This is a genomic window from Fluviicola sp. (assembly GCF_039596395.1).
GTDB lineage: Bacteria > Bacteroidota > Bacteroidia > Flavobacteriales_D > Crocinitomicaceae > Fluviicola.
Window position 1 is genome coordinate 1038085 of record NZ_JBCNJT010000001.1, and the last position, 115343, is coordinate 1153427.

Genomic DNA, 115343 nt, shown 5'->3' on the forward strand with positions numbered 1-115343 from the left:
TGTATTGGTAAGTTTAAATTCATGATTTAAACTATTGGGTGTTAAGCTATCGATATACCCATTCAAATGAACGCATAACTTTCGAAAGTCTTTGTATTGATCGATTTTATCAATTAATGAAACTGGGGTAAGAAGATTTCCGGCAGCTATATAGGAGTGTTCTAGAATTTGGTCGTAGTTCGTAGTATATATCCTTTTCCAAGGCAACGTTCCTATTAAGGAATGATCTTCTGTTATTGTTTTTAAGGTGAATTCTCTTTTTAAGATTTCGATTAGTTCGTGTTCCCCTCTGTCATCTAAAAAAAGTTCAGATGCACTTTTTAAATCATTGTCATGTTCAGTAATACCACATTCCTGATAAAGTAAATTAGACAACCCGGATCCCAAGAGAAATTCTTTATCTTGGATATTTTTTGCGCCATATCCAAATCCGGAACCCGTAAATAGTAGGCAATTGCCAGTTAAAATTTTTTCTATTGCGTTATTTAAACTCATTAGTAGTATGTTTTCAGTTTTCAAATGATGAGTGTGAAGAGTCTTCAAAAATGATTAACAGTTTTGTTTCTTGTAAACTGTATAAATTATGAATATGGCTTCAGTAAATAGTGCAGCGCGTTTCGCTCCTCCAATACTACACAAAAAAATAAAACGAAAATACTAGTTGCTAAAATTTGTACGCAAAAAAGTAAGATGTTTTTATTATTTCTTTATTCCCGAACTACTTTCACCGTTTGCTGTCCTTCTTTCGTCTTCACATGCAGGAAATAAATCCCGCTTGTTTCCGGAAGTTGGATCGTGGCATTTTTCAGGGAATCATAAGATGCTGTCCAAACCACTTTTCCCTGGATATCTGTTAGAAACAATTCAGCATCAGTAAGTTCTTTCCCGGCTGAAAGGTGTGTCGCTCCATGCGACGGGTTCGGGAAAACGGTGAGTTGTATTTCGGGGTTTAATTCTTCGATACCGGCCTCACTTTGGAACAACTTCAGGATGTATGCGTCCTGGCTGCCGATCGCCGTGAGATTGCTTACTGCCGGACTTTTGTCAAAGTCAACCGTTTGCCCGAAGAACCCGGTTGAATAGATTCTTCCCAACTCATCGACGTGCAAATCATGGCCCCAGTCCTGTGAGCTTCCACCGAAAGATTGTGCCCACAGGAAATTCCCGTTGGTGCTTAATTTTTGGATGAAGAAATCCTCAACAGCACCAGAGTTGAGAATGGTTGTGCCACTTCCCGGATCAAAATCCCCGCTGCCGTTGAAAACACCCTGCGTATACACATTCCCGTAAAGATCTACATCCATGCTCATCAGGTATTCCGTGTAGTAACCTCCATAAGTTCTGGCCCAAAGAAAATTACCGGCTGAATCCAGTTTCTGCACAAAAGCATCCGTTCCGCCTGCACAAATATGGCTGTCGACACTTGTTCCCGGATCAAAATCTGCCGTATCTATAAACGTTCCGGTGGTATAGACATTCCCGAGCGCATCAAGGTCAATGGAAGTCGCATAGTCTGACTCCGGACCACCAAATGTTCGGACCCACACAAAATTTCCGGAAGGATCCAGTTTTACAACGAATGCATCATGCTGGACTGAAATTGTGTTATTGGTACCCGTTCCCGGGTCAAAATCAGTTGTTCCGGCAAAAGCCCCTGCGGTATAACTATTTCCGGATTGGTCGATAGCGATGGAAGCAGCTTGTGTATATAAATCTCCGCCAAAAGTTTTTGCCCAGAGGAAATTCCCGTCAGCATCCAGTTTTTGGATAAAAGCATTTTCCGCTCCTGTTGCAGTGATGGAATAGACTCCCGAAATATGCGGATCAAGATCTGCCGTACCTGAAAAAGTCCCTACTATATAGATATTCCCGGAATGATCCAATTCCAGGTCGTATGCGTATTCAAAACCGGTTGCCCCGAAGGATTTCGCCCAGATGAAAGTCCCGTTTGGATCCAGTTTGAGCAGGAAAAGGTCTGTATCATTTACAGCGGTGAGGTTGTACGTTCCCGGTCCCGGATTAAAATCCACCGTTCCGAAGAAAACACCGAGTGTATAGACGTTGCCTGCCGGATCGGTGATAATGGCGTAACCGCTTTCAGGAATGCTATTGATAAATCCGAAGGATCTTGCCCAAAGGAAATTGCCGTTTGCATCCAGCTTCTGGATATAGATGTCGCCGTTGATATCGAGTGTGAGGTTATTGACGCCCGACCCCGGATCAAAATCAATGGTCCCTTTCCCTTTTCCGGTAGTGTATACATTTCCCGAAGCATCCGTTGTAATGGACATACCTTCCTGCGAATAGTTGCTGTTACCAAATGATTTGGCCCATCCGAAGTTCTGGGCATGTAAAGGGCTGGTTGCCAAGAACAAAAGGATAAATAGAGCGGAAGTAAGGTGTTTTATCATGTTGATCAATTCCCGGAAGGTAAAACAAATTTAGTACTTCTCAGGTAATAAAAAGTGGAACTGCCGGAACAATTCCATTCAGGTATCCTTAAAATGACCGGGTTTTATTCATTGGTCTGACTTTCCAAATCCATTCTTTCGTGTAATATACGGATGATTTCCAGTTCATTTTCCGAAACCAGGTGGTAAAACAGGATATGTTTTCCTGATTTGAATCCTAATAAGTTCTTGCTTACTTCCCGGTAAACTTTTCCGATAGCCGGATTGTTTTCAATCTCTTTGCAGGCAGATTGGATCGTTTGATAATAGTTATCGGCTTGCTTTTCAGACCACTCCTGCAATGTGTAATTCCAAATAGCTGTCAGATCATCTATTGCTTCCTGTCTCCAAATGACTTTAGGCATTGCTGCTTCTTTCAGATTTCAGTTTGGCCAGGTGTTTATCAAAGTCAAAATCCTCAACCCGTTCACTATTCAGTCCTTCCTGAATGGCACTTTTTAAAGCTGTTAATTTGCTTTCTTCGTTTTCCAATAGCCGAAGTCCCGCACGGATAACCTCACTTACGTTTTTATATCTGCCGGCTGAAACTTGTTTACTAACAAACTCATCAAAATAATTTCCAAGTGATACAGATGTGTTTTTCATAACCGATAACTTTTTTTAAAGTTACCAAAAATTGGTAAGTATTACCAGTCACGATTTAAAAAAAATCAAAACGAAACGCTGATTGTCGAAATCAGCAATAAAAAAGTGGAGCTGCCGGAACAATTCCACTTACTAACTATAAAAGTGTTTTATTAAACGAATCGATAGAATATCTCCCACTTTTTCCGCCACAGGAAATGAATGGTGCGGAAAGTCTGGCGGAACGATTTGGTGGACAGGAACCCGGTAGAAAGCATGTTCTGAAAGAAGAAATACCTGGATGTGGATTCCTGGTATTGGTGATCCAGGAACATTCCGGAAACCTGCAGCGCACCGGTTCCCCATTCAAACTGGAAGGTGTACCAGCAAACCTGGCTGCACATCGTGTAGCGGGTATTTTCCTTGCCGGTCTTTTCCCAGGTCCCGTTTTTCGGGTCGATGAGAATAGAAGCATCGAGGTCGTGGATGTAAATCCCGAACGGTTTCACCATCCGGCGGAACGGGTATTTGATCTTCTTCCTGAAAATTTTCAGGTTCGATTCCACGGCCGATACAATTTCTTCCCAGGTTTTCGGGGCAGGAGTCGGATCAATGACCATATTTTCATAATGCGTCATGTATTTCTTCACAGCCCCTTCCGAATCAAATACCGGGTTAGCAGTATCCACTTTGTCGTGCGGGTACATGAACTGAACACCCGGGATGTTCAATTTGAAAATGTCTTCCGGTGTATTTGCCCATGCGTTCATGCGCGCATTTTCCTGGTTACAGAAATAAACGAAGCTGGCAAAGGGAACGATGTATGTGGGATCAAAAATTTGTTTCTGTAAATTGATGGTTTGGATCTTTCTCGGTGCTTCGCCCATTTCATCGCTATCATTCCCAACCCAGTTCGCAAATGAAAATTGGGTGAACAGGAAATCAACTTTCCCGATCTGGCGCGAGATGTACTTGTATTGCTTTTCACTGAACACGCAGTCGTTCAGGTTCAGAATCGTTTGTCCGTCTGCTTTCACGGCAAGGAACGAATCCATGGAGCCGGCAGAACCGCAATACAGGTCTATTCCGTCGATTTTTGTCCATTGATAGATCGGCAATTCAATCACGTGGGCGAATCCCAGTTTTTCAAATGCTTCCTTTAATCTCAAAGACGCGTGTTTCTGGTAAAGGATTTTGATGCGTTTTCGGTCTTCTTCCGGGATACTTTTTAAAGTCGGGAAGTTGAAGTGGTCCGGGTGTTCGTGTGTGACGAAAATATAATCGATCTCCGAATAATTGACATCGATGTTTCCTGCAAGAAGAGCCCAGCCGTCGTTGAAAGTTTTGCTCTTGATCCAGGGATCAATAAATATTTTTTTGGAAGCGGCTTCGACAATGAAACCCGCGTGTGAGATAAATTCAATGATCATATTTTCAGGGAATTGGTTGAAGTGGAACTGCCGGAGCAATTCCACTTGAGCATATTTAATTTCTCATTATTCGCTAACGCGGATATTCTTTTCGAAAGCGGTACTTGCTCTTATTTCTGGTAGAATGGCATTTTAACCACTTTTGCAGCAACGCCTTTGTCGCGGATCTCAATAAAGATCTCACTGTCCGGAGCAGCAAATTCGGTGTTTACATATCCCATTCCGATTGCTTTTTTGACACTTGGTCCTTGTGTTCCGGAAGTTACTTTCCCGATTACATTCCCGTTAGCGTCCAAAATACGGTAATCGTGACGCGGAATTCCACGGTCGATCATCTCGAAACCGATCAGCTTTCTGGAAACACCTGCTTCTTTTTGTGCTTTCAGACGGTCGGCATCCACAAAGTCTTTCGTGAATTTTGTGATCCATCCCAATCCTGCTTCCAACGGAGAAGTCGTATCGTCGATATCGTTTCCGTAAAGGCAGAATCCCATTTCCAAACGCAAAGTATCGCGGGCAGCCAAACCGATGGGTTTAATTCCGAAAGCAGCGCCTGCTTCGAAAACTTTGTCCCAAACCTGTTTTACTTCGGAATTCTTGCAGTAGATCTCAAAACCTCCCGAACCGGTATAACCTGTTGCTGAAATGATTACGTAATCAACTCCTGCAAACGGACCTACTTCAAAATGGTAGTATTTGATAGCGGAAAGATCAACCGAAGTTAATGATTGCATCGCTTCAACGGCTTTCGGGCCTTGAATTGCCAGCAACGAGTAGTCATCGGAAAGGTTTCTCATTGTCACGTTTTTCGTGTTATGGGAAGAAATCCAGTTCCAGTCTTTTTCAATGTTGGAAGCGTTCACAACCAACAAATATTCTTCTTCTTTGATACGGTATACGATCAAGTCATCCACAATTCCGCCGTTTCCATTAGGAAGGCAAGAATACTGCGCACGCCCGATCGTCAGCGTAGAAGCATCGTTTGTGGTTACACGCTGGATCAGGTCCAAAGCATCCGGTCCTGACAACAAAAACTCTCCCATGTGAGAAACGTCAAATACACCTACTGCGTTACGAACTGTTTCGTGTTCGGCGTTTACACCTTCGTATTGAACCGGCATATTGAATCCTGCAAATGGAACCATTTTGGCACCCAAAGCCTCATGAACCTGGGTAAGAGCTGTGTTTTTCATTGATTTTCTTTTTTAGACTGTAAAAGTAACTATTTCGTTGAATTTTGGTGAAGAAGCGGGTGAAGATTACTGGGCAATCAGTTTGGAACCGTGATACGGGCAAAACTCGTAATTTGCAGGGAACAATTCTCCGTCGTTTGCACATTTGGCATCTTTGTATAAGCTTGGCAACGGCAGGTGAAAAGTATTCTTCACCGAAGCAAGGCTCAATGTGAAATCTGAATTATTGTAAGGGTTCAGGGCATTTTCACCGGAAGCATCCGTAATCTCCACATAGAACAATTCCATTCCTGCTCCCATGTCTCCGAGCATTTGTGCAAACATCGGTTTGATGTAATCATTCAGCATGATCAGTTCATTCGACAATTTGGATTGCGGGATCGGCTTGTATGTTTTTCCGTTAAAGGTTACTGAAAGATTGTTGCGCAGGTAAGATTCCTCTTTGGATTCAAAAGATCTCAGGGTGGTGCTCATACTTCCGGAAATAGCAATGAAAATGGATTTGTTTCCAAGCATTCCTTTTAAAGTAGAAACTATCTCAGGGCCAAATGTTTTCGGGTCTTTTGCGGATAATACTTCCCAATACATCACCGGGAACCAGTAAAGGATGGTGATATCTTCCTGGTCAGTGTGGGTATAAACAATGTCTTTCAGTAATTTGTTCTGGTCCACATCTTTCAATGCCAGCTTTTGCTGGGCGAAGGATGAGAAAGAGATAATCATAACAAGCAGGCACAAGGTATTTTTCATGTTCAGGTTTTTTGAACACAAAGTTATCAATTTGTCTGAATGTCAGTGGGGAATTAATTCGCTCTCAGTTTCGAAAAACGGATTGTAAAATCTCGTTCTTCCGCAGCAGGATTTTCAAAGGAACCGGAGCGCAGTGTAGCAATCGATTTGTCCATGAAATAATGTTGTTCCAGAATCGGTTTGATCGCATCGAAGATCTGGTCTGCATTTTTACCGTTAAAATAAAGGTAACCGTCTCCGAAGTCCATTGAAATGTCGTGCCCTTCATATTTTCCAAGAGCACTGTTCGTAATGTTTGAATCCAATTGCTTTTCCAGCTCATGCAATTCATTCAAATTCTCAATTCCATAGAAGAATTGAATAACAACCAAATGATTTTCGTCCATATGCGCGATATTTTCTTTCATTGTTTTCTCTTTCTTCCGTTGAAAAAATCCAAACAATTTCATTTTAATATGTCTTTCAATTAAAAAGTAAGTTAGTTAAAAAAACTGAAAATTCAACAGTTAACCAGTTATTTAACAATCTGTTAATTGGTATATGATGGATTTACTTTCTCAAGTACGAATAGACGCTTACTAAATCGGTTTTGAAAGAAAATCAAGCGTGTGATAAAAGTTATGGATTTTGATTTTTCAGTTGTTTTTATTGTTTTGAATCAAAATTAACAGGGGGTGTTTATAAAAATTTACACTTTTTCTTGGGATGACCCCTTCAAAAAATGTACTTTTGTCAAAAATTTTGAATTTTATGGCAACAAAGCGATTACAGGCGTATCGGGATGTACTCAATCGTACACCAAAACACATTGATTATGACGGGAAAGTTTCCGAATTATTCGGGAAAAATGTATTTCATGCAGAAGTAATGCGTGAATACCTACCTTCAGATGCATACAAATCCATGATGGAGTCCATTCAGAACGGGACACGCCTGGATCGTAAAATGGCAGATCAGGTTGCTTCGGCAATGAAAGATTGGGCTATTACAAAAGGTGCCACACATTATACACACTGGTTCCAGCCTTTAACAGGTGCCACAGCAGAGAAACACGATGCGTTTTTCAAGCCGGTAGGGCCAGGGCGTGCCATTGAACGTTTCGACGGAGAATTGCTGGTTCAGCAGGAGCCGGATGCTTCTTCTTTCCCGAACGGAGGAATCCGTAATACGTTCGAAGCAAGAGGATATACCGCTTGGGATCCTTCTTCTCCGGCTTTTGTGATCGGGAAAACATTGTGTATCCCAACGATCTTTATTTCCTACACGGGAGAATCGCTGGATTATAAAATGCCGCTATTGAAAGCCTTGCACGCTGTTGACAGCATCGCTACGGAAGTTTGCCAATACTTCGACAAGAACGTAACAAAAGTAAATGCCACATTGGGTTGGGAACAGGAGTACTTCCTGGTAGACCAGGCATTGTTTAACTGTCGCCCGGATTTGATGATGACAGGCCGCGCTTTGTTCGGACATGCTCCGGCAAAAGGACAGCAGCTGGACGACCATTATTTCGGTTCTATTCCTGAGCGCGTAACGGCGTTTATGCGTGAATTCGAGAACGAAGCAATCTTATTGGGGATTCCGGTAACAACCCGCCACAACGAAGTTGCTCCGAACCAGTTTGAATGTGCTCCGATCTTTGAAGAGTGTAACCTGGCAAACGACCACAACCTGTTGTTGATGGATTTGCTGGAGAAAGTTGCCCGTAAGCACGATTTCCGCGTATTGCTCCACGAAAAGCCATTCGCTGGAGTAAACGGTTCCGGAAAGCACAACAACTGGTCTTTGGGAACAAATACAGGAGTAAACTTATTGCAACCGGGTAAAAACCCGAAAACAAACTTACAGTTCCTAACGTTCTTCGTTAATACGATCAAAGCAATCCACGACAATGCAGACTTGCTACGTGCTTGTATTGCTTCAGCAAGTAACGATCACCGTTTGGGAGCAAACGAAGCTCCTCCGGCAATTATCTCTACATTCATCGGTTCCCAGTTATCCGAAGCATTGGATGAATTGGAAAAGAACGTGAAGGCCGGGAAAATGTCGCCGCAGGATAAAACGGAATTGAAACTGAACATCGGTAAGATTCCTCAGATCATGCTGGATAACACGGACCGAAACAGAACTTCTCCGTTTGCATTTACAGGAAACAAGTTTGAGTTCCGCGCAGTTGGTTCTTCCGCAAACTGTGCTTCTGCAATGATCGTATTGAATACTATTATGGCGAAACAACTTCAGTTGTTCAAAGCAAGTGTTGATGCACGTATTGAAAAAGGAGAATCCAAAGACGAAGCTATTTTGAAAGAACTTCAGATCCTGATCAAAGACTCCAAGAAAATCCGTTTCGAAGGAAATGGTTACGGAGACGAGTGGGTGAAAGAAGCTGAGAAAAGAGGATTGAATAACTTCAAAGATACTCCGCGGGCATTGAAAGCGTGGGGAGATAAAAAGTTCGTGAAATTATTCGACGAAATGAATGTATTGACTCCGCGTGAGTTGGAAGCACGCCAGGAAATCGAATTCGAAAGCTACATTTTGAAAATCCAGATCGAAGCACGTTTGATGGGAGATTTGGTTCAGACGCACATCATTCCTGCAGTAGTGGAATACCAGAACAGGTTGTTGTCCAATATCCAGGGAATCATCTCTGCTTTGGGAGATAAAGCCGGAAAAGAAGCAGCCGCAGCTCAAATTGAATTGGTCACAAAGATCTCAAGTCACCTGAACAAAATGAAAGCGACTTGTGATACGATGCTTCAGGCACGTAAAGATGCCAACAAAATTGAGCATGCCGAAGAGAAAGCAGTGGCTTACTGTGACAAAGTGAAAATTTATTTTGACGAAATCCGTTACCACGCAGATAAATTGGAGTTATTGGTAGACGATGAGTTATGGCCATTGCCAAAATTCAGAGAAATGTTGTTTACCCGTTAATAAAATTCAAGTTAGATGTAGCCCCGGTTCTTTCGTTAGGATCGGGGTTTTTGTTATTAAACCGCATAGACAAATAAAAAACCACATAGGTCACATAGAACACATAGTGTTTTATTGGAGACTGGTTGTTTCGCTTCGCTCGCGTTTTTATAACCACAAGGGACACAAAGTACACGAGGATTATAGTTTTACGTTCTTTCTGCTCATATTCTTTTTACTGTCAGATTTAAAAAAACTTCGTATCCTATGATTATCGTTATTCTCCCTGATAAAACTGCACACATGTGCAAAACGTCTGGAGACCATGTGACCTATTTTTCTTTGTGGTTAAAACAGAGAGCAGCGCGAAGCCACAAATTTCTTCCCGGAAAAACCGTTTACTTTAATCTTTTTCAAATAACAGTTAACGAAGTACTATGTGAACTATGTACCTATGTGGTTCAAATGCGTAACTTTATAGTGCGATGAAACAATTCGATATTCCATCCATATTCCGTTCACCGATCATTTCGAAAGTGAAGGCATTCCGCAAGGCACAGGACCCGCGTAAGAAGGATTTCTCACCGACCGTTTTGAATTTTGGGAACGTTCAGCTTTACATCGCCAGGCACTTCGGGTTTTGCTACGGAGTGGAAAATGCCATCGAAATAGCTTACCGGGCAGTGGAAGAAAACACCGGAAAACGCATTTTTCTCCTGAGCCAGATGATCCACAATCCAACGGTAAACGAAGATCTTACACAACATGGTATCGCGTTTATCCAGGATACTTCCGGGAAACAGTTGATCCCATGGGACGAACTGAATGCCGATGATGTGGTGATTATTCCGGCTTTCGGCACAACGCTTGAAATTGAACAAAAGCTCAAAGAACGCGGAGTTTCCACTGAAAAGTACAACACCACCTGTCCGTTTGTAGAGAAAGTTTGGAACAGGGCAGAGAAGCTTGGCACCGACAATCACACTTTGGTCATTCACGGGAAACACAATCACGAAGAAACGCGTGCTACCTTCTCACATACGGCAGTCAATTCGGAAGCGGTCATCGTAAAGAATATGGAAGAGGCACTTTTCCTGGCGAAATGCATTACAGGCGAAGCTTCCAAAGAAGAATTCTACCGCTTTTTTAATGGAAAGCACACACCGGGCTTTGATCCGGAAATTCATTTGAGTAGGATAGGAGTGATCAATCAAACCACGATGCTTGCCAGTGAAACACAGGAAATAGCTGAATTCCTGAAAAAAGTGACGGAAGAATTTGCCGGGCGCACAAAAGCGGATAAAGTAGTTGCCGATACACGCGATACACTTTGTTACGCCACCAATGACAACCAGAGCGCTACAGAAGCATTGATGAACGAATCCCTGGATTTCGCAATCGTAGTGGGCGGATACAACAGTTCAAATACTTCCCACCTGGTGGAATTATTGGAGCAGCGTTGCCCGACTTATTTTATCAAGGACGAAACAGAGATCTTGGAAACGGAAACTATCCGCAGTTTCAATATTCATACGCACGAAACGGAAATCATTGGAAACTGGATCAAAGGAACAAAGATCGGTATTACTTCCGGTGCTTCCTGCCCGGATGCGATCATGGATCAGATAATCAGTAAAGTATTGGGACTGATGAACAGTCAAAAATCAATAGAGGAAGTAATCGGCAAATTGAACTAGCAGATCGTAATCTTATTGAAATGGGTTTCATCCTCGTAATGAGCATCCTTTTCAAAGATTAACTCGCTGGCATTGCATTGAATGTGCCATTTGAACCCAACTCCTTCAATGAAATTCTTACTGGTTTTACTGGAGCATTCGATATCTACGGTATTGCATAGTTTTTCAACACCGTTTACAATGACTCTCCATTCTTTGGAATGCGGATCTTCGGGATTATAGTTTGTGTTGAAACGAATTAAAACTTCCAGTTCTGAGTTCATGCGGGCAATACTTAGTGTGCGAAATTAATTAAATTTGCGATAAACGTTACTTATTTATGATAATTCAATTAACAGGGATGTCTGGCGCAGGAAAGACCTCGCTTTCAATTGCTACCAAACAAATGCTTCAGGAAAAAGGAATTAAAGTTGAAGTGCTGGATGCGGACGATTACAGGCAAAACGTATTTAAAGAATTGGGTTATACAAAAGAGGACCGGAACGATAATATCCGCCGGCTGGCATTTGTAGCGAATAAATTCAGTCAGCATGGAATTGTGGCCATTATTTGTGCCATTAATCCTTACGATGCGATTCGGAATGAACTGCTTGAAAAGTACTCGGAGCTTTATACCGTTTACATCCAGTGCGATTTGGAAACGCTCACACAAAGAGATACGAAAGGTTTGTACCAGAAAGCTATGCTTCCCGACGGGCATAAGGACAAAATCTATAACCTCACGGGTGTAAACGATCCGTTTGAAGTGCCGCAGGTTTGTCATTTGACAATCGAAACAAACAAAGAAACGCTGCATGAATCCACGCAGCGTTTAGCTCAGTTTATTGAATCAAAGAAGAATTAACTCGTTGCTTTGTCTTTTCTGTTCCGGTAAAGTTCCGCATCTACGGATGCTACCATTTTAGAAACATCCAGCGTATTTTCCAGGAAAATATTCACACGTTCTGCCTCGGCCATCGGGTTTTCGATGACGTCCGAGTAGTTCACAAACAATACATCCATGTGCGGCTGTGCTTCCAGCCAGGCTCTGTTTTTCTCTTTCTGTTGTTCGAAAGTAGCTTTTAGTTTCGTATTGTAAGTGTCAACCGGCTTGCCCAGCATTTTTTGCTGTGACTGCATGACTTCGTCCAGGTCTCTTTCCATGAAGATGATCTTGTAATCACAATTTAAATTCAGGCTACCTAACAGTTGCATAATGACTTTGATGGTTTTACCATCCTGATCTGCTAACCAGGAGTTTTCCTTTAACAAATTTTTCACCGGTTCGTATTCCAGGTATCCTTTCGGGTTGTTTTCATCACTCTGGCGCACGTTGTCGGTAAGAATATCAGCTCCTCCCGCAGCAAGCATCTGCATCATCATGGATGTACCTGAACGAGGCAATCCTGAAACAATCGTTATTTTCGGTTTCATATTTGTCTTTAATATTTCCTGGTGTCTTTTAGCCAATTCAGGTTTATTCAAATGATTGGTGTAAATCTCTATCAAATGCTTTCGGGCAACACCGTAGCCTGGTTCTTGCTGAAGAGCTATTTCAAAAGCATTTGCTGCATGTTCGTATTCTTTTATATGAAGTAAAGATTCTCCTAAATGATAATGGGCAACCGGAAACCAAAATTTGATGCCGATTGCATTGAAGCCATTTTCAATTGCCTTTTGATAGGATTTTAATTTTAAAAATGTGAAACAAAGACCGTGATATGCATCTGCATTTTCATTATTGATTTTGACTGCTTTAGCAAAATTCTTATTGGCTTTTTCCCACTCCCGAAGCATGAGGTAAGTTTTACCCAGCAGGGTATACGTTTCTGAGGTGTTAATTTTATTATCACTTAATGCGTTTAATATCTTAAGTGCCTTTGCCGGATTTAAATCAAGCATGTGGATTTTACTTTCAAGAATATCAATATACGGAGTGTTTGTATATCCGAAAATTTCCCTCATTCCTTTAAGAACCGATTTAGCCCCTTCAATATCTTTAAGTGAAACATAGGTGTTCAGTAAACGTATCAGGATTTTTCCGTTTCTCGGAGTCAATTCTAACAATTCATTAAACAGAACAATTGCTTCATCAAGAGCCCCCCTGGAATATTTAATACGTGCGGTGTGATATTTATATTCAAACTGCATCTGTCTTTTCTGCAACTCTGCATCTTCACCAAGTGGTTCCACATAACCCAATGCAACTAACTGTTCCAGTGATTCGTGTGCAGCCCACACATCGTCTTTTTCATTAGGATCCAGTTCTCCCCAGTCTCCTTCGCGATCAGTTTCATAACTGTCAATATACTGAATGTTCTGAGGCTTTTCAAAAGCTTGGACCAGTACTTTTCCTGACATGTCTTTTGCTACCGGCAGTCCAAAAAGGTGTAGTATTGTCGGTGTAATGTCCAGCAAGCCTGAACCATAGATTTGTTCATCTTTTTTTATTCCCGGACCCGATATGCAAACAATCCCGAACGGTGAATGCTCGTAAGCCGGTGCCATCGAATCTTTTGGAAGCTCAACAAGGCGTCTGTGATCCGAATAGAATCCGTGATCCGACACTAAAATAACATAAGTATCGTCGTCTATCAAATGAAGAATCCGGTCTAACATCATATCATGATATCTGTAAAACCCTGAAATTACCTCATTGAAAAGTTGATATTCATCTTCATCGATCTCCGGCAGCATCGGAGGGTGATACTTCATAAATTCATGCGATGCACGATCAATGGCATCTAAATATAAACCTAAAAAGTTCCATTCTTTGTTTTCCAGGATCTCAGTCGCAACATTGTGAAAAGAACTGCAGCGGGCAAGAAGTAATGGAATTTGACTTAATAATTTTTGATATTTGGGATTGTCCAGCTGTTCTTGCGTTGCTTGTGGCAAAAACGGAGCAATGTGAGCCCAGGTTAATTCAGCCGGATGGATTCTTAATTGTTTTAAATTTTCCAGTTCGGATTTAGGATTTACGTGAATTTCATTTAAATCCCAGTTGTCAGCAGTGTCATCCTTTGTGAAATCAGTAAAGTGATTTGACACCATAATTCCATTGATCGGTTCACAAGGATAACTTGGCCACCATCCGCAAACATGTGTTTTCAGCCCTTCGTGATGAAGAATGTTCCAAATAGCTCTGCAGTTGCGCGTGTGTGATGAAACAGGTCTTCGTTCACCGGTTTCCGGATGAGGTTCCTGGAATGACAAGATTCCATGTTCGTCACCGTATTTACCGGTAGCGATAGAAGTCCATAGAATAGGAGATAGCGGGGGATCCATTGTTTGAATATTACCCATGACTCCTCTTTCAACAAGTGCTTCCAAAGCAGGCATTTCTCCCTTATCCATCAAAGGAGAGATAAATTTCCAATCAGCTGCGTCCCATCCCAGGACAAGAACTTTTTTTTTATTCTTGGAATCCGACATGCTACTTCTTCTTTTTTGATTGTTTTTTGCTGGCCTCTGCTTTAGCTGCGCGCCATGTTCTCAAACCTAAAGAACCTAATGCCAATAATCCCAATGATCCGTTTTCCGATATCACCGTTTTATGAATATCGATCGTCTCCGTAGTTGTTTTATTTGATTTCGAATCCACGTTTCTTAGAATAAAAAAACCTCCAAAAGTTTTACAACTAATGGAGGTTTAAATATGAATTAATTCTTAGTTAAGAATCACTTTTTTAGTTCCCATAACACCGTTGTTCTCGAACTGAACAATGTACATTCCGGAAGTAGCATCGCTAAGGTTCATAGTAGCAGTACCGTTTTCCATTTTTCCTGTAGCAACTGTTTTTCCAGTCATATCGATAATTGTAAGGTTACCTTCTTCTTTAGAAGTAATAGTAACGTTTTTACCGTTTACGTAAGTGTACCAAACATTAGCAGGCATTTCAGCAATACCCAATCCAGTTTGACCAGTAGTCAATCCCATGTTAGGAACTGTGCGGTAAGCGTAATCCTTGATCATTGTTGAAGTAACATCTGTAGGAACCTGGATACGAACCCATCCGTAATGAGTACCTGTAGCCAAAACAAAACGAGCACCCATATATAAATCAGCTCCTGTATTGAATTGACCGTAAGCTCCAAAAGCAACCGCATTTACAGCATTAGCAGCTTGTGATCCTCCGAAGGCTGTTGTATCGTACCAGTTTGTAGCAGCCGGATCAACAAGAGTTCCTGAAGCCAATGCAGAAACGTAAGGATATCCTGCATCGTCATAACCCAATAATGCAGCAACGTTGTTCGGCTGAATAAGGTTAATCGATAGATTGATTTGACCAGCTTGTGGATGAACGAATCCGTAAGAAGCAACAATCATTTCTGCATTTCCGTCGTTGTCAAAATCTACTTCGTATGCATTCAATGAATCGTTGATAACGTTCAATGTTACATCCGGGTTAACGTCTGTGTATACGATTTGTGCATCAGCAGCAGCAGCAGTTCCAAACATTGCTGTAGCCAAAGCTGAATAAGACTTCAATTTTTCTTTAAGTAATGATTTATTCATACTGTAATAGTTTTAAATAAAATAATTTCGGTAACGAATATAGGCCTTTTTTTCAGCATACGTAAATTCTGCTATGTTTTTTTTATTAAAAGAATGTTTTTAATAAGTTAAGAAACTGATTCTTATCCGGACATTTTGGTAAAACAATCGCATTACATGAAATAGTTGAATAAATTATTATCTTCATTTTTAGTTTACGAAATGATATGGAGCGCCTGATTAATATTTTAATTATTGATGAAAAAGATTCGGACCAGCTGGCATTGAAGGAAATCCTTGGTGGTGGCGGTAATATCCTGCTCTTTTGCAACTCGATAGAGGAAGCACATGGGATACTGGATCGAAGAGAAGTGGGAATCATTCTAATCGATGTGGACAGCCCGAATTTTTCTTCCATGGATGATTTCAAGGAATTGCTGCAGGTACACGCTTCGAATACCCATTACTCCATTATCATTACCGAAAACACGCGAACAGGGTCCAAGCTTTTGAAAGGATTTAATTCGGGAGCGGTCGATTTCATTACCAAACCGTTTAATCCTTTACTGATCCAGGCTAAACTGGATGTTTACAAGTCACTATATTATAAGGATCAGCGGATTGCTCAGTTATTGGGGAACATTCTCCCGGAAAATGTACTGGATGATCTGAACCAGTTCGGGAAATTTTCACCTAAACGGGTGGATAAAGGAGTGGTGCTTTTCACGGATTTCGTGGACTTTTCCATGAAATCGAAATCCATCAAACCGATTAAGCTCGTAAAACGCCTGGAATATTACTTCACGGCATTCGATGAAATTGTGGAGCGCTACAAATTGGAAAAGATTAAAACCATCGGTGATGCCTACATGGCTATTGCGGGTGTGAACGAAGACAATGCCGAACCGATTCTAAGAGCCTGCATGGCTGCGCTTGAAATGCGTAATTTCATCCGGAACGAAAAGGAACTGGCAAAAGCCATGAAAAAAGATTTTTGGGAAATCCGTATCGGTGTGCATGCCGGACCACTCGTTGCCGGGATTATCGGGTCGAAAAGATATTCCTTCGATGTTTGGGGAGATACGGTAAACATTGCCGCAAGAGCCCAGCAATTTTCGGGGATAGACCAGATTACGATCACCAAGGCCATTTACGATGAATGCCACACGTACTTTGATACGAAAGATTTGGGAAATGTGCCAATCAAAAAGCGTGGCGGGACTATGGAAACCTACGAACTGGAATCCCTGAAGCAGGAATACAGCTTGTATACGACCGGAAAAGTTCCTTCGGTGGAACTGCGTATCCTATGCCAGATCGCAACGGTGGATTTTGAGCACATGAGAAGCGATATCCTCAATAAATTAAAGTCTATGCTTCCGGATGAAGTGATCTATCACGATTTGGGACATACTTTAAATGTGGAAAAAGCAGCTATCCGCCTGGGAAAACTGGAAGGTTTGCACGATGACGAAATGCTGTTATTGCGCACGGCTGCATTATTCCACGATACGGGATTCATTTTTACGTATGAAAATAACGAATTGCATGCGGTGCGCCTGATGGAACAAATGCTTCCGAAATACGGCTTTACTCCGGATCAGATCCGCCAGATCCGTGAAATGATCTTGGCTACTTCACTGGATATTGAACCGGTGGGATTGCTTCAGCAAATTTTGTGTGATGCAGACCACGATTATCTGGGAAGAGCCGATTATTATGTGGTTGCTTCCAAGCTGAGAGACGAAATGATCGCTTTCGGAATGAATCTTTCCGAAGAAGAATGGATGCAAATGCAAATCAGGTTCCTGGGAGAAACGCACCAGTTCTATACCATCACGGCATTGAATATCCGTCAAAAAGGAAAAATGAACCGCTTGGGAGAATTAAAGATTGCCCTGGCAGAATTGCAGAATCAACAGGTTTGAGACAGTTCAAAGGTTCCAAAAAGTTTAAAAGTTCAAATTGTTTTATATCATTGAACCATTGAACCATTGAACCATTGAACCATTGAACCATTTGAACATTTCTAAAAACTCGGCTCAATCAAAGTCAGTAAATCACTGGTTTTGATGCTTGGTTTGTAATCGTTCACCGATTCCGCGTAGAAACCACCTGGATTTAAGTCTGCATCCAACCCGGCTTTCATCCGGTCTTCTTTTTTACCTGCTTCTTTTTGGATTTCAGTCCAATTTTTTTGCTTGGTTGCTCTGCCGCTTGAGAAAGAATAGGTAGTTGTTGACCCATTAGCCGCTGTAGAACTTACTTTATAGGTTTCCGGCGAACTTACAGGTGAAACGCTTTTGTCGTAGGATGAAGCATCTTTAAGGAAATAAGTTCCGCTGGCCGTTGCATTGCTGGAAACCGTTACTTTTTGCTGTACATTTTCGTCAGCCGGAATGGTTGAAGAAGCGGTAAATTCTTTTTGATTTTGATCATTCAACGGGAATTCCTTTTTGGGAGCAGCTTCTTTTTGCTTCTGGGATACGGAATCGCTGCTTGCCGTCATGGGTTCCTTTTCATTCTTTGCCAGTTGGTTGTCAGACATGGAAACCCAAACCGTAACAATTCCTGCGGAAAGCACCACTAACGCAGCTATACGGAAGATAGTGCGGTTGTAAAGCGGAACGATCTTCGGCTTTTCCGTTTCTGTAGAAGCATTCCAGTTTTGGTTGATTCCCGGGTGCTTAGCCTGGAAAACACTGTTCAAGCTTGTTTTGACAGAAGCAGAAACTTCTTCTCTTCCGGAAATTGCCAGCAGGCCGATCCCTGCATAAAATGATTTCATTTCATTGTATTCTTCTTCCGAAGAGACCAATTCGTGAACTACCTCCAGTTCGCTGGAATTCAGATCGCTGTAAGCTTTTGTTTGTATAATTTCATCAAATGTACTCATGGTCATTTTGTATGTTCCGGTTGGTATTCTTTTAATCCTTGTGCGAGGTATTTGGTAGCATAGAACAGGCGCGATTTGATCGTTCCTTCGCTGATTTCCAAAGCCTCGGCTATTTCTTTAATCGATAATCCATCGAAATGGCGCATTTCAAATACTTCCCGATGTTTATCTTCCAGTTGTGTGACCTGAAAATTATAAGCTTCCTTAAACATGGTATGGTGTACCTGGTTTTCGGTGTTCTTATTCACGTCACTAACAGAATAGGTATGGTCTAATCCGTTACTTGTATTTTTCCGGATCTCTTGTTTTTTGTACTCATTCTTACACATGTTATTGGCCACCGAATACATCCAGGTTTTGAAAGAACGGGTAGTGTCAAACAATTCCGGGCGGTGAATGAGCTTGGTAAAGAAATCGTGTACAAAATCTTCTGATTTTTCGCGGTCGCGCCAAAGCATGCGCATGAAATACGAAAGCAGGGCAGAGGAATAACGGCCATAGAGCTTGTCAAAAGCCCGCTGATCGCCTCCTGCCATCGCAATGACCAATTGCTCGTCGGTCATTTGGTCGTATTCCTTTTTAATCATCCGCATCAGCGCTTAATTTTTGAAAGTTGAGCGGTTTTGCGAGCCCGCGTGGCTACACCCTGGATGATGTGATTGATTTCTTTCACATCTTCCGTTTTGTTGTATTCTTCGTAAAGCCTGGAAACACTCAAAAGCGCCGGAAGATAATTGGCGGAAAGTGCATCCGATTGCTGATCTTTTACGATTCCCAGTTCGTATTTCTTCCATTTGGTTTCAACCAGTGAAATATTCCAGGCATTGTAATCCAGAGAAGTTGATTGGTCGTAAGCGAAAGTGAGTCCCACCGTATTCAGCGACGAAGTGATTCCTTCGAAATATTCTTTCGGGAAGGACATGGATAAGTACAGGTTTTTGGAAGTGTTCAGGGCGCAGAACGACTGAACGAAAGCGGTGTCCACAAAAGTGGAATTCGGCATAATGAATCCTTGTTCGGCCAGTGAAGCCTGGTATGCAGGACTTTGCAACAAATCCACGGAAACCAATTGCAAATCTGCTCTTCCCTGTACGTTCTTCTCGAAATTTACTGGGATCAATTCCGTGTAACCATGTAATAAAAGCGTTCCGTTGGCAGGAACCGAATTTACCATATCAGTGGCGTAAGTAAGTAATCCGGTGGAGATTTTGTTTTGAGCGATCATTTGACGGGCTACGCTATCGGCCAATTCCTGGTCGTTTACCGCGACACCGAAAACAGCTAATTCCTGCTGAACTTCGGTTTTATCAGGTTCCAATTTTGCCGCCTCACGCAGTTCCGGGAATTTTTTTGGATCGTATTTGCTTAATAAATAAGTGTAAAAATGTTTTTCAAAACTTCCCGGCAGCATGTTTGCATAAATTTGCGCCCCTTGTTTCATATTCATGATCTCTTCCGGACTGGCGCTTCTGCGGGTTAATTGGTGTTTTGAATTGGAGTAATTGGATTCGAATTGGTATTTGGCGCTTTTGAGTTGCTGGATACTTGAATTGGAATCTTTGTCTGTTTTTTCGGACTCTTCTTTGAATTTCGGGCTGTAGGATTTCGCTTTTTTGCTGGTAACCTGCATTTCTTCCAATCTGGGCTCCGGAGCTTTCAGGCTGTCCGAAACAGTTTCCTGTTTATTGGAGTTGGTCGAATGATTGTAAATATTCTCCTGTGACTGAGCTTTACTGAACACAGCGCAAAAAAGCAATGAAACAAGAAGTATGAATGAGCGCATAAAGCAATTTTTATCTGTTGTACATCCAGATTAAAATTAGGTTCAAAAAATGAAAGAAAAAAATTTCCTAGGAATTCGAATCTGCTGCGAACAGGAATTTATTGGGAGAAACCAGGTTGGTTTTTACGGCATAAATGACAATACCTGCTGTGTTTTTCACACCCAGTTTCGCCATAATGTTCTTGCGGTGCGTATTGATGGTGTGATTGCTCAGGCAAAGAGAATCGGCGATCATAACATTGGTTAGTCCTTCAGCGATCATGGTAATGATTTCCGTTTCACGTTCACTTAATGTAATCGGTTCACAAGTGAAAGAGTCGAAATCGATATCATTTACATCAATGGATGCATCACGGATGGTTTCCAGGATTTGTCCGCAAAAGAATTTATTTCCCCGCCAGGTTTCTCGGATCGAATCAATGATTTCCGAACTGTCACAATCTTTCTTGATGTAGCTCTTTACTCCCGAACGCAAAGCGTTTACAAGAGTTTGAGCAGATTGTTCCGGGGTGATCGCCACCACACTTAAATCCGGCTTTTTCTGAAGGATTTGCGGAATGACATCAATGGAGAATCCTTTGGAGGTGTAATCAACTAAAATAATGTTCGCATCGAAGGCTTTGTTCAGGGCGATCAACTCTTCGTTGTTCCGTGCTTCCCCCACAATCTGGATGTTTCGCTCCGTAGACAACAGCGTACGCAGACCAATGCGTATGATTTCGTTACTGTCGGCTAAAATGAGCTTCATTATTTAGATTAATTTTAAACAAGACAAAAGTAAGGAAAAAATGCTACCATGGGAACTTTATCCGGATAAAACTTTTGCATGTTGAATTCTCAATGAAATTCATCCGAAAATGTGTGAAAACTTTCCTGCAGAACCGGAAGGTTCCTGAAAGGAATCTGCCGGATCCGGTATGCTTTGTTGTGAATAATAATCCGGTTTTCTTTCCAGTTACAAACGAGTTCACCGTCGAGAGAAGTATATTGGTCGGCAAAGTGTGTGTCGATCTTATAATCTTTGAATGCATCGTCCCAGGATTGCAGAATGGCGTACTGTTGCCGGTGAATGAACAAATGCCGGATAGCCGGATTTCCGTAAACGCGGTAAGCCCCGTGATGTGCCAGGCGCTGATACCGGTCGTCGTTCCAGTTTTTGCTCAACAAGGTAGGTGAAATACTTTCAAGTACCACGAGCGATGCAAAAGTATATCTGATGATCCGGTGTTTACGTGATTGGTTGTAACGAACCTTTTCAACACTAAACCCGAACATGCCTTTCCAGTTTTGGGTGAAACACGAACTATAAAAAATACTGAATAAAAGCAGTGATCCGGACAGTAGTTTTACCGAGATGTCAAAGGAAAAATTAATCAGTACAACCTGTCCGAAAATAACAATCGCAAGTAACGATGCCAGGAACTGTGTGCGTTTGAACAAGAGTAAAAATGCGGCAATAACTTCGATAATTCCCAGGCTGACAGTATACGGATACGAACTTCCAACCAGCGACCAGTAAGCGATGTCTTTAGACAATTTTCCGAAAGGTGTAAATAAGGTATTCGGTTCGGGCATGTAGAACTGGCCTTTGGTGATTTTGTCCCAGCCATATTTGAACAGGAAGAAAAACAGGATGGCGGCGAGGATCGTTTTCAAAAGTTCTGTTGGATTTAGTTTCCACTTCGAACAGATCCAATGAATGACCGGGGAAGAAACAACCCCCAGCAGAATGCTCAGAGAAATCAAAACGTAAGTTCCGTAAGTGTCGGTTTCAAAGATCAGGTCCTGGTCCATGGTTTTCAGCAAGCCGGTAAAAGGGGCCTGAATGCATTTAAAGATCCAATCGAAGAGCGAATAATCGAATGGAAGCAGGAGTATCCACCAAACCGCGATCCCGGTAAAACTGATTTTCAGGTGTTGGATCATGAAATCACACGGGGTTTGAAAATGCGACTCACTGCTCCGATGACTAATAATCCACCGCCCGTAATCCCGAACAGGAACAATAAATAGGATTTCTTCTTTTTCTTTGATGGAACAGGTGTTACTAACGGATTCGGTTGTTCTATCGGGTTAGCCTCGATACGTTTACTGTTTTCAAGTTTGAAATCTTTCTCCGGCATTTTGGATTTCACCGATTTGGAAGAATGTTTAAAATTGACATATTCAACATTTTGCAGGTGAGGCACTGATTTTTTGATGGAATCAATATTCAGGTTGTAGCTGATCGGAGAATGAATGGTGTCCGCTTCAAAATCATTTCCGAATCGGGTGTAAACGTTCAAAGTGGTAGAGTCATTCACATAAACAATCTGGACCATTTTCCTGCCGGGAATTCCAAAATTTCCAAAAGCTTCGATAGAAAAACCGGAAGCAGTTCCCGAATGGCTTTTGTGAGCAATGATGGCTGTTTGGGCTTGTGAAAGTGAAGCTGACAAACAGAAGCAAATGAAGAAAGATGTTTTCATAAGCTTAGGCAATGGATGTTTTAGGATCAGTGGATTTCCTGAATAATCTCAGGAGGAGCATTCCGCCGCCGGTGATTCCGAAAAGGAACAACAAATAAGATTTCTTTTTCTTTTTGGTTGGAGTGGTTTCATTCAGCTTTTGCCGGGATTCCAATTGCTGTTTTTGCACTTGTTCCTGCTCTTCTAATTGACGCTTGTATTCCGCTTCCAGTTCTTTTTTACGGATAGAATCCATGTACCGTAATTCAAAAGCTAAAGGTGAAAGCTTTTGGTTATTTAAAAGTGTATCTGTTTGAATCGTATTCTTCCGATAATCGGTTTTTCGCAGGATCATTAAGGTATCATTTAATGGGATGAAATTTTTGGTTTTATAAAATGAAGCAGTATCGATGTTAAAATCGATGCGTTCGCCAAAATTACTATTCGGATCGATAAAGAAACCGGCGGATGAACCGGAATGGCTTTTGTGTGCGATCAGGTGAGTCTGGGCAGTCGCCAGGATAGTAAATCCGGCAAAAATAATTGTGATAATTTGGTTCATGAGTTGTTGTTTGGAAGGGAATACAGCCGTGTCCGGATTTGGTTCAAATCATTATTTACACATTCATGTAGACACGCGATGCATCGCGTACCTACATGAATGTTAAAACAAAAAACTCCCGGTTGCCGCCGGGAGTCTCGTCGTATTCCTACAACATTGTTTTGTGTATATTTCCCTTTACACGCATACCAAATGCGGTATTTGTAAAAAGTAACAAGGGATCTAAAAAAAATCGTGATTAGAATCAGTCCTCCGGCTCAATTTCGCGGATAATCAGCTTATCAATACGGGCGCCATCCATGTCCACAACTTCAATTTCAAAGTTTAGCCAATGGAATTTCTGGCCTGTAGAAGGTACGCTTCTGGATTCGTTCAACACCAATCCTCCGATAGTTGTGAAATTCAATTCGGAAGAATTGTCTTCCAGGCCGAACTGGCGGAAGAACTCAGCAATCGGGTACTGGCCGTCAATCAGCCAGGAACCGTCTTCGCGCTGCACGAATTCAAATTCTTCGGCATAAAACTCGTGGAAATCTCCCACAAGTGCCTGCAATAAGTCGTTCAGGGTTACAATTCCCTGTACTTGTCCGAATTCGTCGGTGATGATCCCGTAATGTGTTCGTGTTTCCTTGAAATGCACCAATGCCTCATAAGCCGAAATATTCTCCATCAGGTATTGCGGTTTCAGCATCAAATCTTTCAGGTTAAAGTCTTTGTTGTTAATGGTGCGGAAAAGGTCTTTCAATAACACCACTCCAAGCACATTCTCGCGTTCATCATCAAAAATCGGGTATACCGAGTGCATTTCCTTTTCGACCTGTTCACGAACTTCGTCTTTCGTGTCACTGATATCAATAAAGATTACATCGTTGCGGTGCGTCATCAGGGAACTGATGTTGCGGTCTCCCAAATGAAAAACGCGTTCCACGATATCCTGTTCGATTTCCTGCACTTCACCGCCTTCCGTACCTTCCTGGATAATTGCCTTGATTTCCTCTTCCGTAACTTTCCCTTCGGAAGATTGCTTGATGCGAAAGAGTTTCAGCAATAAATCGGAAGTGGTAGTCAATAACCATACAAACGGCGCAGTGATTTTCGAAATGATCAGCATGGGGCGTGCCATTGCTTTGGCAATTGCTTCCGGATTGGTCAACCCGATTCGTTTGGGAACCAATTCACCCAAAACCAGCGAGAAAAAAGTAATGATAACAACTACTGAAGTTACCGCTAAGAAATGTGCATACGGTTTAATGAATGCAAATTTCAGGTAGAAGCCTTCAATGTCCGAAGTCATTTTTTCTCCCGAGAAAATACCGGTCAAAATTCCGATCAGGGTGATACCGATTTGTACCGTAGAAAGAAATTTATTCGGCGAATTCATGGTTTCGAGAACCAACTTAGCGCTTTTGTCACCTCTTTTTGCGGCTACGTCCAATTTGGATTTCCGGGCAGAAACCGTAGCGATCTCGGCCATCGAGAAGATCCCGTTCAGAATTATTAAAAAGAGGATTAGAAGTAGTTCCATTTATCTGATTGTTCCGGGATAAATTTCCAAAGCTTTTTCCAAACAAACAACTGCTTTTTTCAAAGAATCCTGATTTAATACATAAGCGATACGCGCTTCCTGCAATCCTGCGCCCGGTGTCGAGTAGAATCCGTTTGCAGGAGCCATCATTACTGTTTGTCCTTCATACTCAAATTCTTCCAATAACCACTGACAGAATTTTTCGGCATTATCTACCGGGAATTTCGCTACACAGTAGAATGCCCCGCTTGGTTTCGGACAAAATACTCCCGGGATGCTGTTCAATCCGTCGACCATGATATTTCTGCGTTGTACGTATTCGGAAACAACGTTGTCAAAATAAGATTGCGGAGTATTCAAAGCAGCTTCTGAGGCAACCTGGTCTACTGTCGGCGGAGAAAGTCTTGCCTGTCCGAACTTCAAAGCAGCAGACATCACTTCCTGGTTTTTAGATACCAAGGCCCCTATACGAGCTCCACACATGGAATAACGCTTGGAAACCGAATCGATCATGATCACATTGTTCTCAATTCCTTCCAGGTTCAACACCGAGAAAGGCTGAGCTCCGTCGTAACAAAATTCGCGGTAAACTTCATCTGCAAACAGGAACAGGTCGTGTTTCTTCACGATGTCGCGCAATTGCTCCAATTCTTCTTTGCTGTATAAATATCCGGTTGGATTTCCCGGGTTGCAAATCACGATTGCCTTTGTTTTAGCGGTGATTTTTGCTTCGATCTCGGAAACCGGTGGCAAAGCAAATCCTGTTTCGATAGCAGATGTTACCGGAACAACTGTCAAACCTGCAGTTACGGCAAACCCATTGTAGTTTGCGTAGAAAGGCTCGGGAATAATCACTTCATCGCCCGGGTTACAAGTGGTCATAAACCCGAAGATCAATGCTTCGGATCCGCCTGTAGTAATGATGATATCTTCCGCATTTACCGGAAGACCTCCTTTTCTATACGTTTCAGCCAATTTGGTTCTGTAGGATTCAAAACCTGCAGAGTGACTGTATTCAATAACTTTATGATCAAAATTGCGAATAGCATCTAAAGCTACTTGTGGTGTTTCGATGTCCGGCTGACCGATGTTTAAGTGATAAACGGTTTTACCGGCTTTTTTAGCTTTTTCAGCATAAGGAACCAATTTACGAATCGGCGATGCTGGCATGTCAATGGCTTTTTGGGCAATTTTTGGCATTTCTTATCTTTATTTTAAGGACAACAAAAGTAAGGTAAATGTTGACATAAGCATAAAAAACCTGATTTTTACATCATGAAAAGAGCAGGTGTTTTATTTCTAACCGGATTATTGGCAGTTGGTTGTGCGCAATCGGCAGAAACCAGCGTGGAGAAAAAAGAAGAGATCGTGAAGAGTAAAGCGGATTCGGTTCCTTTGAAGGAAACGGAAGAACCGCCGGCGATGACAGGTTTTTTGTTGCACCAGGGAGATACGCTGGTAAGTGTGGATCATTTCAATGTCAACATCTGGTGGGAATTGAAATATGCTTCGACAGATAATTTCATGAAGCGTGTTTTATACGATACGCTTACAAAACCGTATGTTCAGATAGACGTGGCAAGAAGACTGGCAAGATCGCAGGAATATTTGACCGGAAGAGATCCGGGCTATCATTTATTGGTTTACGATGCACTTCGTCCGTTGAGCGTGCAATGGGAAATGTGGAATGCACTGGACACCATTCCTGCTTTTGAAAGAGGGAAATTTGTAAGCAATCCGAGAAACGGAAGCGTTCACAACTACGGGGCCGCAGTGGATATTACCATTTGTAATGCCAAACACAAACCATTGGACATGGGAGCCGGTTATGACGATATCCGTAAAATAGCTTATCCGAGCCTGGAATCCGAATTTTTGGCAAGCGGGGAAATCACGCAGCAGCAAATCGATAACCGGAAATTGCTTCGAAGAGCTATGAAAAGTCAGGGATTCTCCAATATCCCAACAGAATGGTGGCACTTCAATGCTTTTCCGAGACCGGTGGTCAAAAGCAAATACCAGCTTGTAACCAAAGAATTGCAGTAACTATGAACCGCAAAGAAAAGGAGAACGTAAATTAGTTCTCATTCCCTCTGCGTTCTTCGCGCTCTTTGCGGTTAAAGAAGAAAAGGGTTTTTAGTTTGAAATGAAAGCTTACTTTTGCTTCACACGAAAACGCTACATATGAAAACCGGATTTAAAACTGCTCTTTGGATGGTTTCTCTTTGCTTTACATCGCAATTGGATGCACAATACACCAAACTCCATGAATTTGATTATACAACAGGATCACATCCTTCTGCTTCACTGATCGGGGATTCGGTATATATGTATGGCGTAACGAGAGACAGAAGCAATATTTTCCGGATCAAATACGATGGAACTGATTTCGAAAACCTGCATTTTGTTTCAGGTATAGAAGGAAATACCACCTGCGGATCACTTTATTCGGATGGCGTGTATCTATATGGAACAGCCCAGTTCGGCGGACCCAATGGAGGTGGAACCGTGTTTAAGCTCCTGAAAGACGGAAGCAATTTTTCGGTGGTTTATAGTTTAGGTGCCACAATGAATGACGGCGAAGAACCAACCGGTTCTGTAATCAGTGACGGCATTTATCTCTATGGGATGACAGGAGGCTACGCAGGTATTTCGTACGGTACAATTTTTAAAGTAAAGAAAGACGGAACGGATTTTAGTGTGTTGCACACGTTTGCAAGCATCCCTTCAGATGGAAAAGCACCGCAAGGATCTTTGGTTAGCGACGGAACTTATCTATACGGAATGACACGCTATGGAGGAATCAATTCCAATGGAGTCATTTTCCGGATCAAACCGGATGGCAGTGATTATACGCTGATCAAAATGCTGACAACTGCGACAGGAGCACAGCCGTGGGGCGATTTGATATATGACGGAACCTGGCTGTACGGAATGACAGGGAATTACGGTCCGGGCGGTTACGGAACGGTTTTCAAAGTGAAACCGGACGGAACGGATTACGACGTACTCAAATCATTTACTTCCGGGAACGGCCCGAACGGGTCGGAGGCACACGGATCATTAATCCTGGAAGGAACGACTTTGTATGGAATGACGCGCCACGGCGGGCATAATTACGCCATGGGGAATGTATTCAGCATACAAACGGATGGAACGGGCTACCAGGATATGTACAATTTCAGTGACGAGGAAGGGAGAAATCCGCTTGGATCCTTGTTGTTGAAAGACAGTAGTTTATATGGGATGACTTACCTGGGAGGAGCATACACCTATGGAGTCATTTTCAAACTGGATAAAAGTGCAAAAGTCACCTTAGGAATGTCTGAGTGGGAGAAAGAAGTTTCGCTGAGTGTTTCTCCGAATCCTGTTTCGGATGTTTTGCATGTGGATACGGAAATAGAAGGAGAGAATGCGGAATATGCCCTTACCAACACATTAGGAGAAGTAATTTCAACCGGAGTTCTGAATACGGATCACCAGATCGTGGTTTCTGATTTGCAGCAGGGGATTTATTTCCTGGAAATCAACGGACGTTTGGTGCGGTTTGTCCGGAATTGATGTTATCAGTTCTTGGTTTTGACAGTTAAATCACAGAATTTTCTGAATTTAAAATAAGTTAATTTGTTGTTTTACAATAAATTACATAATTATAGTCTATTTATCCGATAGAATTTGTAGAAAATAATTTTCAATTCGCTTGTTCAACCCAAAAAGTGTCCCTTACTTTGTCCCGGTTAAAACAAAACACACTTCCGGAATGACATGTGAAATCCTACAGATGGAAATGCATGAAGCTTGTTCGTTCAGCGAACGGCACAGGGAATGATTTGTCTTAAAAGAGTTAATAGGCAAACCCTTCCGATGATCGTCCGGAAGGGTTTTTTGTTTGCATCCTAATACGAATAAAAAGATATGAAAACACGATTACTGATTGCTTTTATTTCACTGTTTGCGGTATTTACTTCCAAAGCACAAACGGTTATACAGGGAGAAGTGGTGGACGAAACCGGCCAATATATTCCGAATTCCCGGATTACAGTCATCTCAACGGGAAGGACTTATTTGAGTGATTCTTTGGGGAAATTTTCCATAGAAACTTCTGAGAACATTCCTTTCGCAGTCAAATTCCATACTCCCGGGTTCCAGTCCTCGGAATTGGAGATCAAAGAAGGAACAAACACGGGGATTCATGTGGTTTTGAAGGATGAAGCTTTGTCGGAAGTGTTGGTTTCGGCCAGAAGGAGGGAAGAATCTGCGCAGGATTTGCCCATTCCGATTGCGGTGATTTCCGGTGCCGCTGTTTCTGAGTCGGGTTCGTTTAATGTGAACCGCGTGAAGGAATTGGTACCATCCGTTCAGCTTTATTCTTCGAATCCCCGCAATACGACGCTGAACATTCGCGGATTGGGATCCACTTACGGGTTGACGAATGACGGAATTGATCCGGGAGTAGGGTTTTATGTCGACGGAGTTTATTACGCCCGGCCTGCAGCCACTACACTTGATTTTATAGATGTCGAACAGATCGAAGTATTGCGTGGGCCGCAGGGGACTTTATTCGGGAAAAACACGACAGCCGGTTCGTTCAATATTACTACCAAAAAGCCCGGATTTACGCCGGGAGCGAGCTTCGAGTTGAGTTACGGAAATTACGGGTACATCCAGGCAAAAGCGTCCATCACGGGGCCGGTCAGTAAAAAAATTGCGGCAAGGGCTTCTTTTTCCGGAACACAGCGGAACGGAACGATTTACAACGTAGCAACCGGCAAATACACCAATGATTTGAATAACCAGGGAGCAAGAATTCAATTCCTCTACAAACCGACTGAAAAAATCAACATCACACTAGCCGGGGATTATTCGCGGCAAAGACCGGATGGCTATGCGCAGGTAATTGCGGGCGTGGTGAAAACGAAACGCGCGGACTACAGGCAATTCGACCGGATCATTGAAGACCTGAACTATTCCTTGCCAAGTGAGCAGGCATTCGACCGGAAGATCGATCACAATACCGTTTGGAAATCGAACCAGGATATGGGCGGAGTTTCTTTGAATACCGATTTTAAAGTAGGAAAAGGGAAGATCACTTCGACTACCGCCTGGCGTTTCTGGGATTGGGATCCTTCCAATGACCGCGATTTTACGGGATTAGATGTTCTGTCTATCTCCCAGGCTCCTTCCAAACACCAGCAATGGTCGCAGGAAGTGCGCTATGCCGGTGACTGGACGAAATGGCTGAGCGCGGTTGCGGGAATTTATGTCATCGGCCAGGAATTGAAAGGTTCGCAAAAAGAAGAAAGCGGCAAAGACCAATGGCGTTTTGCACAAAGTTCTACCAGTTCGCTTTGGCAAACTCCCGGGCTGTTTGAAGGTTATGGTATCAATACCCGCTCGAAATTGAACAGCTGGAGCAGTGCCGTATTCGGGCAGCTGGATTGGAAACTCTTGCGCAAAGTACATGTGCTGACCGGATTCCGTTTCAATTACGATGCAAAAGAAGTCTATTTCGACCGAAAAACTTACGGCGGGCTTCAAACAACAGACCCGGCCCTGATTGCGTTGAAAAAACAAGTGTACACAGATCAGAACTTCCATACAAAAACTGAAAATTCGAATTTGTCGGGGCAATTGACGCTTTCTTACAAACCGGTCCGCCAAATCACAGCTTATGGTACTTTTTCAACAAGCTACAAACCGGTCGGACTGAATTTAGGAGGATTGCCCACCGAATCGGGGCGGGTAATGACAGAATTGGCAATTGTGCGGCCGGAATTTGTACAGCATACTGAAATAGGCGTCAAAACCGCCCCGCTGAAGAACTTTATAGTCAACGTGACTGCTTACAACACCGAAATCAAAGATTACCAAACGCAGGTACAGACTGCAGAGGTCGGAGTAAACAGGGGATATCTCGCAAATGCTGAAAGAGTGCGCGTATTTGGAGTGGAACTGGATGGGAATATCCGCTTCAACGAGTATGTTTCACTTTATGCAAATGCGGCTTATACGGAAGGAAAATACGTGAAATTTGAAAATGCACCCGTTCCTTTGGAGGAAACTGGAGGTTCAAGCGCATATAAGGATATTTCCGGTTCCAGGCTGCCCGGCATTTCAAAATGGATTGGCTCGGTAGGGGCGGATTTCAGTTTGAAAGGGCAGCTGTTTAAGTGGGACGGAAGATTCTTTTTAGCACTCGATTCGTATGCAAGATCATCCTTTTCATCCAGTGCTTCCGAGTCCGCGTACTTGAATGTTTCCGGCTATGCTTTGCTCAACGGACGAATCGGGTTCAGGGCAGGTGAAGGAGTTTCCCTCTTCCTGTGGGCAAGAAACCTCCTTAACAGGGATTATTACGAGCAATTATTGGTTGCAGCCGGAAATGCCGGACAATATGCCGGTGTATTGGGAGATCCTGCAACTTACGGAGTAACGATGAAGTATGCATTTTAGATAGAAAACGGAATAATCTTAATTAAAAGAGCCTGTCGGATCAGTTCGACGGGCTTTAATGAGTTTTCAATTCCTATTAATTTAGTAGTATATTTGTTTTTATGATACCAAAAAGGTCCAAGTATGCCATCCAGGCATTGAAGTGTTTAGCGAAAGTTTACCGCGATAAGAAACATTTGTCGATTGCAACCATTGCAGAAGAAGAACATATTCCGAGAAAATTCCTGGAAGCCATTTTGCTGCAACTACGGAATGGGGGAATGGTAGGCAGTAAAATGGGCGCAAACGGCGGGTATTTCCTGGTAAAACACCCGGACGAAATCGTTTTGAGCAACATCATTCGCGCAACCGGCGGACCTATTGCCTTGCTTCCTTGTGTGAGCCTGAATTTCTACGAAGAATGCCTGGAATGTCCGCATGAAGAGCTTTGCGGGTTACACGATGTGATGCTGGAAGTACGCGAAGCAAGCATTCATATTCTCTCCAAAACAAGTCTGGCTGATTTAATTTTACGTGAAAAGAAATTGTTGAGAAAAGCTGAAAGTAAGCGTAAATAGTCGTTTTTTTGAATTTAATCTCCTATTTATCCGATAGGAATAATGGAAAATAAATTCACTTTTCCTTGGACCTTTCACAAACAGCCGTTTACTTTGCACCATCATTGATTCAGGATTGAATCCAACAAGTAGAAATATGATCAAGAAGAACTTCATGCGTCAAATGCCAATGCAGCTGTGTTGTATGTCCCGTATGGGACAGCGGAAGGAATAACTATAAACGAACAAGTGAGTTACAGCCCTTCTCCGTATCCAACAGAGAAGGGTTTTTTATTGCAATCAACATTTTAAACATGAAAAAAGTATATATCAATGAATATGGTCCGAGAGTCTCAGCTGCTATTTACGGCTTTTGGCGCTGGACGGAAGAAGATCTTCAGGGAGCACGTAAATTTGAAGATGTCGTATTGTTTACACGTGAATTGGGAATCGATACATATGACCTGAGCACGAATCACGGATCAAGTCAATTGGAAACCCAATTCGGTAAACTGATCGAATCCAAAGCGATTAACCAATCGGAACTGATCTTGTCGAAAAAGGTCGGTTTACGCGAATATTCCGGTTCTCACGGAAGTGGTATTTACCACGATTTGAGCCCGCAGTACATTACAAAAGAGGTGGAGCAGTCTTTGACCCGGCTGAAAAGAGATAAAATAGAGATCCTGATCCTGGAAGGTTTTGACTTCCTGTCTAATTTCGAGGAAACAGCTTCGGCCTTATTGAAACTGCAGCGAAGCGGGAAGATCTCTTACATCGGGGTTTCCAATTTCAATGTGTTCCAGCAAAGATTGTTGTCTTCGTCACTTTCGCAGCCCATCATTACCAATCACCTGGAACTGAATTTACTGCAAACGGAAGCGCTTCACGACGGTCGATTTGATTTTATTCGCGAACAGCACAGCAGGGCAATGGCGTTTTCTCCGCTTGCCGACGGACGTATTTTGCTTAGCGAAGACGCTCAGGCGGTCAAATTGCGTCTGGCTTTGATAGAAATCGGTAAAAAGTACGAAGCGAACGTGGAGCAGGTTGCAGTTGCCTGGCTGAATAAACTGGGAGCATTGCCTATCATTGGAAGCAAGGAAAAGCGCCGGATCCAAAATGCGGCAACGGCACATGCTTTCGAGCTTACGCGGGAAGAATGGTATTACCTGTACAACGCTACGAACTAGTCATGGAAAGTTTCAGAACGGTATACGAAAACCAGGTCGGCGATAACAAATTGCGTGTTGAGCAGGATATCCTGGAACTGGGCGAGAAAATTGCCGCATTCAAAGAAGGTAAAATTCCCGATGATAAGTTCCGCGCCTTACGCCTTGCGCGTGGGGTTTACGGACAACGTCAGCTGGGAGTCCAGATGATCCGTATTAAATTGCCGTATGGGAAAGTAACTTCGGGTCAATTGCGCAGGATTGCGCAGGTAAGTGATGAATACAGCACCGGACGGTTGCACATTACCACGCGGCAGGATATCCAGATCCACCACGTTTCCCTGGACCGGACTCCCCAATTGTGGGCAGATCTCGAAAAAGACGACGTTACGCTTCGGGAAGCGTGTGGAAATACAGTAAGAAACGTTACGGCAAGCGATAATGCGGGCATCAATCCCAACGAATTGTTTGACGTCACACCCTATGCGGAACAGGTTTTCCGGTACTTTCTGCGAAAACCGTTCGGACAGGAATTGGGTCGCAAGATCAAGATCGCGTTCAGTTCGGATGACGCCGACGATACGTTTACCTTTATCCACGATTTCGGCTTTATTCCACGTGTGGAAGCCGAAGTAAAAGGATTTAAAGTACTGGTAGGCGGAGGACTTGGTGCGCAGCCTTTTTTGGCTCATACTGCTTACGAATTCCTTCCTGCTACAGAAATCATCCCGTTTATAGAAGCGTCCATCCGCATTTTCGACCGCCACGGAGAACGAAACAGCCGGAATAAAGCCCGGATGAAATACCTGGTATCCAAACTCGGATTGGAATCTTTTTTAGAATTGGTTGACCGGGAAAGAGCAGCCGTTCAGTTTGAACCGGAGAAAGATAGTTTGATTGATTTAAATGGTTTTGATTATCAGAATCTTGACCCGGTTGATATCAATCAATTGTTTACGGAAGATCCAGTTTACAATCAATGGGTAAAAACCAATGTGTTTCCGCAAAAGCAACCGGGGCATCTGGCAGTTTATGTCAAAGTTCCTTTGGGAGATTTTTACACGGACCAGGCGCGTTCCCTGGCTTATTTGCTGGATAGTTTACAACTCCCGGAATTGCGGTTTACGATTAACCAGAACATCCAGTTGCGCGGAGTAAGGAAAGATCAATTGCCAACGGTTTATTCGCAGCTTTCTTTACTGAATCTGATCGAGCCCGGATTTGGCGGATTGACGGATATCACTGCTTGTCCGGGAACGAATACCTGTAACCTGGGAATTTCCAACAGTACGAATGTTGCTTTGGAACTCGAATCTTTTATCCGCACCAACTACCCGAAACTGATCGAAGAAACGGGAATTTCGATCAAGATCAGCGGCTGTATGAATTCCTGCGGACAGCATGGTTTGGCGCAAATCGGGTTTCATGGAAGTTCTATTAAAACAAAAGAAGGAACACTTCCGGCTTTGCAGGTTTTGCTCGGTGGTGGAAAAACCGGTTCTGGAACAGGAAGAATTGCTGAAAAAGTGATTAAAGTTCCCAGCAAACGCATTTTGAAAGTGGTTCAGTTCATTCTGGATGATTTCCTGGAATTCCACGAAAACGACGAGTATTTCAATGATTATTTCGACCGCAGAGGAAATGCCTGGTTCTACAATTTGTTGAAACCGTTGGCTGATCTGGAAGAAGTTGCCCCGGAAGAATACCTGGATTGGGGGCAAAATGAACGGTTCGCAACAGCAATCGGAGTGGGCGAGTGTGCCGGTGTGATCATTGATCTCGTAGCAACTTTATTTTCAGATGCGGAAGAAAAGTGGGAATCTGCAACGGTAGCCTTGGAACAATCGCGGTTTGCAGATGCTGTTTACTACGCCTATGCTGCCGGCATTCACGCTGCAAAAGCACGCCTGATCGAAAAAGGGATCCGATGCAACACCCAACAGGGAATCCTGACGGATTTTGATACGCACTTGGGGGAAACATTCGGATTTTCTGAAACAAACAGCTTCAGTGAAAAAATCCTGGAAATAAACAAAGAAAAAGCCACGGAAACTTTTGCAAAAGCCTATTTGAATGAGGTGTCTGAGGTATTAACGAAATTGACAAAAAAACAATGAATAGTAAATTAATTCCGCAGATTTCCCTGGTTGGGGCAGGGCCGGGAGATATCGAACTGATTTCCGTCAAGGGGCTCAACCGCTTGAAGAAAGCCAATGTGGTGCTTTACGATGCACTGGTGAACGAAGAATTATTGACTTACGCTCCGACCGCGAAGAAGATCTTTGTAGGAAAGCGTTTAGGATTTAAAGCATACGAACAGGAGCAGATTAACCAACTTTTGGTAGAATCAGCCAATGAATATGGTCATGTAGTACGCTTGAAAGGTGGAGATTCTTTTGTTTTCGGAAGAGGAATGGAAGAGGTGCTCTTTGCACAAAAGCATCAGATCTCGACGGAAGTCATCCCGGGAATTTCGAGTTCGATTGCTGTTCCTGCGTTGGCGAATATCCCGGTAACACATCGCGGGGTGAGTAATTCATTCCTGGTCTTATCAGCTACTTTGGCTGATGGCTCTTTGAACCCGGAGTTGGAGAAAGCTGCTTCTTTGAATGCAACGATTGTGATCCTGATGGGGGTGAGTCAGCTTGAAAAGATTGCCGGTTTGTTTACGAAACACTCCAGGGCGGATCTTCCGGCAGCAGTGATTTGCAACGGTTCATTGCCTGAAGAGGAAATCATTGTGGGAACGGTTGCCACGATTTCAGAACAATACAGAAGGTCAGAAGTAAAAGGGCCGGGAGTAATTGTGATCGGTGAAGCAGTATCGTTTGCGGAAGTCTGTAACACACCATTATCCGGTTCAATTTGTCTTTCATGAGAGAATCGCATACCAATGAACTATTTCCGGTGTTCCTGAAAACTCATGAACTGCAGGTTTTGCTGGTCGGAGGAGGAGCAGTGGCACTGGAAAAACTCAGGGCTTTATTGCTGAATTCTCCGGAAACCAATGTGACGGTTGTTGCCCGTGAATATTTGGATGAGTTTATTGATTTTGCCGAACGCCACGAAACGGTTTACATGGAAGTACGTGATTTTGAAGAAACGGATATTGCCGGGAAACAATTGGTCATTACAGCCTTGAATGATTTGGAGTTTTCGGAGCATCTAATGAACCTGGCACACGACGCCGGAATCCTGTACAATGCGGCAGACAAACCGGAACTTTGCACTTTCTACCTGGGATCAGTGGTGAAAAAGGGGCATTTGAAAATCGGGATCTCCACAAACGGCAAATCGCCTACACTGGCAAAACGCCTGAAAGAAATACTGGATGAGAACCTGCCGGATGAATTAAACGATTCTGCCTTGCATTTGAATGAATTCCGGAATTTTCTGAAAGGAGATTTTACGAAGAAAGTGAAGAAAATGAATCAGGCAACAGCCGGATTGATTGTCAAAGCGGAAAGGCCCTGGTATTTCTTTTCTCCCTGGAAGCTTAGCGCTTATCTATTCGGGATATTAGTGGTAATGCTTACCGGGCATTTGATCTTTACGCTGATTCCTTTGGAAGGGATCTGGAATTCCGCTTCAGGAATGATCGATTCCCTGACAATCGATTTTGCTTATTTCATGCTGGCCGGATTCATCGCGCAAATGATTGATGGGGCTTTGGGAATGGCCTACGGGGTCAGTGCGACTACTTTTCTGCTGTCTTACGGAATTTCTCCGGCTATTTCGAGTATGTCGGTGCACGCGTCCGAGATTTTTACCAGCGGAGTTTCAGGGATTATGCACCTGCGCTTCGGAAATGTGAATAACAGGCTGTTCAAATCGATTTTGCTTCCCGGGGTGCTGGGAGCAATTGCAGGGGCTTATCTATTGTCTGAGTTTCAGCATTTCAACTACATCATCAGGCCGGTAGTTAGCTTATACACACTGATTCTGGGCGCATTGATCATTTACAAAGTGATCCGTAAGAAACAGGCCCGGAAAAAAGTAACGAAAGCAGGATGGTTGGGGCTTCTGGGAGGATTTTTGGATTCAATCGGCGGTGGCGGCTGGGGACCGGTCGTTTCATCAACCCTGATTGCCCGTGGAAAACACCCGAGAATGATCGTCGGATCTGTTAATTTAGCGGAGTTTTTCGTTTCTTTGGCAAGCTCTTTTACGTTCTTTACCGTTCTCGGGGCAAATAATGTATGGCAACCCATTTTCGGATTGATACTGGGAGGAGTTTGTGCAGCGCCGATAGCAGCATATTTGACATCGAAACTGAATATCAAGGCCATGATGTTGTTTGTTGGAATTATAGTCGTAATCGTAAGTTTGCGCAATTTTATAACGGTCTTATTTTAAGAGGAAATGATTGAGAAAATAAAAGAAATAGCCTACACTAACCTGGAGGATTATTTGGCTCAGCTTGCTTCTTTAGACGGAGTAAGAATAGCTTTGTCATCCAGTTTGAGTTGGGAAGACCAGGTGCTGACACATGCGGTTTATTCACAGGAATTACCGATTCGCGTATTTACATTAGATACCGGCCGGTTGTTTCCGGAAACCTACAGCGTGATCGAAGCCACCAGGCAGCGTTATCACAAAGACCTGGAAGTGTATTTTCCGGAATACGGGGCGGTGGAACAATTGGTGACTCAAAAAGGACCGATCAGCTTCTACGAATCGCTTGAAAACAGGAAAGAATGCTGTTTTATTCGGAAGGTGGAACCATTGAACCGGGCGTTGAAAGACGTGGATGTCTGGATAACCGGGCTTCGTGCAGACCATTCGGAAAACCGTGCAGGTTTGGAATTGATGGAATGGGACGAACAGCGCCGGATTGTCAAGGTGAATCCGCTTGCCAACTGGAGCCTGGAAGAAGTTAAAACATACATTAAACAGCATAACATTCCTTATAATGTATTGCAGGATCGCGGTTTTGTAAGTTTGGGATGTCAGCCGTGCACACGTGCCGTTCAGGAAGGAGAACCTTTCCGTGCTGGTCGCTGGTGGTGGGAAGACAACTCGAAAAAAGAATGTGGGCTGCATAATTAATTCGTTGTTTCCCCCTTTGAAGGGTGGACCAAGGGGGATGGTCATCCCTCTCAATCTCCTCTTGACGGAGTCTGATACTCGTCAGACCCTCCAGGGGAGAGGTGTTGAGAAATTTAATGAACAAAAATGAAAGATTATTTAGACGAATTGGAGGCGGAAGCCATTTACATCCTGCGGGAAGTTGCGGGACAATTTGACCGGCCGGCTTTATTGTTTTCCGGGGGAAAAGACAGCATTTGCCTGGTGCATCTGGCTTTGAAAGCCTTCAGGCCGGGTAAGTTTCCTTTCCCGCTGGTACATGTCGACACGGGACATAATTTCCGGGAGGCACTTGAATTCAGGGATGCTTTGGCGGCAGAACTGGGAGAACAGCTAATTGTCCGGAATGTAGCTGATACCATTGCGAAACAGAAACTACAGGATGCAAAAGGAAAATTCCCGAGCAGAAATGCTTTGCAGACTTATACCTTACTGGAAGTGATCGAAGAATTTGAGTTCGATGCCTGTATCGGCGGAGCACGAAGAGACGAAGAAAAAGCACGGGCCAAAGAGCGGGTTTTCTCCGTTCGTGACGAATTCGGTCAGTGGGACCCGAAGTTGCAGCGTCCGGAATTGTGGAGTATTTATAACGGAAAGATCGATAAAGGAGAAAATGTACGCGTATTCCCGATCAGTAACTGGACAGAGTTGGACGTGTGGAATTACATCAAGCGTGAAAACATTGCTTTGCCTAAAATTTACTTTACACATGAACGCGAATGTGTTTTGACCGAACACGGCCAGTTGATGGCCAACAATGAATTCCTGAACCTGGACGAAAACGACCGGATCGTCACCAAAAAAGTGCGTTACAGAACGGTTGGAGATATGACCTGCACCGCGGCTGTTGAAAGCGAAGCATACACGGTAGATGATATTATTGCGGAACTGAAAGAAGCAAAAATCTCGGAGCGTGGTGCAACACGCATGGACGACCGTATTTCGGAGGCAGCAATGGAAGACCGGAAGAAAGGAGGATACTTTTAATTATCAATGATAAATTATCAATGGTGTAAGTCTTGATAATTGAAAATTGATCATTCATCATTAACTATGGATTTACTAAGATTTTTTACGGCAGGAAATGTAGATGACGGCAAAAGTACCCTGATCGGGCGTTTGTTGTATGACAGCGAGTCCATTTCCACGGATATTATAGAAACACTCACACGCCAGAGTAAAACAACGGGTGAGAACACGGAAATAGACCTGGCTTTGTTAACAGACGGTCTGCGTGCCGAACGCGAACAAGGGATCACGATCGATGTGGCTTACAAATACTTTTCGACAGACAAGCGTAAGTTCATCATCGCTGATACTCCGGGACACGCACAATATACGCGAAATATGTTCACAGGTGCTTCAACGGCTCAACTGGCCATTATCCTTGTGGATGCGCGAAACGGAATTACGGAGCAAACAAAACGTCACAGCATTATTTCAGCGGTGCTGGGAATTCCGCAAGTCTTATTGTGTATCAACAAAATGGACCTGGCAGGTTACAGCGAGCAACGCTTCGACGAAATTGTCTCCGAATACGCGGATTTTTCCCAAAAGATCGGGTTGAAAAAGGTAGATTACATCCCGACTTCTGCCCTGGTGGGAGAAAACGTGGTGCATAAAAGCACACAGATGAACTGGTATCCCGGACCATCATTGCTTCATTACCTGGAAAATATTGAGATCGAAGCTTCCGAAGTTTCCGATGAAGCGCGTTTCCAGGTGCAATACGTGATCCGTCCGCAAACAGAAGAACTGCACGATTACAGAGGGTATGCAGGAAGCGTTCTGAACGGAACATTTCACACAGGAGATGAGGTAACGGTTTTACCTTCCGGTTTGTCTAGCAGGATCTCTAAGATTGAAAGCAATTTGAAGGAAGCAGACAGTGCAGGAAAAAATCAGCCGGTAATCCTTCATCTGGAAGACGATCTGGACATCAGCCGCGGAAATACAATTGTTCCGTCAAATGCTTTGCCGGTATCGGAGAAGTCACTGAATGCAACGATCTGCTGGATGGACAATGCGTCATTTAACGCCGGACAGAAATTCATTCTTCAGCAAAACAGTTTCCGCACGAAAGCGGCGATCAAAGAAATTTACTCAAAGATCGATATTCACAGCTTTAAGGATTTGGAAAGTGACGGAACACTTCGCCTGAACGAATTGGCTAAAGTTTCCCTTAAAACAGCTGAAGCGGTGAGTTACGATCCGTTCCAAAAGCTGGCGAAAACAGGTGCTTTTATCTTAATTAACGAAAATACCAATCAAACAGTGGCCGCGGGAGTCCTGTAATAAATTTGATAAAATTGACAATTGAAAAGACTTTTACATTTTCCATTATCAATTTTCAATTAACATAGAAATCATGATCGAAACAGATATCATTATCATTGGTGCAGGGCCGGTTGGCCTCTTTACCGTTTTTGAAGCCGGATTGTTAAAATTGCGCTGTCATCTGATTGACTCGCTGCCACAGCCCGGCGGACAGTGTTCGGAGATTTATCCCAAAAAACCGATTTATGATATTCCCGGATTTCCATCCGTTTTGGCCGGAGATCTGGTAGCTAATTTAATGGAGCAGGCAGCACCGTTTAAACCCGGGTTTACTTTGGGAGAAGCTGCTTCCGGGATTGACAAGCAGGAAGACGGTTCATTTATCGTGACTACGGTTAAAGGAACGCAACATAAAGCCCCGGTTGTTATGATCGCCGGTGGATTGGGAGTTTTCGAACCGCGTAAACCGCCTATCGAAAGCATCGGGTTATTTGAAGAAAAAGGAGTGGACTACATCATCAAAGACCCGGAAGTTTTCCGCGGAAAGAAATGTGTGATTGCCGGAGGAGGCGATTCTGCACTGGATTGGTCGATTTACTTGGCGGAAAACAACATTGCTTCGGAAGTGACGCTGGTACACAGAAGCGCTTCGTTTCGTGGACATTTGGATTCGGTACAGAAAGTGATCGATATGGCCGGAAGCGGTAAAATCTCGTTGATTACAGAAGCCGAAGTAACTGATCTGAAAGGAGGAAGCTCCCTGGAAGAAGTAATCATCAGCCATTCCAAAAACGGGGAGATAATTACCAAAGCAGATCATTTTATTCCTTTGTTCGGATTGAAGCCTTCTTTAGGACCGATCGCGGACTGGGGACTGGAAATCGAAAAAAGCGCCATTAAAGTTAATACGCTGGATTATTCCACCAACATCCCGGGAATTTATGCCATCGGAGATGTGAATACCTATGAGAATAAACTGAAACTGATCCTGTGTGGATTTCACGAAGGGACGTTAGCGGTTCAATCTGCTTTTGCACGGATACACCCGGATAAGAAAAATATCCTGAAGTATACGACCGTAAATGGGGTGAATGGGTTTTAATAAACTCCCGCAAAAAAATACGAATAAGTCGGAATAAAAAAATCCCCGGTTTCCATACAAATGGGCCGGGGATTTTTAGTTCTATGTGATTCTTAGTGAGAATGCCCTTCGTGGCTGTGACCGTCACCTTCTTTGTGTTCATGCTCGTGATCTTCCGTTGCAGAACAAAGTCCTACAATCTGGTGGAATACATCGTGCAAACCTGAAAGTGATTTCGTGATCTTTTTGTCACTAGCTCCTTTTTTGATGTCAGCTTCTAATTTCTGACTGTCAGTAACCAATTGATCAACCGCTTTCTTTACTTTTTCGTTGTCGAAATCAGCAGGAAACTTGGATGCCTGAAGTGTTTTTGCTTTTTGCACCATTTCCCCGATACGTGTTTTGATCGGTTCCAGGTTTCCTTCTTCACTTGGGTGGAATGTTTGAGCCATTACTTTGTGGAACTCTTTCAATTCAGCCCAATCCTGTAATTTGCTTTGCGCAGTTGCCTGATTTGCCCATGCGGCAATTCCAAAACCAACTAATAGTAATAAAGCTATTTTTTTCATCATTGTTTTTTTAGTTCTGTAAAATTAGGGATTTTTTTACCGTTCAAACTTATCTCTTAATCAACTTGCTGAACTTTTCTCCGGTAGCTTTTGAAACAACCTGCAGAATATAAGTTCCCTGTGCCTGGTTTTTCAAATCAATGGAAGTTGATCCGTTAAATTCCTTCGCAGCGATTTCACTTCCTTTGGAATCCATCAAAACCAAACTGTAATCTCCGGCAGTTGCCATTTCAATGGTTACAGGACCGTTGGAAGGATTCGGATAAACAGAAATGCGTGATTGCTCTGCATTTTCCTGGATTCCTGCAGTAAAGTTGATGTCTTTTACGATCCCGTTCGATTTGTTGCAGATCCAGTTATTCGGGTCGATTTTAGTGATGTTCACATAATTGGTTGCGTTCGGGATGATGAATTGGTTTTGAGTTCCGGTAATCTGGAAACGGATGGTTGTATCTGCAACACCGGTTCTATCGAAAAGCAATTCCAGGTCATTCGTAAATAAAGGAGTAACCGTTGGTCTGGAGGTTGTTTGATTGATTTCCAGTAACAAATCACTGCCCACGTTGTTCCAGCGAACAGAATAAGTAGGATATCCTTCACCGAAATACCATTCTTCCAGGAAGCTGGAGAAATCTTTCCCGCTTTCATTTTCAATAACATCTACCAATTCAATACCAGAAGCAACGGAATCGGCAAACAGGACCTGATAAGCTTTCAGTGCATCGTAGAACACCTGGTCGTCGTTCACCAGGAAGCGAAGTGTGTGAACAATCGCCGCTCCTTTGTCATAAACCAACCGGCCGGAGAAAATACTTCCGTCGCTCAAAGAATCTTCTACCCAAACCGAACCGCCCGGCTGCGACATAATGTTGTCATGGCGGTCAAGCATGTCCTGCAATTCATCTCCCGGGTACAGGTTTTCCAGCATGATGTATTCCGCATAGGAAGCAAAACCTTCGTTCACCCAGATATCAGCCCAGGAAGAACAGGTTGCATGATCTCCGAACCATTGGTGTGCCAATTCGTGACAAGTCAAAGTAGGATTAAAGAATCCCTGTGTAGTCATTGTCTGGTGTTCCATCCCACCGGAAATCGGTGCCATGCAGTGGCCGTATTTTTCATCTGCAAAGGGGTAGGGCCCGAACAAATCGGCATACAATTCCAAAAAGTCAACCGTTTCATCGATATCATCCTGGAAATTAGGCAACGTAGCCGGGTTGTCGTAAATGTAATTCTGGATCAGGACGGGCCCGGAACCTGCAGGATTAGCCGTTACGTTGTATTCCACGTATTTGGCTACGGCAACGGAAATCAGGTAATAATCGATCGGGTGGCGGTGTTTCCATTCAAAACGATGCGTTCCGTTTCCCAGATCAACCACTTGCTGAAGTACACCGTTCGAACCGGCTTTACAGTTGGTTGGAACCGTGATCCAAACCGAACAACTGTCGGCCTTGTCTTTCAGCGATTGTTTGGCAGGAAACCATTCATAGGCAGCAAATGGTTCAGACAAAGACCAGGTTACCTGGTTTCCCCAGGAAGGAGAACTCTGGTTGGTCATTCCGCCGCCGCCCAAAGGATTGGTTGTTGCATTCGGAGGTGTTCCGCTGTAATTCACATGGATCACAAAATTTTCTCCCTGAAGTTTGTTCACCGGAATTTTTAAAGCGCTGTTCTGACGCGCATATGTAACGGGTGTTCCATCCACTTCAATGGAAGAAATAACGAATGTCTGGAAGAATTCAACCAAAGCGGTGTCCAAGTCTTCACGCGCTGTTGCATGAATTTCACCGGAACCTGACAACGTAGTTGTGGTGTTGGTCATATTCAGATTCAGGAAATAATAATGGACATCGTACAATTCCGTTTGCGCAATCTGTGCAACGGTAAATGTGTTGCTCTTCAGCTGGGAATTGGCATGTCTTTTAACGGACGAACAGGACCCTTTCGCATCTTGTGCAAAGTGAAAAAAAGGAAGGAAAAGGAGAGAGAGAATCCACCATCGCGGACTTACAGGAGTTTTGTTTTTCATAGTAAAGTTTTATTGCCTCCGAATTTAAGGAATACTTATCACAAATAGATCGAAGTACTAAAACAAGTAGTCAAATGCCTGATTCATTTCCTGTAAGGTGCAAATTATTCATTTTCGGACCGTCGGGGAAGCCTATTTAAAGTACAGCTGAGAAATTATGCCTAATTTTGCGTTAAACGGTTGTTATTCAAAGCTATGGATTTCAAACCTGACAGGGTGTCTTGCGGAAGTTTCAAATTCGGATTACTGGTGGTACTTGTTCTCCTGAATGGCCCTTTTGCGCTTGCTGATTCCATTCGGGATAAAGGCAATTCGGCAGCAAAAATGCTTAGCCGTGCAAAAGAAATGGAGGGCTCGGATATCCATTCGAGTATTGAACTGTTGTCCCGGGCAAACAAACTGGAAGAAGCAAAAAAGAAGAAGCATTTAAAGTTTGAGATCCTTTATCATTTAAGTGCTTACAACAAGCAAACCGGGAATTTAAAATCGGCGATCGGTTATGCCTACCAGGCACTTTCCGTTGCTGAGCAGATGAACGATCATCAACGGATCGGGCAAACGGAAAAAATGATCGGGCAGATCTTCAAAAATCTGAAAGTATTCCTGAAAGCGCGCAATCATTTCGAACGGGCAATGGATGAATTCCGCCTGGTAAAAAACATGCCCGAATATTTTGTTTGCAAGAGCTATGTGGGACATTGTTTAACAGATTATGGAGCTGAGAAAAAGAATACCTGGTATCTGGACCGTGCTGAATTGGTCTATAAATCCACTTTGTTTGAAGCAAATACCAAAAAGTTTGATCATTATGTGCTTTCGTCCAACAACAACCTTTCGAACCTGTACCTGATTTATTTCCAGGTTAGAAAACAAAAGAAAGACCTGACAACCAGCCGGAAGTATGCCTTGAAATGCATCGAAGGTTCACTGGCCATGAAAGACACGGTCAGTTACGCAGTAGGCTATTCCAATTACGGGGAAGCTTACGGACTGGAGGGACAAATAGACAGCCTGAAAAAATACCTGGACTTTGCGCGGACGATCTATGTTCGCAAGAAAATGCCCGATTTCATTTACAGTAATTGCAGGCTGCTGATTACATCTTACCTGGATAATAACCGGTTGGATGAAGCGGAAGCATTGTTGAATGATTATAAGACTTATATCGACAGGTTCCAATTCCTGGCGGAATATAAAAACTATTACGAGTATTATTCGAAGCTGGAAAGCCTGAGGGGAAATTACCAGGCAGCTTATGAATACCGGCTCCTGTTCAACCGGAAATTGGAAGAATACAGCGACGAAACCAACGCAAAGGAATTGGTCCGCTTACAGTTCCTGTACGATCTGGATAAGAAAAACGAAGAAATTGCCATGCTGAATAAGAATAAACGGCTTCAGAACGATAACAACGAAAACCAGGTCGTGATTTTGAACCTGCTGATCGGAAGTATCGCACTTTTGGTAGTCCTGTTGATTTTTATTTATGTGCGTTACAAAGACCGGGTTTCTTCGAATGAAGTCATTTTATCCAAGAACAAGCAATTGGAAAGGTTGTCACTGGTTGCCAGTAATACCAATAACGGGATTAAAATCACGAATCCGCAAGGCGTTATTTCCTGGGTAAATGAGGGATTTGTACGCCTGTACGGATGGAACTCAGCGGAAGAATTTTTTGAGAAAAAAGGCAACAGTATTTACGACCTCAGTGGTTTGACACGGGCGGAAATTTCGGCATTTATCGAACATGCAATCGAAACGAAAGAGTCGGTGGTTTTCCAGGCGTTTAAAGAATTGAAGAACCAGGAACAGAAGTACATTCAAACTTCCCTGACGCCGGTTTTTGATGAACACGACGAATTGAAGTTCCTCGTTTTTGTAGATACCGATATTACCGATTTGCTGGAAGCCAGGGAATTGGCCATTCGTGAGAAGCGAAAAGCCGAGAACGCTTTGAAAACACAGGAACTGTTCCTGGCGAATGTGAGCCACGAGATCCGTACACCGATGAACGGAATTATCGGTTTGACCAGGCAGCTCAGTGACGAAAAACTTTCCAAAACCCAGCAGGAAATAGTGCATACTTTGGGAGTTTCCGCAAACGGATTGCTGCACGTGGTAAACGATTTGCTGGATGTATCCAAAATCAGGGCGGGGAAAATGTCCTTTGAATACGTACGTTTTTCCCTGAAGGACCTGTTAGCCAATTTTGTGAGTTCGATTTCCTACCGGGTAGAAGAAAAAGGGCTGGCCCTGAAACTCGACTTCGATGAAAAGTTACCGGATTTCGTTATTGGCGATCCTGTCCGGTTGAACCAGATCCTGTTGAACATTGTCGGGAATGCGATCAAATTTACCATTAGCGGAAGCATTACATTGAGAGTCAATCCCGTTCATCAAAAGCACGGAATGGAGCGTATTTATTTCGAAGTGAAAGATACCGGTATCGGGATTCCGCTGCAAAAACAGGATTTCGTGTTCGAAAACTTTACGCAATTGGAAGACCACCGCACCAGAACGACTTCCGGAACGGGGCTTGGCCTCGGAATTGCCAAATCACTGGTAGAAGCGATGGGAGGAGAGATCAATTTGTTCAGCAAGGAAGGACAGGGAACGACACTTTCCTTCGAATTGGATTTCGAATTGCACAACAAACATGTGGAAACGAAAGACGTCACGAAAGAAGACATCGTACTGGTAAAAAACCTGGCCGGCTTGCGTGTGCTTCTGGTGGAAGATAATTCGATCAATCAGCGGGTGATTTTGTACGACCTGAACAAGTGGAATGTGGAAGTCCATGCTGTTGATAATGCGATCGATGCCATTACGGTTCTGAAAGACCGTCAATTCGACGTGATCCTGATGGATTATTATATGCCGCGCATGGATGGGATGGAAGCTACGCGCTTTATCCGTTCCAAATTCCCGGAACCGACTTGTTCCGTTCCGATCATTGCGATTACAGCTTCAGCCATGGTCGGTGATCAGAATAAGTTCATCGAAGCAGGAATGAATGATTACATTTCGAAGCCTTTTAACCCTGAAAAACTTTACCAGTTATTGGTTAAATGGGGATATCAGAACAACGTACTTTTCTCAGAAATCAAACACCCGGAAAAAGAAGTGGCTCCGCAATTGATGGATCTTTCCATGCTGGAAGATCGTGCTGAAGGAAGCGAGGAATATTTATTGGAAATGTATGGTGCTTACCTGGAAATGATGCCGCAGTATTCGATCGACCTGATTCACTACTTTGAAGATGAAGATTGGACAGAATTGCGCAAACAGGCACACCAGATCCTAAGCCCTGCAAGGTTGTTCGGAATGAATATCACCGCGGAACTATTGCTGAAACTGGAAAAGGAAACGCAACTCACCAAACAGGAAATGAAAGAGTTGGTTTCAAAGATCGTTGATCAGATCCAAACCTGTGGTAAAACAATCCGCGACCAGATAAAACGCATTGAAGGAAGTAGTTAATGAATCAATTATCAATTATCAATGAATCAAGTTTTTGATCATTCAATCGTTCATAATTGATCATTTACGTTAGTCCCTCTTCATCCAGGATCTTAATAAAATGAAATCCTTTCGGGGAATATCCCTGGTTGTAATAAAACCGGTGAGCCTTGAAGTTATTGGTGTAAGCATCCAGGGCCATGATGTGGCAATTCAACGCACGTGATTTTTCTTCGAGGTAATTCTGAATGAGTTTTCCGGCACCGGTTCCCCGTGCTGATTCGGATACAATTACATTATCAAGTTCCAGGTAAGGCCCGCACCACAATTTCGTTCCCAGCCAATAACCGCTTATAGCAATGCATTTATCCTCTGCAAAAACACCAATCTGTGCATAATTATGCGGGATCATATTTTGCAGCATGGACTGGTAACTCTCCAAATCCAATTTCGGGTACAGTTCCCGGAGAATATCCAGATGCGGAATCATTTCTTCCAGGGTCTTTAGTTCACGAATAACCATGGTTTTAATCATTTCGTTTGACATAAAAGGGCATTTCGATTTTACTCAATGTCCTGATCGTTGACTGAGTGGATCGGAGGCACCGTTAATTATTTAAGATTCGCTTCAAACAACTCTAAAATTCTTCTGTACTCGTCAATCCAGGCTGGAGTAAACGTAAATCCGTGTGCTTCGGTAGGGAAGATGCTTAACTGGAAATTTGTCTTTCCAAGCTCAATGAAACGCTGATTCAAGCGAACGATATCCTGGAATTGCACGTTATCGTCTACCATTCCGTGAAGCATCAACAATGGCTTTTTCAGATTCTCTGCAAAATAGATCGGGCTGCTTCTTTTATACGCTTTCGGGTCTGTGGCAGGATAATTCAGAATGTTGCTCGTATACTCGTGATTGTAATGCGCCCAATCCGTTACCGATCGCAAGGCCGCTCCGCAGGCAAAGGTGTCCGGCGTTTTCAAAAGTGCCATTAAAGTAATGAATCCGCCGTAGCTTCCACCATAAATTCCCACGCGATTGGAATCAATGGAAAGATTCTTAACCAGGTAATTTTTAGCATCCACGTAATCGTTCAGATCCCGGTTCCCCATATCGCGGTAAATATCCGTTCTCCAATTTCTGCCGTAACCTTCACTGGCGCGGTAATCCAGGTCCAGAACCGTATATCCCTTTGCAATCAGCAGCTGATGGAAGAGCATTTCCCGCTGGTAATGACTCCAGTAATAATGCGCATTTTGCAGGTATCCGGCTCCATGAACAAACAGGACTGCAGCTCCGTTCGGTTTTTCAGGAGTGTATTTACGTGAATAGATCTGCTTTCCGTCGGATGAAGGAATTTGGATAATTTCCGGCATTTGCAGCTTCAGTTGATCAAATCCCGGAAGCGTGCTTTTGGTAACCGGAACCAGTTTTTGTCCGCCGGTATTTGGAACTACGCACAATTCCCAGGGTTGAGTAGCCGTGGAATAGCGAATTGCCCACATTTTTTCGTCGGGCGACAGCACCCATTCGATTCCGAAATTCCCTTCGAAAAGCGCTGTTATTTTTCCGGAAGCTACCTCCAGTTTATAACCGTTTCGCACTCCCGGATGAATTTTATTCCCAATAAAGTAGACCGTTTTTTTGTCGTTGGAAAGGAATGGATCGCGTACTTCCCATTTTCCTTCCGTTAACGCTTTTTTTGCTTTCGTTTGAATATTCATGGAATACAAATGTGAATAACCGCTTGCTTCGCTTTGGAAGATGAAATCGGTTGTGTTGATCCAGAAAAGCGTTCCTTCTTCTTCGTTCCATTCAGAGATTCCCGGCCCTCCGATCCATGCATCGTCGTGCTGGTGTTCCAGCTCCGTTAATTTCCCGGTAGAAAGATCAGCGATGCAGATCCAGCGGTCTTTGTTGTCGTAGGAACGGATATCTACCAAAGCCTTGTTCTCAGTGGGATGCATAATAGCCTGGTGAAAGCAGATGTCGCGGTCTTTTGCATAGTTTCCGATGATTCCATATTCTGCAAGATAGGCCGGCTTTTTGCGAATATCTGTCAACGCCGAAGCATCCACCAAATAAACGGTGTCTTTGCGAATGTCAAAAATTCCCATGCGTGTGGCGGGTTCCTTGTCGTTCACCTTCGGGCGGGCCTGGCGGTGATGTGTAAATCCGTCACTTGTGATGAAAGCTTCGTAATTGGTTGCCGGTTCATCTGCATCCATCACCAAAACAAAGGACACATAATTTCCGTCGGCACTGACATTGATCCGGCTTACGTATTCGTTCTTTGCATAGTAAATTCCAGCCGGAAGTTTCCTTGTCGGTTGCTTTTCCTGCCACTGTTTCTTTTGGTCCTGGAGTTGGATAAATGAGAATAACTCGCGTTGCTGCCGGTAAAGAAAACTGGTGTCGTTTTTTTCTGAAGGCAGATTTCCCTGGATGAAATTGGTCACCTGCACCATACTTCCTGCTGTTTCATTGTAACAGAAAAGGTTGTTATCGATCATGAAATAAACGAACGGGGAGTTGTTGTTTCTGAAAACGGCCCCGACTGCTTCTTTCCCGGAATAGATAGTTGTTTTCGACTTCGTTTTCGGAGTATAGCGCGTTAAATTTCCGTTGTCATTAAAATAATGATTCGTAGTTAGTTGTGTGTGGTTATCTAAAGCAGGAATCCAATCCAAACGACCGTCAATCAGTGGAACTTTGACCGTGTTTTTTTGTTTGACTTGATACGCATACAAACTTCTTCCCAATTCACTGTTCGGGTTCCAGTCAAAGAGCACGGATTCGTTATCCATTGCCCAGCGAATATTTTGCGGGGAAAACCCGACAAATTCTTCCCCCTTCATGATTTCTTCCAAACGAATAGTCTGAGCGAAAAAAGGATGAAAAACGAGAAAACTCAGGAGAGCGAAAAGAAGTTTAGTATTCATAAAAAGGATGTTTGCGGTATTTTTTTTCAAAATTGCGGGCCATTGATTGCATGGAAGCTTTCGGATGATTCGATATAACTTCAAACAAGGTTCTCAATTCCCGCATTAATTCCGGGTAGACAGGAAGATAATGTTTTTCGATCATTCGCAGGGAATGGTGTTTCAAAGCCGGAAGTGCTTCGGACTGATGTAAGAAATCAACGAGCAGGTCCAGTAATTCCCCGTTTTCAGAACAGTCGAACGGTGCATTTACCAGCGTATTTGTCAGGTTTCGCTGCACAGAATGGTTCGCTGTACGGAGCAAAACCGCAACCATGGAATTGAACTGTTCGCGACTCATTAAACCGGGAAATTTCTCAAAAAAATGAACGGCAATCCAGGAGGCATATTCGGGAAAAGGATATTCTTCGGATTCAATTTCTTCAAAAATGGCAGTTCTAAAGGCTTCATCTTTAGCCAAAACCGGTACCAATTCCGCAAAATTCCGCGTGGATTTGAAATCGTTTAAAAATGCTTGTGCCTGATTCATATTCAAAGAAAAGCATTCTCTTTAAATTGAAACGGAATTTCAGCAAAGAGTTGAAAAAAACAGTGATTCAGAACGCTTTTAAGAACAGGTTATCATTATTGGCATAAATAATTTTCAGTTGTTGGCCGGTTGTTCTCCGGGCATTTTTTTGCACACACCTGATCAGCCTTTTCGTCTGTCTTCCCATGAATCGATTCCAGTGAACGATGGCAAAATAGTCTGTTTTTCCCGGATTTTTTTCAGCCGTCCCGGAAAGCGGGCGCAAAAACTCCAGGTGCTTGCTTAAGGTTAGAAGACTGTCGACAGGAGCTTGTTGTTTGGGAGGAAATGTTTCAAAGATATCGTTCCTGTTCCATTTCAGATTCGGGAAACCTCCGGCGTAGCAATTGATCTGAAAGGATTCCGGGATTCCGTTGCTATTGTAATAAACCGCCTGAAGCGGTTGATAATGGTTTTTAATCTGAAGTTTAAATTTGGAGGTATCCAGCGAGAAAAGGTATGCAGAATATGCGGAATGAAGCACATAGCTGTCTTCAACCGGAATGTGATATTTTCTTCCTGCTTTCAGAATGCGTTTTTCATTTATCTCTTTAGGCATTCTCATACCGTATAGACCTAAAAAGACCTGTTTACAGCTTGTAAGAGCCAGAAGGGAAAGAAAGACCAGGAGGGTGGAGGTTGGAATTCTTTTCATGGGATTTAGATGAGAGAGTTTTGAAATTTAGGAACTTATTTAGCTTTTAAATTCAGAAAAACCGGTAAATGGTCCGAATATCCGCCGTGATAAGTGTCACCGCCATAGGTAGCGCTTGGTTTTTGTCCGCCGTCCGGGTAAGTAAAGACCAGTTTTTTGTTCCGGGCAATAAAGGCGTTGTTCTCGTGTATTTCCAGTCCGGATTGTCCCTGCAACAATCCCTGCGAGACGATCAACTGGTCAAAAACGTCCCATTCGCGTTGGTGAACGGTTGTTCCGTAACCGTTTTTATGTTCTTCGATCAGGAGGTTTATCAGGTCGCCTTTGGTTTGTTCATGCTGACCTTTTGCGCGAAGGATTGTGCGGATGCTGTAATCGTTCGGAGTATCGTTGAAATCTCCCATCACGATAATATTCGCATTCTTTTCAACGTTCAGGATCTTGTCGATTTCTCTTCTCAGCGTTGTTGCAGCGGCTTTTCGCCTGCTTTCCGATTCCGAAATCCCTTCCCTGCGCGAAGGCCAGTGATTGACGAAAAAATGCACGATGAACTGATTCTGTATGCGTGCTTTCATGTACAGGATATCGCGTGTCCGGAAATGCGGCTCGTCTTCCACATGAATAACAAATCTCGTATCGATCTCGGGGAAAATAAAGCCGGCATCGTACACAAAAGCACAGTCCATACCGCGTCTGTCATCTGAATCAAAGTGCAGGATCCGGTAATTGCGTTGAGCCAAAGCGCCGGTTTTGATCAAGTCTTCCACCACTTTCCGGTTTTCAATTTCCGCCATTCCAAAAGCAAGCGGAGTGGAGCCGTTGACTAATAATAAGGCTTCCGACAAGCGGTTCAGTTTTGCGCGGTAACGCTCTTCATTCCACAGTTTATCACCGTCCGGCGTGAATTCTTCATTTCCCAATAACGAAACATCGTCAAAGGTGTCAAAGAGATTCTCTACATTGTAAAAAACGATCGGATGGGCATGAAAAGAGTCGGACATTGAAAATGGATTTAATCCAAAATTAATTGAAAATTGAAAAGAGATTTAAAACATAGGGACGAAAAATTTTTCGTCATTACGCCCTGTTCTTCTTCATAAAGTAAAGACTGACTATGTGAACGGTGAACAAAAATCCGAATGCCAAACCCAGAGCACCGGCTCCGCCCGCATTGAAGGGATAGCCTCCATTGAAAAAGATTCCCCAAATGACAATGAGTACCCACAAAAGACTCAGACAGTTTGAAACAATGATTCCGGCAGTCCTGGGTTTTGCAAGGATCAAAAACGAAAGGGAGTAGGCCATGAATCCTCCCGATCCGATGATGCGAATAATCCCGTGGAAAGGCCAATGCATCATCCTGAAAAGATATCCGATGGCAAAAACAGCAAGCCAGATAAGAATCACCCACCATTGAAAACGGATGGTATCTTTTACTATAATTGGTTGTTCGTCTAACAGATCATTCATAAGGTAACTATTCAAATGTGAAAAGGTAAATGTAAAAAGGTAAATGTAAAAAGGTAAATGTAAGCAATGAAGTTATTCAACGATGGTGCGGAAGGTTAAATTGACCCGCGGTTTTTTGGATAATTTGGTAGGAGGAAGTCTATGTAGCCAATGCGTTTGCGTTTCCCCTTTCATAACGAGTAAACTTCCGTGCTCCAATAATACGGACACTGTTTCAGCGGTCTTTTTGTGCTTGAAGGCAAATTTGCGTTCGCTTCCGAAACTCAACGATCCGATTGCCCCGTTTTTCTTCAGGTCGATTTCTGCATCGCTGTGCCAGGCCATTCCTTCGCTGCCATCGTGGTAAAGATTCAGTAAACAGGAATTATAAGTTTCCCCGGTACGTTCTTCCACAATCGATTTTAGTTCGAGCAGTTCTTTGGTCCAGGGCAATGCTGTTTTGGTGGTTTTGGAATAAGTGTATTCGAAGGGTTTATCGGCGTACCAGGCTACTTTTCGCTTCGTCACAATAAGCTTCCCGAAAATAATCGCTTCGTCATTTTTCCATGCGATTTGGTTGAGTAAATAGCTTAAAAACCGATCTGCCTCTGTTTTTGGGAAAACAATGCCATAGTAATTCACGATCCCGTCGTGCGGAAGCAGGTTTGTTGTTTCGTTTGAAGCTGAGAATAAATCCATAGTGAATGATGAATGATCAATACCTCAATGATCAAGACTGATATAATTACAAGTTTACTTTTTACGGTAAAATTTCAGGATTGCTTTTCCAAAAATCAGAAATAACACGCATGTGCAAGCTGCCCCCAAAACAATTCCGTTTTTCAGGATGGTTTCGATTCCGTGATTGATATGAAAAAGGATCATAGCCAATACAAATTGTACAACTGCATACCAGATGTTGGCAGCAGGTTCGAAACCGAACATGCCCAAAAAGCGTGTTTTGGTAATTCCCAATACAAAGTGGGGAAGTGAGTTCATGAGCAGAACACCGATAATGAAATCCAGAAGCATAACCGTATAGTTGAAGTCCTGAAATTACAAATAAAAAAGCCCCGCACTTCGACTTCGCTTAGTGACCGGGGCTTTTTTTAATCAATCGGGATAATTATTGGTAAATTTCACGAATTGCTTCATTCAAAGAGCTTGGTTTTCTTCCCAAAAGCTGCTCCAAATGATTGTTCGGAACATCGAAATCACCGTCTTTTGTTGCAGTTGCAAATCCCAGTGAAAAACCGATGATGTGTTCAGGAACACCTGCTTCGCTGAGTGCTTTTGAAAAATCGGCCGCCGAAAGGTCATTATATACCACCGTTTTCCCGGTATGCGCAGAAAGAGCATTCGCCACGTCCCGGAACGAATAGCTTTCTCCGTTCGAAATTTCATAGATTTTGTTTTCATGGCCTTCCGAGCTCAAAACATTGGCGAAAGCTTCCGCCATTTCGGTTCTCAAAGAGAAAGGAACTTTTCCGTTTCCTGCCGGAAAGTTAATTCCGGTTTCAAGAAAGTGCTCACCCAGATACATCGGAATGACATCCGCATACAGATTGTCTCTCAGGAAAGTATAGGTCAATCCGGAAGCTAAAATGTGTTTTTCCGTATCGAAATGTTCTCCCATCAATTCCTTTAAAGCGGAATTTTCGATGTTTTGCATAGAAACTCCCGTGTAAAGAATGTGTTTTACACCGGCTTCTTTTGCTGCGTCAACGGCTCTTTTTTGCTGTCCCAAACGATCATTGAAATCATTGGAAGAAATCAAAAGCAGTTTGTCGACTCCCTGGAACGCTTTTACCAACGAATCTTTATCGTGGTAATCGCCCACACGTACATCCACTCCTAAAACCTTCAAATCTGAAGCTTTGTTTTCATCGCGTACTAAAACAGCAATATTCCCCACAGGGATTTTTTTCGAAAGAAATTCAACGGTTGCCTTTCCCAAATTTCCTGTTGCACCTGTTATTAAAATCATTTGTCTGTATTTTAAATTGTTTGTGCAACAAAGCTAGAACAACTTGCTATATAAAAAGAAGTCCTATACTTTTGTATAGTGCTATACTGAAGTATAGTTCAATACTTTAATTTTGTACTATGGAAAATAAAATGACACTTGAACAGGCGAAATCTTGTCCCATTCAGTTTGTACTTGCAATGACAGACACGCTGAATGTGATTTCAGGTAAATGGAAATTGCAGATCATCGGATCATTGCTCTTTGGCAAAACACGTCGGTTTACGGAAATCCAGCGTACTATTCCGAAAATCACTCCTCGTATGTTGTCGAAGGAGTTGAAAGAACTGGAATTGAATGGAATTGTGAAACGAACGGTTTATGATTCCATACCGGTTACTATCGAATATGAATTAACGGGTTCAGCCAGACAACTCCAGGAAGTGATGGACAGTATGATCCAATGGGGAATTAATCACCGGAAAGGATTGTTTGAAGAAGAAATGACTGAAAGAGCTGCAGGTTAAGATAAAATAACGATTTTGAGTCCCGGAACTTACTGATATGTGTCTTCGGAATTTCTAAACAGGATATTTTAAAATTCTCAAATTTCAGAATTCGCTTCTTCACAAAGATGTGAACAGATTTTGATTTAAAATATTGATTTTTAGCGCTTTAACAAAATTAAAGAATAAGTATTCGGGAATTTTGGAAATTGAAAATTCTAATCTATTGGTTTTGTAAATGCAATCCAATCCGTTTCCTCGGAGATATTTCCGGAAGCATCCATGAGTTGGAATTTGGCTTCATATTCCAGGGAATCATCAAAAGTAAAAGCACCTGAACACATTCCATGTCCAATAGACAATCCCTCTTTTCCTCCTATATAATAAATAGTTTCCGTTCCTGTTTTCCTGTTCTTAACGGTCGTCTTTACCAGGAACTCGGATTGCTCTTTTACATCCATTTTAAAGTTGACATGAATAGAAGGCCCGCATCCGAAATGGGTCAGTGACTTGTCTTTTTCCTGTGGTTTTTCCGTCCAAACAGGCGCTTCCATGTCTGTTGTATCGGTTACAAAATAGCTGATCGGATCGAATCCGTGTGTTTTCAGATTATAAACCCCAAGCTTTTCATAATCCGGTAGGTGATCGATGACCAATTGGTACTTTTTTCCCGGAATTAAAGACATTTCAGGCTTCAATACAGCTTGTGTCAGGTAGAATTGTCCGACATGGATTTCAAGTACTTTTAACGGAATCCGTTCATCTCCGGATTTCAAATAAACCGGGAATTTTTCATTCAATCCGTTAATCACCTGCTGACTTTCGGCGTAACCATCCAACACAAACACCGTGTTCTTATTGATTTCTCCCTGGTATGGAAAAGCAGACAAACCCGTTCCTGCACAATCAGCCAGGCAATTGAATGCAACTGGAATAAAAGCCAATAAAGCGATGATGGAAAGTTTCATAGTTCCGTTTTTGTTGCTTACAACCGGATTGAACAAACGTTCATTGAAAGTTCAAAAGTTCCGATCGGTCGGTTCAATGATCGAAATAATTCTTTGAACTGTTCAACTTTTTGAACATTTGGACTATTTTCGGGTATGAAATTAGCTTTTTTCGCACTGGTTTTTCCGCTTTTCGGATTGGCTCAATGGGATGGTAACAAAACTCCGACGTATCCCGAACTGATCAATATTTATAAAAAGTTGGATGCGGAGCACCGGGAAATCGAGCTTTATGAAATGGGCGAATCGGATACTGAATTTCCCATTTATCTGGTGATTCTCAATGGCGCAGGAGATTCCTTGCCCACATTTCATAAAGCAAAATCAGGAACAACCGTTTTGATCAATAATGCTATTCACGCCGGTGAGCCGGATGGTGTAAATGCCTGTTTGTTGTGGATCGAAGAATGGATCCGGAAAGGAAAAAAGACGAAGGATTTACCTGTGATTGCGATTATTCCGGCTTATAATGTGGGTGGAATGATGAACCGGTCATCTTCCGGCAGGGCAAACCAGGATGGTCCGGAGGAATATGGATTCAGAGGAAATGCCCAGAACCTCGATCTGAATCGCGATTTTATTAAAATGGATTCGAAGAACATGTTCACGTTTGTTAAGATTTACCAGGCATTGGACCCGGATGTATTTGTGGATACGCATGTTTCGAATGGAGCGGATTATCAGTATACACTAACGCTCATTCACTCTATGAAAGAACGGATGGCGCCCGGAATACAGACTGTCTTCAATCAGAAATACATTCCGTCGTTGACGGAAACCTTGAAAAAGAAGTGGTGGGACTGGTCTCCGTATGTGGAAACGAAAGGTGAAACTCCGGAATCGGGGATTGAAGCTTTTAATGATTTACCGCGTTATGCGCAAGGTTACGGCACACTCTTTCATGCTTTAAGTATCACTGTTGAAACGCACATGTTGAAACCTTTTCCGAAGCGTGTGCAGGCAACAAAAGATTACCTGGATTTCTTATTTCATTGGAGCCACGACGCTGCCAGTGAAATTGAAGCTGCAAGGGAAGAAGCCCGCTTGAAATCTCCTCAACGGATTTCTCATTATTTCCCGTTCAATTATGAACTGACCGGTCAAAAAGATTCCATTCTGTTCAAAGGATATGATTTCGGTTATAAACCGAGCGGCGTTTCCGGGAAAGACCGCTTATTTTATGACCGCTCGAAACCGTTTACGAAATACATCCCGTATTACCAGACCTACCGTGCAAAAGATTCGGTGATGGTTCCGAGGGGATATTTTGTTTCGAAGGAAGCGGTTGAAATCATTGAAAGACTGAAAGCAAACGGAGTGGAATTTGAAGCAACAGACAGTAGTCTTTTAAAGAAAGTAACTACCATCCGGATTTTGGATTTTGAATCCGGCTCAAAACCTTATGAAGGACATTACCTGCATCGAAAAGTGAAAAGCATGGAGCAGGAGGAAGAAGTACGTATTCCGGTAGGAAGTATTTGGGTTCCCTGCAACCAGCCGAAAATCAATTTTATTGTAAGTGTTTTGGAACCGCGCTGCGAGGATTCCTACTTTGCCTGGAACATGATGGACAGTTATATCCAGGAAAAAGAGTATTTCTCGGCTTATGTCTTTGAAGATGAAGCGGCACAAATCCTGAAAGAGAATCCAAGCCTTCGCGAACAGCTGGAAAAGAAAAAATCCAATGACCCGGAATTTGCAAAAAGTGCCGAAGCGCAGCTTTTCTTTGTGTATCAGAATAGTCAACGCTTTGAAAAAAAGACCTTTAACCGGCTTCCGATCTATAAGGTTTACTGATCAGCTTTACAAGACTTTCGGGTACTTTGAGACGTTTGTCCCGAAAATGTCACAAAATCGATATAGGCCTGGCGGTCTGTTTGGACTATCTTTACGATCCTATACTGATTAATAAACATGAAAAAACTGACTTTAAGTCCGCTGCGGTGGATGCTCTCAGGTATGCTCGGGCTAATTGCCATGACTTCGGTCGCGCAGGATACAACCTGGGTTCAGACTTATACGTTTGATACCATCAGCACGCGAAGAGTTGAATTCCAATTTCCTGCAAGTCTGGATACAACACGCTTTGAAAAAGTACTGATGTACTACAAGCTGAAATGCAGTCCTTTGACAACCTGGGATAATTACGATTGCGGAGAATGGGATTATTTAACCTATACACGCATTTTCGAACACACAGGGATTATGGATTCCGTGCAGGTAAACGGGAGTAAATACCGTGTAAATACACTTTCACCGGCTACTTATCCTTACTCGAATGTTTATTACGATCAAAGATGGATGCCTGTTCAAACGCGTACGCCACTTATGCCGGTTATTCATCCGGTTGCGGGAACGGGAAGTGCCCCAATGACATTGGTAAGTACGAACGGAAACGGGAAAACAATCCAATGGATCATTCCTGCCGGTGAATTGGCAACGAGCGGAGTTCTTGCCGGAGATATCCAGGGAATGAACCTGAATATTCTGAATGCGTTTGCGTCACTTCAGGGCGTTCAGATCCGGATCAAATCAACCAATGCTTCGACTCTTACGGCTTTGGAAACAACCGGTTTTACTACTGTTTTCAATAATGCCTTAACCGGAATTTCCGCCGGGTCGAATACCGTGAACTTTTCAACTCCGTTTACTTACGACGGTTCTTCGAACTTGATTATTGAGTTGAAGTTCACCGATGCACGCCAGGGACTTTCCCAGGTCGATTTGGAAATGGTGGCAGTTTCGGGATCAAATACGCTGAGCTTCGACAACTCCAATGGAGTTTTTACGGCAAACGGAACCAATTATGCGGAACTAAACCTGAATAATGTCAATTTGGGTGGAGATATGACCATTGCTTTCTGGGCAAAAGGAAACGGGAATACGGGAGCATCAACTTCCATTATCGAAGCAGCGGATTCCTTGAATAACCGCATTCTGAATATTCATTTGCCGTGGTCGAACGATAATATTTACTGGGATGCCGGTCAGGGAACAGGTTATGACCGCATTCAAAAAACGGCAACAGCTGCTGCAGATGTGGATAACGCCTGGCATCACTGGGCTTTCGTAAAGAAAACCTCCACCGGGCAAATGTTCATTTACAAAGATGGTGCGCAGTGGCACTCCGGGACAGGTTTGACAATTCCTGTTGCTACCATTACAAAATTCATCCTGGGAGCAGGAAAAGACCTGAACAATAACTGGAAAGGTTCTATTGATGAATTTTCCGTTTGGTCGGCTGCGTTGGATGCGGCAACTATTGCTTCCTGGAAGGACAAAAAGATCGCTGCTTCCCATCCGAATTATGCGGATCTGGAACTGTATTACGATTTCGACGGACAATTGGCTTTGATCGACCGTTCGGGGCACAACCGTTTGGGAATGTGTTCTGCAACGAACATGGTTCAAAATAACCAGCCGATTGTTGCAGGCGTTGAAAATACTTCCGGCAGCCCGAAAATTGATCTGATCCAGGGAACTATGAATGCGGCAACAGCTGATTCTACGCTGGTAACGCAATTCCCGGCTCCGAGCGTAGTGTTTGAATATGCTGAAGGCCCGCATAGTTTCCACATCGTTTCGAATATGCTCACTTACGATGTGGAAACGATTGATACCATTTCTACAACGGGAACAATATTGAATTCCGCTCCGAGTGCGGTAGCTGCAACCTTAACGAACCAGGCTATTTCTTACCACGAAGTGGCTTTTGAACAGATCAACGACGTAGAGATCGGGCGTTACATTACACCTTATGGAATCGGGTTTACATTGGGGCCACAAGGATTTACGTGGATTTACGATGTAACGGATTACCAGAAATACCTGCACGGAACGGTAGATCTTGCCGCTCATAACACACAGGAACTAATCGACCTGAAATTTGCATTTATTGAGGGAATTCCTGCCAGAGATGTTCACGATATCAAGCCCGTTTGGAACAACTGGACGTCTTATAATTATGCAGACATGGCAAACGATGTTGTTTTGCAGGCGAAACAAGTCATTCTTTCGGATAGTTCCGAAAACTTTAAGCTGAAAACACGTTTGACCGGACACGGACAGGTTGGAAACGGCGCTTGTTGTGAATGGCAGGACAAACAGCACAAGATAATCATCGACGGAGTGGAGCGTTTCAGCTGGAGTATCTGGCGAGACGATTGCGGAAAGAACCCGAATACCAAGCAAGGCGGAACGTGGCCGTATGCCCGTGAAGGATGGTGTCCGGGAGATATGGTGCGTGAATTCGATCATGAACTGACATCTTACGTAACTCCGGGAGATACCGTGACGATTGATTACGATATATCCGATGTACCGACGAACGATATGGGACAAGCTAGTGGTAACTTTATCACGGCAATCGACCTGGTATCGTATTCTGCACCAAACTTCCAACACGATGCAGCAATTTTGGACATTTTGAACCCGAACAGCTACGAATATTACCGTAAATGGAACCCGACTTGTTCGAATCCGCGTGTGATCCTGCAAAATAACGGGGCGCTTCCGTTAACGGCTTGTAAAATTCGCATTTGGGTGACTTACGGAAACTTTATCGATTATACCTGGTCGGGTAACCTGGCATTCCTGGAGAAAGAAATCGTTGAAATTCCGATCACGAATCAAAACTTCTGGTTCGGAGCGAATCCTGCAAACGGGTTTTATGCACGGGTAATCGAAATTTCAGGATCGAATACCCTGGATGAATACCACCAAAACGACGAGTTCAAAACGAAATATACCGCTCCGGAAGTGATCGACGGTCCGTTCTTTGTGTGGATGACGACAAATAACAAAGCAAATGAAAACAAATGGAGATTGGTGGATCAGAACGACAATGTTATTTTCGAAAGAACGACACTGACCAACAATACGGATTATAAGGATACATTCGATTTGGCTCCGGGATGTTATTCATTGATCCTGGAAGACAGCGACGATGATGGTATCGGTTTCTGGTATTCTGCACAGGTGGAAGGAGAAACTACCGGAGGATTCCGCGTACGAAAAGTTGGAGGTGCTATCATGGAGATTTTCCCTTCGGATTTCGGTTCTTATCACCGTTATAATTTCTCGGTTGGTTTTGCTTTGAACCTGGAAGAAAAGAACCTGAACAATGAATTATTGATATTCCCGAATCCTTCTTCGGATAAAATCCGCGTAGAATTAGTAGGAAATGTAGGGAACAACGCAAAAGTCGAGGTCATTGATATGAACGGCCGTGTTGTCAAGCAACAGGCTGTAACTAACAACAATCAAACTTACGCAGCCGATTTCCTGGTGAATGATCTGCAAAACGGTTATTACCTGGTACGAGTAAGCGGAGATAACGGTTCGGAAACAACACCGTTTATTAAACAGTAAAAAAAATAAGATCAATAAAAAAGTAGGCACGCGATTAATCGCGTGCCTACTTTTTTTGTTCAAATTGAACTATTAAACCCTTTGAATTTTTTTTAACTCCTTAAACTATTTCAATGCCGCTGCAATTTTATTGAATCCGTATGGAATCACTCCCAATCCCAAACCGTAAAGCACATTGGAAAGGTTGCTGATACTCACGTCTCCGCCTCCAGTAAACGATTTGTAGAAATAATAACTGGTAATACAGCAAGCCAGCGCAATCGATGTAATTCCGCAGATGAATACGATCAACCTGCTGGTACTTTGCTCCGGGTTATCGGTTGTTTGGCTTACTGTTGCAGATGCCGGTGGAGTAAAAGTTTCAGCAGGCACTGCAACTGCTGCATTCGGATTTGCACTGATTGCCGTTGCTGCTGCTGTTGCTACTTGTGCATGCGATGCTGCAATGGCCACATCTGCTTTTCGTTTTTCAAGCACTGTTTCTTTGTCAATCAGGATTTCACTGAGTTTGACACCATCTTTTCTGAGTTTAATAAAAACCGTTGAAACGATGAAGAAGAAGAAAGCCACCGGTAAAAAGGAAATAATATCCTGGATGGTTTTGTTTCCTCCCGTGGGTTGAGCGGCAGCTGTTTGGTTCGCTTTGGCGGCAGGCGGGTTCGCAGTTGCTGTTTGAGTTTGACCGGATACCGGCTTGTTGTTTAAGTTGCTGGAGTCTCCCGTTTGAGCCAGGCTAATGGTGGTTACCGGCAAAAATGCCAGCAAAGCATAAAAGATGTAGTATTTCATAAATAGTGATTTTCGTCAAATGTAGCATTAAAAATGAAACTGCAATAAAAACGTGATCCACTTTGACGAATCGCGTTTCATTTAAACCAACCTGGATTAAAAACCGTTTTGGAACATTTTTTTTATTTCTTCTTCAGTTCGTGGAAGCAATTTATCCAGCATTTTAATGGCTTCGGCTTGCACTTCTTCGATAAATGGTTTCAATTCCTTGTTATAGGTTTTGAAAGCCAATTCGTAATTTCCGGAATGTTTTTCAAATGCATCGGCCAATGCGGATGCACCGATTATTGCCAGTGAACCTCCCATTCCCGCTGCCGGAGATGCACAATAACCTGAGTCACCGACCAGGGCTACACGACCTTTTGTCCAGGAAGGCATTTTAATCTGGCAAAACTTGTCGAAGTAAAAAGAGGAAGAATTGATCAACTCTTGCCGCAATTCAGGTGTTCGCCAGGACATACCTTCAAGTTGTTCCAGAACGATGTTTTTCTGCTGTTCCTGATTGCGGAAATCATACGGAATTTCTTTTTCCGGACGGAACGTAAAAACAATATCGGTTTTATTGTTGTATGCATTAAGCATTATTCCCTTATCGGGTTCCGAATACAGCTGCAAAGTAGAAACCGGGATCAGTAATTTGTTTACAATGGCAATGGAAAAATACTGTCCTAAAAAATGAGCATAGTTGCTTTCTTCTCCAAACCATAGTTTTCGAACTACCGAATGAATGCCATCACAACCAACTACAAGTTCGAAAGAATCATCGGAACCATCTTTGAAAGTGACCTCGATGCAATCTTCCTTTTCCTGTAATGAAGTGATGCTGTTTCCGAATACGAAATTGACCTCGTTTTTGATGAGATCGTATAGCATGTTAAGTAAAGTATCCCTCTCAATTTCGAATTCATCGTCCGGAAATGCTTCTCCCGGTTGGATTAACTGCAGGGAATGCCGGGTAATGTCGTCTGCATCTTTAAACTCCCATTTTTCAAGCGTTAACCGGTTCGCTTTGATCTTCTCTAAAAGCCCCATCTTTCTGACAATATCAACCGTATGCTCTTTGATGTCGACCGGAGTACCTCCCATTTTTAAATGACTTCCGATTTCAACAACGGTTACCTGGTACCCCAATTGATTCATCCGGTAAGCTGTTGTTAAACCTGCAAAACTTGCTCCTGATACAAGTACTTTTTTATTCTGATCCATTTTTACTGAGTATTAATAGTATGGAGCAAAATTCAGAACTAAAACTATCCCTGGAAATAAGGAAGCAAGGCAAATATTGGACTAATCGCGGTTTTTGTTGCGAAAGGCTCCTGCAGATATCCCGGTGGCTGTGGTAAAGAGTCTTGCAAAATAAGAATAATCGACGTAGCCGAGCTCGAAAGCGATTTCTTTCACTGATTTGTCGCTATGATGAAGCAGCCGTTTGGCTTCCAGAATAATTCGGTCCCGGATGTATTGTGAAGCGGAGATTCCGGTGGTATTTCTAATACACTCGTTCAAATAGGACGTTGAAATATTCAATTTTTCGGCGTATTCACCCGGTCGTTTGAGTGTATGGAAATTTTTTTCCAGTACTTGCCTGAAAGACTTTGTGACTTGCTCAAACCGTGAAAGATTTGTTCCTGCTTTCTGCTGATTCAAAAATTGGGAGAGTAAAAATGCTATCAGTGTGTTGCAACTGTCTTTTAGAAGAGAATGGTGAAGTTTGTTGTTTTTGAGTAGAGAAAACTGCTGACAAAGCGAAAAAGTACTGGAAACCACAGAATTTGCCTCTGCAGTTAATGCGAGCGGATCCGCCGGGGCGATTTCTTCCAGGAACTGAAGATAATCCGGATGAATGTTTTCCTCTTTGATTGCCATGGAACATACGGTTACCTCCGAAAAGTCCAGAATGCGGTGAACCTGGTTAGGATGCATATATACAACAGCCGGAGCGGTAACGATGTGTTTCTTGAAATCGATTTCAATCGTTATGGTTCCTTTTTCGACTATGTGAAAGGTGTGTCCTTCATCCCGGTGGGATTCTGTTGCAGTTTCGTGCTGCTCAACGGTTTTGAAGTCAGATTTGTGAATGCTTAGTTTGTCTATGGAAATCCCGCGGGTGAAATCTTCGTCCATCGAATTCACAGGAATGGTTCGATTGCTTTTCCGCATATTATTGTTGGTATGCCTCCCGGAAAACCTTTATTTCCTTGTATAGTCTATTGGTCGGCAATCCCATTACGTTGGTGTAAGTTCCTTCCATGTGTTTTACGGCTACGTATCCGATCCATTCCTGTACACCGTAAGATCCGGCTTTGTCGAAAGGCATGTATTTTTCGATGTAGAATTTGATTTCCTCGTCGCTGAGTGTTTCGAAAAGAACTTCCGTCCGTTCGGAAAAGGATGTGTTTTTGGATTTTGAACCGATAAAAACACCGGTGATAACGGTATGTTTTTGCCCGGAAAGTTTGGTGAGCATCTGCCGTGCATCTTCATAATCGAATGGTTTTCCAAGGATTTTCCCATCCAGGATTACCACCGTATCAGCGCAAATAACTGCTTCATCAGCGGCCAAATCGGGTAGAAGTGCTTTAGCTTTCAGTTTTGCCAGGTACTCCGGAACTTCTTCAGCAGGTAATGAATCCGGGTAGATTTCTTCCGTGTCTTTTACACGGACTTCAAACTCAACACCAATTCCGGCAAGCAATTCTTTTCTTCGGGGCGATTGTGATCCGAGGACCCATTTCAGTTCTTTCATAGGAAATACCAGTAAAAAGGCAAACAGCAGCCTATCAACATCGTTATTTTTAAAATCAGGTCGATTTGTTTTAACCGGTTACGCTCCGGTTGCTTCAGTAAAAGCATACAGCAGACAACCAGTAATAAATAGATCAGTAAAGATGGCCCCATAACGCGAATGAAGGTCTTGTTGAAAACAGAATATCCCTCGATCAGAAAGGGAAGGGAAACGGCAATGATCGCGATCAGGCAAAGCAGTGAAATCCATCTCGCTTTATTAATCCCAAGAACGATCGGAATTGTTTTCGCTTTCAGTAACAGATCTCCTTCCACATCTTCCATATCCTTCACAATTTCGCGAACCAGGTTTAAACAGGAAGCAAAGAAAGCCAATGCAACGATGAAGAATATTTTCAGGTTCAAGTGGGAAATCCAATTCGCACCTTCTTTAAAATCGCTCATAAAATTGGCGCTGTGAAAAGGAGTGGTTAATCCCAGGAAATGAATTCCGCAAAGAAGCGGGACCAAACCGGTCAAAGCAGCAATAAACAAGTTCCCGATCAGGAATCTGCGTTTGAAATACATGGAATAGAACCACAGGATATTGATGCTCAATAAGTGGATAAATACATACCAAAATGTTTCGTATTCCCAGGTCAGATAACAGGCTATCGAGAACGCTACGAAATTCAGTATCCAATGCGAAACAATGGCCCATCGCGGTTTGATGTGTTTTCCGATGATCAGTTTTTCCGGTTTGTTGATCCGGTCGGCCTTTACATCAAAATAATCGTTGATGATATTTCCGGCTGCAGCGATAAGAACCGTAGAAAAAACCAACAGGAAATAGTCCAGTGCTTCATTCGGATGCGATTTTTTCAGCAGGATATCTTCCGATAAATAGGGCAGAAAGAATACGCGGACACCATACATTGTCAGGATAATGACAAGCAGGTTGACCGGTCGTATGAGGCGAATGAAATGCATTACTTAAGGATCTTGTATTCTGTTCTACGGTTTTCCTGATGTGCTTTTTCTTTTTCGCTTTCCTTGGTCATTTTTGCGATTGCTTCGTCTGTAAAGATCGGCATCGTTTCGCCGTAACCTTTGGAAGACAAACGTGTAGCTTCGATTCCTTGCTGGATCAGATAATCTTTCACTGATTTTGCACGGGCATCGGACAGTTTCAAGTTAGCCGCTTCATCACCACGCGTATCGGTATGTCCGCCAATCTCAATTTTAATAGCCGGATTGGCTTTCAGGAAGTCGCGCAATTTGTTCAATTCTACGTATGATTCCGGACGCAGTGTTGCTTTATCCAAATCGAAGAATACGTTACGAAGCGCTGTCGGAGGTCCTGCAACGATCGGGTTCATCGGCACATCCATGTGGAAAGATTCCTGGTTGTCGGCAACTGTCATGTTGAAATTCTGGGAGTAGAAGGTGTATCCCGGATAACTTACGGAGAGTGCATATTCTTCGTTGATAGGAAGAGAAACGGTGAATGTTCCGTTGACCTGGTCAGCCTCCGATTTGATCACTTCAACTCCTGTTTTGATATTTACCAGTGAGAATTTCCCCGGAAGCGGTTTTTTGGTCACCGCATCGAAAACCAATCCGTCGAAATAAAGTGTTTTCACCGGACGGAACTTCTCAGGCAACACGAAATAGTACAGATCCAGTTTCCCGAATCCTCCTTCACGGTCTGAAGCAAAGAATGCAATTTCTCCGTCGGCACTTACCAATAGCGAGTTTTCGTCGGCACTTGAATTGATCGGATATCCTAAGTTTTCAGCTTGTCCCCATTCTCCTTTGTCGTTCATACGGGAAACGAAAATATCCAGTCCGCCCATCCCACGATGTCCCTGCGAAGAGAAATACAGGGTTTTCCCATCCGGGTGTATCAGTACGGATTCTTCCATATATGGAGTATTGATTGTAGAAGGAAGGCGTACAGGCGTATTCCAGGTTCCGTCGTCTTTTAATGTCGAAGTGTAAATGTCTGAATCCGGGATACCGCTTTTAGTCATCACACGACGCACGAAGTAAAGCGTTTTTCCGTCTGCTGACAGGGAAGGCTGTGTTTCCCAGTTCCCGGTATTGATTGCTCCCGGAAGATTTACCGGGTCAACCCATTGATTTCCCAAACGTTTGGTGTAGAACAGATCACAACTTCCTTTTCCTTTGCGGCCTTCACCATAACTTCCTGACTCATCGTCACAAGCCACAAAGATCAGGTTTCTTCCGTCTGCAGAAATAGTAGGAGCTCCTTCGTTTCTCACTGTATTGATGTTTTTAGGCATCGGGATCGCGGTTTCCCAGGTTTTGAATGTACTGAGATTGGACACGTAGAAATCTTCCTGTTCGCCATAAACCGGAACCCTCTTGTCTTCAATTCTTCTGGTAAACAGGAGGGTTTTTCCATCAACGGTAATAGTAGGGAAATATTCCGCATCTTTTGTGTTGACGCCAGGTCCTAAATTCACCGGTTTGAACTGTGTCGGATTTTTCATGGCTTCAATCGCAAAAGCACAGTCATTAATGAGTTGGTTTGCGCGGGCAACATTTTCCGGATGTGCACCCTTGGCTTTTGTAAACTCTGTGAGACTTTTAGCCGCATTTTCATACTCACCTACGGAATATTCCATCGTTCCCAGGTAGAAATAAACGGCTCCTCCCGAAGTTGGGTTCGGATTGATTGCTATTGCTTTGCGGTAATGTTCGATTGCTTTGTAAGGCTGATTCAATTCTTCATACATTTCAGCTTCTACCATGTGAGCTTCCCAAAAATTCGGATCTTTCTCCAATGCTTTGTCTAAGAGACTGATCGCTCCTGCGAAATTGGGGCCGTGAGTTCTTGGATCAACTGATTTGCCAGGTTCATTTCTGGCTTGCTCATACAATTCAATGGCTTTTTTGTTTTTGGTGGAGTAAGTCATTTGAGCTGTGGAACAGGAAGCCATAGCTAATAAGAACAAAACCAATAATCCGTTTTTCATGCTTAAGGTATTTCTAAGTATTTATGAGTTTGTAAAGAAATCTTCCATTTCGGATGATTTTTTACGTACTCGATAATTGTTGGCAATAATTGTTCCCTTTTTGACCATTCCGGCTGTAAATAGAGAACACAGTTTTCATTCACTTTTTGCGAATGGCCTTCTGCCCATGCCAAATCCGATTTATGAAAGATAACAATTTTTAGTTCCGAAGCCTTCAAATAAGCTTCTTCAACCGGTGCTTTAAATTTTTTAGGAGAAAAAGTGTACCAATCTACCTTCCCGGATAAATCACTGGTACCCGAAGTTTCAATAGCGACGTATTTCCCGATGGAGTGGAGTGCATCCACCAAAACAGTCAGGTCATACATGGCAGGCTCTCCTCCGGTAATAACGACCAATTCCCCCGGATATTGGGAAACCAGGTTTTTTAATTCCTCCACACTCATCTTCGGATGGATATCCGCATCCCAGGATTCTTTGACATCGCACCAAACACAGCCGACATCACATCCTCCCAATCGAATGAAATATGCAGAGGTTCCCGTGTATTTTCCTTCACCCTGTAACGTGTAGAAATGTTCCATAACGGGGTAGAAAGTAGAACTGTATTGTGACATACTTCAAAGGTAATTATCAATTATCAATTATCAAGTATGAATGTAGGATTGCTTGATAATTTAGTAATCGGTAATTGATAATTAAGACAAGACTTCCAGATCGCTGATCTCGTTAATGTTGAGGACAATTGTCCCGTTATCGTCTGCATGGAAATTCTTTTTGAATTTCACACCGGTTGCCCATTGGTGTTCGGCGTAAGAGTGTTTCCGAATCACTGTTTGGGAGTAGGTTTCATCGAATGCTTCAATAATAATGAGCAATTCTGCCAGTTTTCCCCTGATTTCTGCCAATGTAAGGTCGTATAACGGAGAATCTTCGTTGATGAGATGTACGAGTGTCCATGTTAGCGGGAAATAGCGCACGAAATCAACCTCCAACGGAAGCGTATAGTATTGACGGTGAACCATACCTGTCTCCGAATCGTCGTCTACCAGTGAAAGCATCACATGTACTTTGGTATTCAGGAGCACACTGTTTCGCTGATTCACAATTTTGAACATCAGTGCCATTTGGTCTTTATGCGGTGTAATGATGACATTGTGTGAAAAAGCAATTTTGGTAGAAGGTCTGGAGAACCGTCCGTATATCAAACCGGTTGCAATGGCAAAAGCGATCAACCCTACGAAAGCTTCCATGGCAGCAATGAAGGAAGTGAGATTGCCGATAGGAGCAATGGCCCCGTAACCAACGGTTGTAAAAGTCTGGGCACTGAAATAAAAAGCTGCCACGAATTCGTTTTGATTGGGATTGATCCCGTGCAGGTGTTCCGTTCCGATCCAGCAATAAATTCCTGCAAAGAACAGGTTTGCCACCAGGAAACTTCCGACCAGGAAAAAGCCGAATTTCCAGGTATTCAGATCGACTAAATATTTATAGAAATCCTTAAGCATGCGGACCGTACCGATCCGTTTGATGTTGTAGGAACCGTCCTCGTTTAAAATGCGTTTGACTGATTTTTGATAAGCTGTTCCCAAACCGGGATCCTGTGACTCGTATTGTTTGAATTTGCGTTGTTTGTCCATGTGGCCTTTTGAAATAATACTTGAAGTTAATCAAACTATGGAATTGGAAACGACATTTTTGAGCAAAAAAAATCCCGATTCTTTTAGGAACCGGGATCTTGTAGTATTAATTAGAGCGATTACGCTGTAACTCCTAAAATTTCAGCCATTTTCGAACCAATGTGAGCCGGAGAATCAACTACGTGGATTCCGCACTCGCGCATGATACGTTTTTTAGCTTCTGCTGTATCGTCATCACCACCAACGATTGCACCTGCGTGACCCATTGTACGTCCTTTTGGTGCTGTTTCACCTGCGATAAATCCGACAACCGGTTTTGTGCCGTTTTCTTTGATCCAGCGTGCAGCGATAGCCTCAAGGCTTCCACCGATCTCACCGATCATGATGATTCCTTCTGTTTCAGGATCGTTCATCAACAATTCAACGGCTTCTTTGGTAGTTGTTCCGATAATCGGGTCACCACCGATACCGATTGCAGTTGTAATTCCCAATCCTGCTTTAGCAACCTGGTCAGCTGCTTCATACGTTAAAGTTCCCGATTTGGAAACAATCCCGATTTTTCCTTTTTTGAAAACGAATCCCGGCATGATACCTACTTTCGCTTCATCTGCAGTGATCACACCCGGACAGTTTGGCCCGATCAAACGAGCTCCTGTACCTTTCAGGTATTCTTTTGCTTTCACCATGTCATTTACCGGGATACCTTCCGTGATACAAACGATCACTTTGATTCCTCCGTTTGCTGCTTCCATAATGGCATCAGCTGCAAATGCAGGCGGAACGAAAATAATAGAAACATCAGCACCAGTTTTTGCTACTGCATCAGCAACTGTATTGAAAACAGGACGATCCAGGTGAGTTGAACCACCTTTTCCCGGAGTAACACCTCCTACAACGTTTGTTCCATAATCAATCATCTGACCTGCATGGAAAGTACCTTCACTTCCTGTGAATCCTTGTACAATTACTTTAGAGTTTTTATTAACTAGAACACTCATGTTTGAGAATTTAGATTTCGTTTTTAAAATGCGATTCAAAAATAGCGGTTTCTTTTCGTTTTAACAATGTTTTGAGTGAATTTATGTTGCTAAACAATGATATTTTCATGGAATCCTGAAAATCCTTAAAAATGAGGTTTTTAGAGTTTTTAAAATCGGTTATTGGTGTATTGGCAGGATGGTTGAATAAGTCTGGTTTATTGCTCTATTCCAACAGGCTTTTATGCATTTACACACAATAAATGAGCAATTACGCTGTTAATCAATCATTAAAATATCGTTTTATGAAAACCTGCATAGCTCTATTATCCGTATTGATTACCGGGATTGGTTTTTCCCAACGGGCGGATTCATTAAAAACCAAAAACACGCGTTTTATTGTCAAGATGACTCATGGAATGACAGGCCGTGTGAATTTTGATTATACCAACGCGGAATGGGAAAAAATGACCCCTGGATTTGAGATTCCGGATTCACTGAAGCCGATGGACCATCAACTCAATTTCAACGATAATATCCGGTCGATCTCTAACGGTTCTTATTATATGTTCTCCTTTTCATTCATTAATAATAAAAAAATGAACCAGGCAGATCGTAAGTTTTTGGCAACAACAACAATTCACCTGGGTTACGGGCCGGAAATAGCCGCAAGAAAAGACTGGTACCATGAAAACAAACAGGTGATAGATACGCTGAGTTCTTCCCAGACCGGACAGGAGTTTTACGTGATGGGTAACAGGAACCAGAGTATTTCAAAGATTTATCACTCCCAGACACTTGTTTTCGGTGCGGGAGAACACATCGCCACAAACCCGAACCGTATTTTCCAATTTGAAACCGGTTTGGATGTTTTGTGTTTACTTAGTCTTTCCAGTAGAATAAAGGCTTCTTATATTGACACATATATAGTTGAGGGCTTACCGCAGGATCCGAACGGAGGGTATTATCCGGCATATCCGTATCCTGCAACCGAAGATATCCGTACAGAAACATTTTCCAGCAAAGTGACTGCCGGGTTAATCATGCGCGTGCCATTGGAAATCAGCTTTAAGTTGTCGCGGACAAGTCCTGTTGCAAGCCGTATGCGCATAGGAGCAGAGTTGAATCCCGGATTGACAACGGTATTTACAGGAGGTTTGATCACCAGTAATTTCAATGTCAGCGGGGGAATGAATTTTCGTTTTGCTTTTTAAAGGTCATTAGCAAGGGATAAAGCTTTAATTTCTAATTTTGGGATATTAAAACCAACTGATGAAAGCCTTTATCCCTTGTTTGTTCCTGCTAATCACCGGAATAAGCTTTTCTCAAAAAAACGATTCCATTAAGCCGAAAGCGATTGCTTTTGCAGTGAAAGCCAGTATCGGTGGAATTACGCCTAATAAAATTGCTTTTTCTGATGCCGGCTGGGACCGGTTAACTCCCGGATTCCAGGTTCTTGATTCATTTCAGGTTAATCCGACCGGGACAGACCAATTTGCAGGGGAACCGGATGATTCGTATAACGTTTTCTCCTTTTCCTTTCTCAACAACCCGAAAAAGCAGACTGGAAAAAACTATCGGTTTTCCACAACTATCCATATCGGCCAAGGTCCTGAGGCAAAAGCTTCGAAGTACTGGGTCCGTGACAACAGGACTATTATTGATACCTTATCTTCCGGGCAAACGGGAACAACTTATTTCGTTTATGGTAACAGACGGCAGGAGATACAAAAACAGTACCGGATAAAATCATGGATGATCGGACTGGGAGAGCGTTTTGCGCTGAGACCGGGTAAGATTTTCCAGTTTGAAACAGGATTGGATGTTTATATGCTGCTTGGCAAACCTTCCGTTCAATCAGCTACCTGGGAAAGTTACATCGTAGAGGATATTAATGGAAGCACTTACCAGTCTTCCACTCCACAGCCGGTGTTAAATCCATCGCAAACTACGAATTATGCTGCAAAAATGTCGGAAGGATTATTGGTTAGCATACCGTTTGATATCAGTTTTGCCTTATCCAAGAATAACCCGTTCTTCAAAAGAATCAGACTTGGACTGGAAGCGAATTACGGAATGGCTTTCCAGTTTACAAAAGGGAAGACGAGTTACACGGAAAGCAAAAGCTGGGCTCTTAATTTACGCTATGAATTTTACCAATTCAGAAGACCTTTTCAATCGAAATCTCAAAAATAAGCGTCGAATTTGCAGGGATTTTATCCAGGCCGTCATCTCCGTATCCCAATTGTGGCGGAACGACCATGCGCAGTTTTGTTCCGGCAACGTGATTCAGGAGTCCCAATTGAAATCCGCCGATCAATCCTTTTAAATTGGATTTCAACGGTTTTCCCGGTTCCGTCTGGTCGAATTTTCTTCCGTTGGTGAGTGTTCCTTTGTAGGAAAGTTCCAATTCACTTCCCGACTGGATTTTTTCTGTTCCGGTTCCTTTTTCCAGCACTTCTACTACCAGGCCTCCATCCAGCACTTCGTAGTTCCAATGGTGCTTTTTGGCATATTCTTCCGCTTTTGAAACGAAACCGCTTTTTTCTTCTTCTGAATAAGTGTTGCAGCCCAAAACGATCAGGCCGGTCAGCAATATAACTAATAGATTACGCATATCAATATCGAACAGGAGTTACTTCATATCCTTTTTGCCGGAGCAGTTCAATTACTCCGTTTGATCCGCCTAAATGTCCGGCGCCGACTGCAAAGAAACAGGATTTGGTTTTCATCAGTTCCTCCATTTTGGGGATCCAGTTGTGGTTTCTTTTATCCAACAGTTCTTCCGCAGAACTTCCCAGTTCATCACTTTCCTGGATTAGTTTGGCCAATTTTTCAAGATCCTGATCATGGTAATAACGGACCATTTCCCGGAAGTTTTTTTCACCTTCCTCCGGATTTCTCACCGATTCCATGATCATTTCAGCCATTTCCTCGGACGGGATTTTATCAAAAATTGCCAATTGGTACTCGACTGTTTCAAGGCCACTTACCGGGATTTTGTTTTGCTGAGCGCGCGATTCGATTTCCATATCGATCATGCGTACTTTCCCGGTGATCATTTTTTGCAGGCTCAGCTGTAATAAGGTAAACGGTTTTCTTTTTTCGAGTGCCTTTTCAAATTTTGCGGGTTGTGTTCCCAATAAATCTGCTCCCCAGTTCAATACCGAATCCTTTTGCTGCGGAGTGAAAATATCGAAACAGGAACCTGAATCCAATTCCATGAGTTTCATAGCCGCACTCTGATCGTTCAGATTCGCAATCTCCAGAATCACTTCATTGGACCTGGAAATGATTTTATCCAGTTTTCCGGGAAAATAATAGAGGGAATCCGGGATCATGTGGATCGTGCCGAAGAGGTAAGAAACGGTTTTATCCTTTCCTTTCACCTGGTACAACAGCGAATTGTTTTGTCCGAAGACAAGTCCCGAAAGGAATAAAAAAATCCAGGTCAAAAAACGCATGTTATTTTTCCAGGGTTAATTCGGCCAGGTAATGATCGTCTTCTTCCAATACACGAACTGCCTTCAAACCAACTTTTTTGGAAGCCTGGAATAAATTGTCGAAATCTACGTACAGCCAGTCGAACCAAGGTCCTTTTTGCTTTTTGTATTTCATTTGAAAACGGAAGTTTCCGTAGTATTCCGTATTCAGATCCACCCAAAGCGCTCCGTCTTCATCCTCATAAAGGGAATGAATATCCGAAGAATCGCACAAGATCTTTCCGCCCGGATTCAATAAGGATTTTGCATGCTCCAGGGTTCTTTCCAGGTTGGATAATTTCCCGGCGATGCCGATTCCGTTCATTAACATCAAAATGGTATCGTATTTCCGGTCTTTCAGGGAAAAGAAATTGATGCGTTCTGCGTTCAAGTCGTTGCTTTTCAGGTACTCAACCGCTCCTTCAGAAATGTCGATACAATCGACTTTAAACCCAAGATCCTGCAGATATGTTGCATGAATTCCTGCGCCTGCACCAACGTCCAGTACGTGTCCTCGTGCCAGTGAAAGGGCTTTTTGTTCGATCGGAGGCATTTCATCGTATTTTCTGAAAAGTACTTCCAAAGGAATAATATCGTCTTCGCAAATGTCGGAAGAAACAATAATGTCTTCCGGGCGTCTTTTGTCTGCGTATTCTTTGATGGCTGCTCCAATCGGATCGCCGTATTTTTTTTCGTTGCTCATACTTAAAAGTAATTATGAATGAGTCAATTATCAATTATCAAGAAATGAAATCTTGATAATTCAAGCATTCATAACTGATAATTAATATTCGTATTCTTCGTAACCTGACAAATCATCTTCGTCGTAACCATCGCCGAAATCTTCGTCAAAATCATTGAAATCTTCGTCTTCTTCTTCGCCGAAGAACGCATCATCCTGGATCATTTTTGAATCTTCAGGAGGAGCCGTTCCTACTGCCAATGCTACTTTCGGTTTGTCAACAATTTCTTCGTTGCGTTCCTGCAATTCGATCAGGAAAATCCACATTCTCAGGAAATCATATACCAAAATGATCTTTTGGTCGGGTGCTTCTATAAAATTACTCAGTTTAGCTTCCGACATGACACTTGTGATTTCCGTGTCCTCATCGGAATAACTCATATCCATCAAACTGATCTCATGACCTTTGTCCCACTCATCGTTGGACATAAAAAATGAACCGATCTCTTGTCCTTCAAAATTGAAAGAATTCAAAATAGCCCGGTAGAAAGACTCAAAGTTATCGTCCTCATTGATGACAATGTCTCTGAATACTTCCTGATCTTTTTCAGAATCTAATAACACGCGAAATTTTAGCGCACCCATGCAGTTGTTTTTTTACAAAGATACTTCAAATTGAAAATGTAGAATTGAAAATTGAAAAGAAGTTCAATTGTTCAAAAGGTTCAAAAAGGTTAAAAGTTCAATTTTTTGAATGATTAACCTTTTTGGACAGTCAACCCGAGCTCTTCGCCGATTTGCAGCATCAAATTTTTTGCCGTTTCGAAATCGTTGGGGATTTCTCCTTCCAGGATGGCTTCTTTGATGCGGTTTTTGATTGTTCCGATCTCACCGCAAGGTCCAATATTAAAGGTCGACATGATCAATTCCCCGGAAATCGGCGGTTGGAAGTTCCTTACATGGTCTTTTTCTTCAACCGCTTTCAACTTCTCTACTACCAGTTCGAAATTTCTCTTGTATTTCTTGACTTTGAATTCGTTTTTAGAGGTGATATCCGCATTGCACAAAGTCATCAGGTCGTCGATATCGTCGCCGGCTTCAAAAAGCAACCGTCTTACTGCCGAGTCAGTCACATTGCTTTTTACCAGTGCGATCGGCCTCAAATGAAGTCGAACCAGTTTCTGCACATACTTCATTTTATGGTCAAGCGGAAGTCGTAACCTTGCAAAGATTTTCGGAACCATTCTGGCTCCCAATTCTTCGTGTCCGTGAAAGGTCCAGCCAACCTGGGAATCAAACCGTTTGGTAGGTGGTTTTGCAATATCGTGCAGAATAGCGCTCCATCTCAGCCATAAATTATCGGAATGCAGCGCCACATTATCCAATACTTCCAGTGTGTGGTAAAAATTGTCTTTATGGCTTTTCCCGTCACGTGTTTCCACTCCATGCAAAGCAATCATTTCCGGGAAAAACTGGTGAAGCAATTTCGTGGAGTTCAACAACTCGAATCCTCTGGATGGTTTTTTCGCCAGGATGATCTTGTTCAACTCATCCATGATGCGCTCTTTTGAAATAATTTCCAGTCGGGACGCATTTTCAAGAATGGATTTCAAACTACTCATTTCAATCTGGAAATCCAGCTGTGTAGCAAAACGGATTGCACGCATCATACGTAAAGGATCATCCGAATAGGTGGTATCTGGATCAAGCGGTGTGCGAAGGATTCCTTTGTCCAAATCGCCCAATCCATTGAACGGATCGACCAGGTTTCCGAAAGTTTCTTCCCGCAGGTCAAGTGCCAGTGCATTGATGGTGAAATCGCGTCTTTTCTGATCATCGCTTAGTGTTCCGTCTTCCACAATGGGTTTTCTGGAATCGCGTTGATAAGATTCTTTTCGCGCTCCGACAAATTCCACGTCCAGGTCTTTATAATTGAATTGCGCTGTTCCAAAGTTCTTAAAGAGATTGACTTTTTTCACGCGCAATTTTTCCCCGGCGGCTTCTGCCAGTTCCATCCCGTTGCCTACGACCACAATGTCAATATCCTTGGAAGGCCTGTCCAGCAGCAAATCCCGCACAAATCCACCGATTACGTAAGCCTCTAGGCCTTTTTCGGAAATGATCTGTGAAACAACCTTAAAAACAGGATGTTTGAGTTTATGAGCGAAATTTTCTGTTTGCATGCGGGCGCAAAGTTACTGAATTAACTGTAATCAGCTTCGGATAACTTGTATGGAACTGTCTAATCCGATTTTTATAATTTGCGAAGGAGTTGTAAGTTGTTCGTTCGTTCTTAATTCCACAATAGCATCAACGCGTTCTTTGATCTTCGGATCGATGGTGCTGAAATTAGTCGGAAAGGGCATTCCGGAAATATTGGCGGATGTTGAAACCAGTGGTTTGCGAATACTACGGATCAATGAAAGACAGACAGGATCTTTTGTCAGCCTGATACCCACAGAACCATCCTGTGCCAAAACACTCGGAGCCAATCCCTGTGCGTTCGGATAAATAATCGTCAAAGGTTTATCGGACAAGTCGACCAGGTCATAACAAACATCCGGAAATTCGGGAATGTACTTTTCAATCATCTGAAAACTGTCGGCCAGCAAAATAAAGCTTTTATCTGCCGGTCGTTCCTTAATCTCCAGAATTCGCTGACAAGCTTCTTCGTTGGTAGCATCACAGCCAATTCCCCAAATAGTATCCGAAGGATAAAGGATAGTCTTTCCTGTTTTGAGTGCTTCGATGATTGCTGGATCGATAGTCATGAGTTTAATTTTCGGCAAAGTTAATCGAGAAGACTCAAATGATAGGCTTTTTTGGGTTCGAAATCGAATAATGCTTCCAACTTTTTGTACATCTCTATTTGCTCTTTAGTGATTTCCACACAAAGTGAATGAGGAGAATAACTTACATTTATTAACCCGGCATCCCAAAGTTTTGTCAAGTGGTCATGAATGGTAGATTTAGATAAACGAAGTCTTTCGGTTAGTTCTCTATTTGTTAAGTTAGGATGTTTTATGAGTAATTGAACCATTTTAACTCTGCAAGGGTGAGCAAGAGCTCTTCCTGCAAGTGAAATTGAGATTTGTTTAGGGGTATAAACAAGAGGCTTTAACGTTGGCATAACATGATGTAAATTAAATGAATAACAAGTTTTCTTAATTAATTTAGGAAATATTATCGCTTGAAAAAAGTGTTTTTGGAAAAAAAAGAATTTAAGAATTTCCAAATTCGGGTGTTCCCAAAGATACGAACAGATTCAATCTTAATAAATTGATTTACAGTGTGTTGTTGTTTTAAGATATCCGATTTTCATTCGATTCTTTTTACTAATTTTATCACTCAATCCATTTTCTGTGAAAAAAATATTGATTATCGAAGACGATCCGCAAATTAGTTCACTGGTTCAGAAAGGACTGACGGAAGAGAACTTCGAAACAAAAATTGCCAACAACGGACTAAAAGGATTAGACGAGTTCCATTTTTGGAATCCCGATTTGATCATATTGGATATCATGCTTCCGGGACTAAACGGAATGCAGGTTTGTTCCAAGATCCGGGAAACGAGCCAGGTGCCGATTTTAATGCTTACGGCTCTGGGGACTCCGGAAAATGTTGCACTCGGACTGGATTCCGGGGCGGATGACTATTTGCCTAAACCTTTCAAGTTTATTGAATTAAACGCGCGTGTCCGTTCTTTACTCAGAAGGATTGAAAATCAAACGGTAACAGCAAGTACGCTTTTTCATTTCGACGATTTGACGATGGATGACGACCGGAAAACAGTTACCCGGAATGGAAATCCGATCAGTCTCACTTCGACGGAATATCGGTTATTGTTGCTTTTTATCATGAATCCCCGCAAGGTGTTTTCGCGAATGGATATCTTGGAGGAAGTTTGGGGAATCGATTTTGAATCCGGGACCAATGTGGTAGATGTTTATGTGAACTACCTGCGAAAAAAACTGATGCAGTTCGGTGGTTCTAAGCTGATCCATACGGTGATCGGAATGGGATATGTAATGCGAGAGGAGGAATGAAAATTCGTGTACGGATCATTTGGTTGCTGAGCAGTACGTTTGCTGTTTTGATCCTGTTGTTCAGTACGGTTGTTTACGTTCTGTCTTCCAATTACGTTTTCAACGACTTTTACGACCGGCTTGAAACACGTACCAATACAACGATTCGTATTGAGCTGGACCATCGGGGAGATAAGGAGTTTGTGAGAGAGTTCAAACAGGAATACCTGGAGAAATTGCCGGATGAAAAAAGCATTGTGGTAGAAGTAAACAGGAATAATATGCCGATTCTCAATACGCGCCAGACGAGAGAGGATTCGGGATTTATCCGGAAAGTAATCCGATATAAAACGGCACAGGAACGACATGGAAATTTGCTGCGTTACGGGAAAATCTATGTTTCGAAGAAGGGAAAAAGCTTCGTGGTCTATACTTCTGCAAGAAACATGTACTATACGAAATACAAGCATTACCTGGGCGGATTGCTGATCTCGATGTTTTTTTCGGCGGTTTTCCTGATCATCATAGTTTCCCTGTGGCTATCCAAACGACTCATTAAGCCCATTACTGATCTGAGCACAAGTGTTCATCACATTGGTACCGAAAACCTGCATTTCCGGATTGAGAACAAGCAGGAGGGAGACGAACTGGGAGAATTGATCCAAACCATGAATAACATGCTGGACCGATTGGAAACCAGTTTCGAAACACAGAATAATTTCATCAGTAATGCATCGCACGAATTAAATACACCGCTGACAAGTATCATCGGGCAGGCAGATTTAATGCTGAGCAAGGACCGAAGCGTGGAAGATTACAAAACCGCTTTGAATCATATTCTGGAACAGGCCGAGAAGTTGAATAAGAAAACAAAGGCTTTGCTGTTCCTGGCTCAAACCGGATTTGACGGAAAGAAAATGACCATTGAGAAATTGCGCATTGACGAGTTGATCTTTGAAACAATAGAGACTGTAAACCGCATTATTCCCGGAAACAACATTAAGTTCGACTTCGGTAGTTTGCCTGAAAACCTGGATGCATTGGAAATTAAAGGGAATTCGCAATTACTTCAGCTGGCTTTGTCGAATGTGCTTTTAAATGCGAGTAAATATTCTGAAAACCAGGATGTGCGTATTTACCTGACGCATACAAAAGAAACGATTTCCATTCATGTCCAGGACAATGGAATTGGAATTCCACCGCAGGATTTGGGCCATATTTACGATCCGTTCTTCCGGGCTTCCAACACCAATTCGTTTGAAGGTTATGGAATCGGGTTACCGCTTACCCGGAATATCATGCGCCAGCATAAAGGCAAAATCATTGTGCATTCGGAAGAAGAAAAGGGAACATTGGTGAGCCTCGTAATTCCCTATAAATCTTAAAGAAACGTTAAAACTAAAATTCTAATCCCGTTTTAATCCGGCTCTTATACCGTCCTTATAGTCGTGCTCTACATTTGTTCAAAACAAGCAGATATGAGCACAACAATTCTTATACCGACAGACTTTAAAGTTTCCTCTTTGGAACCGCTTAAAGCATTATTACAATTCCAATCGGAAGATTCGATTAATGTGCTTTTGGTGCACGGGATTTACCTGTCAAATTCCATTTCGGATTTACTCTTTTTTGACCAGAGCGATTTGAAAATTGAAATGGCAGGAAAGGAATACCTGACCAAATTGTATGAACTGGAAAAAGAACTCGGACCGAAAGTGTCTTCGATTCAGGTTGTTTTTTTCAGTGGGTTTACGCAAAGTTCGTTCGAACAGTTTACAGAAACCAATAAGGTCGATCGGATCATTATTCCATATGAATTAAGTTTCGACTGGTCTCACAAGAAAAGCATGGACGTGATTCCGTTCCTGCAGAAATCGAAAATTAAAAAACAACTCATTGCCTGGGATACGAACCAGTATTCCAATAAGAACAATCAAATCATTGTCACTTCATTAATATGAAACGGAAACTAGTTATATCGGCATGTCTTGCAGTAATCACACTGACTTCATTCGGTTACTATGTCTTCAGTCATTCGGCTTACCCGGAAGTAGCGATAGTAGGAGAGTGGAAAGAAGTTTCATGGGTATATGACCGGAATAATGTGGATGAAAAGGTGAAGCAGGAAATCGGTGAGGATGAGCGGATTGATATTGCCAACCATTTGGTGATCCATGAATTTGAGAACTGGACTTTCAAGAAGAATTACAGTATCAAGCTGCACGAACGGACAGGCAAAGAACATTGGGCGAAATGGCGACTCAAAGACCGGGGTCGGATCCTTACATTACTCAATAATGACGGAACAACGGAAGCTTATTCGGTTGAATCCCTGAAGAAAAATGAATTGGTACTTCACTTTGATACCGATGTCCACGCACGTGGAATAGTGAAGATTACACTCAAAAAAGTAAATTAAGATGTTACGTAGATATAGCAATAGCAGAACATTTCAGGATAATTTAAGATTAGGAGTTTTCACCGCGCTGATTGCGGGAATGGTGAATTTAGCTTCATTGGTCTTGTTTTATTCCTTTACGTCGAACCTCACGGGGCATTTTGCGATTTTGACGCAGGAAATTGCCGATGGAAAATGGTTCCAGATGTTGGTGGTCCTGTTTTGGATCCTTTTGTTCTTTTCAGGAAGTTTCCTGTCGAATAACCTGATTATCAACAGCACGAAAAAGAACGCGTTCATCTCGCATAGTATCCCGATGGTGCTGGAAATAGGGTGTTTTATTTTTGTGGGGATTTACGGGCAGTTTTTCTATACAGAAACGCTGACCCAAACAGAAATCCTGGTTTCCGTGCTTTTGTGCTCCATGGGGCTTCAAAACGGGTTGACGGCAAGTATTTCCAATTTCCAGGTAAAGACTACGCATTTAACGGGTTTAACGACCGATCTGGCGCTTCATTTATCCATGCTTACCAAGAAAAAGTACCGCATGAATGTGCAGGTCGTTGAAAAAACAAAACTAATGGCTGCCATTATGGGATCGTATGTTGCCGGGGGGATTTTTTCCGGGTTGATCATTCATTATGTGCAATTCCAGGTATTTTATTTCATTTCAGCGGCGATGCTGGGGGTTTTGGCTTACGATTTTGCGAAGACCTATGTTCCGTTCTTTATGAATAAAAAACAGCATGACGCAACTTTGAAAGCCAGGCTGGAAAAGCTTCAGAGTTCGATTAAAACAAATACAAGTAAGAAAAACAGTGTGTTGGAGAGTAAGTAATTATTCTTCTCCTGTAAACTTTTTATACAAATCAGGTCGCCGGGTTCGAGTTCGCTCGATGGCCTGCTGTTCTCTCCACTGCTCGATTTTTCCAAAGTCCCCGGATAACAACACTTCGGGGACTTTCCATCCGTTAAATTCCGGAGGACGTGTGTAAACCGGAGGTGAAAGCAAATCATCCTGGAAACTGTCCGTAAGTGCAGAGGTTTCATCGTTCATAACACCCGGAATCAATCTTCCGATACTGTCAACAACCACTGCAGCTGCCAATTCTCCTCCCGTAAGGACGTAAGATCCGATCGAAATTTCCCGGGTAATGTAATGTTCGCGAATGCGTTCGTCGACACCTTTGTAATGCCCGCAAAGAATCATGATATTTTCTTTTAAACTCCAGGAATTGCTGTGTCTTTGCTCCAGTAATTCTCCGTCGGGAGTCATATAAATGATCTCGTCGTAGTGGCGTTCTGCTTTCAATTTCTCTATCAATGTCACAATCGGCTGAATGGCCATAACCATTCCTGCACCGCCGCCATACTGGTAGTCGTCTACGTTCCGGTGTTTGTCTGTCGAATAATCACGGATGTTGTGAACATGGATTTCCAGTAATCCGCGTTCCTGGGCACGTTTCATCATGGAAACGTTGAACGGGCCTTCTAAAAGTTCCGGAAGAATGGTAAGAATATCGAATCGCATGCCGCAAAGTTAGTCAAATTCATCCGATCACTTCTTTTTACCTGCTTTGAAATAGGCGAACTGAAAAATTGCGAAAAAAAGACCTGAAAATAAGCAGATTGACTATATTCGCTGCCTGATTGTTACTAGTTACGAAACCAAATTATTCACATGAAAATCATCTTAGCTCTTGCTCTTGCGTGTTGTTTCTCCTCCGGAGACGGTACTGTTTATATCTGCGATTCTCCGGGTTCTGTTGCCTATCATTACAAGCGCGATTGCCGCGGACTCAATAACTGCAAGCACGAAGTGAAGAAAACTTCCGTTGCCGAAGCTGAAAAATTGGGCTTGAAATTATGCGGATGGGAAGACTAATGGTTTCCCACGGATGAACACTGAGGAACAAGGAAGTTGATGTTATTTGATTACTGATTTCATATCCTCTATACATTGTGTTGATCCTGTTTTCATAACTCCAATCATAGCTTTTTTTAAGTCGATTAATCCACTATATTCCTGGAGTTTGTTTAAAAAGTAATTTTTATCTCTGATCATTTTTATGTCAATTAATTGCGTGTTGTAATCCAGGTATGGAAGTATAAATTGATCTTTTAACTCTTTGATTAATTGATATTCGTGTTTCTGAATAAAATCAAAGTTTTTACAATCAGATTTCAAATTGTTTAAATGGCTAAAAATGCTATCGTTGTATATCTGTGAAAATGAACTGGAATTTAAGATGAAATTGATTTCATCTGTTCTCGGATTATATATTTCTACTGGTTTTAAATTGGTTAATTGTTCATTGAATGAAGAATTGTCTTCATTTTTGAGAGCTAAACAAAGTAAATCTATATCATTTATTTGCTTTTGTAATTTGGATTCAATGATTTGTAACTCTAATGAATCTTTGGAAAGTTCATTGATAATAAGATTGAAGTGACTCTTTACTTCGGAAATAGTTTGACGATTCTCTTTAAATTGATCGATAATTAGTGCTAAAGTGATACCAATAAATATTGCTACAATTTCAATAATAATTTGTACCAAAAAATTGTTTTCTTTTTTCATGAATAGTGTTTTAATAATAGTGGAAAATTAACTTTTCTGCAGATACCTGTACTCTTTTACGAAAGAAAAAGAATTGAACCATCATTCCCGTTCTCAATTCTCATTCTGTTTCCGGCTGTTCATAAAGACAACGGTCGCTACGATCAGCAACACTCCGAACCATTGCATCAGTGAAATGTGTTCTTTCAAAACGAGATGGGCGGAAAGGATCGAAACCGGTATTTCCAGTGCGATTAAGATTCCCGCAATTCCCAGGCCGATTAATGGAATTCCGCGCGTGAACAGAATAGGAGGAATTACCGTTCCGAATAAGCCCAGGACCAACCCGAATTTCAGGAAAATCATCCAATCCAGGTGAGGGGGAATTTGTACGTTCCAAAATGCGATCACGGTGAGAAATCCGCCGGTAACGAGGTAAAAACTGCGTGTGAGGCTGGGAATTTGTTTTTCCACATGGTTGGAAGCGTGTAAACTGATCGTGTATGACAAAGCCGCGGCCAAACCATACAATAACCCGATAAGAGAAAGTTTGACGTCCTGCTGGATCAGGTTTGTGGCAAAAACAGTCCCGATCAATACCACCAAACTTCCGGCAAGTTTGCTCCAATGCGCCATTTTACGCTGCTGGATCATTTCCCATACCACGCTCATCCAGATGGATTGCATCAGCAAAATGATACCGATGGAAACCGAAACGTATTGAATGGAAATGTAGTAAAGACAGCTGGTCAATCCCATGGAAATCCCGAAAAGCAGGAGTTTTACTTTGGATTTTGTTTTCGGTTTGGGGAGCTCCGGTTGTTTGCGGTATTGGATGGTCATCAATATGAAAAGCGAGACCACGCCTACCAGAGCCTGGTAAAAAGTCAATGCGCTGGTATGGGCTCCGGAGTTGTTGGCAAATTTGACGATCGTGGCAAGAATACCATAGCTTGCAGCTCCCAATCCCACGAAAATAACCCCTTTCAGCTTGCTCATACTTCCAATTGAAACCTAAAATTACTGCTTTTTTTGACCCGGAAAAGGACCCGGAATTGCTAAAGCGTTGTAGTGAATGAAATAATTCAAAATGGTGAATTCAAAATGCATAATCAGAGGTTTCGGATTTTTATAAAGGTCACACTCTTTGCTCCAAAGTCTTTGCGCCTGGGTTCATTCATCCACATTAAAAACCGCTCGACTTGTTTCTGAAACGATTGGTCACAAATGAAAAAAAGGCTAATAATAATCCCGGACAATCAGCCAATCTTTGTTCCAAATCAATACCCATGAAAACAGGACTACTCATTTGTTTGCTCATTTCCTTCCAATCTTTTTCACAGGAGAAAACCTGGATAAAAGGGCGCATTTCCGACCCGAAGAACGCAGGTGTGGCAGATGCTGTATTGTTTGTGTATTCAGCAGATTCGACCCTTTTGTCTATGGCTGTTTCGGAAAAAGACGGGAGTTTTGAAGCAGATGTGATCCCTGTGGATTCTGTTTTCATTCGGGCTACTCACGAGAGTTTTACGGAATTTACCACTGCGGTCATTCCTTTTGCGGAAGCTTCGAACCTGAACCTGGCTTTTCAGAATAAGACCAAAGAAGTGGAAGAAGTAACGGTTTCTGCCACCAAGCCGGTCATTGAACGGAAACCCGGAATGATGGTTTTGAACGTGGAGCAATCACTGAGTGCAACCGGCTCTTCGGCTTTTGAAATACTGGAAAAATCTCCGGGAGTGAGTATCAGTTCGACAGACAATATCAGCCTGAACGGGAAAGGCGGCATTATTGTCCAGATCGACGGGAAAGCACAGCCGATGTCGGGAACGGACCTGGCGAATTACCTGCGGGGAATTCCTTCTTCAGCCATCGATAAGATCGAATTAATAGCCAATCCATCTGCCAAATACGATGCAGCGGGCGCTGCCATTATCAATATCCGGCTGAAAAAAGATACGCGCCTGGGAACGAACGGAACGGCGACCGTTAATTACGGGCAGGGAATTTACCCGAAGGCAGGAGCAGGGATTTCACTGAATCACCGCAACAAGAAAGTGAACGTATTCGGATCGTATAATTATGCTTACCGGAAAGGGTTCAATCACCTGGTGCTGGAACGCCGTTTTTACGAACAGGACACATTCAGGGGCGCTTACATACAGGATAATAACCTAAAATTTCCCGTTTCCAATCACAGCGCGCGTTTCGGGATGGATTTCCAGCTGAACCGGAAGAATGCCCTGAGTATTTTAGCAAATGGAATGAGCAATGCATACACTATGGACGGAGTTAACCGCTCGGATGTGCAACTGCAAGAGGATGTTACTTCGTCGCGTTTTGTGACGACCAATCAACGGAAGGACAACTGGTTTAACGGTTCTGCCAATATCAACTTCAAACACATACTGGATTCCGCAGGTTCGGAAATCACGGCTGACCTGGATTATGCATCATACCAGAACACCAATGACCAGTTGTTCAATACCAATTACTTCGACATGAACGGAACGGCCATTCAGAATCCGTATATCCTGACCGGAGATTTGAAAGGAAAACTGGCCATTCATGCAGTGAAAACGGATCTGCACAAGGTTTTGAATGCTAAAAATTTCCTGGATGCGGGTTTGAAATCCAGTTATGTTATTGCCGACAATGACCTGGAGTTTTTCGACCGGAGCAGCGGAGCCCCGGTTTACGACAGCACGAAAAGCAATCATTACATTTACCAGGAAACAATCGGTGCCGGGTACCTGACCTGGAATTACGAAGGAAAAAAATGGTCTTTCCAACTGGGAACACGTGGGGAATATACCCATGTAAAAGGAACTCAGCGCATGACGAATGCTGTTTCGGATACCGGTTATTTCCAATTATTCCCGACTGCGTATTTGGGATACAACCCGACAGAAAAGCACCATTTTGAATTATCGATGAACCGCCGGATCGACCGTCCGAGTTACGATCAGCTGAACCCTTTCAAATTCTACCTGGACCCATCGACTTACAAGGAAGGAAACCCGCATTTACGTCCGCAAACAACTTATACGTTTGAATTGGGTTATGCCTTTAAAAATGTCCTGTTTGTGAACACAGGAATTGCTACCACGAAAGACAATATTACAGAAGTCATTGCGCCTTTGACACAGAACCAGAACGTCACCGTTCAGACCAATATCAACCTGAAACGTGCAGATCTGATCTACGCAAATATTTCGGCTCCCGTGCAAGTGACCAAATGGTGGAACAGTGTCAATAACATCAATGCATATATTGCGCTTTATTCCGGGAATGTGGCCAATACGAATCTTCAAAACCGTGGTTCGGGAGTATTGATCCTGAATACGGTGAATACTTTCACGCTGAAGAAAGACTGGTCTATCGAATGGAATGCTTCTTACCACACACCGGAAATTTATGCGTTTGACCACATCAAGGAAATCTGGCATACGGGAATCGGAGTTCAAAAGAAAATCCTGCAAAGCCGCGGAGTGATCAAATTTGCCTGGACGGATATCTTCTACACCAATTACATTCGTGCGAATGTGGCTTTCACAAATTACACCGAGTACTTTGATGTCAAACGAGACACACGTGTGGCAACTTTAAGCTTCACCTACAAATTCGGGAAAACCAGTGTTGCCGGAAGCAGAAGAAGGGGAACGGGGGCTGATGATTTAAAAGGCCGTGTGAATACGGGTGGAAGCTAGATCACAGGTTGGAAGGAATACCATTCTTTTCGGTGTAGTTCTTTATTCCGCTTAGTTGTTCGGGATTCACATCTTTTGCAGAGATCACGTTTGCGACCAGTTTGTTTTGCCAGATCAGGATCAGGCCTGCCTTTTTTCGGATGCGGATTATCTCGTTCCATTTAACGGTTGAGGAAAATCCTTCTTTGGAAATGGCGACTCCTTTATCTGAAAAGTCATAGGTGGTTTCCTGGCGGATCCGCGGATTGCTTTGGTAATGCCTTTTGGCGTTATTGAAAATGCTGAATGCAAATAAACCCAGGAATACAATTGCCACAAAAACGAGCATGTAAGCATCTTTGTTATGAAAAAAGATCATGGCCACCAAAGCACCGATGATTAACGCAATAACGGCTATCAGCAGGAAGAGCACTTGTAAGCGTTTGAGCAATAAAATCCCGGTAAGTTTCGCGAATTCGGACTGGGAGAGTGTTGTTTTGATCTGCATGGTGCAAAATTACGAATTACGAATTACGAATTACGAATTGCGAATTGCGAATTGCGAATTGCGAATTGCGAATTGATTGAACATTTAAACTCTTTAACTCATTGAACTTTTCAATACCCAGCATTCCACCAATTCATGGTCGCGCCAAAGTGCTTTCCGTTTTGTTTTGGAGGAGGCCGCGGCTACTTTTTTGGTCGTTTTTTGAACCAGTGTAAATCGTTGCCAGTGTTCCAGTTCGGCTTCAACCGGGTGAATGAAGTGCGGGTCCATTAATCCTGCCAAATTGGAGAACAAGATCACCAGATGTCCGCAGGGATTGAGGTGTTTGGAGGCTTCTTCAAAAAAACGCGGGAATAATTCATCGTCGTAATAGATAGCCAGGTCAATGCCTGAAACTTCTTTCGGGAGCGGGATCCAGGGCGGATTGAAGACAACCACGTCCGATTTGATTCCGGAACCTGCAAACAAATCACCGAAGTATAAGTTTGTTCTCTTTTCAATCGGTTGTTTTACCTCCCGCAGAGGAGCGCTGATGTTCGCAGATGATTTGTGATTTTCTGTTTTCCTGCTTTTAGTTTGCTCGTTGTTAATGTTAAGTGGATTGGAATAAAGTGATCCGATTAGGGCATTTGGATTAATATCGGACGCGTTAACTTCTTTGAAATCAAATTGATGGAATAGTTTACTTAAAATGCCGCTTCCGATCCCGATATCGAATGCACGGTCTTTTTTACCGTTGTAGGCTTTTAAATATCTGACAAACAGTTCGATGTGTTCGAACCGGGTAGGGAAGTAAGTTCCGTAGAAAGGATGGAGTGTTTGTTTGAGTCCCGGAATGCGGATTCCTTTTTCGTACCATTGCCAGGAACTGTTTAATCCCTGGGCATCCGTGAATGGGAGGAAAAAGTCGGGGAGTTCCGGGTAAAGGATTTTTATCCAGCCGATCTCCGGGGCTTTTCGCACATGCAGTTTGTGACCGGAAATCTCGATCAGCAACAATTGGCTTACCTTCCGCAAAGTGTTGCGATAGCTGCGCTGAGCCTGGAACGATTCGTTTTTGAATTGTTTCGAAAGGTGTTTTTTCAAGGCATCCAAAATGGCAATTCCACTGCTGAACCGGTCTGCCACCAACACATAATTTCCTTCCAGCAAGGCTTCCACGGCATATTGCGGATCAATGTTCTGCGAATATTCCAGTACCGGAATGTTATCTACTATGGGGTCGGGCCGATTAACCGTTAAGTCTGTGAGATGTTTGATCAACCGTCCCATGATATCTTGCCTTTCGAGATTTAATTTTTTACAATGATGAAATCGGAATTCTGATTCCCGGAAGCCAGTTTTACGAAATAAGTACCTCGCTCAAAAGGGGTGAGATCGATCTCGTACTTTTCAACACCTTCAATAGTTGATTCAAAGATCTTTTTTCCATCATTCGAATAAATGACAATTGCAGCAAAGTCAATCGTTTGTCCGAAGTTTAGTGTTGTTTTATTTTTTGTAGGATTCGGAGCAACTGAAGTGGAAGGATTCACTGATTCTTCATTGGAAAGATGAACGTAATAATCAAACAAGTAACAATCGGAAGTATCTACACAATTATTTGACGAAACGATAACGGCATAACTTCCATCTTCAATAGGTGTATAGGTATTTGACACCTGATTGGGAATAGGGAAGAAGTTCAGATTGCAATGAAGCCACTGATAGGAATCGAAACCATTCGGCACGTACAACTGAGTGGCATTCTGGTGTATTGTAGCGTTTACAGAATTCACATTAATGGTTACATTGGAAATGCTGTCACAGCCATGGATACTTTGCAATGTCAATTGTACTGTGGTCGTGTTTTGAATATTACTTAGTGTTGTACCGTCTCCCAGCAATACGTCACTTCCTTTACAGACAAATAGATTGCTGGTGGTGTTGTAATTCGGATTTACGATAACCTGGTACTTGACAATGCTGTCAATTCCATTAACGGAAACCAGAGAGTCAATGCGGGATGTATAGTAAAAAACGTTCGGGATGACTGTTCCGTCGGGATAAGTGAAAGAGGAAGCGTAGCAAACGTGATAGGTGAACTCCGTGTAAAAATGTGGCAAAAATTCAATTCCCTGTTCCGGTTGAAATTTAAGCTGTGTTCCATCTTGTCGCGCTGTAGGAATCAAACTGAAACCAAAGTCAACCGCTGTATCCTGTGCCGTTGCATTGGTGTAAATGGTTTTATTCAATAAGAAATAACCGTCATTCAGTTTGATCAGGTTTACTCCGCATTCGCGCCCCAGGTACAAACCTGAGATCAAATCGGAAGGACCGTTCAGGTAAGTTGCCAGCATGGTCCCGTCAGTCAGGTATTTACCGATGAAATAGTTGAAAGGATTTGCCTGAACGGAAACTGATGTGCTGTTATTTCCAATCACTTCAAATGCAAGATCCTGGTTGCTGTAAACTCTGGCTGCTCCTACGGTGTATAAAGTGTCACCGTGCAACAACAGGTCAAACCCAACGCCAACTTCACTTTTATAATTCCCATTGATCCATTCGGTCATTCCGTTTGTGTTGATTTTTGCTACGAAATATTGTCCGCCGTAAAAAGTGCTTTGTGAATGATCTGCATTGATAATTATTTGAGGATTTGAAGGATCATCGAAATTATTTTGACCTGTCAGGTATAAATTACCGGATGCATCGGCAATGAGTGCCACAGCTTCTGTAACGTCATTCGGTGAATCCTCCGTATAACTTTCAACCTTCCAAAGGTAATTTCCGTTGACATCCATTTTACTGATGTACATATTGCCGCCATAACTTGCAGGAGCAGCAGTAATTGGGATGATGTCGCCTGCAGGAGAATGAATGACCCCTGAAGTTTCTTTACTTCCCCAAACATACATGTTGTTTGAAGCATCAAATTCAACTTGTGGAGTAACCCAGGTATTCGTACCGCCTATTTCTACCATGAAATCATACATCAGCTGACCGTTTCCATCAATCTTAAGTATTTTATACTGGTGACTGCAGCCCGAACAAACGGCTTCCGTAAATGTCAATGAATCTTGGGTAACACCATTCAGCATGAAAGGAAAGACCTGTCCATTGGGATTTTGGAAGAAGAGCGAAGTAACATAGACCGAATTGTCATAATCATGACTGATAGTAGTCTGGTCTCCATGATAATAGTATGTTGTTCTATTCCAGATCATATGCCCCAATGAATCTAACTTCAGAATGAAATTTTGGTTTCCGCAGGCAGTATCTCCGCGATTATCGATCATTCCGTTTGATGGTGTCTTACCAATTACATAAATGTTTCCATCTGAATCTTCCGTGATATCTGAAACATATGATATTTGGGGATCTGTCCATGGATCGGTTTTGATGCACCATTTCAAAATTCCCAAATCATCGTACTTGGCAACATAACCACCATAACCCGGTAAATTCAGCGAATCCCCAACACGGGATTTCAGGATCCTGTTTTCATAATGACCCGCAATCAGGTAGCCGGATGTCACGGATTTAATCGTTTGCTTAATGTCTTGTCCGTAAACCGGGTCGTTGGGATTGCCAAGAATTTTACCATTTACCATTAACCAGGAGTTGTCGGTATAGGGCTGATAAATAAAAGGTCCGCTGATGGTAGTTGTATCGTAACAATTATTAGCTGTTCCTGCAATCAGTGTAACCGGTGACGAACCCAAGGCAGCAAATGAATTGGTTACGTCCGGAAGGGTTGAATTCGTAATTGCGGGTGTTCCCGAAAACTGCCATTCGAAATTGACAGCTTCACTACATTTTTCATAAAAACGAACTGTTTCATTTGCTTCCGCATTGATCAGATCTATGTGGAATTTTGCTTCCGGGTGTTCCACCACGATAGGAATGGTGCTTGTAAAAGTTGTTACACAATTTGCAATGGTACCGGCAGCTTTGATATAATAAGTACCGGTCTCTGTTAATGAATTGGTATGGAAATCCAAATCTGATCCGTCTCCAACCGTCGAAGTTCCAAATGACACATTGCTTCCGGATTTATAAAGTGAATAATAAATTCCGGGTTGAGAACCAAAGATGGTAATATCAAGGGCTTCCGATTTGCAAAGCGTGTCGTCTGCAACAGCTGTCAAAAGATTTAGCGGAGGCAATACAACCTGTACGTCCTTAATGATTGTTTTGGAATAAAAGGCATTTGATACGATCAATTTGATTTGATGTGTTCCCGCTGTAGTAAATGTATAGTTGTAATAGTTGTTACAATTTGAATTGATCAATACATTATCCACATAGTTGGTACAGTTTGTTACAGTTCCTTTGGTAGAATAAATAGGCTGGGAAACATTTAAACAGGCGCCGTTAAAATCTATCTGTGCATAAGGTTCTGGTGTTCCTCCAGAATCATTGGTATACAGAATAACACCGTTATCTCCACAGGCAATTAAAAAGCTGGGTGCTATGGAATAAATAGATTGAATCCGTTTTCCGCTTGAAGACGGCTGAAATTCAAGAATACTTGAAGAAGGAATTACTTGATAAATCCCGTTATTGGTCCCAATGTACATTCCTCCGGTCACAGCTTGAGTAACAGAATTAGCCATCAATGAATCTGCATAATATTGATGCGGTTCAGTGATGGATGCACTTTGAAATTTCAACATGTTTTTACCAACAGCATAACCATCATTCGACGAGCCGTTCATAATAATTAAATGCCGCATGTTTCTGCCCGGATAATAAGCAGAGGTGAAAGTGACGTTCCCCGGGCTGGCAATCGTTCCATGCACCAGGTAATCGTTTGATCCGATCTTTAAGCTGGTAAGCGTTGCATCGATGGATGTCAGATTGAAAGAAAAACCGGTAGCTATTGTTTGCACTACAGGATTAGATTCATTAAAATAAACCAGTTTCCCGTTGTCACCTACAGCGTACATTAAAATAGATGAGTCATTAGTTATTTTATTGAAACGCGTACCCCCGGAATAAACCAATTCAATGGCATTTGAAGCTATCGAATACCTGAAAATAACACCGGTCGAATTGACCGTATCTCTTCCGCAGAAATAGATAAATAAGGATGAATACTCGTTGGTTTCGGCAGAGGAATAAAACTGGGAATGGTTGTAAACAATAGAATCTGCCGGAGTGAGACAGTTTTGTACACGTGCCCAGCTTCCTGCGGTAATTCCCCCGGTGGTGGAAAGATAAACGCCTTTTTTCCCGGTAATCAGACCTGTTGTTTGGTTCTTGTAGGAAATGCTTGTAAAATCATCAGTGATACCTGTATTAACCGGGTACCAAGCCGAAAATGACTGAAATGAAATAAAAAGTAAAGAAATGATGGAAAGAAATCCTTTCATGTTTTTTGATTTAGGTATACAAAGATATTATTTAATGATTAAAAGCAGCTACTGCTGCCCTTACCGAACCGTGTTTCAGTAATAATTCATTTGCCTGTTTTTCTTCCAGGCCGGTAGCCTCCATGACCATTTTAGTGCCGCGGTCGACCAGTTTTTCATTAGACAACTGCATATCTACCATCCGGTTTCCTTTAACTCTTCCCAGGCGGATCATGATTGCGGTAGAAAGCATGTTCAGTACCAGTTTCTGTGCAGTTCCGCTTTTCATGCGGGTACTTCCGGTCACGAATTCCGGGCCAACAACGGGGGTAATGGCGATATCTGCCAGCTGGCTCAACGGAGAACCGGGATTGCAGGAAATTCCACCGGTAAGGATACCGTGTTTTTTGGCTGTTTCCAGTGCTCCGAGAACATAAGGTGTTGTTCCGGATGCAGCAATCCCAACAACGATGTCTTTTTCTGTCACGTTGAAAGCTTCCAGGTCTTTCCAGCCCTGTTGGCGGTCGTCTTCTGCAAACTCAACTGCTTTGCGGATTGCCTGGTCTCCGCCGGCAATGATCCCGATGACCATTCCGTGGGGAACACCAAAAGTAGGAGGGCATTCACTGGCGTCTACGATTCCCAGACGACCGCTGGTACCGGCTCCCATGTAGAACAATCGTCCGCCTTCGCGCATGCGTTCCACACACCCGTCGACCAATTTCTCGATTTGCGGGATTTCCTTTTCCACAGCCAATGGAACGGTATGGTCTTCTTCATTGATACCGATCAGTAATTCCCGTGTTGATTGATGGTCCAGGTCGTGATGATTGCTTTCGGATTCTGTTATTCGCTTCATGATGAGAGTTCAAAAGGGTTCAAAGGGTTTAAATCTTCTTCGCTCTGCGAGCTTCGAAGGTTTAAAAGTTCAAAAGAGTTCAAAAGTTCAAGAATTGATTATCAGGAATGCGTTTAAACTTTTTGAACGATTTAAACGGTTGAACTTTGATTATACCAAAAATGCCTCCAGTGACCCGTTGGAAGGCATTACTTCCACGCGTTCACCTAAGGTTGTTGTCAAAGTCATTCCTACAAAGTCACATTTAATAGGATACCTGCGGTGCATGCGGTCAACAAGTGCTACCGTTTTTACACTGCGTACAGGTTGTTCCAGGATTTTCATTACACCGTATTGCATGGTGGTCCCGGAATTGATCACGTCATCCACCAGGATAACCGATTTCCCGTGAAACAAGGTCGGATCAATCGAACACTTAATGGTTGAATCCAACGGATGGTCTTTGTCCAGTTCGATTTTGAAATACGTTACTTCCTGGGAACTGTTTTTCCTTACGATCTCTGTAATCTGCTGTGCAAAGGTTTCCCCGTTGCCAATGATGCCCCCGATAAACAATTCAGGAATTCCATAGGTGTTCTCTAAAATTTCGTGCGCTAAACGCATGATTTTTTGCTCAATCTGGTGCTGATTCAAAACCAATTTCATGGAAATAATAATTTGGTATAAAAGTAGTCAATTTTAAGAGAGTTCAGGAAGCTTAGGGGTTCAAAAGTTTACACTTCGACTTGCTCAGTGTTCTTATGCTTGCAGTATCACTAAAAGGAGGCTGAGCGGAGCCGAAGACACCTTTTCCACTCAGTCATCTTTTAAGTTGCCTGAAATGATTAATTTTGATTGAGCTACATGAGATAAGTCACCATGCATCATTCATTATTGTTTTTTCTTTGCCTTCTTTTCGGAGTTTTTATGCTGGTTATGCTGGCGCAGCGTGTAAAAATCGCTTACCCGATCTTCCTGGTTTTGGCGGGGCTGGGAATCAGTATGATCCCCGGAATTCCGAAAGTGACGATTGACCCGGAGATTATTTTTTTGATCTTCCTGCCACCGTTGCTTTACGAAGCAGCCTGGTATACCTCGTGGAATGATTTCTGGAAATGGAAGCGCCCGATCTCGCTCCTTGCCTTCGGATTGGTTTTCTTTACATCTTTAATTGTTGCCTTTGTTTCCAGTTCCATCATACCAGATTTCAGCCTGGCGATGGGATTTTTACTGGGAGGTATTATTTCTCCTCCGGATGCAGTAGCAGCGGCAACTGTGTTAAAAGGAATGCCTGTCCCGAAACGGGTATTGACCATTCTTGAAGGTGAAAGCCTGGTGAATGACGCTTCTTCTCTGATTGTTTTCAAATTTGCCCTGGCAGCTATTCTCACCGGAACATTTTCATTCCAGGAAGCGACCGGGCAATTTTTCCTGGTTGCAGGAATGGGAATTGTGGTAGGGATAGTGGGTGCGCATGTCTTTTATGCCGTACACCGGTTTTTACCCACCACACCAGCTATTGATGCAGCCTTGACAGTCATGACACCTTATTTATTGTTCCTGGTGGCGGAGCATTACCATTTTTCAGGGGTGATGGCTGTTGTAAGCGGCGGTTTGTTTATGTCGTACAGGGCCCACGAGGTTTTCAGAACGGGAAGTACGCGTCTGAATATGCTCGGCGTATGGACCACGATGATCTTTGTGATGAATGCTTTTGTGTTCATTATTATCGGGCTGCAATTGCCTGATATCATTGCCGGATTGGGAGGATACTCCGTTGCTGAAGCTGTGAAATACGCATTGATTATCAGCGGGATTATTATTGTGCTGCGGATCCTGTGGGTTTACCCGGCAGCTTTTGTACCGCGCTGGCTCAGTGCACGGGTAAGAAAAGATCCTTCCCCGGGATGGAAAGGCCCGTTGATCATCGGTTGGGCAGGAATGCGGGGAGTGGTTTCACTGGCAACCGCTTTATCGATTCCATTGCTGACTACTTATGGAACAGATTTTCCGCACCGGAATCTCATCGTTTTCATCACTTTTGTGGTCATTTTGATCACGCTGGTCGTCCAGGGATTGACGCTTCCGTTGATTATCAAACTGATTAAACTGGAAGAAATCGATCACGTTGTGAGGGGTGATGAACAGCAGGCCGGTATCCAGTTGCGTTTGGATACAATTGCTCTGGATCACGTACATAAAAAACACACAGGAGAATTAGCCGATAACGAGTTGCTGTTATTTTACAAAGAGAACATCAAGCTCCGGATGGAAAATACGCAAATGCAACTCAATTCGGCAGAATGCAGCCAGATGAAAGCGGCAGAGGTCAAAAAATACCAAAAAGTACTGATGGAGGTTTATGCCTTGCAGCGAAAGGAATTGTTCAAATTAAGGAAAGAAAAGTTTTTCAGTGATGAAGAGATCCGGAAAGCAGAATTGCAAGTGGATCTGAACGAATTGAAGATTCATAACTCGAAACATTTGTAAGTGAAGTAAAAAGTGAAAAGTGAAAAGTAAAAAGTGAAAAGTAAAAAGTGAAAAGTTGAAGTAGACTTTAGGTGATTGCTTTTTGACTTTTAACATGTTCCATTTAAACATATAAGATGCATTCAGGTAAATCATATCGTGTGAAGGAATTCCTGCTTTGGACCAGGAGGAATATTTATTGGCTGATCCTTATAGGATTTATACCGGTCGCTCTTTTTGACCTGTTGAAGGTTCATTGGATTGCTATTCCGTGGACGGTCGTTGCGCTTCTGGGTACGGCCACGGCATTCATTGTCGGGTTTAAGAATACGCAGACCTATAACAGGACCTGGGAAGCGCGCCAGATTTGGGGCGGAATTGTAAACAGCAGCCGTTCGTGGGGAACCATGGCTAAAAATGTCATTCCCGATCCGGCTATTGAAAAGGAGTTGATTTACCGTCATTTTGCCTGGCTTACAGCGCTTCGTTATCAATTGCGCGACGCACGTTCCTGGGAAACTGTTTCGAAACCTTACAACCAGGAATACAAGCGATTTTATAAAGTTCCGGAGCAGGAAACGTCTTTGGAAGAGGAATTGATCAAATACATGAGTGAACCGGAAATGGCCTTTATCCTCGGTAAAAAGAACCGGGCAACCCAATTGCTTGCGTTACAGGCTGAAACGTTGCGCAGGGCATTTGATGCGAAGCAGATTGATTCTTACCAGTACCTGGAAATGCAGCGCGTATTGAATGAATTCTTCGAACACCAGGGGAAAAGCGAACGGATCAAGAATTTCCCGTATCCGCGTCAATTTGCATCGATCAATACTTTTTTCATCCGGTTGTTCTGCTTCCTGCTTCCGTTTGGTATGCTGCTGGAATTCCAGAAACTGAATGACTACGTGGAAGGACCGATGAAAGGATACATGGTGTGGCTCGTAGTGCCGTTCAGCGTATTGATTTCCTGGGTTTACACCACGTTGGAACAGGTAGGAGAGAGCACCGAAAACCCGTTTGAAGGAAGTGCAAACGATGTTCCGATCTCACAAATCAGCCGCACGATTGAAATTGACCTGCGTGAAATGCTCGGCGAAACCGATCTTCCACCGGCCTTAACACCGGTGAATAATATTGTGTTGTAATCATGAAAATCATCCGCAAGCTATCTCCTAAATTGATTGTTCTTCAGTTGTTTTCCCTGTTCTTTTTTGAGGAGGCGTTTATGAAGTTTTGTCTTTTCAGGAATGCTGATCTCTATGATTGCTTGCTGAAAAGCAATGCCGATACCATCGACAATTGTTTCCTCATTATTCCACCAAAAATATTACAGTTGGTCAACTGATGTCGGAGCCGATTTATTTTATGTTATATGGTTTGGGTTTTGGGTTGCTGCTAACACTTGTCATTAATCTGATCCGGAAAAAATCCTTGTGGAATAACGCTGTGATTATTTTGATTTATCTCGTGTTGTTTTTTACCGGTGCATTCAAATTCCGTTTAGTGCACCATTCGGTCAATTGGTTCGCAGGACTTTTCAATTCGGAATTGGAAGTTTTGAGTTTAATCGGACTTCAAGTAGCTTCCATATTGGGGATTTTACTGGTTTGGCTAAGTGTAAAGGATTTTAGACACCCAAAAACATATTAGTTTATTTTTCCCAGGCATTTTCGAATGCGACTTTGTTTTTCTTAAAGCGCTCCCTGTTTTTTAGTTCCCAAACTGAATTTCTTTCGTCAATCATTTTCACCTGAGCTTCCTGTTTTGCAAACCAGACGAGTTTGTGGTAAGCGTTATCGTAAACAAATGTGAATTTGGAACAGGAAGGGATATTCGTTTCATCTGAGTCATACCCGATGTGGTAATTTACCCGAACTTCCAGCGTGTCATGGTCTGACTTGAAAGAGACCGAATGATAGTCGGGTTTTACGAGACTTCGGTTGACTTTTACGTCTTGAAAGCTACCGGATGTATTTCCGAAAGCAACACCGATCAGTGCTGATGGATTGGTATCAGATTGTTCATCGGTTTTTTCGCTCATTGCAAATGCAAGGTCTTCGATATGATCCTGATTAAAATCGGAGAAAGTGAAATGAAGCAAGTTGTAGTCAGGAAATGTATCCTGCAGGAATGCCCTTGCTTTGGAATAATTGGATTCAACTTCAACAAGACTGTCACCGTTGAATTGCATTTCGTAGCGTGCATAGCTGAAGATAAAGAGTTGTTTTCTTCAGAATCATTGTTGTAACCAGCATATTCCGACTCTTCTTCTTCAAAGATTACTTTGTCTTTAATGCCGTTGATTTGATTCGGAAAAATATAGCCGTGACCTGAATGATAACCTCCGTCTCCAACACTGAAATCATTTGCAAAATGGGTCATTTTTTTTCCATCCCACAAATAGAGATTATCTCCTCCGGCTTCTCCACAGGATTCGGCAGCGTAACAAATTCCCAAAAACTGGTAGTCGGGGCTTAGTCCCCTGTTCCCGAAATGGACGAAATTGTTCCGTTCCTCCATTTCTTCGTTGTAGTAATAAACCGTATTTTCAATAGGAACCCGGTAAACAAATTCGGATTGTTTCAACACATAAATAGCGTTGGTGGTATATAAAAAGGATTCGTCTTTCACCTTGTTACTCTTAATATAACGTCTTGGAACATCTATAAAATCTGACCAGACATAAACCGTTTTGTTGTTTCGGATTATTCCGTACCAATAGCCATATTTGCCCCGAATGGAGTCTTCTACAGGCATTTTCTCGCTTAAATCAACGAGGGTTGATGCATTCAGTATTTCACTGACAGGAGCATTTCGTTTGGGAGAAGTCCGCACATTTACTTTGTTTGCATTGATTATTCCCTGTTTGTACAGATGATACTTTCCGGTCAGGAATGAGTCGTCATCCAGTTTGATACCTGACTTTTTAATCGTTATTCCGTCCCATTCAAATAACTCATAATGTTCGTCCAGTGAAACAGCGATTATTTCTTTTCCGTTGCTGTTAAAGGTGGTTCCCAATGAAACCGAACCATTTATCTCCTTGTTGGTTTTATTCTCAAAGAATTGGGAAGAAATAAACACGTTGTCCCGGAATATTTTGAACTCTAATCCTTTATGCGGCGTGAAATTAAGCAGGAAGTGAACATCCAGATCTGTTTCGCTTTTAAAATAACCATCTGCTAAATTAGGCCGCCAGATATAACCCACTTTGTCCTGAAACCGGATAGGTACCCAGACATCCGAGATTCCACCTACTTTTCCTTCTATTGATTCCATCGAAGAATACCCCGAAATGACCATGTTTTGATTCAGTTTAGCGATTATTTTACCGTTAATGGACGGCGAATCCCGAACATTTGTACTGTCAACGTAGATCAGGTCAGTATAAGTATCGTTTAAATGTCTTTGACTAAAGGAAAAAAGCGATGAAGTAAAAACGAACAAGAAAAGAAGGTGTTTCATTCCGGGATGATTTGATCCGGTTAAAGGTACTATAATTTGATAAATGGATTTGCTTTAACCGGGTTGCTCCGGTATATATCCGGTCAATTCATTCGCAGGACTTTTTACTTCCAAACAGAAAGTTTTAAGTTTAATTGGAGGACAAGTGTCTTTCTTATTGGGAATTTTACTAGTTTGGCTGAGCGAAAAGGATTTCACACACCAAAGCACGTTAGTTTATGTTTTCACTGAGCCATTCACTACTTATACGGCTAATACCAGTTCTGATGCTTTTCGGGGTCATATCGTCGTGTAGTAATCCGAAAAAAGAGGTGGTTTTCCACTATTCGAATGGGAGGGTGATCAAAGATTCTACGAACATCCGTTTACTGACCAGGCAACTATTGGCACAAGTCCCTGAATTTGACAGTACGAAAAGCCAAACCATTCAAACATTCCTGGACCCGAAGATGGAACGCTCGGTAAACCGCTACATCGGAACAAATCCAAAGAGGGAAGTCAGCGGAATGATCATCCTGGAGAATCAGAGCGGGAATGTGGTATACTGGAAGAATACGGAAGAGTTGTCCGTTTACAGCCAGCGATTCCAGACGATGAAAATGTACGGAATGCTTTTGTCTTTTGAAGAAGGAGTGAAATTGACCGATCATTATTCATGGATCGGGAAATACAGCAAACGGAAATACGACAGTACTGTTGCCCGGCTTTACCGGATGTCTGCCCCTTCGTTGGAGTACAGATACCCATTCGATGATTATTCCTGCAGCCAGTGGTCTTCGTTTCTCCAGAAATTGAATGTGTCTGAAAATGAACGGGATTGTGCGGATGGAGAAATTTATCCCCGCTATTATTTCAGAACCTCTTTGTTTGACCTGGTAAAAACGGTTGCATTGATCCATCAAAATGGATTTACAAGTGCGCACAACCTGTTTGGGGAAATCAAAAGCCCGGAAGGGAAAAGCCTGCATATACCGGTTCTTGTGAAAGGGAAAGTCCTGAAAACTGAAACATGTCTTGCTGCCAAAAAAGTCCTGAAGCGGGATCCTTTTGATCTGATCGAGTTTAGCTACCCGATCTTTTATTATGCCCACGGTGAGATCCGGAATGGAATGGTGTTATCAACCAAAAATTATACGGTTGGATTTTTATCTGCTTCAAAATCGGGCAGTAACGGTTTTGTGACCAAAGAAATCTATGGCCTGGCGTCACTTTTGGAGAATTCCCGACACTAACGGACAAAACAAACCCATGAAAAAAGTCTTGATAATAGCGGTCCTTTGCCTGCTTTTCCAACCCGCATTCGCACAAACTATCGGTTTTCAATTCAAAGTGAGTAAACCGTATTGCGTTTTTAACTTCCTGGAAGCTGCTTCTTATAATCACACCACTTCGGGTACACTTCAGCAGTTCATTGATGAGAAAACAGCAGGAGACAAAGAGTTTGCGCAGTTGGTGGATGACTTTGCCCGCATCCAGATGGACTACCAGTTCCGGAGAGAAGAATTTCCTGCCAATCGCCGTCAAACGCGGACCACTTATGATTTCATCGATATTGCCCTGGTGAATTCTTCGACTATCCCGGAATTCAGGGACCGGATTATAGGCATACTTCCGAACAGCGAATTGCAGAAACTGATTTCCATGATGCAGAAAGCCGAGGTTTACTACGATCGCTTGATTTGGAAGGATAACGAAGCAAAAATTAACGCCCAGCGTATTGCTTTGGAAAAATACACGCAGCAGTGTTCCGAATCATTTACAAAGATCAATCGTTTTTACAATTCCTGCTGGATTGCGGAAATGCCTTTTATCGTAGCACTTTATCCTATTCCGGGAAACAGCGGGAGCAGTACTGCAACACCGCACGCGAATAGTTTATGTATCGGTGTGTTGACCGATGAAACAGACCATGCAGGAAGAATCGGTGTGGTTCTGCACGAAATGTGTCACGTATTATACGATGAACAACCGGGTGAATTTCAGCATACACTGGAAAGTTATTTCACGGAGAATAAATCGCCTTACAGCCAATTTGCCTATAATTTCCTGGATGAAGGACTGGCGACAGCTTTGGGGAATGGCTGGGCCTACAATTACCTGAGTGGCGAAGTTGACCCGAATCCGTGGTACAACAACGAATACATTGATGGTTTTGGAAAAGCGTTATACCCGATGGTAGCGGAATACGTTGCTGCGAATAAGCAAATCGACCGTGATTTCGTAAATAAAGCCATTGACCTGTTTGGGAAAACATTCCCGAATTCTATTACAGATTATGGAATTTTGCTGAACCGGGTTTCGGTCTATTGCGATGCGGAGACAATGCCCGAGATTGATGCGCTGACAAAATCCCTGAGCCATTATTTCCAAATGACCAACCGAAGTTTGTCTTCACCGATTCTGGATCCTACCGCGTGGAATTACCTGACGAACAGTAATCAAACCCAATTGATTGTCCTGGACCGGAATTTCGAAGCTACCATCAAAGAACTGAAGAAGCTTTTCCCGGAATTGTCGAAAGTGAAGATGCAGCCGAATAAAATTTACAGTTTCTTCGATGCGAAAAAAAGGGCGGTGATTATTCTGTATGCAACGGATAAGACCAACCTGGAGACGTTACTGAAGGAAATGAAAACGAAGAAGTATTTTGATCAGACGAAAGTTGTTCAGAACTGAACCCAAACAGTAGGCGCGCGATTAATCGCGCGCCTACTGTTTTTTATTACAATGCTGTTAATAACTCCGTAAAAAACAAAATCGGTTTTGTAAGATTCTGGATTTATTTCCCTAAATTTGCGCTCAATTTGTAGTATAGGTAGAGCCATTTACCGTGTTGCAAAGATTTGATTACAAAAATTACAAATTGAACTCTTAAAAAGCGCATAATGCCGAAAAACAATTCCATTAAGTCCGTACTAATCATCGGTTCAGGTCCCATCGTTATTGGTCAAGCATGTGAATTCGACTACTCAGGTTCTCAAGCCGCACGTTCTCTTCGCGAGGAAGGTATTGAAGTAACATTGATCAACTCGAATCCGGCTACGATCATGACAGATAAGGTCGTTGCTGACAATGTTTACCTGCAACCCCTTGAACCAGAAAGCATCGTTGAAATTCTGAAAAAACACAAAATTGATGCTGTACTGCCAACAATGGGAGGACAAACTGCCCTGAACCTGGCTATCAAATGTGATGAAATGGGGATTTGGGAAGAGTACGGTGTGAACATTATCGGTGTTGACATCGCTGCGATTGAAATCACCGAGAACCGTGAAGCATTCCGCGAGTTGATGGGAAGAATCGACGTGGGAATGGCGCCTCAGGCTACTGCGAAATCTTTCCTGGAAGGAAAAGAAATTGCACAGGATTTCGGATTCCCGTTGTGTATCCGCCCTTCTTATACCCTGGGAGGTTCGGGAGCATCCATCGTGTATGATCCGAAGGAATTTGACGGATTACTGGAGCGAGGACTTCAATTGTCACCGATCCACGAGGTAATGATCGACAAAGCCCTGATCGGCTGGAAAGAATATGAATTGGAGCTATTGCGCGATGCTAACGACAACGTAGTGATTATCTGTTCCATCGAGAACTTCGACCCGATCGGAATTCACACAGGAGATTCCATTACAGTTGCACCGGCAATGACTTTGTCAGATACTACTTTCCAGAGAATGCGCGATATGGCGATCAAAATGATGCGCTCTATCGGGAATTTTGCAGGAGGATGTAACGTACAGTTTGCGGTTTCACCAGATGAGCAGGAAGATATTATTGCCATCGAGATCAACCCGCGTGTATCCCGTTCATCCGCATTGGCATCCAAAGCAACCGGTTACCCGATCGCCAAAATCGCTGCGAAACTGGCAATCGGTTACCACCTGGATGAATTAAGCAATCAAATTACAAAGACAACTTCCGCTTTATTTGAGCCGACTTTGGATTATGTAATCGTTAAAATACCACGCTGGAACTTCAATAAATTCCCGGGAACCGACCGCCGCATCGGACTTCAGATGAAATCCGTAGGTGAAGTAATGGGAATCGGACGTTCGTTCCAGGAAGCTTTACAAAAAGCTTGTCAGTCCCTGGAAATCAACAGAAACGGTTTGGGGGCTGACGGAAAAGAACTGACGAACCAGGATGCGATCCTGCACTCGTTGGAAAATCCGAGCTGGAACCGTTTATTCCATGTATACGATGCGATTAAACTGGGAATTCCGTTCAAAACGATCTTCGAAAAAACACGCATCGATACCTGGTTCCTGAAACAAATCGAGGACCTGATCAAATTGGAGCGACGCATTGAGAAATATCACCTTGGAAATATGCCGAAGGATTTGATGTTCGAAGCGAAGCAAAAAGGATATGCGGATCGTCAGATCGCACATTTATTACGATGCCTGGAATCTGAAGTGCACAACAAGCGCTCGGAAATGGGAATCAAGCGCGTATTCAAGCTGGTAGATACCTGCGCAGCGGAATTCGATGCACAAACTCCTTATTACTATTCCACTTTCGAATACGAAAACGAAAGTACGGTAAGCGACCGCAAAAAAGTGGTGGTTCTGGGTTCAGGACCGAACCGTATCGGACAGGGAATTGAATTCGATTACTCTTGTGTACACGGAGTACTGGCTGCAAAAGAATGCGGTTACGAAACGATCATGATCAACTGTAACCCGGAAACGGTTTCTACGGATTTCGACACGGCAGATAAACTGTATTTCGAGCCTGTTTTCTGGGAACACATTTACGATATTATCCAGCACGAAAAACCGGAAGGGGTGATTGTTCAGCTGGGAGGACAAACCGCGTTGAAACTGGCAGAAAAGCTGGAGCGTTACGGCATTAAGATCTTAGGAACAAGTTTCGAAGCATTGGATTTGGCTGAAGACCGCGGGCGTTTTTCCAAAGTATTGGAAGAGCACAACATTCCATTCCCGAAATACGGGGTAGTGGAAAGTGCCGAACAAGCCATTGAACTGTCGAACGACCTTGGTTTCCCGTTATTGGTTCGCCCTTCTTATGTATTGGGAGGCCAGAAAATGAAGATCGTGATCAACAAAGAAGAACTGGAGCACCACGTGGTGGACATCATCAACGAAATGGGTAGCAACCAGATTTTGCTGGATCACTTCCTGGGCGGAGCGATCGAAGCAGAAGCAGATGCGATCTGTGATGGAAAAGACGTATACATCATCGGGGTGATGCAGCACATTGAGCCTGCCGGAATTCACTCGGGAGATTCCTATGCGGTACTTCCTCCGTATAACCTCGGAGATTTCGTGATGCAGCAAATCGAAGACATTACAAAGAAAATTGCAGTTGCTTTGAAAACAGTCGGATTAATCAATATCCAGTTTGCGATCAAAGACGACAAAGTATATGTGATTGAAGCGAATCCTCGCGCGTCGCGTACAGTGCCTTTCATAGCGAAAGCTTATGATGAGCCGTATGTGAACTATGCCACGAAAGTGATGTTGGGCGAGAAGAAAGTGAAAGACTTTAACTTCAACCCGAAAAAAGAAGGATATGCGATCAAGATCCCGGTATTCTCTTACGAGAAGTTCCCGGATGTGAAGAAAGAATTAGGACCTGAAATGAAATCGACCGGTGAAGCGATCCGCTTTATCAAAAATTTGAAGGACCCGTTCTTTACGAAGATCTATTCGGAAAGAAATATGCACTTATCTAAGTAAACAACAGAAATGATCGTCGAAGCGAGCTTGTCCGGTTTATTCAAAACCGCGTTGATGATACTCGGGGCATTGGTTTTGCTCCGGTTCCTGGGACGTGTGATGATCGCAAAACGAAACCTGGACGAAGAGCGTGCGGATCTGGCACGTGAAAAAGCGTTTGTGAAGGAACGGAATGAGAAGCTGAAGAACTTCGGGAAAGTCTCGGTTTCCAAATCGGCCCCGAAAGGCGATGTCCAGGATGTCGATTATGAAGAAGTGAATTGATATTTAAACCAGTAGGCAAGCGATTAATCGCTTGCCTACTGGTTTTTAATCCGCCGTAACCGAAAAATACTCCTTCGATTGGCCGGCAATTGTTTTACGGACCTCTTTGGTCGTTCCTGCCGGGTGTTCAATTAACGCTGCCGAATGAATGGTAAGTTTGATCCCATTTCTCTTCTCTTTGACAGAAATGTACATCGATTCTACGACCATATTGGCACTGATGGTAAAATTCTTTAGAATATAGGCATGAGGATCACCTGGTTTCGAAGGTGGAGTGGCATTCGGATTTTTTTCGACAGTGATATTGCTTAAAGACAATTCTTTCAAAAACGCTGCGTGGGTCATTTTGAGCGTAAATGATTTCTGTACGTTGTAGTAGGTAGAAGAACTATACGCCTGAAGGTTTTTTGCTTTCGAGGTCGCGGCAATGGCGAAAGCTCCCAGCAATAACACCGGAACAGCGATCCGTTGGTGTACGAACCGGATTTTGACCGGTTCGTAATAATAAACCGGCACAAGGATAATCAGGCAGAACAGGTCGGTATAATCGATTGTGCGTTGGAGCGGATAAAAAGCAATTCCTGCGTTCCAATTTTCGATAAATCCGGTGCTAAGGGAAGACTTCCACCAGCTAAAAAGAAGTGCTGTGGTAATAAAAACGAGTGATTTAAGCCTATTTCCGAAAAGAAAGGTGAAGAACAATGAAAAGACAATCAAACCTGCAACATCCGAAAGTTTTCCGCTCAAAAAAGAAGGAAACGCTTCCTTCAAATAAAAATCATTGAAAAGCAACCAAAATAGTGCAAGCAGAAATACCCGGTTCAATAAGTAGTCACTGTTTTTCATGGAGTTAAAGTAGAAAATAATTAGCAATTATCAATAGTTTAATTATCAAGGGGAATTATTCCATCAGGATTCACTTGATAATTAATAATTGCTAATTATTACAACCTTGATATACCCTTTTTAAAGTGGTTTATGCTATACAGATACCTCAATTCAGGTATTGAACAGAACTGATCAAACAAGTAGTTTTGCGGGCAAATTGGTCGCGGGTGTGCCCGGCCGAATTGCAATACATGGTTTTTGGTCTCTTTTTATTGAAATTCATCGGTTTTTACCTGATTTATACAAATTCGGGTAAAACAACCTATACGCTTTTTTCCTGGGAACAATCGATTCGTAAACAGCGGAGGATTTCCTTGAGTTCGGGAGGTTTTCTGATCGGGATTACCCTAGCGGGGTACTTATTTCTTTTTGGTTTTGCAGGCGGTTTATTTTACGACCTGGTTTGCCTGATGCTGCTGGCAAGTTTGATTATTTTGCTGCGCCCCTTGCTGACAAAAGAACAGTCTAAAACTCATTCCCATGCCCGCAAATAAGAAATACCTTTCTTCGGGTTGGCAGCGTTTCGCGAAAGTAACGGCGGCAATCATCGGCAGTTTGCTGGTTACTTCTTTTTTATTTGCAGCCCTGGCTTTCTGGCTCCCGGATTACAAAACTGCAGTCATTACATCAGTTTATGCCTTGTTCCCGGTATGGATTACGTTGATGATCCTTCCTTTTCTGTTTGAGAATGGATGGAAATGCTGGTTGTACTACGTCCTTGTTTTAATCGCTCTTTACGTGCTCATTCATTTCGGAAGAAACTGATCTTCATTTTTTAGTTCCATGAATAATAGAAACTACAACATCTTCTTTCATTTACATACCGTTAGCGGAATTACCATAACCGTGGGACTGTTCATTATTTTTTTCGGCGGTGCATTTGCTTTGTTTCGCCAGGAAATAGGCGAGTGGGAAAGCGGAAAGTATGAAGACAAGAAACGGGCTGCAGTCAAATCGGAAAAGACTGATTACAACCGGATCCTGGATTCGATTGAAAAGAACGTACCCTCACTTTATGGAAGGAATGTCTACGTCTATTCCGAAGGAACATCGGATAAACAAGCCGTTTACATTTCAGGGTCGGAAGATCCGAAAACCGATTCCCTGGGAAAATTGGCCTATGAGTACGAGGTAAATCCGGAAAACTATACGTTGATGAGCCACGAGAGCTCTTTCAGTTTGGGAGAATTGTTGTACCTGCTTCACTTTTATTACCAGCTGGACCGGATAGGCTATTACATTTCCGGGCTGGTTGCTTTGTTCTTCTTCCTGGCCATTGTGACGGGTATTTTGGTTCATTGGCAAAAGATCCGTTCAAATTTCTTTGTATTCAGGCCGAGACAAAAGCTGAAAACCGTTTGGACGGATGCACATACAGCACTTGGGGTCATCGGGCTTCCTTTCCAGTTTATTTATGCGCTGACAGGTTCCATGTTTGGACTGGGAATCGTGGTGGCGGGTTCCAATGCACTGTGGATTTATAACGGAGACACGGAAAAAATGTACGATGATGTGATCCGGGAAACCACTTCTGCCGATACGCTTGGAAAGAAGCAGACTTATGTAGTGGATTACAACAAACTGGTTGCAGAAACTGCCGGTAAATGGCCTGATTTTAAAGTAGACAGGCTGCACATTGCATTTTACGGAAGTCAGACTATGAAAGTGGAGGTGAGCGGTTCCGAAAGTATTCGCGAGCGATTCTTAGGTCAGGGATCTGTTACTTTTAAGGCGGAAACGGGTAAAGAACTCCAGGCCCGGGCTCCGGGAAACATGGGGTATTACGACGATGTCTGGTCTTCAGTGAGACGATTGCACTATGCACAATTCGGAGATATCGGCACATTCAGTACCTACTTCCTGAAAATCATTTATTTCCTGATGGCTTTCCTGACTTGTTTCGTGATCATTTCCGGGGTTCTAATCTGGCTGGAAGCACGAAACAAGAAAAATATCACGGAGAAAAAAAGACGATACAATGAGCTTGTCGGGGCGATTTACCTGGCCATTTGTTTGTCCATGCTGCCGATTACAGCCGCAAGTTTTATTCTTTCAAAAGTCCTTCCGGAAACTTTGTCAGGATCACGGGAATCCATTTTAAACTACAGTTTTTTCCTGGGCTGGCTGGTGTTGAGTATTGTACTTTCCTGGAAACGGAACAAAGGACTCACCAATAAATTCTGTTTGCTAACCGGGGGGATTTTGGGTTTGATCATCCCGGTGGTAAACGGAGTTAGTTCCGGAAATTGGTTTTGGAGAACATTCAGCCAGGGAGAATACGGAATTTTCTCGGTTGACATTATCTGGCTGTGTATCGGTATCATCTGTCTGTTGGTGGTAAAACGTTTACGCAAGAATGGCGTTGAAATACCAGCAAGCGTTGCCGGAGTTCGTTAAAACCAGGATGCTAATTTGAATCTGTTGGTTCTTCGGACTTAGCCTTGTTTTTCGACCTGACCGGTTTTGCCAGCCGCCGCGCACGGATCATTTTCTCCCTTTCCGTCCTGAATTTTTTCCGGTGGAATATTCCTACGATCAGGATCATCGGTAGCTTGGTGAAAAGCAATATGAAAGCTATAACCGGACTGACAAAGGAAAGCCCGACGGCAACCAGCGCATTCAGCATATCCAGGTTACAGAACAAGCGGAACCTCGAAACAGCTTCTTCGGAAATCAGTTCCTTGTTGTGAAAGCCTTTCCGGCTGCTGTAATCCCAGATATTGTTCTGGAAAACGGAAATGAGAAAAAGGTTCAAACTGTAAGTACAAATTGCTGCTGTATCTGAAAAATAACCGCTTACCAGCGTGGTGGAAAAGGGGAGAAGTACAATGAAAAATAACCACAGAATATTATTCGACAATAACCGTTCGTCCATTTTGTGGATATACGCAAAGAACGAATGGTGCGTTTTCCAGAAGTTGGCAATATTCAGGAACGACAAGGTGAAAGCCAGAAAGGTACGCCATTCCGACAACAAATCTGAGAAATGCAAATGCCCGGACTTCAAAGGTTCGATCTTAATGTCCAGTGCCAGCAAAGTAATGGCGATCGCAATCACAGCATCACTGAAAAATACCAGCCGTTCGATTTGTATGCTTTTTTTCTCCATAAGTTCAATTCAAAGCAATTTAATGAAATATTTAGCAAATGTTCCGTCCGAATAATTCAAATGTTCAAATGTTCAAATGTTCAAATGTTCAAATTGAATTCCTTAAACTTTTGAACTGTTTAAAACTTGTTGAACGATTGAACGTCTTTAGCCTTTAGCACCTTCAAACAAATCCATCATATTTTTGATCGGATCTCCTGAATGGAGTATTTCGGTTGAGTCCAAAGTTATTTGAGTCACTTCTGACGCCCGTTTCAGCATCTGTTTTTCATATGCTCCGATGGCACTTTTCAGGTCGGGGAATTGAGGATCCGTCAGGCAATCGCACAATTCGAAGGCGTCCTGCATGGCCATGTTTACACCTTCTCCGGCATAAGGAGGCATGCGATGTGCGGCATCACCAAGCAATGTGATATTGGAATGAGCTTCCCACGCCTGATCAAGCGGATAATGGTATTGCGGTCTTGGCACAAACCATAATTCATCACTTTCAAATAGTTCCTGCCAGGTCAGGTCCCAGGAACCGAATGCTTCTTTGAACCAGTTGTGTACGGAATGTTTATCCGAAAAGTCAATACCAGAAGCAGTTACCCAGTTTTCAGGGACTTTACAGCCGGTATAAAAAGACATGCTTCCGTCTCCTTTTGCACTGAGGATAATCGATTGGTCATCTCCGAAAGCAAAGACTTTCCCGCCTTTTAGGATTTCCCAAAGTTTGGGAGCATTTTTGGCAGCATGGTAAATATTCCCTTCTACAATGGAGATTCCGGAGTAAACCGGCCGGATATCCGTAACAAAATTGCGGATTTTGGAATTTGCCCCGTCGGCGGCAATTACCAGGTCGGCATAAGCGCTGGTTCCGTTCCGGAAGTGAATTCTCCAGCCGTCTTTTTCTGCTTCGAGGGAAGTGAAATGAGCATCCCAAACTACGATTTCTTCCTGGAGTGAACTCAGAAGGATTTGTCTGAGCGGCCCACGATCAATTTCCGGACGAAGATTTGTGACATCTGTTGCGTCAGCTGTTTCAGCGTGATCATCTAATTTGATCTCCAGGTTTTTGGTGATCAACCGCATTTTCCCGGCATCCGGACGGTAGTTGGCATAAAATGCATCCGTTAACCCGGCGCGTTTCAGTGCTTCCAGCCCGGATTCTTCGTGTAAATCCAGTGTTGCGCCCTGTACACGTGCATGCTTGTTCTCATCGCGTTCGTATACACGAACCATTAATACTTTTTGCTGCAACAGATTGGCAAGAGTCAATCCCCCGGGGCCTCCGCCGATAATAGCGATTTGTTTATTTTCAAGTAACATGACTTTTAGTTTTCAGAAAGAACAACCTTGATCTTTCCGTTTGATAACCCAAAATTACTTCCGGTGCAGGGTAGAAAATTGTATAAATCGGTCGTTGGTATTTTTATGCAGTTCTTTCGGAGTTACCCCGCTGAACTTTTTAACTTCTTTGATGAAGTGGGCCTGGTCGGTAAAGTTTTGCTCCGGGAATAGTTTTCCTTCTTTAATCTGCGAAAAGGAAGCCCTGAAACGAAGAATGGTCGAATAGCTTTTGAGGGATATTCCGAATCGGTCATTGAAATAGCGATTGATTTGCCGTTCGCTCCAGTTTACTGCTTCAGATAATTCGTGAACGGTATATTCGCCCTTATTGGCATAGATTAATTCGAAAAGTTTTTGTTTGCGTGGATCAATGGTTTTCTTTTGAAGATTTTCTAAAATAATCCGGGATGATTTAGTGCAAAATGCGTCGAAATCTGAAAGATCTTCGGGTTTGAAACCCCAAAAATCGACAGGTAACAGGGAAACCCCGTTGAGTATAGAAGAAATGGGTTGCTCGAGGATATATTCGACTGCCAATAAATTAAAACTGATGGCAAAAATGCGTGTTTGAGCTTCAAAAATGACACATTCCGGTTCGCTTTCCAATCCGGATAGCGTGATGTGAAATCCCTGTTCTTTGGAATGTGAAATAAATAAATCCACCCGGCCGTCCGGAACTACGATGATTTCTTTTCCGGAATCGGAATGATTTTCCAATCGCCAGAAGCTATCTACGAAATCAGCCAGTTCGTTGCCGGGCTTCAAAAATTGGTATTCCAATGCTTCGGGCATCTTTATCAATCGGGAAGCCCGTATTTAGTATCTCTTACCAGTGAATCATGAGTCAACCGGATAGCATTTCCGGATTCCTGGTAGTTCCACCCCAATTGAATGGCTTGTTCAATCAAAGGACGGATCATTTCGGGAGTCACACTTTCAGGAGATTCGTTGATATAGCCTCCGTAAGCACGCGTAAATCCGACAGAAATAAACAATACCTGTCCGCCGGAGATGTGTTGAACCGGAATTGCCTGATCCTCATTATGCGCTTCGTTATGGGAAATTTTCTTGCGGATTTTCCAAAGAAAAACTTCCCCGTTAACGGTTATTTTGCGCATACCTTTTAATGAAATTGCCATTGTTTAATCTTAATCTTTCCCGACTACGTGAATGAAGCCCTGCTTCGTATTGCGCGGTTCTTCTTCTCTGCCTTTCGGGTAGTAAACATAAAAATAAACTCCGTCCGAAGCTCCGTCGCCATCCCAATTGTTCAGGTATGGACTTGCTTCAAACATGATGTTCCCCCAGCGATTGATAATGATGATGGTATTGCCCAATTGTGAATAAGCATCATCAATAATGAAGAAGTCATTGATTCCGTCGCCATTCGGTGTAATGATATTCGGCAGATCATCGTCGCAGTTTACAACGTTTAGAGACATCGTATCAGAACCGACACACCCTTCCGGAGTTACTACGTTCAGGATCAGTTCCTGGTTAAAGGTAATCGGGATATAATTACTCGTTCCGTAGGTTGTCCAGTAATAGGAATTGGCATCGTTCGGGAAATGGAAGGTAAACACATCGTTTGCACAGAAAACCGTATCCGGTAAGATGTCCAGGCTCGGAACCGGTGATAGGGGAACAAAAACCGTATCCAGGTAAACACAGCCCATGTCATCCCAGGTTCTTAGGTAGAAATTCCCGGAGTTTTGCTGACTCAAAGTAAATGCAAGCGGATTGTTTGCTGAGTTTCCGAATGGAGTGATCCAAAACACACTGTCGGAAGTAGTGTTTACGCTCAGATTTCCGCTTGTTCCCGGACAATAATTCGGGAAGTTGATACTGGTAGTCAGGTCGTAAACAGACGTATTTACAATCAACGTGGCACTTTGCGTCTGACAGCCAAATTCATCGACAGCAGTTACGGTAATCGGCGTATAAGTCTGGTTTCCGTAAACCGTTAATTCGTCGTTCGTGATTGTTCCGAAGCTGCCCGTCCAAACTACCGAAGTGAGATTGCTATTGGTCAAATGAGCAATTTCGGAGTCGAAGTAACAAACATTCAGTGTATCGTCAGCCAGGTTCAGCACTGCGGGAGAAATAATCCGGACGCTGTCTGTTTGAATGGTCGTGAAGCAGGCATTGGACAATTCCACAGAGAATACATGATTCGCATTCAGGGTGGCAAACGGAATGGTGATCGGGTTGGCAGAACCTAAGGAAACGCCATTGGAAAACCATTCCACATCATCCGTTGTGTTTACGTGGAATACACCGTCTTCATTGATACACAGGTTCGAATCGCCCAAAATGGCTACTGCAATCGGTGGAGTCGAAATGATTACCGATACCAGGGAATAACTGAATCCGCAAACGCTGTTCGGCGCTGTATTAGAGATGAGGAAATTCGTATCCTGCTGCACATTGGTCAAATTGATCGTTGTTCCGGTGAAAACAGGTGTTGTGTCCAGTGAATACCAGATAATCGTATTGGAGTTGGTGAGTGTTGCGTTGTCTCCCGGACAAATGGTCTGTGAAGGAATCGTTGGCGGCGCACTTCCCGGAACGTTGGTTACCGTGATGGCATTTGTTTGTGCCGTACAGCCTGCGCTGTTTGTTACCAGGGCAGAGTAAGTGCCGTCTGTTACCGTGCTGTATGAATTTCCGGAAATGTCGCCGTTCATCCATTCGTAGGTTCCTCCCGGATACGATCCGGTGAAAATAGCCGTGTCTCCGTAGCAGAGGATCGAATCACTGACAGAAATGGAGGCTGTAAACGAACCGTTTATGATGACTACGGTATCCGCAGTGGTGATTCCGCACTGGGTAATTTGTACGATGTAAGTTCCGGGCGTGCTTGTGGTAATGTGATCGCTCGTTGACCCGTTGTTCCATTGGAAAGTAGCATTCCCCGAATAGCTGATCTGGATATCTACCGGTTGGTTGTCGCAAATAGTTGCGCCCGGTGAAACAGCGATAGAAGGAGTGGAGTATTCGAATACCTCAAACGGAGGAGTAGTTAGAACACATCCGTCGGCATCCGTTACATTACACACATAGCTTCCGATCTGGTCGGTATAACATTGGGAAGTCAAAGACAAAGTATCTCCGTTCGAACCGAACCACATGTATGAGGTAAACAGGTTGGGAACAGTCATCAACAATGAATCGGAAGGACAAATAACGGCGTCTCCGGGAGAAGTGATGTTCGGAGCTACTTTTACTCCTACATACTGATTGAAGCTCAGGAAGGAACTACAGCCCGTGAGGGAATCTGTTAGTGATCCGGAGTAGTTGTACCATCCCGGAGCATTGACCTCAATACTATCCGCATTGTTGCTCCACAAAATATTGGAACCCGACCAGTTTAAGTTGGGATTCGGGTTGGTGGCAACCAGGAAAGTAGATTCATTCGGGCAGAGCAGGCTGGATCCCGTAATAGTTGTTCCCCAGCTCGGATTCGGATTGACCTTGATGTAGAACTGGCGGGTGGCAGTATAAACAGTGGTATCCAAACCGCACAAGTTGTCGTAACCTTTGACAACCTTGATGGTAACGGTGTACCAGCCTGTAGATACCGGTGTGAAAATAGTTGCAGCGGTATCGTAGTTGATGAACGAAG

Annotated in this window: 102 protein-coding genes (2 of these 102 only partly in view); 38 read left to right on the forward strand and 64 right to left on the reverse strand. The window is 43.0% G+C overall.

Annotation, left to right across the window (positions count from 1 at the left end):
• The 8 genes from ABDW02_RS04335 to ABDW02_RS04370 form a co-directional block, all read right to left on the reverse strand.
• Positions 1–495, reverse strand: partial view of an SIR2 family protein gene (locus ABDW02_RS04335; protein WP_343632467.1) — the 5' portion only. It extends 1959 nt beyond the left edge of the window; 495 of the gene's 2454 nt are visible here — the first part of the coding sequence; it begins with the start codon at positions 493–495; its stop codon lies beyond the left edge, outside the window.
• A gap of 212 nt (positions 496–707) precedes the next feature.
• Positions 708–2411 (reverse strand): SBBP repeat-containing protein, encoded by a 1704-nt coding sequence (locus ABDW02_RS04340; RefSeq protein WP_343632468.1) that lies wholly within the window; start codon positions 2409–2411, stop codon positions 708–710.
• 104 nt (positions 2412–2515) lie between these two features.
• A complete protein-coding gene (locus ABDW02_RS04345; protein ID WP_343632470.1) occupies positions 2516–2815 on the reverse strand; it encodes a type II toxin-antitoxin system RelE/ParE family toxin in 300 nt (99 codons plus the stop codon).
• Positions 2808–3056, reverse strand: a complete 249-nt coding sequence (locus ABDW02_RS04350; RefSeq protein ID WP_343632472.1) for a type II toxin-antitoxin system ParD family antitoxin — start codon at positions 3054–3056, stop codon at positions 2808–2810. Before ABDW02_RS04350 ends, ABDW02_RS04345 begins: the two co-directional genes overlap by 8 nt.
• A 152-nt stretch (positions 3057–3208) precedes the next feature.
• Positions 3209–4510 (reverse strand): MBL fold metallo-hydrolase, encoded by a 1302-nt coding sequence (locus ABDW02_RS04355; protein ID WP_343632474.1) that lies wholly within the window; start codon positions 4508–4510, stop codon positions 3209–3211.
• A 65-nt stretch (positions 4511–4575) separates the two neighbouring features.
• A complete protein-coding gene (gene gcvT, locus ABDW02_RS04360; RefSeq protein ID WP_343632476.1) occupies positions 4576–5658 on the reverse strand; it encodes a glycine cleavage system aminomethyltransferase GcvT in 1083 nt (360 codons plus the stop codon).
• Positions 5659–5724: 66 nt separating this feature from the next.
• Entirely contained in the window at positions 5725–6408 is a 684-nt protein-coding gene (locus tag ABDW02_RS04365; protein ID WP_343632478.1) for a hypothetical protein, read from the reverse strand.
• 53 nt (positions 6409–6461) lie between these two features.
• Positions 6462–6815, reverse strand: a complete 354-nt coding sequence (locus tag ABDW02_RS04370) for a hypothetical protein (RefSeq protein WP_343632480.1) — start codon at positions 6813–6815, stop codon at positions 6462–6464.
• 343 nt (positions 6816–7158) lie between these two features.
• Here ABDW02_RS04370 and ABDW02_RS04375 point away from each other — a divergent pair, with 343 nt between their 5' ends.
• Both ABDW02_RS04375 and ABDW02_RS04380 read left to right on the forward strand, forming a co-directional pair.
• A complete protein-coding gene (locus ABDW02_RS04375; RefSeq protein WP_343632483.1) occupies positions 7159–9345 on the forward strand; it encodes a glutamine synthetase III in 2187 nt (728 codons plus the stop codon).
• A 464-nt stretch (positions 9346–9809) separates the two neighbouring features.
• Positions 9810–11021, forward strand: coding sequence for a 4-hydroxy-3-methylbut-2-enyl diphosphate reductase (locus ABDW02_RS04380; RefSeq protein ID WP_343632485.1), 1212 nt, complete (start codon positions 9810–9812; stop codon positions 11019–11021).
• Here ABDW02_RS04380 and ABDW02_RS04385 read toward each other — a convergent pair.
• On the reverse strand, positions 11018–11284 hold the full coding sequence (locus tag ABDW02_RS04385) for a hypothetical protein (protein WP_343632487.1): 267 nt from the start codon (positions 11282–11284) through the stop codon (positions 11018–11020). The genes ABDW02_RS04380 and ABDW02_RS04385 overlap by 4 nt on opposite strands.
• A 56-nt stretch (positions 11285–11340) precedes the next feature.
• Here ABDW02_RS04385 and cysC point away from each other — a divergent pair, with 56 nt between their 5' ends.
• Positions 11341–11865: an adenylyl-sulfate kinase gene (gene cysC, locus ABDW02_RS04390; protein ID WP_343632489.1), complete on the forward strand. Its 525-nt coding sequence runs from the start codon at positions 11341–11343 to the stop codon at positions 11863–11865.
• Here the strand turns inward: cysC and ABDW02_RS04395 are convergent.
• Both ABDW02_RS04395 and ABDW02_RS04400 read right to left on the reverse strand, forming a co-directional pair.
• On the reverse strand, positions 11862–14435 hold the full coding sequence (locus ABDW02_RS04395) for an alkaline phosphatase family protein (RefSeq protein ID WP_343632491.1): 2574 nt from the start codon (positions 14433–14435) through the stop codon (positions 11862–11864). The two genes, cysC and ABDW02_RS04395, sit on opposite strands and share 4 nt — an antisense overlap.
• Positions 14436–14670: 235 nt before the next feature.
• Positions 14671–15519, reverse strand: a complete 849-nt coding sequence (locus ABDW02_RS04400) for a T9SS type A sorting domain-containing protein (RefSeq protein WP_343632493.1) — start codon at positions 15517–15519, stop codon at positions 14671–14673.
• A gap of 206 nt (positions 15520–15725) precedes the next feature.
• Here ABDW02_RS04400 and ABDW02_RS04405 point away from each other — a divergent pair, with 206 nt between their 5' ends.
• Positions 15726–17426: an adenylate/guanylate cyclase domain-containing protein gene (locus tag ABDW02_RS04405; protein WP_343632495.1), complete on the forward strand. Its 1701-nt coding sequence runs from the start codon at positions 15726–15728 to the stop codon at positions 17424–17426.
• A gap of 101 nt (positions 17427–17527) precedes the next feature.
• Here the strand turns inward: ABDW02_RS04405 and ABDW02_RS04410 are convergent, their stop codons facing one another.
• From ABDW02_RS04410 to ABDW02_RS04450, 9 genes are all read right to left on the reverse strand, one after another.
• Complete coding sequence (locus ABDW02_RS04410; RefSeq protein WP_343632497.1) at positions 17528–18394, reverse strand: hypothetical protein; 867 nt, start codon at positions 18392–18394, stop codon at positions 17528–17530.
• 2 nt (positions 18395–18396) lie between these two features.
• Complete coding sequence (locus tag ABDW02_RS04415) at positions 18397–18987, reverse strand: RNA polymerase sigma factor (protein WP_343632499.1); 591 nt, start codon at positions 18985–18987, stop codon at positions 18397–18399.
• The gene (locus ABDW02_RS04420) at positions 18987–20177 is read right to left on the reverse strand and encodes a hypothetical protein (protein WP_343632501.1); all 1191 of its coding nucleotides are present in this window, start codon (positions 20175–20177) and stop codon (positions 18987–18989) included. The genes ABDW02_RS04415 and ABDW02_RS04420 overlap by 1 nt, the downstream gene beginning before the upstream one ends.
• A gap of 67 nt (positions 20178–20244) precedes the next feature.
• On the reverse strand, positions 20245–20925 hold the full coding sequence (locus ABDW02_RS04425; RefSeq protein ID WP_343632503.1) for a response regulator transcription factor: 681 nt from the start codon (positions 20923–20925) through the stop codon (positions 20245–20247).
• An 89-nt stretch (positions 20926–21014) separates the two neighbouring features.
• Positions 21015–22103, reverse strand: coding sequence for a hypothetical protein (locus ABDW02_RS04430; RefSeq protein WP_343632505.1), 1089 nt, complete (start codon positions 22101–22103; stop codon positions 21015–21017).
• Positions 22100–22615 (reverse strand): hypothetical protein, encoded by a 516-nt coding sequence (locus ABDW02_RS04435; protein ID WP_343632507.1) that lies wholly within the window; start codon positions 22613–22615, stop codon positions 22100–22102. The genes ABDW02_RS04430 and ABDW02_RS04435 overlap by 4 nt, the downstream gene beginning before the upstream one ends.
• A 34-nt stretch (positions 22616–22649) precedes the next feature.
• The gene (locus ABDW02_RS04440) at positions 22650–23186 is read right to left on the reverse strand and encodes a hypothetical protein (protein WP_343632509.1); all 537 of its coding nucleotides are present in this window, start codon (positions 23184–23186) and stop codon (positions 22650–22652) included.
• 244 nt (positions 23187–23430) lie between these two features.
• Entirely contained in the window at positions 23431–24711 is a 1281-nt protein-coding gene (locus ABDW02_RS04445) for a hemolysin family protein (protein WP_343632511.1), read from the reverse strand.
• On the reverse strand, positions 24712–25911 hold the full coding sequence (locus ABDW02_RS04450; RefSeq protein WP_343632513.1) for a pyridoxal phosphate-dependent aminotransferase: 1200 nt from the start codon (positions 25909–25911) through the stop codon (positions 24712–24714).
• A 75-nt stretch (positions 25912–25986) separates the two neighbouring features.
• Between ABDW02_RS04450 and ABDW02_RS04455 the strand changes: the two genes are divergently transcribed.
• From ABDW02_RS04455 to ABDW02_RS04510, 12 genes are all read left to right on the forward strand, one after another.
• A complete protein-coding gene (locus ABDW02_RS04455; protein WP_343632515.1) occupies positions 25987–26757 on the forward strand; it encodes a M15 family metallopeptidase in 771 nt (256 codons plus the stop codon).
• A 138-nt stretch (positions 26758–26895) separates the two neighbouring features.
• Positions 26896–28272, forward strand: coding sequence for a T9SS type A sorting domain-containing protein (locus ABDW02_RS04460; RefSeq protein ID WP_343632517.1), 1377 nt, complete (start codon positions 26896–26898; stop codon positions 28270–28272).
• Positions 28273–28626: 354 nt separating this feature from the next.
• Entirely contained in the window at positions 28627–31164 is a 2538-nt protein-coding gene (locus tag ABDW02_RS04465; RefSeq protein WP_343632518.1) for a TonB-dependent receptor, read from the forward strand.
• Positions 31165–31265: 101 nt separating this feature from the next.
• Positions 31266–31721 (forward strand): Rrf2 family transcriptional regulator, encoded by a 456-nt coding sequence (locus ABDW02_RS04470; RefSeq protein ID WP_343632520.1) that lies wholly within the window; start codon positions 31266–31268, stop codon positions 31719–31721.
• A gap of 293 nt (positions 31722–32014) precedes the next feature.
• Complete coding sequence (locus ABDW02_RS04475; RefSeq protein WP_343632522.1) at positions 32015–32893, forward strand: aldo/keto reductase; 879 nt, start codon at positions 32015–32017, stop codon at positions 32891–32893.
• Between the two features lie 2 nt (positions 32894–32895).
• Positions 32896–34989, forward strand: a complete 2094-nt coding sequence (locus ABDW02_RS04480; RefSeq protein ID WP_343632524.1) for a nitrite/sulfite reductase — start codon at positions 32896–32898, stop codon at positions 34987–34989.
• Positions 34986–35750, forward strand: a complete 765-nt coding sequence (gene cobA / locus ABDW02_RS04485) for a uroporphyrinogen-III C-methyltransferase (protein ID WP_343632526.1) — start codon at positions 34986–34988, stop codon at positions 35748–35750. The genes ABDW02_RS04480 and cobA overlap by 4 nt, the downstream gene beginning before the upstream one ends.
• Complete coding sequence (locus ABDW02_RS04490; protein WP_343632528.1) at positions 35747–37228, forward strand: TSUP family transporter; 1482 nt, start codon at positions 35747–35749, stop codon at positions 37226–37228. The genes cobA and ABDW02_RS04490 overlap by 4 nt, the downstream gene beginning before the upstream one ends.
• Positions 37229–37234: 6 nt before the next feature.
• Positions 37235–37921, forward strand: a complete 687-nt coding sequence (locus ABDW02_RS04495) for a phosphoadenylyl-sulfate reductase (RefSeq protein WP_343632530.1) — start codon at positions 37235–37237, stop codon at positions 37919–37921.
• A 126-nt stretch (positions 37922–38047) separates the two neighbouring features.
• Entirely contained in the window at positions 38048–38947 is a 900-nt protein-coding gene (gene cysD, locus ABDW02_RS04500; protein ID WP_343632532.1) for a sulfate adenylyltransferase subunit CysD, read from the forward strand.
• 66 nt (positions 38948–39013) lie between these two features.
• On the forward strand, positions 39014–40255 hold the full coding sequence (locus ABDW02_RS04505) for a GTP-binding protein (RefSeq protein ID WP_343632534.1): 1242 nt from the start codon (positions 39014–39016) through the stop codon (positions 40253–40255).
• 73 nt (positions 40256–40328) lie between these two features.
• A complete protein-coding gene (locus ABDW02_RS04510; RefSeq protein WP_343632536.1) occupies positions 40329–41339 on the forward strand; it encodes an NAD(P)/FAD-dependent oxidoreductase in 1011 nt (336 codons plus the stop codon).
• A 92-nt stretch (positions 41340–41431) separates the two neighbouring features.
• Here the strand turns inward: ABDW02_RS04510 and ABDW02_RS04515 are convergent, their stop codons facing one another.
• Both ABDW02_RS04515 and ABDW02_RS04520 read right to left on the reverse strand, forming a co-directional pair.
• Positions 41432–41887: a hypothetical protein gene (locus tag ABDW02_RS04515; RefSeq protein ID WP_343632538.1), complete on the reverse strand. Its 456-nt coding sequence runs from the start codon at positions 41885–41887 to the stop codon at positions 41432–41434.
• A gap of 49 nt (positions 41888–41936) precedes the next feature.
• Positions 41937–43919 carry a M1 family aminopeptidase gene (locus ABDW02_RS04520; protein WP_343632540.1) on the reverse strand — a complete coding sequence of 661 codons (1983 nt, stop codon included), beginning with the start codon at positions 43917–43919 and terminating at the stop codon, positions 41937–41939.
• 195 nt (positions 43920–44114) lie between these two features.
• Between ABDW02_RS04520 and ABDW02_RS04525 the strand changes: the two genes are divergently transcribed.
• Complete coding sequence (locus ABDW02_RS04525) at positions 44115–47399, forward strand: ATP-binding protein (protein ID WP_343632541.1); 3285 nt, start codon at positions 44115–44117, stop codon at positions 47397–47399.
• 64 nt (positions 47400–47463) lie between these two features.
• On the opposite strand, the gene ABDW02_RS04530 is transcribed toward ABDW02_RS04525, so the two are convergent.
• From ABDW02_RS04530 to ABDW02_RS04570, 9 genes are all read right to left on the reverse strand, one after another.
• On the reverse strand, positions 47464–47925 hold the full coding sequence (locus tag ABDW02_RS04530) for a GNAT family N-acetyltransferase (RefSeq protein WP_343632543.1): 462 nt from the start codon (positions 47923–47925) through the stop codon (positions 47464–47466).
• Positions 47926–47990: 65 nt separating this feature from the next.
• Positions 47991–50318, reverse strand: coding sequence for an alpha/beta fold hydrolase (locus ABDW02_RS04535; RefSeq protein WP_343632545.1), 2328 nt, complete (start codon positions 50316–50318; stop codon positions 47991–47993).
• Positions 50308–50847, reverse strand: a complete 540-nt coding sequence (locus ABDW02_RS04540) for a hypothetical protein (RefSeq protein WP_343632547.1) — start codon at positions 50845–50847, stop codon at positions 50308–50310. Before ABDW02_RS04540 ends, ABDW02_RS04535 begins: the two co-directional genes overlap by 11 nt.
• A gap of 67 nt (positions 50848–50914) precedes the next feature.
• Positions 50915–51541, reverse strand: a complete 627-nt coding sequence (locus ABDW02_RS04545) for a hypothetical protein (RefSeq protein ID WP_343632549.1) — start codon at positions 51539–51541, stop codon at positions 50915–50917.
• 35 nt (positions 51542–51576) lie between these two features.
• Positions 51577–52542, reverse strand: a complete 966-nt coding sequence (locus tag ABDW02_RS04550) for a hypothetical protein (protein ID WP_343632551.1) — start codon at positions 52540–52542, stop codon at positions 51577–51579.
• A 76-nt stretch (positions 52543–52618) separates the two neighbouring features.
• The gene (locus ABDW02_RS04555) at positions 52619–53011 is read right to left on the reverse strand and encodes a hypothetical protein (RefSeq protein WP_343632553.1); all 393 of its coding nucleotides are present in this window, start codon (positions 53009–53011) and stop codon (positions 52619–52621) included.
• 72 nt (positions 53012–53083) lie between these two features.
• Positions 53084–53689, reverse strand: coding sequence for an alpha-ketoglutarate-dependent dioxygenase AlkB (locus ABDW02_RS04560; protein WP_343632555.1), 606 nt, complete (start codon positions 53687–53689; stop codon positions 53084–53086).
• A gap of 54 nt (positions 53690–53743) precedes the next feature.
• Positions 53744–54022 (reverse strand): hypothetical protein, encoded by a 279-nt coding sequence (locus ABDW02_RS04565; RefSeq protein ID WP_343632557.1) that lies wholly within the window; start codon positions 54020–54022, stop codon positions 53744–53746.
• A 94-nt stretch (positions 54023–54116) separates the two neighbouring features.
• On the reverse strand, positions 54117–54977 hold the full coding sequence (locus ABDW02_RS04570) for an SDR family oxidoreductase (RefSeq protein WP_343632559.1): 861 nt from the start codon (positions 54975–54977) through the stop codon (positions 54117–54119).
• Positions 54978–55096: 119 nt separating this feature from the next.
• Between ABDW02_RS04570 and ABDW02_RS04575 the strand changes: the two genes are divergently transcribed.
• Positions 55097–55483, forward strand: a complete 387-nt coding sequence (locus tag ABDW02_RS04575) for a helix-turn-helix domain-containing protein (RefSeq protein WP_343632561.1) — start codon at positions 55097–55099, stop codon at positions 55481–55483.
• A 197-nt stretch (positions 55484–55680) separates the two neighbouring features.
• On the opposite strand, the gene ABDW02_RS04580 is transcribed toward ABDW02_RS04575, so the two are convergent.
• Positions 55681–56430, reverse strand: coding sequence for a hypothetical protein (locus tag ABDW02_RS04580; protein ID WP_343632563.1), 750 nt, complete (start codon positions 56428–56430; stop codon positions 55681–55683).
• 135 nt (positions 56431–56565) lie between these two features.
• Between ABDW02_RS04580 and ABDW02_RS04585 the strand changes: the two genes are divergently transcribed.
• The gene (locus ABDW02_RS04585; protein WP_343632565.1) at positions 56566–58266 is read left to right on the forward strand and encodes a M14 family zinc carboxypeptidase; all 1701 of its coding nucleotides are present in this window, start codon (positions 56566–56568) and stop codon (positions 58264–58266) included.
• Positions 58267–58383: 117 nt separating this feature from the next.
• The gene (locus ABDW02_RS04590) at positions 58384–61839 is read left to right on the forward strand and encodes a peptide-N-glycosidase F-related protein (protein ID WP_343632567.1); all 3456 of its coding nucleotides are present in this window, start codon (positions 58384–58386) and stop codon (positions 61837–61839) included.
• A 105-nt stretch (positions 61840–61944) separates the two neighbouring features.
• On the opposite strand, the gene ABDW02_RS04595 is transcribed toward ABDW02_RS04590, so the two are convergent.
• The 9 genes from ABDW02_RS04595 to sucD all read right to left on the reverse strand — a co-directional run bounded on the left by ABDW02_RS04595 (position 61945) and on the right by sucD (position 70992).
• Positions 61945–62628: a hypothetical protein gene (locus ABDW02_RS04595; RefSeq protein WP_343632569.1), complete on the reverse strand. Its 684-nt coding sequence runs from the start codon at positions 62626–62628 to the stop codon at positions 61945–61947.
• A gap of 96 nt (positions 62629–62724) precedes the next feature.
• The gene (locus tag ABDW02_RS04600; RefSeq protein ID WP_343632571.1) at positions 62725–63834 is read right to left on the reverse strand and encodes an FAD-dependent monooxygenase; all 1110 of its coding nucleotides are present in this window, start codon (positions 63832–63834) and stop codon (positions 62725–62727) included.
• 81 nt (positions 63835–63915) lie between these two features.
• The gene (locus tag ABDW02_RS04605) at positions 63916–64788 is read right to left on the reverse strand and encodes a helix-turn-helix transcriptional regulator (RefSeq protein WP_343632573.1); all 873 of its coding nucleotides are present in this window, start codon (positions 64786–64788) and stop codon (positions 63916–63918) included.
• Position 64789: 1 nt separating this feature from the next.
• Complete coding sequence (locus ABDW02_RS04610) at positions 64790–65374, reverse strand: Maf family nucleotide pyrophosphatase (RefSeq protein ID WP_343632575.1); 585 nt, start codon at positions 65372–65374, stop codon at positions 64790–64792.
• A complete protein-coding gene (locus ABDW02_RS04615; protein ID WP_343632577.1) occupies positions 65371–66342 on the reverse strand; it encodes a geranylgeranylglycerol-phosphate geranylgeranyltransferase in 972 nt (323 codons plus the stop codon). Before ABDW02_RS04615 ends, ABDW02_RS04610 begins: the two co-directional genes overlap by 4 nt.
• Positions 66342–68354: an OmpA family protein gene (locus tag ABDW02_RS04620; RefSeq protein ID WP_343632579.1), complete on the reverse strand. Its 2013-nt coding sequence runs from the start codon at positions 68352–68354 to the stop codon at positions 66342–66344. The genes ABDW02_RS04615 and ABDW02_RS04620 overlap by 1 nt, the downstream gene beginning before the upstream one ends.
• Before the next feature lie 2 nt (positions 68355–68356).
• On the reverse strand, positions 68357–68971 hold the full coding sequence (locus tag ABDW02_RS04625; RefSeq protein ID WP_343632581.1) for a 7-carboxy-7-deazaguanine synthase QueE: 615 nt from the start codon (positions 68969–68971) through the stop codon (positions 68357–68359).
• An 81-nt stretch (positions 68972–69052) separates the two neighbouring features.
• Positions 69053–69994 (reverse strand): ion channel, encoded by a 942-nt coding sequence (locus ABDW02_RS04630; protein WP_343632583.1) that lies wholly within the window; start codon positions 69992–69994, stop codon positions 69053–69055.
• 119 nt (positions 69995–70113) lie between these two features.
• Positions 70114–70992, reverse strand: coding sequence for a succinate--CoA ligase subunit alpha (sucD, locus tag ABDW02_RS04635; RefSeq protein WP_294674580.1), 879 nt, complete (start codon positions 70990–70992; stop codon positions 70114–70116).
• 284 nt (positions 70993–71276) lie between these two features.
• On the opposite strand from sucD, the gene ABDW02_RS04640 reads away from it, so the two are divergent.
• On the forward strand, positions 71277–72185 hold the full coding sequence (locus ABDW02_RS04640) for a hypothetical protein (RefSeq protein ID WP_343632586.1): 909 nt from the start codon (positions 71277–71279) through the stop codon (positions 72183–72185).
• Between the two features lie 58 nt (positions 72186–72243).
• Positions 72244–73167, forward strand: a complete 924-nt coding sequence (locus tag ABDW02_RS04645) for a hypothetical protein (RefSeq protein ID WP_343632588.1) — start codon at positions 72244–72246, stop codon at positions 73165–73167.
• On the opposite strand, the gene ABDW02_RS04650 is transcribed toward ABDW02_RS04645, so the two are convergent.
• The 7 genes from ABDW02_RS04650 to ABDW02_RS04680 form a co-directional block, all read right to left on the reverse strand.
• On the reverse strand, positions 73133–73588 hold the full coding sequence (locus ABDW02_RS04650) for an FKBP-type peptidyl-prolyl cis-trans isomerase (RefSeq protein WP_343632590.1): 456 nt from the start codon (positions 73586–73588) through the stop codon (positions 73133–73135). The two genes, ABDW02_RS04645 and ABDW02_RS04650, sit on opposite strands and share 35 nt — an antisense overlap.
• Position 73589: 1 nt before the next feature.
• Positions 73590–74435 (reverse strand): TraB/GumN family protein, encoded by an 846-nt coding sequence (locus ABDW02_RS04655; RefSeq protein WP_343632592.1) that lies wholly within the window; start codon positions 74433–74435, stop codon positions 73590–73592.
• A 1-nt stretch (position 74436) separates the two neighbouring features.
• On the reverse strand, positions 74437–75156 hold the full coding sequence (locus ABDW02_RS04660) for a class I SAM-dependent methyltransferase (RefSeq protein ID WP_343632594.1): 720 nt from the start codon (positions 75154–75156) through the stop codon (positions 74437–74439).
• 81 nt (positions 75157–75237) lie between these two features.
• A complete protein-coding gene (locus ABDW02_RS04665; RefSeq protein ID WP_343632596.1) occupies positions 75238–75780 on the reverse strand; it encodes a hypothetical protein in 543 nt (180 codons plus the stop codon).
• A 113-nt stretch (positions 75781–75893) separates the two neighbouring features.
• Positions 75894–77318 carry an HD domain-containing protein gene (locus tag ABDW02_RS04670; RefSeq protein WP_343632598.1) on the reverse strand — a complete coding sequence of 475 codons (1425 nt, stop codon included), beginning with the start codon at positions 77316–77318 and terminating at the stop codon, positions 75894–75896.
• Between the two features lie 30 nt (positions 77319–77348).
• Positions 77349–77906 carry an L-threonylcarbamoyladenylate synthase gene (locus ABDW02_RS04675; protein WP_343632600.1) on the reverse strand — a complete coding sequence of 186 codons (558 nt, stop codon included), beginning with the start codon at positions 77904–77906 and terminating at the stop codon, positions 77349–77351.
• Between the two features lie 20 nt (positions 77907–77926).
• Positions 77927–78370 carry a winged helix-turn-helix domain-containing protein gene (locus ABDW02_RS04680; protein WP_343632602.1) on the reverse strand — a complete coding sequence of 148 codons (444 nt, stop codon included), beginning with the start codon at positions 78368–78370 and terminating at the stop codon, positions 77927–77929.
• Positions 78371–78497: 127 nt separating this feature from the next.
• Here ABDW02_RS04680 and ABDW02_RS04685 point away from each other — a divergent pair, with 127 nt between their 5' ends.
• The 5 genes from ABDW02_RS04685 (at position 78498) to ABDW02_RS04705 (ending at position 82396) form a co-directional block, all read left to right on the forward strand.
• The gene (locus ABDW02_RS04685) at positions 78498–79181 is read left to right on the forward strand and encodes a response regulator transcription factor (RefSeq protein ID WP_343632604.1); all 684 of its coding nucleotides are present in this window, start codon (positions 78498–78500) and stop codon (positions 79179–79181) included.
• Positions 79178–80545, forward strand: a complete 1368-nt coding sequence (locus tag ABDW02_RS04690) for a HAMP domain-containing sensor histidine kinase (protein WP_343632606.1) — start codon at positions 79178–79180, stop codon at positions 80543–80545. The genes ABDW02_RS04685 and ABDW02_RS04690 overlap by 4 nt, the downstream gene beginning before the upstream one ends.
• 93 nt (positions 80546–80638) lie before the next feature.
• Positions 80639–81121, forward strand: coding sequence for a hypothetical protein (locus ABDW02_RS04695; RefSeq protein WP_343632608.1), 483 nt, complete (start codon positions 80639–80641; stop codon positions 81119–81121).
• Positions 81118–81579, forward strand: coding sequence for a hypothetical protein (locus tag ABDW02_RS04700; protein WP_343632610.1), 462 nt, complete (start codon positions 81118–81120; stop codon positions 81577–81579). The genes ABDW02_RS04695 and ABDW02_RS04700 overlap by 4 nt, the downstream gene beginning before the upstream one ends.
• A gap of 1 nt (position 81580) precedes the next feature.
• Positions 81581–82396, forward strand: coding sequence for a YoaK family protein (locus tag ABDW02_RS04705; RefSeq protein ID WP_343632612.1), 816 nt, complete (start codon positions 81581–81583; stop codon positions 82394–82396).
• Here the strand turns inward: ABDW02_RS04705 and trmD are convergent, their stop codons facing one another.
• Complete coding sequence (gene trmD, locus ABDW02_RS04710; protein ID WP_343632614.1) at positions 82397–83089, reverse strand: tRNA (guanosine(37)-N1)-methyltransferase TrmD; 693 nt, start codon at positions 83087–83089, stop codon at positions 82397–82399.
• 150 nt (positions 83090–83239) lie between these two features.
• Here trmD and ABDW02_RS04715 point away from each other — a divergent pair, with 150 nt between their 5' ends.
• Positions 83240–83443, forward strand: a complete 204-nt coding sequence (locus ABDW02_RS04715; protein WP_343632616.1) for a hypothetical protein — start codon at positions 83240–83242, stop codon at positions 83441–83443.
• A gap of 42 nt (positions 83444–83485) precedes the next feature.
• On the opposite strand, the gene ABDW02_RS04720 is transcribed toward ABDW02_RS04715, so the two are convergent.
• Both ABDW02_RS04720 and ABDW02_RS04725 read right to left on the reverse strand, forming a co-directional pair.
• Positions 83486–84139, reverse strand: a complete 654-nt coding sequence (locus tag ABDW02_RS04720) for a hypothetical protein (protein ID WP_343632618.1) — start codon at positions 84137–84139, stop codon at positions 83486–83488.
• 93 nt (positions 84140–84232) lie between these two features.
• Positions 84233–85117 (reverse strand): DMT family transporter, encoded by an 885-nt coding sequence (locus ABDW02_RS04725; RefSeq protein ID WP_343632620.1) that lies wholly within the window; start codon positions 85115–85117, stop codon positions 84233–84235.
• Positions 85118–85407: 290 nt separating this feature from the next.
• Between ABDW02_RS04725 and ABDW02_RS04730 the strand changes: the two genes are divergently transcribed.
• Positions 85408–87828: an outer membrane beta-barrel protein gene (locus tag ABDW02_RS04730; RefSeq protein ID WP_343632622.1), complete on the forward strand. Its 2421-nt coding sequence runs from the start codon at positions 85408–85410 to the stop codon at positions 87826–87828.
• A gap of 1 nt (position 87829) precedes the next feature.
• Here ABDW02_RS04730 and ABDW02_RS04735 read toward each other — a convergent pair whose 3' ends face one another.
• The 5 genes from ABDW02_RS04735 to ABDW02_RS04755 all read right to left on the reverse strand — a co-directional run bounded on the left by ABDW02_RS04735 (position 87830) and on the right by ABDW02_RS04755 (position 95155).
• On the reverse strand, positions 87830–88315 hold the full coding sequence (locus ABDW02_RS04735; protein ID WP_343632624.1) for a YcxB family protein: 486 nt from the start codon (positions 88313–88315) through the stop codon (positions 87830–87832).
• Between the two features lie 93 nt (positions 88316–88408).
• Positions 88409–89587, reverse strand: coding sequence for a methyltransferase type 11 (locus ABDW02_RS04740; RefSeq protein WP_343632626.1), 1179 nt, complete (start codon positions 89585–89587; stop codon positions 88409–88411).
• Positions 89588–89607: 20 nt separating this feature from the next.
• Positions 89608–93672, reverse strand: coding sequence for a T9SS type A sorting domain-containing protein (locus ABDW02_RS04745; RefSeq protein ID WP_343632628.1), 4065 nt, complete (start codon positions 93670–93672; stop codon positions 89608–89610).
• A 31-nt stretch (positions 93673–93703) separates the two neighbouring features.
• The gene (gene murQ / locus ABDW02_RS04750) at positions 93704–94510 is read right to left on the reverse strand and encodes an N-acetylmuramic acid 6-phosphate etherase (protein ID WP_343632630.1); all 807 of its coding nucleotides are present in this window, start codon (positions 94508–94510) and stop codon (positions 93704–93706) included.
• Between the two features lie 150 nt (positions 94511–94660).
• Positions 94661–95155, reverse strand: coding sequence for a phosphoribosyltransferase family protein (locus tag ABDW02_RS04755; RefSeq protein ID WP_343632632.1), 495 nt, complete (start codon positions 95153–95155; stop codon positions 94661–94663).
• A gap of 213 nt (positions 95156–95368) precedes the next feature.
• Between ABDW02_RS04755 and ABDW02_RS04760 the strand changes: the two genes are divergently transcribed.
• Positions 95369–96979 (forward strand): Na+/H+ antiporter, encoded by a 1611-nt coding sequence (locus ABDW02_RS04760; RefSeq protein ID WP_343632634.1) that lies wholly within the window; start codon positions 95369–95371, stop codon positions 96977–96979.
• Between the two features lie 116 nt (positions 96980–97095).
• Complete coding sequence (locus tag ABDW02_RS04765; RefSeq protein ID WP_343632636.1) at positions 97096–98103, forward strand: bestrophin family ion channel; 1008 nt, start codon at positions 97096–97098, stop codon at positions 98101–98103.
• Between the two features lie 506 nt (positions 98104–98609).
• Here ABDW02_RS04765 and ABDW02_RS04770 read toward each other — a convergent pair.
• Together ABDW02_RS04770 and ABDW02_RS04775 are read right to left on the reverse strand one after the other, a co-directional pair.
• Positions 98610–98999 (reverse strand): hypothetical protein, encoded by a 390-nt coding sequence (locus tag ABDW02_RS04770; RefSeq protein ID WP_343632638.1) that lies wholly within the window; start codon positions 98997–98999, stop codon positions 98610–98612.
• Positions 98996–100423: a hypothetical protein gene (locus ABDW02_RS04775; protein ID WP_343632640.1), complete on the reverse strand. Its 1428-nt coding sequence runs from the start codon at positions 100421–100423 to the stop codon at positions 98996–98998. Before ABDW02_RS04775 ends, ABDW02_RS04770 begins: the two co-directional genes overlap by 4 nt.
• A 266-nt stretch (positions 100424–100689) precedes the next feature.
• Between ABDW02_RS04775 and ABDW02_RS04780 the strand changes: the two genes are divergently transcribed.
• The 4 genes from ABDW02_RS04780 (at position 100690) to ABDW02_RS04795 (ending at position 106389) form a co-directional block, all read left to right on the forward strand.
• Entirely contained in the window at positions 100690–101655 is a 966-nt protein-coding gene (locus tag ABDW02_RS04780; protein WP_343632642.1) for a hypothetical protein, read from the forward strand.
• Positions 101656–101671: 16 nt separating this feature from the next.
• Positions 101672–103099, forward strand: coding sequence for a hypothetical protein (locus ABDW02_RS04785; protein ID WP_343632644.1), 1428 nt, complete (start codon positions 101672–101674; stop codon positions 103097–103099).
• A 209-nt stretch (positions 103100–103308) separates the two neighbouring features.
• A complete protein-coding gene (carB, locus tag ABDW02_RS04790) occupies positions 103309–106125 on the forward strand; it encodes a carbamoyl-phosphate synthase large subunit (RefSeq protein ID WP_343632645.1) in 2817 nt (938 codons plus the stop codon).
• A gap of 9 nt (positions 106126–106134) precedes the next feature.
• Positions 106135–106389 carry a hypothetical protein gene (locus tag ABDW02_RS04795; RefSeq protein ID WP_343632647.1) on the forward strand — a complete coding sequence of 85 codons (255 nt, stop codon included), beginning with the start codon at positions 106135–106137 and terminating at the stop codon, positions 106387–106389.
• 45 nt (positions 106390–106434) lie between these two features.
• Here ABDW02_RS04795 and ABDW02_RS04800 read toward each other — a convergent pair whose 3' ends face one another.
• Complete coding sequence (locus ABDW02_RS04800) at positions 106435–107235, reverse strand: hypothetical protein (RefSeq protein WP_343632649.1); 801 nt, start codon at positions 107233–107235, stop codon at positions 106435–106437.
• Between the two features lie 233 nt (positions 107236–107468).
• On the opposite strand from ABDW02_RS04800, the gene ABDW02_RS04805 reads away from it, so the two are divergent.
• From ABDW02_RS04805 to ABDW02_RS04815, 3 genes are read left to right on the forward strand one after another with little or no spacing between them, the layout of a single operon-like run.
• Complete coding sequence (locus ABDW02_RS04805) at positions 107469–107771, forward strand: hypothetical protein (protein WP_343632651.1); 303 nt, start codon at positions 107469–107471, stop codon at positions 107769–107771.
• A complete protein-coding gene (locus ABDW02_RS04810; protein ID WP_343632653.1) occupies positions 107758–108042 on the forward strand; it encodes a hypothetical protein in 285 nt (94 codons plus the stop codon). Before ABDW02_RS04805 ends, ABDW02_RS04810 begins: the two co-directional genes overlap by 14 nt.
• An 18-nt stretch (positions 108043–108060) precedes the next feature.
• Positions 108061–109674, forward strand: coding sequence for a PepSY-associated TM helix domain-containing protein (locus tag ABDW02_RS04815; RefSeq protein ID WP_343632655.1), 1614 nt, complete (start codon positions 108061–108063; stop codon positions 109672–109674).
• A gap of 10 nt (positions 109675–109684) precedes the next feature.
• Here ABDW02_RS04815 and ABDW02_RS04820 read toward each other — a convergent pair whose 3' ends face one another.
• From ABDW02_RS04820 to ABDW02_RS04840, 5 genes are all read right to left on the reverse strand, one after another.
• A complete protein-coding gene (locus tag ABDW02_RS04820) occupies positions 109685–110386 on the reverse strand; it encodes a TMEM175 family protein (protein ID WP_343632657.1) in 702 nt (233 codons plus the stop codon).
• Between the two features lie 147 nt (positions 110387–110533).
• The gene (locus tag ABDW02_RS04825) at positions 110534–111697 is read right to left on the reverse strand and encodes an NAD(P)/FAD-dependent oxidoreductase (protein ID WP_343632659.1); all 1164 of its coding nucleotides are present in this window, start codon (positions 111695–111697) and stop codon (positions 110534–110536) included.
• A 54-nt stretch (positions 111698–111751) separates the two neighbouring features.
• Positions 111752–112510: a helix-turn-helix domain-containing protein gene (locus tag ABDW02_RS04830; protein ID WP_343632661.1), complete on the reverse strand. Its 759-nt coding sequence runs from the start codon at positions 112508–112510 to the stop codon at positions 111752–111754.
• 5 nt (positions 112511–112515) lie between these two features.
• Positions 112516–112857, reverse strand: a complete 342-nt coding sequence (locus tag ABDW02_RS04835; RefSeq protein ID WP_343632664.1) for a hypothetical protein — start codon at positions 112855–112857, stop codon at positions 112516–112518.
• Between the two features lie 9 nt (positions 112858–112866).
• Positions 112867–115343, reverse strand: the 3' portion of a protein-coding gene (locus ABDW02_RS04840; RefSeq protein ID WP_343632666.1) for a gliding motility-associated C-terminal domain-containing protein. The gene runs 2221 nt beyond the window's last position; the window shows 2477 of its 4698 coding nt (coding positions 2222–4698); its start codon lies beyond the right edge, outside the window; it ends in the stop codon at positions 112867–112869.

What these genes read in the sequence shown, in the direction of transcription:
- ABDW02_RS04340 (WP_343632468.1), bottom strand. Translation starts at nt 2,411, where the DNA reads ATGATAAAACACCTTACTTCCGCTCTATTTATCCTTTTGTTCTTGGCA.
- ABDW02_RS04345 (WP_343632470.1), bottom strand. Translation starts at nt 2,815, where the DNA reads ATGCCTAAAGTCATTTGGAGACAGGAAGCAATAGATGATCTGACAGCT.
- ABDW02_RS04350 (WP_343632472.1), bottom strand. Translation starts at nt 3,056, where the DNA reads ATGAAAAACACATCTGTATCACTTGGAAATTATTTTGATGAGTTTGTT.
- gcvT (WP_343632476.1), bottom strand. Translation starts at nt 5,658, where the DNA reads ATGAAAAACACAGCTCTTACCCAGGTTCATGAGGCTTTGGGTGCCAAA.
- ABDW02_RS04365 (WP_343632478.1), bottom strand. Translation starts at nt 6,408, where the DNA reads ATGAAAAATACCTTGTGCCTGCTTGTTATGATTATCTCTTTCTCATCC.
- ABDW02_RS04370 (WP_343632480.1), bottom strand. Translation starts at nt 6,815, where the DNA reads ATGAAAGAAAATATCGCGCATATGGACGAAAATCATTTGGTTGTTATT.
- ABDW02_RS04375 (WP_343632483.1), top strand. Translation starts at nt 7,159, where the DNA reads ATGGCAACAAAGCGATTACAGGCGTATCGGGATGTACTCAATCGTACA.
- ABDW02_RS04380 (WP_343632485.1), top strand. Translation starts at nt 9,810, where the DNA reads ATGAAACAATTCGATATTCCATCCATATTCCGTTCACCGATCATTTCG.
- ABDW02_RS04385 (WP_343632487.1), bottom strand. Translation starts at nt 11,284, where the DNA reads ATGAACTCAGAACTGGAAGTTTTAATTCGTTTCAACACAAACTATAAT.
- cysC (WP_343632489.1), top strand. Translation starts at nt 11,341, where the DNA reads ATGATAATTCAATTAACAGGGATGTCTGGCGCAGGAAAGACCTCGCTT.
- ABDW02_RS04395 (WP_343632491.1), bottom strand. Translation starts at nt 14,435, where the DNA reads ATGTCGGATTCCAAGAATAAAAAAAAAGTTCTTGTCCTGGGATGGGAC.
- ABDW02_RS04400 (WP_343632493.1), bottom strand. Translation starts at nt 15,519, where the DNA reads ATGAATAAATCATTACTTAAAGAAAAATTGAAGTCTTATTCAGCTTTG.
- ABDW02_RS04405 (WP_343632495.1), top strand. Translation starts at nt 15,726, where the DNA reads ATGGAGCGCCTGATTAATATTTTAATTATTGATGAAAAAGATTCGGAC.
- ABDW02_RS04410 (WP_343632497.1), bottom strand. Translation starts at nt 18,394, where the DNA reads ATGAGTACATTTGATGAAATTATACAAACAAAAGCTTACAGCGATCTG.
- ABDW02_RS04415 (WP_343632499.1), bottom strand. Translation starts at nt 18,987, where the DNA reads ATGCGGATGATTAAAAAGGAATACGACCAAATGACCGACGAGCAATTG.
- ABDW02_RS04420 (WP_343632501.1), bottom strand. Translation starts at nt 20,177, where the DNA reads ATGCGCTCATTCATACTTCTTGTTTCATTGCTTTTTTGCGCTGTGTTC.
- ABDW02_RS04425 (WP_343632503.1), bottom strand. Translation starts at nt 20,925, where the DNA reads ATGAAGCTCATTTTAGCCGACAGTAACGAAATCATACGCATTGGTCTG.
- ABDW02_RS04430 (WP_343632505.1), bottom strand. Translation starts at nt 22,103, where the DNA reads ATGATCCAACACCTGAAAATCAGTTTTACCGGGATCGCGGTTTGGTGG.
- ABDW02_RS04440 (WP_343632509.1), bottom strand. Translation starts at nt 23,186, where the DNA reads ATGAACCAAATTATCACAATTATTTTTGCCGGATTTACTATCCTGGCG.
- ABDW02_RS04445 (WP_343632511.1), bottom strand. Translation starts at nt 24,711, where the DNA reads ATGGAACTACTTCTAATCCTCTTTTTAATAATTCTGAACGGGATCTTC.
- ABDW02_RS04450 (WP_343632513.1), bottom strand. Translation starts at nt 25,911, where the DNA reads ATGCCAAAAATTGCCCAAAAAGCCATTGACATGCCAGCATCGCCGATT.
- ABDW02_RS04455 (WP_343632515.1), top strand. Translation starts at nt 25,987, where the DNA reads ATGAAAAGAGCAGGTGTTTTATTTCTAACCGGATTATTGGCAGTTGGT.
- ABDW02_RS04460 (WP_343632517.1), top strand. Translation starts at nt 26,896, where the DNA reads ATGAAAACCGGATTTAAAACTGCTCTTTGGATGGTTTCTCTTTGCTTT.
- ABDW02_RS04465 (WP_343632518.1), top strand. Translation starts at nt 28,627, where the DNA reads ATGAAAACACGATTACTGATTGCTTTTATTTCACTGTTTGCGGTATTT.
- ABDW02_RS04470 (WP_343632520.1), top strand. Translation starts at nt 31,266, where the DNA reads ATGATACCAAAAAGGTCCAAGTATGCCATCCAGGCATTGAAGTGTTTA.
- ABDW02_RS04475 (WP_343632522.1), top strand. Translation starts at nt 32,015, where the DNA reads ATGAAAAAAGTATATATCAATGAATATGGTCCGAGAGTCTCAGCTGCT.
- ABDW02_RS04480 (WP_343632524.1), top strand. Translation starts at nt 32,896, where the DNA reads ATGGAAAGTTTCAGAACGGTATACGAAAACCAGGTCGGCGATAACAAA.
- cobA (WP_343632526.1), top strand. Translation starts at nt 34,986, where the DNA reads ATGAATAGTAAATTAATTCCGCAGATTTCCCTGGTTGGGGCAGGGCCG.
- ABDW02_RS04490 (WP_343632528.1), top strand. Translation starts at nt 35,747, where the DNA reads ATGAGAGAATCGCATACCAATGAACTATTTCCGGTGTTCCTGAAAACT.
- ABDW02_RS04495 (WP_343632530.1), top strand. Translation starts at nt 37,235, where the DNA reads ATGATTGAGAAAATAAAAGAAATAGCCTACACTAACCTGGAGGATTAT.
- cysD (WP_343632532.1), top strand. Translation starts at nt 38,048, where the DNA reads ATGAAAGATTATTTAGACGAATTGGAGGCGGAAGCCATTTACATCCTG.
- ABDW02_RS04505 (WP_343632534.1), top strand. Translation starts at nt 39,014, where the DNA reads ATGGATTTACTAAGATTTTTTACGGCAGGAAATGTAGATGACGGCAAA.
- ABDW02_RS04510 (WP_343632536.1), top strand. Translation starts at nt 40,329, where the DNA reads ATGATCGAAACAGATATCATTATCATTGGTGCAGGGCCGGTTGGCCTC.
- ABDW02_RS04515 (WP_343632538.1), bottom strand. Translation starts at nt 41,887, where the DNA reads ATGAAAAAAATAGCTTTATTACTATTAGTTGGTTTTGGAATTGCCGCA.
- ABDW02_RS04520 (WP_343632540.1), bottom strand. Translation starts at nt 43,919, where the DNA reads ATGAAAAACAAAACTCCTGTAAGTCCGCGATGGTGGATTCTCTCTCTC.
- ABDW02_RS04525 (WP_343632541.1), top strand. Translation starts at nt 44,115, where the DNA reads ATGGATTTCAAACCTGACAGGGTGTCTTGCGGAAGTTTCAAATTCGGA.
- ABDW02_RS04530 (WP_343632543.1), bottom strand. Translation starts at nt 47,925, where the DNA reads ATGTCAAACGAAATGATTAAAACCATGGTTATTCGTGAACTAAAGACC.
- ABDW02_RS04535 (WP_343632545.1), bottom strand. Translation starts at nt 50,318, where the DNA reads ATGAATACTAAACTTCTTTTCGCTCTCCTGAGTTTTCTCGTTTTTCAT.
- ABDW02_RS04540 (WP_343632547.1), bottom strand. Translation starts at nt 50,847, where the DNA reads ATGAATCAGGCACAAGCATTTTTAAACGATTTCAAATCCACGCGGAAT.
- ABDW02_RS04545 (WP_343632549.1), bottom strand. Translation starts at nt 51,541, where the DNA reads ATGAAAAGAATTCCAACCTCCACCCTCCTGGTCTTTCTTTCCCTTCTG.
- ABDW02_RS04550 (WP_343632551.1), bottom strand. Translation starts at nt 52,542, where the DNA reads ATGTCCGACTCTTTTCATGCCCATCCGATCGTTTTTTACAATGTAGAG.
- ABDW02_RS04555 (WP_343632553.1), bottom strand. Translation starts at nt 53,011, where the DNA reads ATGAATGATCTGTTAGACGAACAACCAATTATAGTAAAAGATACCATC.
- ABDW02_RS04560 (WP_343632555.1), bottom strand. Translation starts at nt 53,689, where the DNA reads ATGGATTTATTCTCAGCTTCAAACGAAACAACAAACCTGCTTCCGCAC.
- ABDW02_RS04565 (WP_343632557.1), bottom strand. Translation starts at nt 54,022, where the DNA reads ATGCTTCTGGATTTCATTATCGGTGTTCTGCTCATGAACTCACTTCCC.
- ABDW02_RS04570 (WP_343632559.1), bottom strand. Translation starts at nt 54,977, where the DNA reads ATGATTTTAATAACAGGTGCAACAGGAAATTTGGGAAAGGCAACCGTT.
- ABDW02_RS04575 (WP_343632561.1), top strand. Translation starts at nt 55,097, where the DNA reads ATGGAAAATAAAATGACACTTGAACAGGCGAAATCTTGTCCCATTCAG.
- ABDW02_RS04580 (WP_343632563.1), bottom strand. Translation starts at nt 56,430, where the DNA reads ATGAAACTTTCCATCATCGCTTTATTGGCTTTTATTCCAGTTGCATTC.
- ABDW02_RS04585 (WP_343632565.1), top strand. Translation starts at nt 56,566, where the DNA reads ATGAAATTAGCTTTTTTCGCACTGGTTTTTCCGCTTTTCGGATTGGCT.
- ABDW02_RS04590 (WP_343632567.1), top strand. Translation starts at nt 58,384, where the DNA reads ATGAAAAAACTGACTTTAAGTCCGCTGCGGTGGATGCTCTCAGGTATG.
- ABDW02_RS04595 (WP_343632569.1), bottom strand. Translation starts at nt 62,628, where the DNA reads ATGAAATACTACATCTTTTATGCTTTGCTGGCATTTTTGCCGGTAACC.
- ABDW02_RS04600 (WP_343632571.1), bottom strand. Translation starts at nt 63,834, where the DNA reads ATGGATCAGAATAAAAAAGTACTTGTATCAGGAGCAAGTTTTGCAGGT.
- ABDW02_RS04605 (WP_343632573.1), bottom strand. Translation starts at nt 64,788, where the DNA reads ATGCGGAAAAGCAATCGAACCATTCCTGTGAATTCGATGGACGAAGAT.
- ABDW02_RS04610 (WP_343632575.1), bottom strand. Translation starts at nt 65,374, where the DNA reads ATGAAAGAACTGAAATGGGTCCTCGGATCACAATCGCCCCGAAGAAAA.
- ABDW02_RS04615 (WP_343632577.1), bottom strand. Translation starts at nt 66,342, where the DNA reads ATGCATTTCATTCGCCTCATACGACCGGTCAACCTGCTTGTCATTATC.
- ABDW02_RS04620 (WP_343632579.1), bottom strand. Translation starts at nt 68,354, where the DNA reads ATGAAAAACGGATTATTGGTTTTGTTCTTATTAGCTATGGCTTCCTGT.
- ABDW02_RS04625 (WP_343632581.1), bottom strand. Translation starts at nt 68,971, where the DNA reads ATGTCACAATACAGTTCTACTTTCTACCCCGTTATGGAACATTTCTAC.
- ABDW02_RS04630 (WP_343632583.1), bottom strand. Translation starts at nt 69,994, where the DNA reads ATGGACAAACAACGCAAATTCAAACAATACGAGTCACAGGATCCCGGT.
- sucD (WP_294674580.1), bottom strand. Translation starts at nt 70,992, where the DNA reads ATGAGTGTTCTAGTTAATAAAAACTCTAAAGTAATTGTACAAGGATTC.
- ABDW02_RS04640 (WP_343632586.1), top strand. Translation starts at nt 71,277, where the DNA reads ATGAAAACCTGCATAGCTCTATTATCCGTATTGATTACCGGGATTGGT.
- ABDW02_RS04645 (WP_343632588.1), top strand. Translation starts at nt 72,244, where the DNA reads ATGAAAGCCTTTATCCCTTGTTTGTTCCTGCTAATCACCGGAATAAGC.
- ABDW02_RS04650 (WP_343632590.1), bottom strand. Translation starts at nt 73,588, where the DNA reads ATGCGTAATCTATTAGTTATATTGCTGACCGGCCTGATCGTTTTGGGC.
- ABDW02_RS04655 (WP_343632592.1), bottom strand. Translation starts at nt 74,435, where the DNA reads ATGCGTTTTTTGACCTGGATTTTTTTATTCCTTTCGGGACTTGTCTTC.
- ABDW02_RS04660 (WP_343632594.1), bottom strand. Translation starts at nt 75,156, where the DNA reads ATGAGCAACGAAAAAAAATACGGCGATCCGATTGGAGCAGCCATCAAA.
- ABDW02_RS04665 (WP_343632596.1), bottom strand. Translation starts at nt 75,780, where the DNA reads ATGGGTGCGCTAAAATTTCGCGTGTTATTAGATTCTGAAAAAGATCAG.
- ABDW02_RS04670 (WP_343632598.1), bottom strand. Translation starts at nt 77,318, where the DNA reads ATGCAAACAGAAAATTTCGCTCATAAACTCAAACATCCTGTTTTTAAG.
- ABDW02_RS04675 (WP_343632600.1), bottom strand. Translation starts at nt 77,906, where the DNA reads ATGACTATCGATCCAGCAATCATCGAAGCACTCAAAACAGGAAAGACT.
- ABDW02_RS04690 (WP_343632606.1), top strand. Translation starts at nt 79,178, where the DNA reads ATGAAAATTCGTGTACGGATCATTTGGTTGCTGAGCAGTACGTTTGCT.
- ABDW02_RS04695 (WP_343632608.1), top strand. Translation starts at nt 80,639, where the DNA reads ATGAGCACAACAATTCTTATACCGACAGACTTTAAAGTTTCCTCTTTG.
- ABDW02_RS04700 (WP_343632610.1), top strand. Translation starts at nt 81,118, where the DNA reads ATGAAACGGAAACTAGTTATATCGGCATGTCTTGCAGTAATCACACTG.
- ABDW02_RS04705 (WP_343632612.1), top strand. Translation starts at nt 81,581, where the DNA reads ATGTTACGTAGATATAGCAATAGCAGAACATTTCAGGATAATTTAAGA.
- trmD (WP_343632614.1), bottom strand. Translation starts at nt 83,089, where the DNA reads ATGCGATTCGATATTCTTACCATTCTTCCGGAACTTTTAGAAGGCCCG.
- ABDW02_RS04715 (WP_343632616.1), top strand. Translation starts at nt 83,240, where the DNA reads ATGAAAATCATCTTAGCTCTTGCTCTTGCGTGTTGTTTCTCCTCCGGA.
- ABDW02_RS04720 (WP_343632618.1), bottom strand. Translation starts at nt 84,139, where the DNA reads ATGAAAAAAGAAAACAATTTTTTGGTACAAATTATTATTGAAATTGTA.
- ABDW02_RS04725 (WP_343632620.1), bottom strand. Translation starts at nt 85,117, where the DNA reads ATGAGCAAGCTGAAAGGGGTTATTTTCGTGGGATTGGGAGCTGCAAGC.
- ABDW02_RS04730 (WP_343632622.1), top strand. Translation starts at nt 85,408, where the DNA reads ATGAAAACAGGACTACTCATTTGTTTGCTCATTTCCTTCCAATCTTTT.
- ABDW02_RS04735 (WP_343632624.1), bottom strand. Translation starts at nt 88,315, where the DNA reads ATGCAGATCAAAACAACACTCTCCCAGTCCGAATTCGCGAAACTTACC.
- ABDW02_RS04740 (WP_343632626.1), bottom strand. Translation starts at nt 89,587, where the DNA reads ATGGGACGGTTGATCAAACATCTCACAGACTTAACGGTTAATCGGCCC.
- ABDW02_RS04745 (WP_343632628.1), bottom strand. Translation starts at nt 93,672, where the DNA reads ATGAAAGGATTTCTTTCCATCATTTCTTTACTTTTTATTTCATTTCAG.
- murQ (WP_343632630.1), bottom strand. Translation starts at nt 94,510, where the DNA reads ATGAAGCGAATAACAGAATCCGAAAGCAATCATCACGACCTGGACCAT.
- ABDW02_RS04755 (WP_343632632.1), bottom strand. Translation starts at nt 95,155, where the DNA reads ATGAAATTGGTTTTGAATCAGCACCAGATTGAGCAAAAAATCATGCGT.
- ABDW02_RS04760 (WP_343632634.1), top strand. Translation starts at nt 95,369, where the DNA reads ATGCATCATTCATTATTGTTTTTTCTTTGCCTTCTTTTCGGAGTTTTT.
- ABDW02_RS04765 (WP_343632636.1), top strand. Translation starts at nt 97,096, where the DNA reads ATGCATTCAGGTAAATCATATCGTGTGAAGGAATTCCTGCTTTGGACC.
- ABDW02_RS04770 (WP_343632638.1), bottom strand. Translation starts at nt 98,999, where the DNA reads ATGAGCGAAAAAACCGATGAACAATCTGATACCAATCCATCAGCACTG.
- ABDW02_RS04775 (WP_343632640.1), bottom strand. Translation starts at nt 100,423, where the DNA reads ATGAAACACCTTCTTTTCTTGTTCGTTTTTACTTCATCGCTTTTTTCC.
- ABDW02_RS04780 (WP_343632642.1), top strand. Translation starts at nt 100,690, where the DNA reads ATGCTTTTCGGGGTCATATCGTCGTGTAGTAATCCGAAAAAAGAGGTG.
- ABDW02_RS04785 (WP_343632644.1), top strand. Translation starts at nt 101,672, where the DNA reads ATGAAAAAAGTCTTGATAATAGCGGTCCTTTGCCTGCTTTTCCAACCC.
- carB (WP_343632645.1), top strand. Translation starts at nt 103,309, where the DNA reads ATGCCGAAAAACAATTCCATTAAGTCCGTACTAATCATCGGTTCAGGT.
- ABDW02_RS04795 (WP_343632647.1), top strand. Translation starts at nt 106,135, where the DNA reads ATGATCGTCGAAGCGAGCTTGTCCGGTTTATTCAAAACCGCGTTGATG.
- ABDW02_RS04800 (WP_343632649.1), bottom strand. Translation starts at nt 107,235, where the DNA reads ATGAAAAACAGTGACTACTTATTGAACCGGGTATTTCTGCTTGCACTA.
- ABDW02_RS04805 (WP_343632651.1), top strand. Translation starts at nt 107,469, where the DNA reads ATGGTTTTTGGTCTCTTTTTATTGAAATTCATCGGTTTTTACCTGATT.
- ABDW02_RS04810 (WP_343632653.1), top strand. Translation starts at nt 107,758, where the DNA reads ATGCCCGCAAATAAGAAATACCTTTCTTCGGGTTGGCAGCGTTTCGCG.
- ABDW02_RS04815 (WP_343632655.1), top strand. Translation starts at nt 108,061, where the DNA reads ATGAATAATAGAAACTACAACATCTTCTTTCATTTACATACCGTTAGC.
- ABDW02_RS04820 (WP_343632657.1), bottom strand. Translation starts at nt 110,386, where the DNA reads ATGGAGAAAAAAAGCATACAAATCGAACGGCTGGTATTTTTCAGTGAT.
- ABDW02_RS04825 (WP_343632659.1), bottom strand. Translation starts at nt 111,697, where the DNA reads ATGTTACTTGAAAATAAACAAATCGCTATTATCGGCGGAGGCCCCGGG.
- ABDW02_RS04830 (WP_343632661.1), bottom strand. Translation starts at nt 112,510, where the DNA reads ATGCCCGAAGCATTGGAATACCAATTTTTGAAGCCCGGCAACGAACTG.
- ABDW02_RS04835 (WP_343632664.1), bottom strand. Translation starts at nt 112,857, where the DNA reads ATGGCAATTTCATTAAAAGGTATGCGCAAAATAACCGTTAACGGGGAA.